Origin of the sequence: Tenacibaculum haliotis, assembly GCF_025215075.1 — a bacterium.
GTDB lineage: Bacteria > Bacteroidota > Bacteroidia > Flavobacteriales > Flavobacteriaceae > Polaribacter > Polaribacter haliotis_B.
Genome location: NZ_JAOBTH010000023.1, coordinates 1 through 115,343, shown reverse-complemented (window position 1 = coordinate 115,343; position 115,343 = coordinate 1). Strand labels below are relative to the sequence as shown.

General features: G+C 30.6%; 110 protein-coding genes and 1 other RNA gene (1 of these 111 running past the window's edge). 77 read left to right on the top strand and 34 right to left on the bottom strand.

What is annotated here, in order from left to right; translation table 11 throughout:
* Positions 1-88 carry the 3' end of a TonB-dependent receptor plug domain-containing protein gene (locus N2251_RS04170; RefSeq protein WP_260585454.1) on the top strand. Its footprint begins 2,282 nt before the window's first position, so 88 of the gene's 2,370 nt are visible here — the last part of the coding sequence; the start codon falls outside the window, past its left edge; its stop codon occupies positions 86-88.
* Between the two features lie 35 nt (positions 89-123).
* Here the strand turns inward: N2251_RS04170 and N2251_RS04165 are convergent, their stop codons facing one another.
* Positions 124-1,299 carry a GlmU family protein gene (locus N2251_RS04165; protein WP_260585453.1) on the bottom strand — a complete coding sequence of 392 codons (1,176 nt, stop codon included), beginning with the start codon at positions 1,297-1,299 and terminating at the stop codon, positions 124-126.
* A gap of 222 nt (positions 1,300-1,521) precedes the next feature.
* Between N2251_RS04165 and N2251_RS04160 the strand changes: the two genes are divergently transcribed.
* The 3 genes from N2251_RS04160 to N2251_RS04150 are packed head-to-tail and all read left to right on the top strand — an operon-like array spanning position 1,522 to position 3,142.
* The gene (locus tag N2251_RS04160) at positions 1,522-1,908 is read left to right on the top strand and encodes a 6-phosphogluconate dehydrogenase (protein WP_260585452.1); all 387 of its coding nucleotides are present in this window, start codon (positions 1,522-1,524) and stop codon (positions 1,906-1,908) included.
* Positions 1,898-2,446, top strand: a complete 549-nt coding sequence (locus N2251_RS04155; protein WP_260585451.1) for an acyl-CoA thioesterase — start codon at positions 1,898-1,900, stop codon at positions 2,444-2,446. The genes N2251_RS04160 and N2251_RS04155 overlap by 11 nt, the downstream gene beginning before the upstream one ends.
* A 3-nt stretch (positions 2,447-2,449) precedes the next feature.
* Positions 2,450-3,142 (top strand): cyclase family protein, encoded by a 693-nt coding sequence (locus tag N2251_RS04150; protein ID WP_260585450.1) that lies wholly within the window; start codon positions 2,450-2,452, stop codon positions 3,140-3,142.
* A gap of 58 nt (positions 3,143-3,200) precedes the next feature.
* Here N2251_RS04150 and N2251_RS04145 read toward each other — a convergent pair whose 3' ends face one another.
* From N2251_RS04145 to rpmH, 6 genes are all read right to left on the bottom strand, one after another.
* Positions 3,201-4,523, bottom strand: a complete 1,323-nt coding sequence (locus N2251_RS04145) for a TolC family protein (RefSeq protein WP_260585449.1) — start codon at positions 4,521-4,523, stop codon at positions 3,201-3,203.
* A gap of 15 nt (positions 4,524-4,538) precedes the next feature.
* Complete coding sequence (locus N2251_RS04140) at positions 4,539-7,697, bottom strand: efflux RND transporter permease subunit (protein WP_260585448.1); 3,159 nt, start codon at positions 7,695-7,697, stop codon at positions 4,539-4,541.
* A 3-nt stretch (positions 7,698-7,700) separates the two neighbouring features.
* Positions 7,701-8,831, bottom strand: coding sequence for an efflux RND transporter periplasmic adaptor subunit (locus N2251_RS04135; protein ID WP_260585447.1), 1,131 nt, complete (start codon positions 8,829-8,831; stop codon positions 7,701-7,703).
* A 30-nt stretch (positions 8,832-8,861) separates the two neighbouring features.
* Positions 8,862-9,299 carry a MarR family winged helix-turn-helix transcriptional regulator gene (locus N2251_RS04130; protein WP_260585446.1) on the bottom strand — a complete coding sequence of 146 codons (438 nt, stop codon included), beginning with the start codon at positions 9,297-9,299 and terminating at the stop codon, positions 8,862-8,864.
* Between the two features lie 130 nt (positions 9,300-9,429).
* Positions 9,430-12,282: a carbamoyl-phosphate synthase large subunit gene (gene carB / locus N2251_RS04125; protein WP_260585445.1), complete on the bottom strand. Its 2,853-nt coding sequence runs from the start codon at positions 12,280-12,282 to the stop codon at positions 9,430-9,432.
* 103 nt (positions 12,283-12,385) lie between these two features.
* Positions 12,386-12,547 (bottom strand): 50S ribosomal protein L34, encoded by a 162-nt coding sequence (rpmH, locus tag N2251_RS04120; RefSeq protein ID WP_058884776.1) that lies wholly within the window; start codon positions 12,545-12,547, stop codon positions 12,386-12,388.
* Positions 12,548-12,776: 229 nt separating this feature from the next.
* Between rpmH and pyrG the strand changes: the two genes are divergently transcribed.
* Positions 12,777-14,390 carry a CTP synthase gene (pyrG, locus tag N2251_RS04115; protein WP_260585443.1) on the top strand — a complete coding sequence of 538 codons (1,614 nt, stop codon included), beginning with the start codon at positions 12,777-12,779 and terminating at the stop codon, positions 14,388-14,390.
* 188 nt (positions 14,391-14,578) lie between these two features.
* The gene (yidC, locus tag N2251_RS04110; protein WP_260585442.1) at positions 14,579-16,450 is read left to right on the top strand and encodes a membrane protein insertase YidC; all 1,872 of its coding nucleotides are present in this window, start codon (positions 14,579-14,581) and stop codon (positions 16,448-16,450) included.
* A gap of 80 nt (positions 16,451-16,530) precedes the next feature.
* Here yidC and N2251_RS04105 read toward each other — a convergent pair whose 3' ends face one another.
* Complete coding sequence (locus N2251_RS04105) at positions 16,531-17,538, bottom strand: isoaspartyl peptidase/L-asparaginase family protein (protein ID WP_260585441.1); 1,008 nt, start codon at positions 17,536-17,538, stop codon at positions 16,531-16,533.
* Between the two features lie 175 nt (positions 17,539-17,713).
* On the opposite strand from N2251_RS04105, the gene N2251_RS04100 reads away from it, so the two are divergent.
* Complete coding sequence (locus N2251_RS04100) at positions 17,714-20,158, top strand: TonB-dependent receptor (RefSeq protein WP_260585440.1); 2,445 nt, start codon at positions 17,714-17,716, stop codon at positions 20,156-20,158.
* Positions 20,159-20,654: 496 nt separating this feature from the next.
* Here N2251_RS04100 and N2251_RS04095 read toward each other — a convergent pair whose 3' ends face one another.
* Positions 20,655-20,828 (bottom strand): hypothetical protein, encoded by a 174-nt coding sequence (locus N2251_RS04095; RefSeq protein WP_260585439.1) that lies wholly within the window; start codon positions 20,826-20,828, stop codon positions 20,655-20,657.
* 147 nt (positions 20,829-20,975) lie between these two features.
* Between N2251_RS04095 and fumC the strand changes: the two genes are divergently transcribed.
* The 3 genes from fumC to N2251_RS04080 all read left to right on the top strand — a co-directional run bounded on the left by fumC (position 20,976) and on the right by N2251_RS04080 (position 23,489).
* Positions 20,976-22,376 carry a class II fumarate hydratase gene (gene fumC / locus N2251_RS04090; RefSeq protein ID WP_260585438.1) on the top strand — a complete coding sequence of 467 codons (1,401 nt, stop codon included), beginning with the start codon at positions 20,976-20,978 and terminating at the stop codon, positions 22,374-22,376.
* A gap of 84 nt (positions 22,377-22,460) precedes the next feature.
* On the top strand, positions 22,461-22,934 hold the full coding sequence (locus N2251_RS04085) for a nucleoside deaminase (protein WP_260585437.1): 474 nt from the start codon (positions 22,461-22,463) through the stop codon (positions 22,932-22,934).
* Positions 22,935-23,123: 189 nt separating this feature from the next.
* Complete coding sequence (locus tag N2251_RS04080; RefSeq protein ID WP_260585436.1) at positions 23,124-23,489, top strand: hypothetical protein; 366 nt, start codon at positions 23,124-23,126, stop codon at positions 23,487-23,489.
* An 86-nt stretch (positions 23,490-23,575) separates the two neighbouring features.
* On the opposite strand, the gene lgt is transcribed toward N2251_RS04080, so the two are convergent.
* The 6 genes from lgt to N2251_RS04050 form a co-directional block, all read right to left on the bottom strand.
* A complete protein-coding gene (lgt, locus tag N2251_RS04075; RefSeq protein WP_260585435.1) occupies positions 23,576-24,403 on the bottom strand; it encodes a prolipoprotein diacylglyceryl transferase in 828 nt (275 codons plus the stop codon).
* Between the two features lie 88 nt (positions 24,404-24,491).
* Complete coding sequence (gene yidD / locus N2251_RS04070) at positions 24,492-24,725, bottom strand: membrane protein insertion efficiency factor YidD (protein WP_068705109.1); 234 nt, start codon at positions 24,723-24,725, stop codon at positions 24,492-24,494.
* The gene (gene cysS, locus N2251_RS04065) at positions 24,726-26,207 is read right to left on the bottom strand and encodes a cysteine--tRNA ligase (RefSeq protein WP_260585434.1); all 1,482 of its coding nucleotides are present in this window, start codon (positions 26,205-26,207) and stop codon (positions 24,726-24,728) included.
* Positions 26,208-26,320: 113 nt separating this feature from the next.
* Complete coding sequence (locus N2251_RS04060; protein WP_260585433.1) at positions 26,321-27,808, bottom strand: hypothetical protein; 1,488 nt, start codon at positions 27,806-27,808, stop codon at positions 26,321-26,323.
* Positions 27,789-28,355 (bottom strand): hypothetical protein, encoded by a 567-nt coding sequence (locus N2251_RS04055; protein ID WP_260585432.1) that lies wholly within the window; start codon positions 28,353-28,355, stop codon positions 27,789-27,791. Before N2251_RS04055 ends, N2251_RS04060 begins: the two co-directional genes overlap by 20 nt.
* Positions 28,348-28,899, bottom strand: coding sequence for an RNA polymerase sigma factor (locus N2251_RS04050; RefSeq protein ID WP_260585431.1), 552 nt, complete (start codon positions 28,897-28,899; stop codon positions 28,348-28,350). The genes N2251_RS04055 and N2251_RS04050 overlap by 8 nt, the downstream gene beginning before the upstream one ends.
* A gap of 102 nt (positions 28,900-29,001) precedes the next feature.
* Here N2251_RS04050 and meaB point away from each other — a divergent pair, with 102 nt between their 5' ends.
* The 4 genes from meaB to N2251_RS04030 all read left to right on the top strand — a co-directional run bounded on the left by meaB (position 29,002) and on the right by N2251_RS04030 (position 32,492).
* On the top strand, positions 29,002-30,084 hold the full coding sequence (gene meaB, locus N2251_RS04045) for a methylmalonyl Co-A mutase-associated GTPase MeaB (protein ID WP_376740997.1): 1,083 nt from the start codon (positions 29,002-29,004) through the stop codon (positions 30,082-30,084).
* The gene (locus N2251_RS04040) at positions 30,071-30,412 is read left to right on the top strand and encodes a tRNA-binding protein (RefSeq protein ID WP_260585429.1); all 342 of its coding nucleotides are present in this window, start codon (positions 30,071-30,073) and stop codon (positions 30,410-30,412) included. The genes meaB and N2251_RS04040 overlap by 14 nt, the downstream gene beginning before the upstream one ends.
* Positions 30,413-30,496: 84 nt before the next feature.
* Complete coding sequence (locus tag N2251_RS04035) at positions 30,497-31,213, top strand: hypothetical protein (RefSeq protein WP_260585428.1); 717 nt, start codon at positions 30,497-30,499, stop codon at positions 31,211-31,213.
* Positions 31,214-31,319: 106 nt separating this feature from the next.
* Positions 31,320-32,492 carry a nuclear transport factor 2 family protein gene (locus N2251_RS04030; protein WP_260585427.1) on the top strand — a complete coding sequence of 391 codons (1,173 nt, stop codon included), beginning with the start codon at positions 31,320-31,322 and terminating at the stop codon, positions 32,490-32,492.
* On the opposite strand, the gene N2251_RS04025 is transcribed toward N2251_RS04030, so the two are convergent.
* Together N2251_RS04025 and N2251_RS04020 are read right to left on the bottom strand one after the other, a co-directional pair.
* Positions 32,489-32,896, bottom strand: a complete 408-nt coding sequence (locus N2251_RS04025; protein WP_260585426.1) for a hypothetical protein — start codon at positions 32,894-32,896, stop codon at positions 32,489-32,491. The genes N2251_RS04030 and N2251_RS04025 overlap by 4 nt on opposite strands.
* Positions 32,883-33,440, bottom strand: a complete 558-nt coding sequence (locus N2251_RS04020; RefSeq protein WP_312025086.1) for an RNA polymerase sigma factor — start codon at positions 33,438-33,440, stop codon at positions 32,883-32,885. The genes N2251_RS04025 and N2251_RS04020 overlap by 14 nt, the downstream gene beginning before the upstream one ends.
* Positions 33,441-33,607: 167 nt before the next feature.
* On the opposite strand from N2251_RS04020, the gene N2251_RS04015 reads away from it, so the two are divergent.
* The 5 genes from N2251_RS04015 (at position 33,608) to N2251_RS03995 (ending at position 37,255) form a co-directional block, all read left to right on the top strand.
* Entirely contained in the window at positions 33,608-33,955 is a 348-nt protein-coding gene (locus N2251_RS04015) for a DUF6249 domain-containing protein (protein WP_260585425.1), read from the top strand.
* 154 nt (positions 33,956-34,109) lie between these two features.
* Positions 34,110-34,676: a YdeI/OmpD-associated family protein gene (locus N2251_RS04010; RefSeq protein WP_260585424.1), complete on the top strand. Its 567-nt coding sequence runs from the start codon at positions 34,110-34,112 to the stop codon at positions 34,674-34,676.
* A gap of 18 nt (positions 34,677-34,694) precedes the next feature.
* Entirely contained in the window at positions 34,695-35,702 is a 1,008-nt protein-coding gene (locus N2251_RS04005) for an alpha/beta hydrolase (protein WP_260585423.1), read from the top strand.
* The gene (locus N2251_RS04000) at positions 35,695-36,585 is read left to right on the top strand and encodes a TIGR01777 family oxidoreductase (protein ID WP_260585422.1); all 891 of its coding nucleotides are present in this window, start codon (positions 35,695-35,697) and stop codon (positions 36,583-36,585) included. The genes N2251_RS04005 and N2251_RS04000 overlap by 8 nt, the downstream gene beginning before the upstream one ends.
* Positions 36,578-37,255 (top strand): GNAT family N-acetyltransferase, encoded by a 678-nt coding sequence (locus N2251_RS03995; protein WP_260585421.1) that lies wholly within the window; start codon positions 36,578-36,580, stop codon positions 37,253-37,255. Before N2251_RS04000 ends, N2251_RS03995 begins: the two co-directional genes overlap by 8 nt.
* Positions 37,256-37,310: 55 nt before the next feature.
* On the opposite strand, the gene N2251_RS03990 is transcribed toward N2251_RS03995, so the two are convergent.
* Both N2251_RS03990 and N2251_RS03985 read right to left on the bottom strand, forming a co-directional pair.
* Positions 37,311-38,048 carry a DUF6263 family protein gene (locus tag N2251_RS03990; RefSeq protein WP_260585420.1) on the bottom strand — a complete coding sequence of 246 codons (738 nt, stop codon included), beginning with the start codon at positions 38,046-38,048 and terminating at the stop codon, positions 37,311-37,313.
* Between the two features lie 102 nt (positions 38,049-38,150).
* Positions 38,151-39,449 (bottom strand): dihydrolipoamide acetyltransferase family protein, encoded by a 1,299-nt coding sequence (locus N2251_RS03985; RefSeq protein ID WP_260585419.1) that lies wholly within the window; start codon positions 39,447-39,449, stop codon positions 38,151-38,153.
* 311 nt (positions 39,450-39,760) lie between these two features.
* On the opposite strand from N2251_RS03985, the gene N2251_RS03980 reads away from it, so the two are divergent.
* Positions 39,761-42,397, top strand: a complete 2,637-nt coding sequence (locus N2251_RS03980; protein WP_260585418.1) for a DEAD/DEAH box helicase family protein — start codon at positions 39,761-39,763, stop codon at positions 42,395-42,397.
* Positions 42,398-42,415: 18 nt separating this feature from the next.
* Here the strand turns inward: N2251_RS03980 and hemF are convergent, their stop codons facing one another.
* The 9 genes from hemF to hemA all read right to left on the bottom strand — a co-directional run bounded on the left by hemF (position 42,416) and on the right by hemA (position 51,545).
* A complete protein-coding gene (hemF, locus tag N2251_RS03975; protein WP_260585417.1) occupies positions 42,416-43,318 on the bottom strand; it encodes an oxygen-dependent coproporphyrinogen oxidase in 903 nt (300 codons plus the stop codon).
* 28 nt (positions 43,319-43,346) lie between these two features.
* Entirely contained in the window at positions 43,347-44,093 is a 747-nt protein-coding gene (locus N2251_RS03970; RefSeq protein ID WP_260585416.1) for an EI24 domain-containing protein, read from the bottom strand.
* Between the two features lie 72 nt (positions 44,094-44,165).
* Positions 44,166-44,783, bottom strand: a complete 618-nt coding sequence (locus N2251_RS03965) for a TlpA family protein disulfide reductase (RefSeq protein WP_260585415.1) — start codon at positions 44,781-44,783, stop codon at positions 44,166-44,168.
* A 26-nt stretch (positions 44,784-44,809) separates the two neighbouring features.
* Positions 44,810-45,835: a uroporphyrinogen decarboxylase gene (gene hemE, locus N2251_RS03960; RefSeq protein ID WP_260585414.1), complete on the bottom strand. Its 1,026-nt coding sequence runs from the start codon at positions 45,833-45,835 to the stop codon at positions 44,810-44,812.
* Between the two features lies 1 nt (position 45,836).
* On the bottom strand, positions 45,837-46,280 hold the full coding sequence (locus N2251_RS03955; protein WP_260585412.1) for a protease complex subunit PrcB family protein: 444 nt from the start codon (positions 46,278-46,280) through the stop codon (positions 45,837-45,839).
* An 11-nt stretch (positions 46,281-46,291) separates the two neighbouring features.
* Complete coding sequence (gene hemL / locus N2251_RS03950; protein ID WP_260585411.1) at positions 46,292-47,581, bottom strand: glutamate-1-semialdehyde 2,1-aminomutase; 1,290 nt, start codon at positions 47,579-47,581, stop codon at positions 46,292-46,294.
* Between the two features lie 83 nt (positions 47,582-47,664).
* Complete coding sequence (gene hemB / locus N2251_RS03945; RefSeq protein WP_260585410.1) at positions 47,665-48,630, bottom strand: porphobilinogen synthase; 966 nt, start codon at positions 48,628-48,630, stop codon at positions 47,665-47,667.
* 79 nt (positions 48,631-48,709) lie between these two features.
* Positions 48,710-50,293 carry a hydroxymethylbilane synthase gene (gene hemC / locus N2251_RS03940; RefSeq protein WP_260585409.1) on the bottom strand — a complete coding sequence of 528 codons (1,584 nt, stop codon included), beginning with the start codon at positions 50,291-50,293 and terminating at the stop codon, positions 48,710-48,712.
* Positions 50,277-51,545, bottom strand: coding sequence for a glutamyl-tRNA reductase (gene hemA / locus N2251_RS03935; protein WP_260585408.1), 1,269 nt, complete (start codon positions 51,543-51,545; stop codon positions 50,277-50,279). Before hemA ends, hemC begins: the two co-directional genes overlap by 17 nt.
* Positions 51,546-51,754: 209 nt before the next feature.
* On the opposite strand from hemA, the gene N2251_RS03930 reads away from it, so the two are divergent.
* From N2251_RS03930 to N2251_RS03905, 6 genes are all read left to right on the top strand, one after another.
* Positions 51,755-52,642, top strand: a complete 888-nt coding sequence (locus tag N2251_RS03930; protein WP_260585407.1) for a helix-turn-helix domain-containing protein — start codon at positions 51,755-51,757, stop codon at positions 52,640-52,642.
* Positions 52,643-53,164: a TrmH family RNA methyltransferase gene (locus N2251_RS03925; RefSeq protein WP_260585406.1), complete on the top strand. Its 522-nt coding sequence runs from the start codon at positions 52,643-52,645 to the stop codon at positions 53,162-53,164.
* Position 53,165: 1 nt separating this feature from the next.
* Positions 53,166-54,176: a ferrochelatase gene (gene hemH / locus N2251_RS03920; protein ID WP_260585405.1), complete on the top strand. Its 1,011-nt coding sequence runs from the start codon at positions 53,166-53,168 to the stop codon at positions 54,174-54,176.
* A 204-nt stretch (positions 54,177-54,380) separates the two neighbouring features.
* Complete coding sequence (locus N2251_RS03915; RefSeq protein ID WP_260585404.1) at positions 54,381-54,971, top strand: CopD family protein; 591 nt, start codon at positions 54,381-54,383, stop codon at positions 54,969-54,971.
* A 46-nt stretch (positions 54,972-55,017) separates the two neighbouring features.
* The gene (locus N2251_RS03910; protein WP_260585403.1) at positions 55,018-55,428 is read left to right on the top strand and encodes a lipocalin family protein; all 411 of its coding nucleotides are present in this window, start codon (positions 55,018-55,020) and stop codon (positions 55,426-55,428) included.
* A 334-nt stretch (positions 55,429-55,762) separates the two neighbouring features.
* Complete coding sequence (locus N2251_RS03905; protein ID WP_260585402.1) at positions 55,763-56,185, top strand: hypothetical protein; 423 nt, start codon at positions 55,763-55,765, stop codon at positions 56,183-56,185.
* A gap of 51 nt (positions 56,186-56,236) precedes the next feature.
* On the opposite strand, the gene recR is transcribed toward N2251_RS03905, so the two are convergent.
* Positions 56,237-56,854, bottom strand: coding sequence for a recombination mediator RecR (recR, locus tag N2251_RS03900; RefSeq protein ID WP_260585401.1), 618 nt, complete (start codon positions 56,852-56,854; stop codon positions 56,237-56,239).
* A 92-nt stretch (positions 56,855-56,946) separates the two neighbouring features.
* On the opposite strand from recR, the gene N2251_RS03895 reads away from it, so the two are divergent.
* The 19 genes from N2251_RS03895 (at position 56,947) to N2251_RS03805 (ending at position 77,470) form a co-directional block, all read left to right on the top strand.
* On the top strand, positions 56,947-58,410 hold the full coding sequence (locus tag N2251_RS03895; RefSeq protein ID WP_260585400.1) for an aminoacyl-histidine dipeptidase: 1,464 nt from the start codon (positions 56,947-56,949) through the stop codon (positions 58,408-58,410).
* 64 nt (positions 58,411-58,474) lie between these two features.
* Positions 58,475-59,062 (top strand): acyl carrier protein phosphodiesterase, encoded by a 588-nt coding sequence (locus tag N2251_RS03890; protein WP_260585399.1) that lies wholly within the window; start codon positions 58,475-58,477, stop codon positions 59,060-59,062.
* 3 nt (positions 59,063-59,065) lie between these two features.
* Positions 59,066-60,757 (top strand): gamma-glutamyltransferase, encoded by a 1,692-nt coding sequence (gene ggt / locus N2251_RS03885; RefSeq protein WP_260585398.1) that lies wholly within the window; start codon positions 59,066-59,068, stop codon positions 60,755-60,757.
* Position 60,758: 1 nt separating this feature from the next.
* Entirely contained in the window at positions 60,759-61,187 is a 429-nt protein-coding gene (locus N2251_RS03880; protein WP_260585397.1) for a hypothetical protein, read from the top strand.
* Positions 61,188-61,197: 10 nt separating this feature from the next.
* Entirely contained in the window at positions 61,198-61,620 is a 423-nt protein-coding gene (locus N2251_RS03875) for a VOC family protein (protein WP_260585396.1), read from the top strand.
* 154 nt (positions 61,621-61,774) lie between these two features.
* Positions 61,775-62,635: an RluA family pseudouridine synthase gene (locus N2251_RS03870; RefSeq protein WP_260585395.1), complete on the top strand. Its 861-nt coding sequence runs from the start codon at positions 61,775-61,777 to the stop codon at positions 62,633-62,635.
* Between the two features lie 30 nt (positions 62,636-62,665).
* Positions 62,666-63,343 carry a tRNA (guanosine(37)-N1)-methyltransferase TrmD gene (trmD, locus tag N2251_RS03865; RefSeq protein WP_260585394.1) on the top strand — a complete coding sequence of 226 codons (678 nt, stop codon included), beginning with the start codon at positions 62,666-62,668 and terminating at the stop codon, positions 63,341-63,343.
* On the top strand, positions 63,336-64,085 hold the full coding sequence (locus N2251_RS03860) for a glycosyltransferase (RefSeq protein WP_260585393.1): 750 nt from the start codon (positions 63,336-63,338) through the stop codon (positions 64,083-64,085). The genes trmD and N2251_RS03860 overlap by 8 nt, the downstream gene beginning before the upstream one ends.
* Positions 64,086-64,091: 6 nt before the next feature.
* Positions 64,092-65,501, top strand: a complete 1,410-nt coding sequence (locus N2251_RS03855) for an ArnT family glycosyltransferase (RefSeq protein WP_260585392.1) — start codon at positions 64,092-64,094, stop codon at positions 65,499-65,501.
* Positions 65,502-65,646: 145 nt separating this feature from the next.
* Positions 65,647-65,994: a 50S ribosomal protein L19 gene (rplS, locus tag N2251_RS03850; RefSeq protein ID WP_260585391.1), complete on the top strand. Its 348-nt coding sequence runs from the start codon at positions 65,647-65,649 to the stop codon at positions 65,992-65,994.
* Between the two features lie 729 nt (positions 65,995-66,723).
* A complete protein-coding gene (locus N2251_RS03845; protein WP_260585390.1) occupies positions 66,724-68,949 on the top strand; it encodes an NADP-dependent isocitrate dehydrogenase in 2,226 nt (741 codons plus the stop codon).
* Positions 68,950-69,035: 86 nt separating this feature from the next.
* On the top strand, positions 69,036-69,851 hold the full coding sequence (gene murQ / locus N2251_RS03840; RefSeq protein WP_260585389.1) for an N-acetylmuramic acid 6-phosphate etherase: 816 nt from the start codon (positions 69,036-69,038) through the stop codon (positions 69,849-69,851).
* Positions 69,844-70,083 carry a DUF6095 family protein gene (locus tag N2251_RS03835; RefSeq protein ID WP_260585388.1) on the top strand — a complete coding sequence of 80 codons (240 nt, stop codon included), beginning with the start codon at positions 69,844-69,846 and terminating at the stop codon, positions 70,081-70,083. Before murQ ends, N2251_RS03835 begins: the two co-directional genes overlap by 8 nt.
* A gap of 1 nt (position 70,084) precedes the next feature.
* A complete protein-coding gene (locus tag N2251_RS03830) occupies positions 70,085-71,137 on the top strand; it encodes an ATP-grasp domain-containing protein (RefSeq protein WP_260585387.1) in 1,053 nt (350 codons plus the stop codon).
* A 111-nt stretch (positions 71,138-71,248) separates the two neighbouring features.
* The gene (locus tag N2251_RS03825; RefSeq protein ID WP_260585386.1) at positions 71,249-72,193 is read left to right on the top strand and encodes a phage tail-like protein; all 945 of its coding nucleotides are present in this window, start codon (positions 71,249-71,251) and stop codon (positions 72,191-72,193) included.
* Between the two features lie 40 nt (positions 72,194-72,233).
* A complete protein-coding gene (locus tag N2251_RS03820; RefSeq protein ID WP_068704925.1) occupies positions 72,234-72,941 on the top strand; it encodes a hypothetical protein in 708 nt (235 codons plus the stop codon).
* Between the two features lie 182 nt (positions 72,942-73,123).
* Complete coding sequence (locus N2251_RS03815; RefSeq protein WP_260585384.1) at positions 73,124-75,061, top strand: hypothetical protein; 1,938 nt, start codon at positions 73,124-73,126, stop codon at positions 75,059-75,061.
* 50 nt (positions 75,062-75,111) lie between these two features.
* Positions 75,112-76,284, top strand: a complete 1,173-nt coding sequence (locus tag N2251_RS03810) for a T9SS type B sorting domain-containing protein (RefSeq protein WP_260585383.1) — start codon at positions 75,112-75,114, stop codon at positions 76,282-76,284.
* Between the two features lie 454 nt (positions 76,285-76,738).
* On the top strand, positions 76,739-77,470 hold the full coding sequence (locus tag N2251_RS03805) for a hypothetical protein (protein WP_260585382.1): 732 nt from the start codon (positions 76,739-76,741) through the stop codon (positions 77,468-77,470).
* A 54-nt stretch (positions 77,471-77,524) separates the two neighbouring features.
* Here the strand turns inward: N2251_RS03805 and rny are convergent, their stop codons facing one another.
* From rny to N2251_RS03785, 4 genes are all read right to left on the bottom strand, one after another.
* Positions 77,525-79,090, bottom strand: coding sequence for a ribonuclease Y (gene rny / locus N2251_RS03800; protein WP_260585381.1), 1,566 nt, complete (start codon positions 79,088-79,090; stop codon positions 77,525-77,527).
* Between the two features lie 49 nt (positions 79,091-79,139).
* A non-coding RNA gene (gene ssrS / locus N2251_RS03795) (6S RNA) lies at positions 79,140-79,248 on the bottom strand.
* A 55-nt stretch (positions 79,249-79,303) separates the two neighbouring features.
* A complete protein-coding gene (locus tag N2251_RS03790; protein WP_260585380.1) occupies positions 79,304-79,591 on the bottom strand; it encodes a cell division protein ZapA in 288 nt (95 codons plus the stop codon).
* Positions 79,592-79,603: 12 nt separating this feature from the next.
* A complete protein-coding gene (locus tag N2251_RS03785; RefSeq protein ID WP_260585379.1) occupies positions 79,604-79,894 on the bottom strand; it encodes a hypothetical protein in 291 nt (96 codons plus the stop codon).
* Positions 79,895-80,043: 149 nt separating this feature from the next.
* Between N2251_RS03785 and N2251_RS03780 the strand changes: the two genes are divergently transcribed.
* The 24 genes from N2251_RS03780 (at position 80,044) to N2251_RS03665 (ending at position 107,616) form a co-directional block, all read left to right on the top strand.
* Positions 80,044-81,744, top strand: coding sequence for a M23 family metallopeptidase (locus N2251_RS03780; protein ID WP_260585378.1), 1,701 nt, complete (start codon positions 80,044-80,046; stop codon positions 81,742-81,744).
* 3 nt (positions 81,745-81,747) lie between these two features.
* Entirely contained in the window at positions 81,748-84,192 is a 2,445-nt protein-coding gene (locus tag N2251_RS03775) for a TonB-dependent receptor (protein ID WP_260585377.1), read from the top strand.
* Between the two features lie 102 nt (positions 84,193-84,294).
* Positions 84,295-85,482, top strand: coding sequence for a tyrosine-type recombinase/integrase (locus N2251_RS03770; protein WP_260585376.1), 1,188 nt, complete (start codon positions 84,295-84,297; stop codon positions 85,480-85,482).
* Positions 85,483-85,921: 439 nt separating this feature from the next.
* Positions 85,922-86,383: a hypothetical protein gene (locus N2251_RS03765; RefSeq protein ID WP_260585375.1), complete on the top strand. Its 462-nt coding sequence runs from the start codon at positions 85,922-85,924 to the stop codon at positions 86,381-86,383.
* 129 nt (positions 86,384-86,512) lie between these two features.
* Complete coding sequence (locus N2251_RS03760) at positions 86,513-87,595, top strand: efflux RND transporter periplasmic adaptor subunit (protein ID WP_260585374.1); 1,083 nt, start codon at positions 86,513-86,515, stop codon at positions 87,593-87,595.
* 23 nt (positions 87,596-87,618) lie between these two features.
* Entirely contained in the window at positions 87,619-90,867 is a 3,249-nt protein-coding gene (locus N2251_RS03755; RefSeq protein ID WP_260585373.1) for an efflux RND transporter permease subunit, read from the top strand.
* 19 nt (positions 90,868-90,886) lie between these two features.
* Positions 90,887-92,308: a TolC family protein gene (locus N2251_RS03750; protein WP_260585372.1), complete on the top strand. Its 1,422-nt coding sequence runs from the start codon at positions 90,887-90,889 to the stop codon at positions 92,306-92,308.
* A 562-nt stretch (positions 92,309-92,870) separates the two neighbouring features.
* Positions 92,871-93,341, top strand: coding sequence for a hypothetical protein (locus N2251_RS03745; RefSeq protein ID WP_260585371.1), 471 nt, complete (start codon positions 92,871-92,873; stop codon positions 93,339-93,341).
* Positions 93,342-93,347: 6 nt separating this feature from the next.
* Positions 93,348-93,896, top strand: coding sequence for a hypothetical protein (locus tag N2251_RS03740; RefSeq protein ID WP_260585370.1), 549 nt, complete (start codon positions 93,348-93,350; stop codon positions 93,894-93,896).
* 177 nt (positions 93,897-94,073) lie between these two features.
* Positions 94,074-94,499: a hypothetical protein gene (locus N2251_RS03735; RefSeq protein ID WP_260585369.1), complete on the top strand. Its 426-nt coding sequence runs from the start codon at positions 94,074-94,076 to the stop codon at positions 94,497-94,499.
* A gap of 220 nt (positions 94,500-94,719) precedes the next feature.
* Positions 94,720-94,974: a type II toxin-antitoxin system Phd/YefM family antitoxin gene (locus tag N2251_RS03730; RefSeq protein WP_068706531.1), complete on the top strand. Its 255-nt coding sequence runs from the start codon at positions 94,720-94,722 to the stop codon at positions 94,972-94,974.
* Position 94,975: 1 nt separating this feature from the next.
* A complete protein-coding gene (locus N2251_RS03725) occupies positions 94,976-95,233 on the top strand; it encodes a Txe/YoeB family addiction module toxin (RefSeq protein WP_068706532.1) in 258 nt (85 codons plus the stop codon).
* Positions 95,234-95,402: 169 nt separating this feature from the next.
* Positions 95,403-95,879 (top strand): hypothetical protein, encoded by a 477-nt coding sequence (locus N2251_RS03720; RefSeq protein WP_068706524.1) that lies wholly within the window; start codon positions 95,403-95,405, stop codon positions 95,877-95,879.
* A gap of 205 nt (positions 95,880-96,084) precedes the next feature.
* Positions 96,085-96,582 carry a DUF6368 family protein gene (locus N2251_RS03715; protein ID WP_512701088.1) on the top strand — a complete coding sequence of 166 codons (498 nt, stop codon included), beginning with the start codon at positions 96,085-96,087 and terminating at the stop codon, positions 96,580-96,582.
* A gap of 814 nt (positions 96,583-97,396) precedes the next feature.
* On the top strand, positions 97,397-97,609 hold the full coding sequence (locus N2251_RS03710; RefSeq protein WP_260585367.1) for a hypothetical protein: 213 nt from the start codon (positions 97,397-97,399) through the stop codon (positions 97,607-97,609).
* A 2-nt stretch (positions 97,610-97,611) separates the two neighbouring features.
* Entirely contained in the window at positions 97,612-97,986 is a 375-nt protein-coding gene (locus tag N2251_RS03705; RefSeq protein ID WP_260585366.1) for a hypothetical protein, read from the top strand.
* 305 nt (positions 97,987-98,291) lie between these two features.
* Complete coding sequence (locus tag N2251_RS03700) at positions 98,292-98,624, top strand: helix-turn-helix domain-containing protein (RefSeq protein ID WP_260585365.1); 333 nt, start codon at positions 98,292-98,294, stop codon at positions 98,622-98,624.
* Complete coding sequence (dcm, locus tag N2251_RS03695; RefSeq protein ID WP_260585364.1) at positions 98,621-99,673, top strand: DNA (cytosine-5-)-methyltransferase; 1,053 nt, start codon at positions 98,621-98,623, stop codon at positions 99,671-99,673. The genes N2251_RS03700 and dcm overlap by 4 nt, the downstream gene beginning before the upstream one ends.
* A 2-nt stretch (positions 99,674-99,675) precedes the next feature.
* Positions 99,676-101,124 (top strand): restriction endonuclease, encoded by a 1,449-nt coding sequence (locus tag N2251_RS03690; protein ID WP_260585363.1) that lies wholly within the window; start codon positions 99,676-99,678, stop codon positions 101,122-101,124.
* A gap of 7 nt (positions 101,125-101,131) precedes the next feature.
* On the top strand, positions 101,132-101,899 hold the full coding sequence (locus N2251_RS03685) for a DNA methyltransferase (RefSeq protein WP_260585362.1): 768 nt from the start codon (positions 101,132-101,134) through the stop codon (positions 101,897-101,899).
* A gap of 260 nt (positions 101,900-102,159) precedes the next feature.
* The gene (locus tag N2251_RS03680; protein ID WP_260585361.1) at positions 102,160-103,614 is read left to right on the top strand and encodes a P-loop NTPase fold protein; all 1,455 of its coding nucleotides are present in this window, start codon (positions 102,160-102,162) and stop codon (positions 103,612-103,614) included.
* Between the two features lie 167 nt (positions 103,615-103,781).
* Positions 103,782-106,415, top strand: coding sequence for a DUF4062 domain-containing protein (locus N2251_RS03675; RefSeq protein WP_260585360.1), 2,634 nt, complete (start codon positions 103,782-103,784; stop codon positions 106,413-106,415).
* Between the two features lie 154 nt (positions 106,416-106,569).
* Positions 106,570-107,100: a hypothetical protein gene (locus tag N2251_RS03670; protein ID WP_260585359.1), complete on the top strand. Its 531-nt coding sequence runs from the start codon at positions 106,570-106,572 to the stop codon at positions 107,098-107,100.
* Between the two features lie 9 nt (positions 107,101-107,109).
* On the top strand, positions 107,110-107,616 hold the full coding sequence (locus tag N2251_RS03665) for a hypothetical protein (protein WP_260585357.1): 507 nt from the start codon (positions 107,110-107,112) through the stop codon (positions 107,614-107,616).
* A gap of 196 nt (positions 107,617-107,812) precedes the next feature.
* On the opposite strand, the gene N2251_RS03660 is transcribed toward N2251_RS03665, so the two are convergent.
* Positions 107,813-108,829 carry an SDR family oxidoreductase gene (locus N2251_RS03660; protein WP_260585356.1) on the bottom strand — a complete coding sequence of 339 codons (1,017 nt, stop codon included), beginning with the start codon at positions 108,827-108,829 and terminating at the stop codon, positions 107,813-107,815.
* A 134-nt stretch (positions 108,830-108,963) separates the two neighbouring features.
* Between N2251_RS03660 and N2251_RS03655 the strand changes: the two genes are divergently transcribed.
* The 8 genes from N2251_RS03655 to N2251_RS03620 all read left to right on the top strand — a co-directional run.
* Complete coding sequence (locus tag N2251_RS03655) at positions 108,964-109,401, top strand: winged helix-turn-helix transcriptional regulator (protein ID WP_260585355.1); 438 nt, start codon at positions 108,964-108,966, stop codon at positions 109,399-109,401.
* 153 nt (positions 109,402-109,554) lie between these two features.
* Positions 109,555-110,418 (top strand): PD-(D/E)XK nuclease family protein, encoded by an 864-nt coding sequence (locus tag N2251_RS03650; protein WP_260585354.1) that lies wholly within the window; start codon positions 109,555-109,557, stop codon positions 110,416-110,418.
* Between the two features lie 8 nt (positions 110,419-110,426).
* On the top strand, positions 110,427-111,002 hold the full coding sequence (locus N2251_RS03645; protein WP_260585353.1) for a hypothetical protein: 576 nt from the start codon (positions 110,427-110,429) through the stop codon (positions 111,000-111,002).
* Positions 111,003-111,710: 708 nt separating this feature from the next.
* Positions 111,711-113,180: a hypothetical protein gene (locus N2251_RS03640; protein ID WP_260585352.1), complete on the top strand. Its 1,470-nt coding sequence runs from the start codon at positions 111,711-111,713 to the stop codon at positions 113,178-113,180.
* The gene (locus tag N2251_RS03635) at positions 113,180-113,563 is read left to right on the top strand and encodes a hypothetical protein (protein WP_260585350.1); all 384 of its coding nucleotides are present in this window, start codon (positions 113,180-113,182) and stop codon (positions 113,561-113,563) included. Before N2251_RS03640 ends, N2251_RS03635 begins: the two co-directional genes overlap by 1 nt.
* Before the next feature lie 152 nt (positions 113,564-113,715).
* Positions 113,716-114,174, top strand: a complete 459-nt coding sequence (locus N2251_RS03630; protein ID WP_260585349.1) for a hypothetical protein — start codon at positions 113,716-113,718, stop codon at positions 114,172-114,174.
* 170 nt (positions 114,175-114,344) lie between these two features.
* Positions 114,345-114,944, top strand: coding sequence for a hypothetical protein (locus tag N2251_RS03625; RefSeq protein WP_260585348.1), 600 nt, complete (start codon positions 114,345-114,347; stop codon positions 114,942-114,944).
* 210 nt (positions 114,945-115,154) lie between these two features.
* Positions 115,155-115,343: helix-turn-helix domain-containing protein (locus tag N2251_RS03620; protein ID WP_260585347.1), on the top strand; the 189-nt coding region annotated here is incomplete at its 3' end.

The window sequence follows — 115,343 nt, the reverse complement described above, 5'->3', positions numbered from 1 at the left end:
TGACAATACAATAACTTTTGAATTAGGGAAAATTGATAAACTTTCTTTGGGAATCAATCCAAACCTAGTTTTTAGAGTTTCTTTTTAAATAAAAAAAAGACCACAATATTGTGATCCTTTTTACTAGTAGTTTCTATATTTTTTTGTTTCTTCAAAAACATGTTCAAGAATTTTCTTTTCTTTTTCATCGAACTCTATATTTCTCCTTTTCATTACTACCTCGGCTACTTCAAAAACTTTGTTTGTTTTATATTCTGTAAAACCAGCTGCTCCTCCCCAACTATAAGAAGGTACAAAGTTCCTTGGAAAACCGGTACCAAAGATGTTCGCTGACACTCCTATAACTGTTCCTGTATTAAACATGGTATTGATTCCACATTTAGAATGATCTCCCATCATTAATCCACAGAATTGCAATCCTGTTTTAGCAAAACGTTCCGTTTCATAACTCCATAATTTTACTTCAGCATAATTATTTTTCAAATTAGAATTGTTAGTATCAGCACCTATATTACACCATTCACCAATCACTGAATTCCCTAAATATCCTTCATGCCCTTTACTAGAATACCCCATTAAAACAGAGTTATTAACCTCACCTCCTATTTTACAATATGGTCCTAAAGTAGTTGCTCCGTAAACTTTTGCTCCCATTTTTAACACTGATTTTTCACACATAGCTAATGCTCCTCTAACAAGAACACCTTCCATAATTTCAGCATCTTTACCTATATATATTGGTCCATTAGTAGCGTTTAAGGTTGCAAACGACAACTTTACTCCTTCTTCAATAAATATATCCTTTTTATTTATACAGTTAACTGTTTCTGGAATAGGCTCTGATGTTCTTCCTTCAGTAATTAAATCAAAATCAGCTCTAATTGCTTTATCATTTAATGAAAAAATATCCCATGTGTTTGTTATTTGAATAACTTCTCCCTCAAACTCTAATTGCTCATAAGATGCAAAATCTACCTTTTCTTGTGAATCAACCGTATAGAAAGCAATCACATCTTCGCCTTTAAAAATTGCTTGATTTTTAGTTAAACTTCTTACCATTTCAATTAATGGTTCAGTAGGTAAAAAAGAAGCATTTAACAACACGTTTTTCTCCATTTCAACCATCGGATATTTTTCTTCTAAATATTCTTCAGTTACAGTAGTGGTTGTTAAACCTAAGTGTTTTTCCCATTTTTCTCTAATTGTTAAAATACCTACTCTAATATCGGCAACAGGCTTAGTATATGTAAATGGTAATAATGCATTACGTACATCTCCATCAAATAAAATGTAATTCATCTTATGCTTTTAATTTTTACAAATATAAAATATTGCTATTTAATTATACACAGAACAAACGGCTATTATTTCATATTAAAACAGCTAAAAAACAATGAAAATAGTATAAACGACTTAAAAATCCACACAAACAACATTTAAATATATCACTTGCTTATACTTTTAACGCTTAACTATTTACTATTTTTCTGCAAGTTTAAATATTAATATTACTTTTGTTTTATGAAAAAAATATTAGCATTTATTATTGGCGTTATCTTATTAATCGCTAGCTTATATTACGCATTTATATATTATGTTCCTTATAGCGAAGGTGTTCGTTCTGGTGAATTGATAAAAATTAGTTATAAAGGCGTACTTATAAAAACATGGGAAGGTGAAATTAGTCAAGGTATTTCTGGCTCGCAAATTTTTTCTTTTTCAGTTGAAGATCAAAAACAACAAGTAATTACCGATTTACAAAAATTTCAAGGTCGTTACGTAAAAGTTACCTACAAAGAACGTTACGACACTTTACTTTGGTTAGGAGATACCAAATATTTTATAACAAAGGTAGAAGAAGAGGTTTCACCACATTTTAGAGGATTAAAATCAGCAGATGAGCACTAAAAAACACAAACACGTAGCAGAAACATATATTACAATTTCTGAATTAATGCTTCCTTCGCATGCCAATTTTAGCGGTAAAATTCACGGAGGTTATATCTTATCATTATTAGATCAAATCGCTTTTGCTTGTGCTTCTAAACATTCTGGCGAGTATTGTGTAACTGCTTCGGTTGATACAGTAGATTTTTTGAGTCCGATTGAAGTTGGCGAATTAGTTACAATGAAAGCTTCTGTAAATTATACCGGACGAACTTCTATGGTTGTTGGTGTTCGTGTTGATGCCGAAAATATTAGAACAGGAGAAAAAAAACATTGTAATTCTTCTTATTTTACCATGGTTGCCAAAGATGATGAAGGAAAAAGTATTGAAGTTCCTGGTTTAATTGTAAAAAATGATATTGAGGTGAGTCGTTTTTTAAAAGCAATAAAACGTATTGAAATGAAAAATAAACGTCAAGATGAATTTGATAGTAAAGATTTTACCCCACATAACTATGTTAAAGAATTAGAAAGTTATAATGTAAAAATTGAATTATAGTTTATGCCTGAGATTATAGATTTAAGTCAAGAAATATTTGAAGGAATGCCAGTTTATAAAAGTCTTCCTCAAGTAAAAATGACAGTTCATAATACGCACGAAGAATGGGACGGAATTAAAAACCCAACAACAAAAACTCCTGCGGTTTATAAACTAGAAATGGGCGAACATACCGGAACTCACGTAGATGCTTTAAACCATATGGAAGCCAAACATATTGATAAATCTATTGACACAATGCCACTTTCTATGTTTTATACGGAAGGGATTTGTTTAGATTTCTCTCATAAAAACTTACAAGAGTTAATAACTTCAACTGAAGTAATAGACAAACTAAAAGAAAGTAATTTAACTATTAAAAAAGGTGATACCGTTCTTTTGTGTACCAACCATTATCAAAAACATTTTAATACTGAAAACTGGGGTAAAGGTCCAGGAATTACAGCAGAATGTGCTACTTGGTTAGGTGAACAAAAAATTGCCGCATTTGGTGTAGAAACAATGTCGCCAGGTATACCCAAGATATCAAATAAAGAAGTGCATCATATTTGTGGAAACATGGGGTTTACCCATTATGAAAATATGATAAATCTTGATAAATTAATCGGACGAGGACGATTTAAGTTTATTGGTTTACCACTAAAAATAAGAGGCGGAACAGGTTCTCCTGTAAGAGCCATTGCTGTTTTTGAGTAATAAAAATCCGAAGTTAGCTAACTTCGGATTTTTATCTATTTATGTTAAAATTCTATTTCTAAAAGTTCTTATTATCTAATAAACTTCCTGCTAATTGCAACAATTGTAATTCGGCATTTTTTGCAGTATATTTTGCATTACTTACACTTAATTCAGCATTTATTAAATTTACTTGTGCCTGACGAAAATCAATCGAAGTAACTTGTCCTAATTTATAACGTTCATTAGTTCTATCAAAATTAAGCTTATTAGTTATTACATTTTTTTCTTGAACTTGTAACGAAAATAAGGCATTTTGATAGGTTTCCCATGCATTGTTTACATCTCTTTCTAAACGCTCTTCTTGTTGTAATTTCTGAATTTCTTGTGTTTCTAACGCTATTTTAGCATTGGTAACATTGGTTTTGGTACGTCCACCATCAAAAATATTCCAAGACAAATTTACACCTGCATTTAATCCTTTTCTCGTATTAGAAATCGGACTAAAATCATTTACTGCATCGTTGTTACTTTTACTCCAAGCATACGAACTTGTTAAACCTACATTTGGCATCCAGCCCGCTTTATTAATCTTAATATCTAATTGTCGTAACTCAATGTTCTTTTTTGCTTGCAATAAATTCGCATTATTTGTTTTTGATTTTGCTAATACATCTGTTAAGTTTAAATCAACCGTATAAGTAACATTTGTATTTACAATTACTGGCGTATTTACACTTCTACCTAAAACCACATTTAAATCTCTTTTTGAGTTTGCTAATTGTCTTTTTACATTTATGTAAGTAATGCTATCATTATTAACATCAACTTCAGCATTTAAAACATCTAATTTTGTGTTTTGACCGTAATCAAAACTATAAATAGCTCTTTGTAAACGTCTTTTAGAAATTGCTAACGTTTCTTTTTGCGCTGTTTCATTTTCTGTCAATCTACCTACTTCATAATACGCCAAAAATAATGTGGTTAAGGTGTTTTCAATTACTTGTCGTGCTTGTAATTCTGTTAAATTATACGATTCCTTTAAGCGTTTAAACGTGTTTTGCCTGTTAAATCCATTAAAAATAGTATAATTTAATCCTACAGATGCATTGTATCCTTTAGATTCTGCTCCGGTAACCGAGTTTATCGTTCCGTTTTTAAATTCATTATCAGAATCGTTGTTACTATAGGTGGCACCGGCGTTTCCTACTACCGTTGGTAAATAACCACTATTATAGATACTCTTATTATTTTTAGCTGTTTCTAAGTTGTTTTTAGTAACTCGTATGTCGTAATTATTTTCTAAGGTAATTTCTACCGCTTTTTCTTTTGATAATATCTCTTGTCCATAAAAAGAAACATTTACAAACAGGAATCCAATAATTAAATAGGTTGTTTTCATCTTTATTTTCTTTTACTACGCTTCTTCAGCATTTTCTGATTCTAGTTCTTTTATAGCTCTTTCTACCGATTCTCTTTTTGGCTTCTTACCTTCCCATAACCATTTTGTATATACTTTCGAATAATTAGCAATTGATAACAATACGGGTAAAGTTAGCAGGGTTAAAAAAGTAGCAATCATAATTCCGTATGCGATAGAAATTGCCATCGGAATTAAAAATTGTGCTTGACGACTTGTTTCTAAAATTAAAGGCGCCAAACCAGCAACTGTAGTAATTGTTGTTAAGAAAATAGCTCTAAATCTAGATTTTCCTGCTGCAAATAAAGCTTCTTCAAACTCCATTCCTTCTTTTAGATAACTATTAAATTTACTTATTAGTACCAAGCCATCATTTACCATAATTCCTACCAAAGCTATAATTCCTAAAAGAGATAATATATTTACCGCAAAACCATGAAACCAATGCCCCCATGCAACTCCTATTAAACTAAAAGGCACCATAATTAGTAACATAAACGGCTGTCCGTACGATCTAAATGTAAATACAATTACAATATAAATCAGCAATAAAATTACAGGTCCTACCAATGCTGCCGAACTTGAAACTTTTGATGCTTCTCTGTTCTGCCCTTCATACAATGCTGTTACCGATGGGTATTTTGCATTGATTTCGGGCATTATTCGAGCTTTAATATCATCTAAAACATCTGTAGCGCTTCCTTGCGCATCTCTCATATCAGCATCTACTTTAATTTCTCGTTGCCCTGCTATGTGGTTGATCGATATTTCTCCACGTTCAATTTTATAAGTTGCTATTTCCGATAATGGAATTCTATTACCAGTAGGTGTAGAAATTCGCATATCATCTAAATTTTTTATTGATGATCGTTCATTTTTATCATAACGAACCCAAACTTTAATTTCGTCTTGTCCTCTTTGGAAACGCTGCGCTTGCCTACCAAAAAAACCACTTCTAATTTGCGACATTACCTCGTTTAAATTCAAGCCTAATAAATAAGCATTGTCTTTTAACTGTATATTAATTTCTTTGATTCCTTGCGGATCATTATCAGTTACATCTTTTAAATTTTGATTTTTATTTAACTCTGATTTTAATTCGGTTTTAGCTGCTTTTAACTCAGCGATGTTGTTACTTAATAATGACACTGAAACCGGACTTCCACCAAAATTACCTCCCGAACCAAAAGTTAACGACTCTACACCATATATAGTCCCTACTCTTTTACGAATTTCGTTAGTAATTTCTCTTGAAGTAAAGGTTCTTGTTTCACCTGGTAATAAGTTTATTCTTAGTGATGCTTTTGCCGAACCTGGTCCAATTTGTTTCAAAACATTTTCAATTACGGGTTCCTCTGTAATTGCATATTTTTCTGTAAATTCTTTTTCAACTTCCCATGTTTTTTCTTCAATTACAGAAATAATACTATCTGTAATTTTTTCATTAGTTCCTTGTGGCATGGTTAAATTTACCGATACTCGATCACTCGCTATCGACGGAAAAAAAGTTCCTTTTATAATTCCTCCCTGAAATGCACCTATGGTAATCATAAATAAAGCAACCGGAATTACCAATCCAAAGAACTTATTATCTAAAACAAATCGTAATGCTGGTGCATATAATTTATCACGCATAAAATCCATAAAATCTTCTGCATATTTATTAAATGCATACAATTTCTGATTTCTATCTAATGCTTTTGAATGTGCAACGTGTGCTGGTAAAATAATTAATGCTTCTACCAACGAAAGGATTAAGGTAAGTGCAACCACAGTAGCTACTTCTCCAAAAAACTCTCCTATATTTCCTTCTAAGAAAAAGAATACCGAAAAGGCTAAAACCGTAGTGGTTATTGCCGATATAATTGGTGGCACCACTTCCATCGTACCGTCAATCGCAGCTCTAATCGGGTTTTTTCCTTTTTCATAATGATGATAAATATTTTCAGCAATTACAATTCCGTCATCTACTAAAATACCGATAACGATAATCATACCAAACAATGACAATACGTTTATAGTGATGTTAAAATATCCTGCCAACATAAACATTCCGAAAAATGCTACAGGCAAACCTGCTGCTACCCAAAATGCTAATCTCGGACGTAAAAACAACGATAAAAATAACATTACCAACAACATTCCTTGCCATGCATTTTTAAACAATAACTCGGTACGCTGATTTAAGGTTATTGATGAATCTCTTGTGATTTCAATCTTTATATTTTCATGTTCTTTATTAAACTTCTCTATATAAGTATTTATTTTTTTAGCTGAAGTTAATAAATCCTCGTTATTGGTGTTACTTACTTGTATTCGTACCGCTAAATTTCCGTTATAAAAATTCCTGTTCGGTGTTTCATTCCAAATATCTCTTACTGTAGCAACATCTTTTAACCTAATTATTGTTCCTGAAGCATCAGCTTTTACTACCAAATTATCTAACTCATCACCATAATACGAACGATTATTTGCACGGATTAAATACTCTTCTGCAACAGTTTTTACAGAACCACCTGATGTTAAAATATTTGCTGTAGAAACTGCTCTTGCAACATCATTAAATGTTAAATTGTATGCTCTTAAATCATTTTCTTTAACAGCTATTTCAATTTCTTCTGCTGGATATCCTGAAACCGAAATTTGAGAAATTCCGTCTATCCTACGGATATCATTTTCTATATCTCTTGCAATATTTTTTAATGATTTTAAAGGAACCTTATCTCCTGTAACCACAAAACTAATCGTTTCTGCAATTTTTTCAATTTTAGCAACTACCGCGGGCTCCATTCCCGACGGAAAATTAGGCACTTTATCTACTGCGTTTTTAACATCTGCTAAAACCACATTAATATCATAACCCTTTAATATTTCTACTGAAATGCTAGCTGAATTTTCTGATGATGTAGAAGTTACTCGATCTACCCCAACCAATCCTTTTAAATTATCTTCAATTTTTAACACCACTCCTTCTTCCATTTCTTGAGGAGAAGCTCCCGGATATGCTACGTTTATATTGATGAATTTAGCATCCGTTAACGGAAAAAAAGACGATTTTAAAGAAGAGAATCCAAAAGTTCCTAATACTACAAAGGCAATAATAATGATATTTACCGCCACTGGGTATTTTATAAAATATGCGATTACTTTTTTCATATCCTATTTTTTTGCAGTGTTAGTTGTTTCAGAAAATATTTTAACAGGCATCCCTACATACGCACCTGCAACCGGTTTGTAAACCAATTTCATACCATTATCTAAACCTTTTATTATGACCGTATTTTCGTTAAAATGCACAGTTTTAATTGCTATTAAATCTAATACATTATCTTTTACAACATATACGGCTTTGTTTTCAATCAATAATTTTCTATTTATTTCAATAGCCTCAGACATTTTTTTTACAGGCACATTTGCTTCCAAATACATTCCTTCTCTTAAATCCTTTCCTATTACTTCTATAAAAACTTGAACGGTTTGCGTAGTTTGGTCTATTTTCCCGTTAATTCTAGCTACTTTTCCTGACCAATTTTTATTTTTCTCTAAATTTTGAAGCGTAACTATTTTTCCAACTTGTAAAATATCAGCAAAACCACCATTAACAGATAAAGCCAATTCGAAAACTGAAGTATCTATAAATTCTCCCATTTTCTGTCCTACTCTTACTAAAGTTCCGTTAGTTACCAAAGCTTCAGTAATTACACCACTAAAAGGAGCTCTAAGATTGTATTTTCCTAATCTCGCTTCTAAATTTTTTAAATTATAAAACGAGGTAAATATATTTTTACCCGTTATAAAATACTTTTCTTTGTCTGAGCTTGTTTTAGGAAGTGGTTGTACCGTTTTATTTATATCGTAGTTTTTTAAGTATGTATTCCATTTTTCAAAAGAAGCTGGATAATCCAATCGTAAATCTGGCATAATCGATGCTATCAAATTTTGTAATGAGCTTCTTTGAGATTGAATTGATGCATAAAACTCTTGACTATTAACACGTAACAATGTTTGCCCTTTTTTATAAGATACACCTGCTTTAAAAGCCTTTGATGTAGGACGTAAAACCCCCTGAACCTCTGAGTAGATATCTACTTTATTTTTAGCTTGCAAATTTCCGTTCGCAGTAATAGTAATAGCAACATCACCATTTTTAACTTCTTTAACAAAGACCGTTTTTTCTACCTTTGTAACCTTCTGTACAGGAATCTCTTTACTATCTTTTAAAAGATTAGAGATTACAAATGATAATCCAAGTACAACAACTCCAGCTCCTACAATGATTAATTTTCTCATGACTTATATATTTAGTTGCAATTACAACTTTTAACTAGTTTTAGTTTTTAAATTTTCTTGTATTTTTTTGATAACACTTATTGTTTGTGTAATTTCTTCTTCGGATATATTTTCTTGTAATGATGTTACAAATTGCTCCATTAACGGCAGTGTTTCTTTAAATAAACTCTCCCCCTTTTTAGTAATATGAATATTATTAATTCGCCTATCTAATTTAGACGGAATTCTAGCTACTAAAGCTTTTTTTTCCATCGTATTTATTAAACGTGTTAATGATGTTTTATCTCTACCTGTTAAAAATGCTAATTCCTGTTGTGGTACCCCGTTTTTTTCTTGCACTTTTTTTAGGAATACCCATTGTATTTTTGTCAATGAAATATTATGGTCAAAAAACAAGTCCTGAACATGATTTTCAATCATTTTTGTGGTTTTTCCTAACCAAGGCGCTAATGTATTTTCAATTCCCATACATATTTTTTAATGTCTGCAAAATTAACATAAAAACATTATTTAGTTGCATATACAACTGGTTAATTTCTTGTTAAAAAAAAGCCTATCAATAATTATTGATAGGCTTTTAAATTTATTTTGACAAAACTTACTTTGTTAAATACATTTTACGTCTTGAATACAAATCGTAAAATTGATCATCTTTTAAATCATCAATAAACAAAATACTTTCTCCTGTCGATTTCATTTCAGGTCCTAATTGTTTGTTTACATTCGGAAATTTATTAAATGAAAATACAGGTTGTTTTATTGCATAACCATCTAACTGAGGATTAAAATCAAAATCTGTTACTTTCTTTTCTCCTAACATTACCTTAGTAGCATAATTTACATAAGGCTGTTTATAAGCTTTTGCTATAAAAGGAACTGTACGTGATGCTCTTGGATTTGCTTCAATAATATAAACAATATCGTTTTTAATTGCAAACTGAACGTTAATCAAACCAACTGTTTTCAATTCTAAAGCGATTGTTTTTGTATGATCTTTTATTTGCTGCAATACTAAATCACCTAAATTAAAGGCTGGTAATGTTGCATTTGAATCTCCAGAGTGCACTCCACAAGGCTCAATATGCTCCATAATTCCGATAATTTGCACGTTTTCACCATCACTAATTGCATCAGCTTCTGCTTCTATTGCGCCATCTAAATAATGGTCTAATAATAATTTATTACCAGGCATTCTTCTTAATAAATCAACAACATGCTCTATTAATTCTTCTTTGTTGATAACAATTTTCATTCCTTGTCCTCCTAAAACATAAGAAGGTCTTACTAAAATCGGAAAATCTAATTCATCTGCCAAAGCCAAAGCTTCATCCGCAGTTTCTGCAATTCCAAATTCTGGATACGGAATATTATTGTTTTTTAACAAGTCTGAAAAACTTCCTCTATCTTCTGCTAAATCTAAGGCTTCAAAAGAGGTTCCTAAAATTTTAATTCCGTATTTCGTTAACTTCTCTGCTAACTTTAAAGCAGTTTGCCCTCCTAATTGAACAATAACTCCTTCTGGTTTTTCATGTTTTATGATATCATAAATATGCTCCCAAAAAACAGGTTCGAAGTATAATTTATCTGCGGTATCAAAATCGGTAGAAACCGTTTCTGGATTACAGTTAATCATAATCGTTTCGTAACCACATTCTGCAGCTGCTAAAATACCATGAACACAACAATAATCAAATTCAATTCCTTGTCCGATTCGGTTTGGTCCTGAACCTAAAACTATAATTTTCTTTTTTGGTGTAACTTCACTTTCGTTAGCTATAACTGTTTCACCTTCTTTAGTTACAATATCACTTTCGAAAGTTGAATAATAATACGGAGTTTTTGCTTTAAATTCTGCCGCACAAGTATCTACTAACTTATAAACTCTATTAATATTTAACTCTTCTCTTTTCTTATATACTTCACTTTCTAAACATTGTAACATATGTGCAATCTGACGATCTCCATATCCTTTCTGTTTTGCTTCTAATAACAAATCTCTATCAAGTGTATCAACACTGAATTTAGATATTTCTTTTTCTATTTCGTGTAATTCTTCATATTGTTTTAAGAACCACATATCAATCTGCGTAATTTCGTGGATTTTACTCAACGGAATTCCCATTTTAATAGCATCATAAATAATAAAAACACGATCCCAAGATGCGTTAGTTAATTTCTCTATAATTTCTTCGTAATTCTTATTTTCTTTTCCATCAGCACCTAAACCATTACGTTTAATTTCAAGAGATTGTGTTGCTTTATGTAATGCTTCTTGAAACGAACGTCCAATTCCCATTACTTCACCAACAGATTTCATTTGTAAACCTAAAGTTCTGTCTGAACCTTCAAATTTATCAAAGTTCCAACGAGGAATTTTTACAATTACATAATCTAAGGTTGGCTCAAATAAAGCTGATGTCGATTTGGTAATTTGATTATCTAATTCATCTAAATGATAACCCAAAGCTAATTTAGCGGCAATTTTCGCAATCGGATATCCAGTTGCTTTACTTGCTAAAGCAGAAGAACGCGATACACGTGGATTAATTTCAATTGCTATTATGTCTTCTTTTTCATCAGGAGAAATCGCAAACTGCACATTACATCCACCTGCAAAATCACCAATATTACGCATCATATGAATTGCCATATCACGCATTTTTTGGAATGTTTTATCAGAAAGTGTCATTGCAGGAGCTACCGTAATAGAATCTCCTGTGTGAATTCCGATCGGATCCATATTTTCAATAGAACAAATAATAACTACATTATCATTCGCGTCTCTTAATAATTCTAACTCGTATTCTTTCCAACCGATAAGTGCTTTATCAATCATTACCTCATGAATAGGAGAAACTTCTAATCCGCGAGTTAACAAAGCATCAAAGTCTTCTTCTTTATAAACAAAAGAAGCTCCTTCACCACCTAAAGTAAAGGATGCTCTAATAATTAAAGGAAATCCAAATTCTTGTGCAATTTCTTTTCCTTTTAAGAAAGAAGTAGCTGTTGCTTGAGGTGCCATTGGAATACCAATATCTATCATCAAGTTTCTAAACTTCTCACGATCTTCTGTAATATTAATAGCATCAATATTAACACCAATAATTTCTACTCCAAAATCTTTCCAAATTCCTTTTTCGTCAGCTTCAATACATAAATTTAATGCTGTTTGACCACCCATTGTTGGTAAAACGGCATCAATTTGTGGATGCTCTTTTAAAATTTGAATTAACGATTTTGTATTTAAAGGCAAAAGATAAACATGATCGGCCATTGTAGGGTCGGTCATGATTGTTGCTGGGTTCGAATTGATTAAAACAGTTTCAATTCCGTCTTCGCGTAAAGAACGCAAAGCTTGCGTTCCAGAATAATCAAACTCACAGGCTTGTCCAATAACAATTGGTCCTGATCCGATTATTAAAATAGATTTAAGGTTTTGATTTTTAGGCATCTTAATTGTTGTGTTGTGTTGTTGTCAAAAATAAAAAAAGTATATATAAAAAAAGGTGTTACTAAAAAATAGTAACACCTAATATATTAACAATTGTTAATCATTATTTTTTTGGTCTTGGAGCTGAAGATACACTTAAGTTCTTTCTTCCTTTAGCTCTTCTTCTTGCTAGTACTTTACGTCCATTAGCAGATGCCATTCTTTCTCTGAAACCGTGTTTGTTTCTTCTTTTTCTTTTCGATGGTTGGTAAGTTCTTTTCGGCATTATTTATATTTTTAAAAATGGTCTTTAATTATACGTTGCTTTTATGAAATTCCGTCTGCTAAAAGCGTGGGCAAATATACAACAGTTTTTTTGTTTAACAAATACTAGTTTTACTTTTTTCTAATATTTTTTCACGTGGCAAAAATAGTGAATTTTTATATATCTTTTTTCACTTTTTTATTTGTTCGAATAGCTAGACTTCTTATTTTTGCCCAAACCTAACAACACCATGAACAACACTAAATACGTTTTTGTAACAGGAGGCGTAACTTCATCACTAGGAAAAGGAATTATTGCTGCATCTTTAGCTAAACTATTACAGCAAAGAGGTTTTTCTGTGACCATTCAAAAATTAGACCCATATATAAATATAGATCCAGGAACATTAAACCCGTATGAACACGGTGAATGTTATGTTACTGATGATGGTGCTGAAACCGATTTAGATTTGGGGCACTACGAGCGTTTTTTAAACATACCTACTTCACAGGCGAACAATGTTACTACTGGTAAAATTTATCAATCTGTAATAAACAAAGAGCGTAAAGGAGAATTCTTGGGGAAAACGGTACAAGTAATACCACATATTACTGATGAAATTAAAGAACGAATTCAAATTCTAGGGAAAACTGGAGATTATGATATCGTACTAACTGAAATTGGTGGTACTGTTGGAGATATAGAATCACTACCTTACGTAGAGGCTGTACGTCAATTAAAATGGGAACTAGGAGATGATAACGTTATTGTTATTCATTTAACTTTAGTACCTTATTTAGCTGCTGCTGGTGAATTAAAAACAAAACCTACACAACATTCTGTTAAAATGTTAATGCAAAGTGGTGTAAGCCCTGACATTCTTGTATGTCGTTCTGAGCATGAAATTAACGATACTATTAAACGTAAACTGGCTTTGTTTTGCAACGTTAAAAAACAAGACGTAATTCAGTCTTTAGACGCAGAAACAATTTACGATGTACCTAATTTAATGTTTAAAGAAGGTTTAGACTATGTGGTTTTAGATAAATTAAATTTATCAACCCGTAAACAACCTAAATTAAAAGCATGGAATCAGTTTTTAGAGCGTCATAAAAATCCTACCGCTACTATAGAAATCGGTTTAGTTGGTAAATATGTAGAATTACACGATTCTTATAAATCAATTACCGAAGCATTTATTCATGCTGGTGCTACAAATAAAGCAAAAGTAAATGTTCGTTGGATTCACTCAGAGGAATTAACACCCGAAAATGCTGCTTCAAAACTAGAAGGCTTAAACGGTGTTTTAGTTGCTCCTGGGTTTGGAGACCGTGGTATTGAAGGTAAAATAGCAGCTGTACAATATGTACGTGAAAATAACATTCCTTTTTTAGGAATTTGTTTAGGAATGCAAATGGCAGTTATTGAATATTCACGTAATGTTTTAGGTTTAAAAGAAGCTATTTCAACTGAAATGAATGAAAAAACAGCGCACCCTGTTATTAATTTAATGGAAGAGCAAAAAGACGTTACCGAAAAAGGTGGAACCATGCGATTGGGTGCTTGGGATTGCCAATTAACAAAAGAGTCTCGAGTTTTTGAAGCTTATAAAAAAGAGTTAATTAGCGAACGTCACCGTCATAGATACGAATATAATAATGAATATAAGGAGCAATTAGAAAATGCTGGAATGAAAGCTACAGGAATCAACCCTAAAACAGGATTGGTTGAAATCGTTGAGATTGATACGCATCCTTGGTTTGTTGGTGTACAATATCACCCTGAATATAAAAGCACGGTGTTAAATCCACATCCTTTATTTGTGAGTTTTATAAAAGCGGCTTTGCAGCAATCAAAAAAATAAATTTAAAATCCTGTAATTTTTAGTTACAGGATTTTTTTTATCAAAACGGAATACTATTTGAACTATTACTATCATCAAAATTAATCACAGTAAAACCTCATAAAATATATAAGGTTTCGCTACATTTGTCGGGTTTTTCAATAATGAGAAAAACAAAAAATGACAAGTTGACATTATAATACATATCAATGGAACAAAAAAAATTTGATTTAAATTCCTTTATAGGAATGCTTTTATTAGGAGGAATATTGCTTTGGTGGATGAACACTCGTGAGCCAGAAGTAACTCCTGAAACAACTAAAACAGAACAAGTTTCTGAAGCAGCAACTACTCAAAACAATTTAGCAGAAACAACTGTCTTAAATGACTCGCTACAGCAAATTGCTTTAAAAAACAAACTAGGCGCTTTTGCATACGGAGCTTCAACTGGTAAAGATGGAAGTACCTCTATAGAGAATGACCTTGTTAAATTAACTATTGATAATAAAGGTGGGCAAATTACTGAAGCTTTACTTAAAAACTTCAAAACATACGATTCGCTTCCTTTATATTTAGTAAAAGATAAAAACGCGTCTTTTAATATTAATTTCGGAACTACCGATAATCGTATTTTAAATACTAAAGATTTATTATTTACACCTACTTTAACTAAAAACGGAGATACTCAAATACTTTCTATGAAATTGAAAGTATCTGAAAATCAATTTTTAGAATATCGTTACGAGATTAAAAAAGACGATTACCGTGTAGCTTTTGCTGTTCGTTCTCAAGGATTAAATTCGGTAATAAACAGCTCTCAAGCAATTAATTTAGATTGGAGTTTAAAAGGTTTTAGACATGAAAAAAGTTTAAAAACCGAAAACATGTATTCTTACTACTATTATAAAGCTGATGATGAAGTTGATTATTTACAAATGAACGACGATGAAACCGTTAGCGATGTAAATTGGGTTACTTATAAACAACATTTCTTTTCATCAATTTTATCTTCGGATACTCCTTTTAACGGAGCAAGTTTAAAATCGGTTGATTTTGCAGGTGAAGAAAAAGATACTGTTTTTACTAAAACTTATAGTTTAAAAACACCTTTAGCTTTAACAAATGGTGAGTTAAATTATAATATGGAATGGTTTTACGGACCAACAGATTACAATTTATTAAAATCGTATGAAGGAACAAGTTTAGACGAAATAGCTGATTTAGGTTGGGGAATTTTCGGATTCTTAAACCGTACTATTTTCCATCCTGTTTTTAACTTTTTAAAAGGGTTTATTGGTAACTACGGATTGATTATCATATTTATGACGATCGTTGTTCGTATTATCATGTCGCCAGTACTTTATAAATCGTATTTATCGAGTGCTAAGATGAAAGTTATTCGTCCAGAAATGGAAGAAATCAACAAAAAATATCCTGGTAAAGAAAATGCAATGAAACGTCAGCAAGAAACAATGGCGGTGCAACGAAAAGCTGGAGTAAACATGATGTCGGGTTGTATCCCTGCATTAATGCAAATGCCTGTATTCTTTGCTTTATTTAAGTTTTTTCCTACCAATATAGAGTTCAGACAAAAAAGCTTTTTATGGGCAAATGATTTATCATCTTACGATATGGTATATCAATTACCTTTTAGTATTCCTTTTTATGGAGATCACGTAAGTTTATTCCCAATATTAGCTTCAGTTGCTATTTTCTTTTACATGAAAATGAATCAAAGTCAACAAGCAAACATGCAAGCTCCTACACAAGAAGGAATGCCTGACATGGGTAAAATGATGAAGTATATGATTTACTTCTCTCCTATTATGATGTTGTTTTTCTTTAACAACTACGCAAGTGGATTAAGTTTATATTATTTTATATCTAACTTATTAACCATCGTAATTATGTTAATTATTAAAAATTACGTAATTGATGAAGCTAAGATTCACGCTAAAATTGAAGAGAACAAAAAGAAGCCTGAAAAAGCTAAAAGTAAGTTTCGTGAGCGTTTAGATAGTGCTATGAAACAAGCACAAGAACAACAAGCTGCACAACAAAAAGCAAAAAAGAAAAAATAAGTAGGCTCTAGGCAGAAATTAAAAAAGACGCAATTTTAAAAATTGCGTCTTTTTTTGTCTTCTCTCTTCTCTAAAAAAAACTAGCTTCTCACTTTATTAAAATAATCTGACTTAATGTTTTTATTTTTGCCTTCTTTATACAAATTATAGCTAAACCATTCGTGAATTGAATACGCACCTGTTTCTCCTTGCTTATTTACAGCAATATAACCTACTTGAAAATTCTTAAAATCTTTCCCTGGTTTATTCACAATTCTTCCAATGGCAATTTCACAGGCTTCTTGTGGTGATTTTCCTTGACGCATTAATTCAACTATTAAAAAACTACCGACAGTTTTTAAAACCTCTTCTCCTAAACCAGTAGCAGATGCCCCTCCAATTTCATTATCAATAAATAAACCACCACCAATAATTGGAGAATCTCCTACTCTACCAGCCATTTTATATGCCAATCCACTTGTGGTACAAGCTCCAGAAATATTTCCACTTTTATCAATTGCTAGCATCCCAATAGTATCGTGATTTTCGATATTGATAATCGGTTTATATTCTGATTTTACTTTCCATTGTTCCCATGCTTTTTTAGAGGCATCCGTCAATAAATCTTCCCTTTCAAAACCTTTTGAAACTGCAAATTGTTCAGCTCCTTCCCCAACCAACATTACATGTGGTGTATCTTCCATTACTTTTCGTGCTACAGAAATTACATGTTTTATATTTTTAACACCTAAAACAGCTCCGTAATTTCCCTTTTCATCCATAATACAGGCATCCAAAGTTACATTTCCATCTCTATCAGGCAAACCGCCTTTTCCTACCGATTTCCCTTTTTCATTCGCTTCTTCAACTCTACAACCTTGTTCAACAGCATCTAATGCCGATCCTCCTTTTTTCAAAATTACTGCTGCGGTTTCAACCGCCAATGGCGTATTCCATATTGCAATAACAACAGGACGTACAGGTTTTGAAATGAAACTAATTTCTTTTTCTTCTTTCACTGTTTCTTTACAGGCTAAAACTGTTGATGACACTGTAACTAAACCTAAGCCGGTAACAGATAATTTCCTTATAAATTTTCTACGTTTCATTTCTATCTATTTTAATTTTATGCCATCAAAAAAAATCAATTTTCTACAACTAATGTACAAAACTCAAATTATTCCTTTTTTAAACTTTAATTTTTCTTTAACACAATTTTAACGCAACCCTACTAAACCTTAAGAGACCTTTGTTGTCTTAGTATAAAAAATATTATTTAATTCAATGAAAAAATTAACTCTTATAATTGCTTGCATTTTTAGCTTATCAATGTTTGCGCAAAAACCGCAGGGTGCAAGTATTTCTATCTCAGGTAAAGTAATAGAAACCAACACCAAACAACCTTTAGAATACGCTACCATAGTTTTAACAAACCTTAAAACAAAAAATATTAGTGGAGGAATTACAGATACAAAAGGGAACTTTAATATTTCTGTTCCTAAAGGAGATTATGCTGTAAAAGCTGAATTTATTGGTTTTAAAACTAAAAATTTAGGAACTCAAAACTTAACAGTAAACAAAAACATAGGTACTATTTCTTTAACAGAAGATGCTGAAACCTTAAATGAGGTAGAAATCATTGCCGAAAAATCGACTGTTGAAATTCGTTTAGATAAAAAGATTTACAACGTAGGTAAAGATATGACCGTAAAAGGTGGAACAGCTTCTGATGTATTAGACAATGTACCATCAGTAAATGTAGATGCTGTAGGTGCAGTTAGTTTAAGGGGTAATGAAAATGTACGTATTTTAATTGATGGTAAACCATCTGCTTTAGTTGGTTTAACCGGTACCGATGCTTTAAGAAACCTTCCTGCGGATGCTATTGAAAAAGTAGAAGTTATTACTTCTCCATCGGCACGTTATGATGCTGAAGGAACTGCCGGAATTTTAAATATTATCCTTAGAAAAGGAAAAATTACAGGTTTTAATGGTTCTATAAATCTTACTGCTGGTAACCCAGATATGTTAAGAGTAGCACCAAATTTAAATTACCGTACTAAAAAAATAAACTTATTTTCTAACATCGGGTACTCTTACAGAAAAGGACCAGGAAACTCTCAAACTAGTTTTACAAATTTTAATAGTGACAATACTATTAAAGACTATAGAGATGAAGACAGAACTTTTGATCGAAAAAACAAAAACTTCAACGCTTCTATCGGAATGGAATATTACCTAAACGACAACAGTTCTGTTACCGGTAATTTTGTTTACAGAAAATCTAATGGAAATGATATTGCCACTAACATTTCAACTTTTTTTGATGAAAATAAAGTTTTAACTACTACTGAAGATAGGATTGAAAATGAAGATGAAGATGGTGTAGACAAACAATATTCTATAAATTACACCAACAGATTAAATGATGATGGACAAAAACTAACCATCGATTTACAATACGGAGATAGCAAACAAACAGAAAACTCTCCTGTAACCGTAAATGGTGCGCCTTCTGAAGACAATTCACAAATTACCAATTCTAAAGAAAAGTTATTACAAATAGATTATGTATTACCAATTGGTGAAAATAGCCAGTTTGAAATCGGGCACAAATCAACTTTACAAAATTTAGATTCAGATTTTAGAGTAAACCTATTAGATCCTCTTGCAACTTTCGATCCTTCAAATGCTATTACTTTTAAGCAAAATGTGTATGCTTTTTATACACAATACGGAAGTAAAATTAATAAGTTCTCTTATTTATTAGGACTTCGTACAGAAATTACTGACATCGATTTAAGTGTATTAACAACCAATCAAAAATCAGACAAAAATTATACTGAATGGTTTCCTACAGTAAACCTTGGTTATGAGTTAAACGACAACGAAAATGTTACTTTAGGCTATAGCAGACGTTTAAGAAGACCACGTCACTGGTTTTTAAATCCGTTTGAAAGTCGTAGTTCTGCTACCAATGTATTTAGAGGAAATCCTGATTTAAATCCAACCTACACAAGTTCTTTCGATTTGGGTTACAATACAAAAATCAGAAAATTTAACTTAGGTGCATCTTTGTATTACCAACTTTCAACAGATAAAATTCAACGAGTTTCTATAATTGAAGAACGAAGCGGAACCAATGTATTTGTTAGTCAACCTTTAAATTTAAATGACGAACAACGTTACGGTTTTGAATTTACAAGTAATTACAATCCAACAAAGAAAGTACGTTTATCAGCAAGTTTTAACTACTTTAAGTTTAATACTGATGCTTTTACATACACGTTTACTGCACAAGACGGAACACAAGAAATAACTAACTTAAAGGAAGTTAACGAAGACAGCTGGTTTGCACGTTTTAACGCTCGCATTACCTTACCTGCAAAAATTGAATGGCAAACACGTTTAATGTATCGCGGACCGCAAAACAGCGCGCAAAGTGATAGAAGCGGAATGTTTATGGCAAACTTAGCTTTTAGTAAAGATATTTTAAAAGACAAGGCCTCGTTAGTATTAAATGTAAGCGATTTATTAAACTCACGTAAACGAGAAAGCACCACGTATTATGGTGGTAGAGATAACCCATCAACAATTTCTAATGGTGAATTTCAATGGAGAGAACGTCAAATATCATTAAGTTTTACGTATCGTTTTAATCAAAAGAAAAAAAGAGAAAGACCACAAGGCGGAGGTCAAAATAGCGGAGGAGAAGGTTTTGAAGGATAATATTATTTTGGGCGTTCGAGCGGGCTTTCATTACTCGCTTTATACTTTGTGTATATAAAAATACACACAAAGTATAAGAGCTCAAACAAACCATTCAATCCCTAACGCAATTACCGTTATTTTTTAAAAAATAGTGTAAATTATAAATACAACCAATCAAATTTACTCTATATAGTAACAGACCTCACAGGTTTTAAAAACCTGTGAGGTCTGTTACTATAGGTTAAACTGCGCTACAACCGATATAGCAACTACTTAGCATTTTATAAAAAAAATAGTTCTTTAAAATTGTTTTTAAATAAAAGTAGTTCATCGAAAAAAGCAAACTCTTAATTAATAGCCTAGCCCTGATTGTAGCAATTGTTTGAGCTCTTTTTTGATTTTTTTCAAAAAAAGCGAGTGCGGAAAGCAGGAAACAGCTTCAAAAAAATTATAAACACAATAAAAAGCTCGTTCAAATAAATGAACGAGCTTTTTTTTATATTTATTTTAAAAACTACTTACCTTCAGCAGCTCTTTTTGCTTCTCTCTTTAATTTTATGTTCTCTAAAATTGTACCACCGATCCAATAAGGAACCACAAATGTTAATAAGAAAATTAACAACCAAAATCCGGTTGTAAAAATAAACATGAATAATACCAATCCTGAAAATTCTGAAAAATCTAACATTTGTTTCCTATTAATAATTGTTGTGATGCAAAATTATAACTATTTTTCTTTTCAACCAATAAAATCTCATAAAAATCGACACTAAAAACTATAAGAATTTGTAATTTTGAAACTTAGTTAAAATATATACTTTTAAATCATTTTATAATGACAAAGTTCAGAATCGAAAAAGACACCATGGGGAACGTTGAAGTTCCTGCCGATAAATATTGGGGAGCACAAACAGAACGTTCTCGTAACAACTTTAAAATTGGGCCATCTGGCTCTATGCCTTTAGAAGTAGTATATGGCTTTGCTTATCTTAAAAAAGCTGCTGCCTATACCAATGCCAAATTAGGTGTTTTATCAAATGAAAAAAGAGATTTAATAGCTCAAGTTTGTGATGAAATTTTAGCTGGTAAACACGATGATCAATTTCCGTTGGTTATTTGGCAAACAGGTTCGGGTACACAAAGTAACATGAATTGTAACGAAGTTATTGCTAACAGAGCTCATGAAATTGCTGGAAATGTAATTGGTGAAGGAGAAAAAACCATTCAACCAAATGATGATGTAAACAAATCGCAATCATCAAACGACACTTTTCCTACAGGTATGCACATTGCTGCTTACCAAAAAATTGTAGAAGTAACCATTCCTGGAGTTGAGCAATTACGTGATACTTTACAAGCAAAATCTGAAGCTTTTAAAGATGTTGTAAAAATAGGACGTACGCATTTAATGGATGCTACTCCCCTAACCTTAGGTCAAGAATTTTCTGGTTATGTTGCACAATTAAACTTTGGTTTAAAAGCTTTAAGAAACTCTTTAGCGCATTTATCGCAATTAGCGTTGGGTGGAACTGCTGTTGGAACAGGATTAAACACACCTGCTGGTTACGACGTATTAGTGGCAAAATATATTGCTGAATTTACAGGATTGCCTTTTATTACTGCTGAAAATAAATTTGAAGCCTTGGCTGCACACGATGCCTTTGTTGAAACACACGGATCTTTAAAGCAATTAGCGGTTTCTATTAATAAAATAGCCAACGATATTCGTATGATGGCTTCAGGGCCACGTAGTGGAATTGGAGAGTTAATTATTCCTGCTAACGAACCTGGTTCTTCTATTATGCCTGGAAAAGTGAATCCTACACAAGCAGAAGCTATTACTATGGTTTGTGCACAAGTTATGGGTAACGATGTTGCGGTAACTATTGGTGGTACACAAGGACATTACGAATTAAACGTATTTAAACCAATGATGGCGGCTAACGTATTACAATCTGCTCAGTTAATTGGAGATGCTTGTGTATCTTTTGATGTTAACTGTGCTGCTGGTATTGAACCAAATCACAGCAGAATTACTGAGTTAGTAAACAATTCTTTAATGTTAGTTACTGCTTTAAATACTAAAATAGGATATTATAAAGCTGCTGAAATAGCAAACACAGCACACGCAAACGGAACTACTTTAAAAGTAGAAGCTGTTCGTTTAGGCTACGTTACTGAAGCTGAATATGACGAATGGGTAAAACCTGAAAACATGACTGGCGGGTTAAAATAAAAACTTACTTTTGTAATCACTAAAAAGCTGCATTATTTGCAGCTTTTTTTAGCTAAAATAACTAATCATATTAAAGAAATGAAGATGAACAAACACGAAGAATATATGAGCGAAGCTGTAAAAGCAGCTTTAAAAGGAATGAGTAATAACGAGGGCGGGCCATTTGGTTGTATTGTTGTAAAAGACGGTGAAATTGTTGGTCGTGGTAATAATAAAGTTACCTCAACAAACGATCCTACAGCGCATGCTGAAGTTACTGCAATTAGAGATGCTTGTAAAAACTTAGGTTCTTTTCAGTTAGATGGTTGTATCGTATATACTTCTTGCGAACCTTGCCCTATGTGTTTAGGTGCAATTTATTGGGCAAGACCAGATAAAGTATATTACGGAAGTAACCAACAAGATGCTGCTAACATAGGTTTTGATGACGAATTTATTTACAAAGAAATTCCGTTACCATACGAAAAAAGAAGTATTCCGTTTGAACAAGTCGGACGTGAAATTGCTTTAGAACCGTTTGAAAAATGGTCAGAAAAGAATGATAAAATTGAATACTAGCAATAAAAAATCCCAAATTAACCTTTGGGATTTTTTTATAAATAAGATAAAATTTATCTTTAAATTAAAACATATAAGTTCTAATATTTAATATTAAGTAATTCTTTATAAAATACCTAATTCTAGGTATTGCTCTCGTTATTAATTATTTATAAATTTAAATTCTATTTAATTATAAAATCATACAAGATGAAAACTAGAATTTTATTATTAGTAATTACTATTTTTGGAGCCATTAGTATATCTTTCTCTCAGAACGTTGATGGTTACACATTTCATGAATCAAGTAAAGGAGTTTCTCTTTATTATAAACAACATCAATATGGTGTTACTTTTCGTGCCGTTAATAAAAGAAAAAAATATGTATACGTTAAAGTCTTTAATGTAGTTAGCACCTGGAGTAATGGTAAAACAAGAAGAAAAGATGTTAATATTGGCTTTGTAGCAAGTAATAAAGCTTCTAATGGAGGTGGCTTAAATAATGATAATTATGCCAAAATTAAATCTTGGCGTTTTGATAGTTGGAAATGGTCTGAGAAATCTTTTAGCTATTAAATAATTTATATTTAAGTGATTGTATATATATTAAAATAAAAAGCTCCAAGTTTAAAACTTGGAGCTTTTTTGTATCTAAAATCTAATTATTTAGTTTTTCTGAACATCAACCAAAAACCAATTAGTACTAACGGAATACTTAATACTTGCCCGGTGTTTAATGAGTTAAATACCCAGTCTTCTCTTCCTTGAACTTGTGCTTGTTTTAAGAACTCAATAAAGAAACGTAACGACCATAAAACCACCATAAATAATCCGAATAAAAATCCTGATTGGTTCTTTTTATCTGTTTTCCAGTAAAAATACCATAAAGCAAAAAACAATGCTAAATAACTAAATGCTTCGTATAATTGTGTTGGGTGTGAAGGAACCGTTTCTCCTGCTCTTTTAAAAATTACTCCGAAACTACTTCCTGTTGGTTTTCCATAAATCTCTGAGTTAAAAAAGTTTCCTAAACGGATAAAAAATCCTGCTAAGGCAACCATAATCCCTAATCTATCTAAAATAAATAACCATGGTTTTTGTAAATGCTTTTTTGAATAAAAGTATAAAGCTACAGGAATACCAATTGCTGCACCATGACTTGCAAAACCAGTAAATCCTGTGAATTTCCATGATCCATCTGCCATTTCTTTCATTGGTAAAAATATTTCTAACAAATGATTCTGATAATAATCCCAGCTATAAAAGAAAACATCTCCTAATCGCATTCCTACTAGCATTGCTACAAACACATACATGAATAATGGATCTAGTTTTTCAACAGGGATCTTGTCATTTATATAAATTTTCTTCATTAAACGAAGTCCCAATACAAAGGCTGCTACAAACATTAAACTGTACCAACGAATACCTAAACTACCAATTTTTAATATTTCAGGATCTAAATCCCATACTATAGATAAAAAATTCATTTATTCTTATTTAATTTGTCTTTCCGAACATAACAAAGTAATCTTAAAAAAAAGAGTACTTCGTCATTCTTCTTCGTAATGACGATTACTATTTCTTTTTTTCTGGCACAGGATCATAACCGCTTCCACCCCATGGATGACAACTAAATATTCTTTTTGTTGCCAACCAACCGCCATAAAACAAACCATGTTTTTGCAATGCTTCAATTGTGTAACTAGAGCATGTTGGCGAATACCTGCATGTTGCTGGTGTAAATGGTGAAATGGCTGTTTGATAAAACCGCACCAATAATATAAACGGATATGTGAGTATTTTTTTCAATTAATTAACAGAAAAACTCGTTCCTTCTTTTCCGTCTTTTAGCTGAATACCTAATGCTAATAATCTATCGCGGATTTCATCTGATAATGCCCAATCTTTGTTTTCACGTGCTTCTTTTCGCATTTGAATTAGCATTTCTACTACTCCACTTAATTTATCAGAATTATTTCCATCAGCTATTTCATTCACCAATCCTAAAACATCAAAAACAAAAGCTTTTATTGTTACAATTAATTCCTCTAAATCACTTGAAGTTAAACTTGCTTTTTGTTCTTTTATCTGATTTACAGTTTTAACAGCTTCAAATAAATGAGAAATTAATACAGGTGTATTAAAATCATCATTCATGGCGGCATAACATTCTTGCTTCCATTTCTGAACATCAAAAGTTGAAGTATTTCCTGCTTCAATTTTATCTAAGAAATTTACAGCATCCATTAACTTGCCATGTCCTTTTTCTGATGCTTCTAAAGCTTCGCCAGAAAAATCTAGAATACTTCTGTAATTAGCTTGCATATTAAAAAAACGTACCACACTTGCTGAAAATGCTTTTGGTAAAATTTCGTTTTCACCAGATAAAATTTCGTTTGGTAAAATAAAGTTACCAGTTGATTTTGCCATTTTCTGGCTATTTAGCAACAACATATTGGTATGCATCCAGTAATTTACTGGAGTAACACCACTACAGGTTTGAGATTGTGCTATTTCACATTCGTGATGTGGAAATTTTAAATCCATTCCACCACCATGAATATCAAATTGCTCTCCTAAATATTTTGTACTCATTACTGAACATTCTAAATGCCACCCCGGAAAACCATCACTCCAAGGAGAAGGCCAACGCATAATATGGCGCTCATCTGCTTTTTTCCAAAGGGCAAAATCTTGTGGATTTTTCTTATCTGACTGTCCGTCTAAAGTTCGTGTATTGTGAATTGCATCTTCTATTTTTCTACCAGATAGGATTCCGTAGTTACCAGTTTCGTTGTACTTTAAAACATCAAAATATACAGAACCGTTTACTTCATATGCAAAACCTTTTTCCATGATTTCTTTAATCATTTCAATTTGTTCAACAATATGACCTGTTGCGGTAGGCTCTATACTCGGTGGTAAAAAATTGTAATTTTTTAAAACATCATGAAAGTCTACAGTATACTTTTGTACTACTTCCATTGGTTCGATTTCTTCTAAACGTGCTTTTTTAGAAATTCTATCTTCTCCTTCATCTGCATCATTTTCTAAATGACCAGCGTCAGTAATGTTACGTACATAGCGCACTTTATAACCTAAATGTAGAAAATAACGATACACCACATCAAAAAACATAAATGTACGTACGTTTCCTAAATGGGCATTGCTATATACCGTAGGCCCACAAACGTACATCCCTACATATCCGTCGTTTACAGTTTTAAAAGGCTCTTTAGTTTTTGATAAAGAGTTGTATACTTTTAATTGATTTTCTTTATATAATTTCATCGAAAAAGTGGCTATTTACAGATGTTAAAGATAGGCACTTTATAAGGAATAATGAAATGGAATTTATTAGGAAAGTAATAAAATTTTAAAAGGTATTTTTTTATTACAATCTATTATTTTTGAAGTACTAACTGACTGTATTTACCAATGATTTTCACCATATTGTCTTCTGTTGAGATACTAAAATTACCATTTACTTCTTTTTTAGAATCGTTAACCGAAAATTTTATTACTGGTTTATTAGGATAATTTCTAGCTTTACCTTCTATAACATAGGCTAATTTTTTATTAATATTAGCTATATTAATCAAAGCTTCTGATGAATTTAAATCAACTTTAAAAGTATGATAATTTGGATGAATTTTATTGATTTTTAAACCTCCAAATTTACTATTTACCTCTACATCATTATAAACGTTAACAAGAACAACTTCTGACGAAGTTGAACTTATTTTGGTATTGGTAACCGATGCTAAATTAGCATCGGTTACGTTATTTAAAAACAAAGTACTCTTATTTAATGAATTGATGGTTACAGGCGAAAACGATAGGTTTAAGTGACTCTCGCTTAAATTATCAGCTTTAAAAGTACCATAACTTACTTTTCCAGATGCTTTTGTTTTTGGTAATTTAACTTTACAGTGACGTGTATTTAAATCGAACTTTGCATTTTTGGGTACTTTAATAATAATTTTCTTGGTTATTTTTACTTTCTTTCCATCAATTGTAAATTCACCATTTTTAGAAAAAAACATATAATTAGCATGTACTTTTTTTAGTTCTTTTTTAGCACTGTGTATTTCTTTTTTTGCGTTAGCTAATTCTCGTTTTATTTCTTCTCTATTTATTTTTTTTATTTCTGCTCTTGCTCTTGCCAATTCTCTTTTTAGCTCTTTATCATGTTTAACACGATTCGCTTCAAGTTTTTTAAGCTCTTTTTTTAGTTTTTTCTGTCTTTGTTCCTGCGTTTCTTTAAACTTTTTATATTTTTTTGTTTTCTTAAATTTTTCCCATTCTTTTTTAGATTTTATGGTGATGTCATTTACACCATCTTTCCATTGAAAAAAGTAGTTTTTACCATCTTTCGTGTATTTATCAAAATCAAATTCAATGTTTTCTAAGCCTGTAACAATTTCTTCAAAATTAATTTCTGGTATTTCAATTTCTGGTATTTCTGGCATTTCAGGAATCTCTGGTATTACAATAACATTATCGTTTGTACCGTATTGATAAACTTTTGGTAAGTTATTTTTAGAGGAATTAAAAAATACAAAATTATTATTATCAAACGAATGAAAATTATTTGTGCTTGCATTAATTTGTACTTTATTCTTATTCCCTAAAGCTTCAAATTGCCAGTTTTTAAAATACTTTTCTGCGGCTTTTTTATCAAGCCCTTCTACTTCAATAACAGCTTCTATAGATACTTGATTTTTATTCCATGTAGTTACATCAATATCAGCATTTGAGGCATTTATTTTTACAACAACATCTTTATTGGTTGTAAAATTTTCACTAAATTTTTTATCGTATTTCTGAGCAAAAACAACACCTGTTGTTAATAATGAAAAAACGGCTATTTTAAATATTTTGAATATCATTTTGAGTTGGATTTTTAAGTTCTTTTAATTGTTTTTGCATGCGTTTTAACAGCTGTAAACGCATTTGCAGGTTTCCAATCAATGCATTGATAGTATTATCATTAATCCCTTTTGTATTGAGCTCTCGGGTTAAGGTTTTATATTCTTTGGTTAACTCGCCTATTTCGGCAAAATAACCATCAAAAAATTCTTTCGTATCGTCTGTTAATTCTAACTGACTTAATTCGTAGTTTATGGTATTTACATAATATGACTCAACCGTTTTTAACTCGGGCGAAATAGTACCTAAACTTATATTATTTTTATATTCTTCTGGTATTTCTTTTATAGGTGTTTCAATTGTATTGGTTGGGTAAAATCGAACTCCTAAACTTACCAATAAAACTATTGAAGCTGCAACATACAGCCATTGATATGATTTTTTAACAGATGGTTTTTCATGTAATTCTTTCATTAACCTATCTTGAAAACGCTGCCTGTGGTTTGTTGATATTTCAACATTTTTTTTGTCCTTATTTTTTAATACTTCTCTAATATCTTTAGACATAGTGTACATTTTTTAATTGTTCTTGCACTTTCTTTTTACCTCTTAATAAATGAGTTCTTGAGGTTACTTCTGAAATCCCTAATATTTCTGAAATTTCTTTATGATCATATCCTTCTAGCAAAAACAAGGTTAATACTACGCTGTATTTATCTTTTAATTTTTGAATACAGTTTACAATTTCTTGATACGTAATTGTATTCGACACACTCCAGTCATCGTCATCATCTATAAGTATATTTGTTTCTTCATTTATCAAAACTAAATCCAACTTTTTCTTCTTTAAAAAATCGATACTTTGGTTTATAACAATTCGTTTTAACCAAGCACCAAATGCAACTTCTTCGGTATATGAATTTATATTTTTAAAGGCCTTTATAAAAGCTTCTTGCATTATGTCTTCAGCAATAAATGTATCATTTACAAAACGAACAGCAACTAAAAGCATCGCTTTGTAATACAAATCATACAATTGCATTTGTGCCTTTGCATCATTATTTTTACAACCATCTATTATAGGTTGATGTAACTGTTTGGTTAATTTCATTATTGATTTCTTATACTAAAGACGATACTTTTTATACTTCGTTGCAGTTTGCTTACTTTTTATTTTTAAATTTACTTAATATTTAGTTTTTACTCTATAATGATTGATAAAAAAAAATCTGCTCTTACCGAAAAAGACGGGGTTTCTCAACCAGAAACTACCAGTAAATCATCCGCAGAAAAAATAAAATTCAGCCGAAGAAAAAAAACAACTACCCAAGAATATATTACACAAATATTGGCGGGTAACATTCCGTTTTTAAGCAAAGCTATTACTTTGGTTGAAAGCACCAATACCAAGCATCAAAAACAAGCTACCGAAATTATTGAAGCTTGTTTGCCACACGCCAACAAATCTATTAGAATAGGTATTACTGGTGTTCCTGGCGTTGGTAAAAGTACTTTTATTGAAGCTTTTGGTAAACACTTAACTTCGGTAGGTAAAAAAGTCGCCGTTTTAGCTGTAGACCCAAGTAGTTCTGTAAATAAAGGAAGTATTTTAGGTGACAAAACACGGATGGAAGAATTAGTTACCGATAAAAATGCGTTTATCAGGCCTTCTCCTTCGGGAACTTCATTGGGTGGAGTTGCTCAAAAAACTAGAGAATCGATTATTTTATGTGAAGCTGCTGGTTTTGATACCATTATTATTGAAACCGTTGGGGTTGGGCAATCTGAAACTGCTGTACACTCTATGACCGACTTTTTTTTATTACTGAAATTAGCAGGCGCAGGCGATGAATTACAAGGTATTAAACGCGGAATTATTGAAATGGCAGATGCTATTGTTATTAACAAAGCAGATAGCGGAAACGAAAAAAATGCTAAAATTGCTAAAGTTGAATTTAACCGAGCATTGCATTTATATCCGCCAAAAGATAGTGGTTGGCAACCGAAAGTTTTACTAGCTAGTGCTTTGCATCAAAAAGGTGTGGACGACATTTTTTTAATGATTCAAAATTATATTAGCACTTTAAAAAACAACGGTTGTTTTCAGCAGAAACGTAACGAACAAAACAATTATTGGTTACTTGAAACTATCAATCAGCAATTAAAAAGTAATTTTTATAACAACCCAAAAATTAAAGAATTACTTAAAAACGAAGTACTTAATTTAAAAAAAGGAAAAACAACTCCGTTTACTGCTGCGCAACGCTTACTAAACATCAATTATGGAACAGAATAAATTAACTTGGAGCGATTTTGAAAAAGTAGAAATGCGAATTGGCACCATACTTTCTGCGGATATTTTTAAAGAAGTTAAAAATCCTGCGTATAAATTGCAAATCGATTTTGGCGACTTTGGGATAAAAAAAACCTCGGCACAAATCACTAAATTATATACTACGGATGAATTAATAGGTAAACAAATTATTGCAGTTGTTAATTTTCCTAAAAAACAAATAGCTAATATTATGAGTGAATGTTTAGTATTAGGAGGTTTAGGAATTGATAAAGAAGTTACTTTATTATCGTCTGATAAACCTGTAAAAAACGGAACAAGAATTGGATAGGTTTATTTCTTTATCTTTCTTACCTAGAAATGACCTAACAATTAAATACCTTTTATATTCATAACTAACTTTAAATAAAAAAACATGAAAAAAATTTTTATCTTACTTACTGCTTTAATTTATTTATTACCACAAAATATAAATTCTCAAAATAATGGAGCAATAGCTGCAGCAGGTGCATTAGTTGCTATTGGTGCCGGAATTGCCGCTGTTAAACAAATGGAGGAAAGAGCTGAGTTAACAGCTACTCAATGGATATTATCAAATAACCCTGAATTAACTAGTTTTTCTTTAAAAACGCTTTCTTTTAATGGTAAAAAATTAAAAGACATGTCGTCTACCTCTGTTATTACTTATAAAATTCAAGAGTTTACTCCTGCTAATAAACCTGATCTCAATGGAAAAAAACAAGTTTTATTTGGTTTTACAAGTCAGGGATGGATTAATCAATATGGAATTGATTTTGATAAAGTGAAATGGTTTTTAATTGACACTAAAGAATGGATGAATATGATGGTGTCGTATGTAAAGGTGTCTTCTAGCGAAAACGATGAAGAAACACTTAAAAAAACATTAAAAGAAGGTAAAGTTGTAAATAAAGGTGTAAAAGTAAAAAGTAAACTAGTTATTCCTTTTTACAAATTAAAAGGAGATATGTATGTTGTGACTGACTATTCAAATGATTTAAAGCTAGTATATAATGAAAGATCTTTAGGTATATTTTTAAAAGAAACAAAAAATCTTGTACAAATGGGTAGAGGAGATATAATTGATATTCATAATTTCTTTTTTGACGAATAATAAAACTTAGTTTTAACCTTTAACTAAATAATAAAAACAGTTTAAATTCATAAAATTTAAACTGTTTTCTTTTTTGGTATATTTGTTTGTAATCAAAAACAATACCATGAAAAAAATAACCATTCTTTTATTATTGATATCATCAACTATGATAAGTCAAATTCATACTGAAGTTTACTTGTTTGATATTGAACAAAAAAATGACAAATGGGAAGTTACGAATGGAGAAAATATTTCTAAAAATTTAGGCTATGACAATCAACCTCATTTTTATAATGATACTACATTAATATTTGTATCAACAAGAAAAAAACAAACAGATATTGTTAAGTATAATACAAATACTAAGAAAAAATATTTTTTAAACAACAGTATAAACGGAAGTGAATATTCACCTCAAAGAATTCCTGAATCTAATACTATTTCTGCGGTAAGATTAGATGATGATGGCTTACAGCGTTTTTATGAATACGATGAAGTTACCCAAAAAAACAAAACACTGATTAAAAATTTAGTTATTGCTTATCCATTTTGGTATGATAAAAACACTTTAATATCGTCTGTGATTGTAAATGATACTTTAGAGCTTTTTATAAGTGATTTAAAAAAGAAAACCAATACTTCAATTACAAAAGAAACAGGAAGATCCATTCATAAAATTCCAAATTCTAATTTAATAAGTTTTATAAAAAAAGGTCAAAAAGGGTGGCAAATTTGGTCATTAAACCCGATTAGCAAAGAAATTAAAAAAATTACAGAAATAAATAAAATGCAAGACATGTGCTGGTTACCTAATGGAAACTTGTTACTTTCTAATAAACAAAATATTATACAATTTTCACCTTCAAATAATAGCTGGACGTATTTTTATCAATTTAAAGATGAAAACATAAATAATATTTCAAGAATTATTGTAAATAAAAAAGGAACAAAACTGGCTTTAGTAGCAGAAAACTTTCCAAAAATTTTAGCTCAACAACAATTAGAAGCTTATAATAAAAGAGACATTAATGCATTTTTAAAACCCTATGCTAAGAATGTGAAAATATATACATTTCCTAACGAATTAAATTATGAAGGTATTGATGAAATGCGAAAAAGATACACTCCAATGTTTAAAAACACAGCTGACTTACATTGTAAAATTGTTAGTAGAATTGTAAAAGGGAATACAATTATAGATGAAGAATTAGTTACAGCTAATGGTAGTACTTTTAAAGCTGTTGCCATTTACACCATTAAAAACAATAAGATAAGTGAAGTAAGATTTCTTCGTTAATTTAAGTTTTTCGTAAAATGATTTTTTAAAAAATGTACTTGAAAAAAGATCATCAATGTAAAAAAGAAACAAGCATATAACATTGTATTGGATACTGTAATGTTTCCAAACAAGTTTGGCATTTCAATTGATGACATATAAGACAAATCTATCTTTGGCATTTTCATCCAAGTAACTGAAGTTCCTTTTGAAACATACAAAATACTACCAACTAAAAACATCACTAAAACACTCCACATTTTATTAGAAATTAACGGAGTAGGTTTATAAATTTTAGCATTTTCTTTCTTAAGAATTCCCATTAAATTAGCTGTAAAATCAGCTGATGGTGACTCTATATCTATTTCTTTAATATACTTTTTAGTAAAAGCATCTAATTCTTTAATATGTTTATTTTCTCCCATAATGTTCAATTAATTCGGGTTCTACATTTTGTTTTACTATACCTAACAACCTTTTTCTAGCCCTGTGCAATTTAACTTTTACATTTGCTTCAGAAAAATCGGTAATTTCAATTATCTCTTTTAAACTTAATTCCTGAAAATAAAACATCCATAAAACGGTGCGTTCATCTTCAGGCAAACTTAACATACATTTATTAATTACTAGAGCGCGTTCTTTACGTTCTATTCCATCTAAAATACTCTCGGTACTCGATATTTTATTAATAGTTACTTCGTTAATAGTATCAGTATTGTATTTTTCTTTATTCTTTTTTAAACTATCTAAACAAGCTCTATAACCAATTTTATATAGCCAAGTAGAAAATTTCGATTCTCCTTTAAACTTACTTAAATTTTTATAAGCCTTTATAAAAGTATCTTGGCAAACTTCTTCGGCCTCTTCTCTACTCTTTAGCATTTTTAAAGCCAACGTAAAAACCATTGCCTTGTAGTTATCTACTAAAAAAGCAAAAGCATTGGTGTCTCCTTTTAAAACTTTGTTTATGTATAGTTGATCGTTGATAATAGTTGTTTTATCTTAAGACTGTATGCTATTAAAAAAGGTTACACTATTTATAAAATAAATTTATTTTCATTTTTTTTGTAACCTTTATTTAAAAACTAAAGTCATACTTGCAAACACAATAAAAATAATCATTTAAATTTTAAAATATGGAAGTAGCAATTGTATTTATGTTCTTATTCGCAGTAATTTTCGGAATCTTTTATTTATTCTATTCAACACGTAACAAAGAACGTTTAGCGTTAATAGAAAAAGGTGTAGATGCAAAAATATTTATGCAAGGAGAACGAAAAAAATCAACATTAACAGGTAGAATCATCGTTTTAAACTTAGCTTTATTATTAATGGGTATTGGCTTAGGTATTTTCTTAGGGTTAGTAATCGATACTTACACATCTATGCAAGAAGAAGCAATTTACCCTGCAATGATTTTCTTAATGGCTGGTTTAGGTTTATTTACAGGATTTAGCTTAACTAAAAAGTTAGACAACGAGTAATCCATATACCAATTCAATTTTAAAAGAGAATGAAACTTTGTTTCATTCTCTTTTTTGTTTTGTAAATTAGGCATTTGTTTTTTTGATATAATTCAATCAGAAAAAAATCACAGAACTGAAAGCCTTGTACTTTCCTTTAAAAAATTATGAGATAGTGTTAGAGAAACCTGAATTATATTTTAAAAATGATATAGAATGGCGGGATTGGTTATTCGATAATCATAATTCATCCGAAGGAATATATTTAATCTTTTATAAGGTTGAAAATATAGAGGAATCTATGCGCTGGGAAGAAGCAGTTAAAGTTGCTCTTTGTTTTGGCTGGATAGATGCGACTGTAAAAAGTTTAGGCAACGGAAAACGGAAACAATATTTTTGTAAACGAAAACCTAAAAGTATTTGGAGTGCCGTAAATAAAAAACACATTGAAAATTTAATTGCTAATAATTTAATGCACAAAAGCGGGTTAGAAGTTATTAAAATTGGAAAACAAAACGGTTCATGGAATACTTTAGATGTTATTGATAAATTAATAATTCCGGTAGATTTACAAGCAGAATTTGATAAAAATGAAATTGCTTTTCTTAACTACAAAAACTTTGCTCCTAGTTATAAAAAAAACTATTTGTATTGGTTACTGCAAGCTAAAAGAGAAACTACACGCTTAAAACGTATTAAAGAAATTATTGAATATTGTAGTAAAAATATAAAATCAAGATAACATTAAACAATCAATTAAATGCTAAAAAAAACACTTAAATATTTAGGAGTATTTTTAATTTTACTACTTGTTATATATGCTATTGGTCCTAAAGCTAAACAACCAAACCTAACAACTAAAATTTCTAAAAACACAAATAGTTTATTAGAAATAGATGATACCTTTTTACAAGAAAATAAGAATCCAAATATACGAGAAGGAAATCATTCTCGATTAATTTGGGCTGATAGTATTCCTAAAAAAACAAAATACTCTGTTGTTTATTTACATGGGTTTTCTGCAAGTCCTGCCGAAACAGAAGTTATTTACACCAATTTTTCTAAACGATATGGAGTAAATTTATATGCACCAAGATTATTTAAACACGGTTTAAAAGATAAGGAACCATTGCTAGAATTTACTGCGGAAGGATATTTAGAATCTGCTAAAAAAGCAATTGCAATAGGTAAACAACTAGGAGAAAAAGTAATTTTATTTTGTGTAAGTACAGGTGCAACTGCTGGGTTATTTTTAGCTTCTGAAAATCCTGAAATTGAAGCTTTAATTTTATCATCACCAAATATTGATGTTTATGATACCAACTCCAACTTAGTTACAAAACCTTGGGGCAAACAATTGTTAAAAATTATTATGGGAGGCGATTATCAAAGTTGGACACCTCCTAATGGTGCAGAAAAGTATTGGTATTCCAAGTATAGGATTGAAGCAATAATTCAATTAAAATCATTGATACAAGTTACAATGAAACAAGAAGTTTTTGAAAAAATAAAACAACCTTTATTTATGGCATACTACTACAAAAATGAAGAAAAACAAGACAAAACTGTTTCTGTTAAACGGATGAAAGAAATGTTTAACCAAATTTCTACTACTGATAAAAACAAATATCAAGTAGCAATTCCAGAAGCTAAAAATCATTCTATTGCTTCTCGCTTTTTTACTGAAGAATATAAAACGGTAGAAAAAGAAATATATCATTTTGCTGATACTGTTTTAAAACTAAAACCAATTTTAAAAAATGAGTAAAATTCTTATAACTGGGGGAACAGGATTAATTGGAAAAGAGCTTCAAAAAAAATTAATTTCTAAAAACCATGAAGTTGTTATACTTTCAAGAAATCCGAAGAAAAAAAATGAGTTTCTTTGGAATATTTCTGATGGATTTATTGATGGTAACGCCTTTAAAGATATTACACATATTATCCATTTAGCTGGAGCTGGTATTGCAAATAAAAAATGGACTAACAAAAGAAAACAAGAACTTATTAATAGCCGTGTGAAATCTGCTAATTTGCTTTTCACCAAAATTAAAGAACTGAAAATTGAGTTAAAAGGTTTCATATCTGCCTCAGGAATTGGCTATTATGGCGCGTTCACTTCTGAGGAAATATTTTCTGAGGATCATATTTCAGGTAATGATTTTATTGCTAAAGTTTGCATTGAATGGGAAAAAGCTACTCATAAATTTAGCCAACTAAATATTCCTGTAACTATTTTACGAACAGGTATTGTACTCGCTAAATCAGGTGGTGCTTTACCAAAGATAAATACACCTTTATTTTTAGCTACTTTAGGTAATGGAAAACAATACATGCCATGGATTCATATTGATGATTTATGCAATATTTATTTAAAGGCTGTTGAAAACATTCATTTTACGGGAGTTTATAATGCTATTGCTCCCGAACATGAAACGAATAAAAGTTTTACTAAAAAATTATCAAAAACTATTGCTAAACCTATATTTCCACTTAATGCCCCATCATTTATTTTAAAAATGGTTTTAGGTGAAATGTCTTCTATATTACTAAAAGGTAGCAGAGTATCTTCTGTAAAGACATCTGCTATTTATTCTTTTATATTTACTGATTTAAAATCAGCTTTAAAAAACATTTATCATAATGAATGATAAACTAAAAAATCCGGTTTGGTATTCTTTAAATGAAACTCATAAAAACATAGCCATTAAATATGATGGCGTACAATTTTACGATCCTGAAATTTGTCCTTTTGGAGCTTTTATTGATACATCAAAAACAGCAGAGGCTTTAAACGAATATGCAAAATTTACGGATAGTTTCTTCTTAGTTACAGAAAATAAAATTCCAATTTACGATACCAATTTCGTTACTTTAGATAGAAAAATAGAAGGTTGTCAAATGGTATTACAAGATCTAATTGAGGTAGAAATCAAAGAAGAAATTATACCACTTACTTCTAAACACATCAATGAAATATATGATTTAGTTTGGTTAGTTATGCCTGGATATTTTAAAAAAAGAACTTTTGAAATGGGTAAATACTTCGGTATCTTTAAAGACAATAAACTCGTTTCAATAGCCGGACAAAGAATGCAAACTAACGATTTTATTGAAGTAAGCGCTGTAGTTACACATCCTGATTACACTGGTAGAGGTTTTGCTAAACAACTAACTACTCATGTTACTAAAGAAATATTAAAAGCAAACAAACATCCTATTTTACATACCACAAAGGGAAACACTGCCATTAGCCTGTATGAAAAGTTAGGCTATAAATTAACAAGAGAAATGAATTGGTGGCTTTTTCATAAAAAATAAAAAGCTCAGACAGTACTGTCTGAGCTTTTCTTAGGATAGTGGCAGAAAATAGTGTTTACTTTTTAGTAATACTCATATTCATACTTGTTGTTAAATCCTGTCCTTGAACTTTCATTAACATCTCTATTTTAGAGGTTAAAACGACACCTGTTTTTTTATCAATATTCATGGTTCCTTTAATATTACCTGTTCCAACTCCTTCTACATTACCAGAAATATCTAACAACACATTTTTAGCTGTAATTGAATTTACTTTATAAACGAAATTCAATTTCATTCCGTTTGCATCTTTATTCATAGACCAAGTATCACCAACTAAAACTGCTTTTTCAGGATAAACTACATTACTAGATTGTTGTGTTAAATTATTTGCATTAGGAATATTAGGCTCAACTTTTGTTTCGATAATCTTACCTAAATTGTCTCCTTTCGTTGTTATTAATACTTTCATCATTGGTGCCATTTGAGCCTTCATAACTTCATCTGTAGGACTTAACTCTTCCTCTTTTTTACTAGAGTCATATGACATTAATTGACCTCCTTGTGAAACATTTATTACCATATTAGTAATTTTCATATCACTTTCGTATGTATCATCAGAAACGACTTTAATTTCTTGATGCATTGTCATTTTTGTATTCATAGACATTAAACCTGCACCCATTTTTTGAGACATTTCCATTTTCATCTCATAAACATCGCCTTTTTCATAATTTAAACGAAGTAATACTTTCTCTTGAGCTACACTTACCATTGTTACTCCTAATAACAATACAACTAATAAATTTTTCATTTTTAAATTTTTAATTTTAATTATTCTTGTAGCGAATATACACAAAAACAAAAAGGCTTAGAAAAATTTCCTAAGCCTTTGTTTACTATACTATGTTGTTATTTAAAAATCTTGATTTACATCCCAAGATTCTAATATTTCTTTTAATGTTTTAATAAACATTCCACCTAAAGCTCCATTTACAACTCTATGATCGTAAGAATGAGCAACAATCATTCTTTGACGAATTCCTATAAAGTCACCGTCTGGTGTTTCAATAACAGCTGGTTTCTTTACAATTGCTCCTAAGGCTAAAATAGCTACTTGCGGTTGGTTTATAATTGGTGTTCCTGTAATGCTTCCAAAACTACCTACATTTGTAACAGTGTAAGTACCTCCTTGAATATCGTCTGGTTTTAATTTATTTCCACGAGCACGACCTGCTAAATCATTTACTTGTTTAGTCATTCCTACTAAACTTAACTGATCTGCGTTTTTAATTACTGGTACAATTAAATTACCATCAGGTAAAGCTGCTGCCATACCTAAATTAATATTTCCTCTTTTAATAATCTTATCGCCATCAACAGCAATATTAATCATCGGGTGTTTTTTTATTGTTTGTGCAACGGCTTGCATAAAGATTGGCGTAAAGGTTAGCTTCTCTCCTTCCCTTTCTTGATATGCGTTCTTTACTTTATTTCTCCAATTAACAATATTGGTAACATCTATTTCTATAAATGACTGCACATGTGCAGATGTTTGAACAGAATCTACCATATGTTTGGCAACTAATTTACCCATACGTGTCATTTCAATAACCTCGTCTTGACCGCTTAAAGTAACTGGTGCTGCTTGCGCTTTTGCTTTAGGCTTTTCAGCTTTAGCAGGAGAAACAACATCTTTAGGTTGGTTACCTCTATTTTCTAAATAAGATAAAATATCTGTTTTAGTAACCCTTCCTTCTTTTCCTGTTCCTTTAATAGTTTCTAATTCAGAGAAAGAAATCCCTTCTGTTTTTGCTATATTTTTTACTAAAGGAGAATAAAAACGATCACTAGATGAAGTATCAATAGTCACTGAAACTTCTTCCTTTGCAGCTTCTACTGTTTTCTCTACTGCTACCACAGCTTCTTTTATTTCAGCTTTTTTAGGGGTATCGTTTGAAGGGGTATCACCTCCTTCAGTTTCAATAATGGCAATAGTCTGACCTACTTGAATAACATCATCCTTATCAAATAATATTTCTACTAAGGTTCCTTCAACTTCACTAGGCACCTCACTATCTACTTTATCTGTAGCTACTTCAACAACTGTTTCATCAATTTCAATAGTCTCTCCTATTTCTTTAACCCAAGAAGTAATCGTTGCTTCTGCAACACTTTCGCCCATTTTAGGCAACTTTAGTTCAAATCTAGCCATTGTATCTTTTTTAATCTTTCGCGAAATTACTAAAAAACATGCATTTTTCAATATTTTAAGCATTAAAATATTCACAAAAAAAATACACCTATTTTAAATTATTCACAATAATAAAGCATTTTATCAAAGTATTTTATTATTTAACTCCAATAGCATCTTGTAAAATTATGGATTTATCAAAACAATAATGAATTTATTTTATCAATAGCTGTATTCTCTAATCAATTAAAGAATAGAAATAGTATTAAAACTTATTTTATTATTTTTACTTTCATAAATAATTTTATTTTTATAAACAACCACTGCGTTACTTGTCAACTACAATTAAACAACTTAAATTTTCACACACTTGGCGTCCTTACCAAGACAAAATATTATCTAACTTTTCTAAGCACATAGAAGATAATCATTTTCATATTGTTGCTCCGCCTGGCTCTGGAAAAACTATTTTAGGTATTGAAATTTTAAAAAGAATAGGTAAAAAGACTATCGTATTAGCGCCAACTTTAACAATTCGTAATCAATGGGAAAATAGATTGCAAGAGTTTTTTACGGAAGATTGTGATTTTAAAGAATTCTCTTTTGATATAAAAAAACCTGCTGATATTACCTTCTCTACTTACCAAGGTTTATATTCTTTTTACAAAACATTTGATAATAAAGAAGACTACTTTTTATTCTTTACCAAAAACAATATTGAGGTATTATTGCTAGACGAAGCACATCATTTAAAAAATGAATGGTGGAAATGTTTATTTGAGTTAAAACAACAACATTTACAAACAATAATTGCACTTACCGCAACGCCACCATACGATAGTGAGATTTCTGAAATTCAAAAATATTTTAATTTATGTGGTGAAATTGATGATGAAATTCTGGTACCAGATTTAGTTAAAGAAAATAATTTATGTCCGCACCAAGATATCGTTTACTTTTCTAAACCTGAAAATAAAGAAATTAATACTATTGTTGATTTTAGGTTAAAAATCGCCAATTTTATTACTGATCTATTAAAAGATAAAGAATTTATCAATTTTATAAAACAACATCGATTTTATAATAAAACAGAAGAAAATATAAACGAAATTTATAAGTTTTCTACTTTTTTTTCTGCAATACTTATTTTTTTAAATGAAGCTGGCATCGTTATTTCAAGAGAAAAATTATCAATATTAGGTTTTGAAAAAGATGAGTTTGTTGAGTTCCCTAAAATAACACATAAATGGATTGAAATTCTTTTTCAACATATTCTTGTTATTGATAGAAACGAATTAATTGTACATGAAACTTACGTTAATTCTTTAGAAAAAAAACTAAGAAAACTATCTCTATACAGTAATAAAAAAGTTAACTTAATTGGAAATACTTTTTTATATAAATCACTTAGCAATAGCCCGAGTAAATTAAAGAGTATCGTTGCTATTGTAAAACAAGAACAAATCAATTTAAAGGAGCAACTACGCTGCGTTGTATTATCTGATTATATCAGAAAAGAATATCTTGATGTTACTGCTACCGAGGTAAAAAGTATTGATAAATTAGGTGTCGTGCCTATTTTTCATCATATAAGAATAAGTACAAAAAATAAACAAAACTTGGCTGTACTGTCTGGCAGTTTGGTTATTATTCATTGTAGTTGTATTGCTAAATTAGATTTAATTGATTCGATAACAAACTACACACAAACCTCTTTAAATTCTGATACCGAGTTTGTTATTATACAATCAAAATCATCTTCTAAAAACACGCTAGTAGCAACTATTACAAAATTATTTGAATTAGGTCATATTAAAATTTTAGTGGGAACTAAATCTTTATTAGGCGAAGGATGGGATGCGCCCGCTATTAATAGTTTAATTTTAGCATCTGTAGTAGGTTCTTTTGTTACTTCAAATCAAATGCGTGGTAGAGCTATCAGAATTGATAATAACGTGCCTGATAAAACCGGAATTATTTGGCATTTGGCATGTATTGATACTTCTGATATTTATGGCGGAAAAGATTTAGAGGTACTTAAAAAGCGTTTTGATGCTTTTATAGGGATTTCAAACAATGATGAAAATATTATTTCTAACGGAATTGAACGCTTAGGGTTGCCCAATGTTATTCTTGATGAAAACATAAATATACTAAATGATAACGCTAAGGCTATCTCTAAAAACAGGTCTTTAATATCAGAAAAATGGAAAAACACAGTCCGTTTTAAAAAAGAAGTTTCTCACGAAATAAAGCTGTATCATAAAAAAGATCAAGCTTTTTTAAAACAAAAAAAAACCTATTTAAACGATTTTGTTAAGTATTCAATTCTTGAACTTTTAATTAGTCTCGCCTTATTTTTTCCTCAATTTATCTTCAAAAACTTTAATTTAATAGCGTATAAAGGTTTTTACTATTTTTTATATTCTTTACTAACTACCCTAGGTTTGTCTTTTGGTTATAAACTTTATAAAACCTTTAAAATGTATTTTCACTATGGTCTTGTTCATAAAAAAATACGTAAAATGGCTTATGCTATCTTAAACTCTTTATATGAATTGGAAGAAATAACCACTCCAAAAAAAGAAATTAACATCGTTGTAAATTTACTATCTATGGGCGATGTTACTTGTACTATTAATGGTGCTAATAGATATGAAAGCAATTTATTTATTAAGACCTTAGAGGAATTATTACAACCTATTGACAATCCCAAATATTTAATAATTAAAACCAATTGGTTTCGTAAAAAATTAAACACTCAAAATTTTTATCCTATTCCTGATATTTTAAGCAAAAGAAAAGAACAAGCGTTACTATTTCAAAAACATTGGAATCATCAACTTGGCAAATCTAAACTTATTTACACTAGAAGTATTCGTGGACGAAAACATCTTTTAAGAGCACGATTATTTCATGTTCATAACATACATAATGAAGTTACAAGGAAAAATATAATTTGGAAATAACCTTAACCTTTAAGTTATTTAAACCCAATTTTTAGGTTTTTCTAAAACTTCTAATAATTTAGCTTCTTCACTTCCTTTTTCTGGTTCTTGATTATAAACCCACTGAACTACAGGCGGTAAACTCATTAAGATACTTTCGATGCGCCCGTTTGTTTTTAATCCAAATAAAGTACCTCTATCATGCACTAAATTAAACTCTACATAGCGCCCTCTTCTAACTTCTTGCCAATCTTTTTGTTCTTTAGTATATGTTATATCTTTCCTTTTTTCAACAATAGGCACATATGAGTTTAAGAAACTATTACCTACCTCTGTTACAAAGTTGTAACGATCTTGCATTGAAAACTCTTCCGTTTGCTTTAAATAATCAAAAAACAAACCTCCAATTCCACGAGCTTCATTTCTATGAGCATTCCAAAAATAATTATCACAAGTTTCTTTAAACTTCGGATGAAACTCTTTGCTATGTTTATCGCAAGCATCTTTACAAACCGAATGAAAATGTATCGCATCTTCATCAAACAAATAATAAGGTGTTAAATCTTGTCCACCACCAAACCACTGTGTAACTATATTTCCATCGCCATCATACATTTCAAAATAACGCCAATTTGCGTGTACTGTTGGTACAAACGGATTTTTAGGGTGCAATACTAAACTTAATCCGCAGGCAAAAAAATCACCACTTTCAACACCAAATTGCTTACGCAATGCTTCTGGTAATTCTCCAAAAACCTTAGAAATATTTACGCCTCCTTTTTCAAAAATGTTTCCATTTTCTATTACACGAGTTCTTCCACCGCCACCCTCTGTACGTTTCCAATTATCTTCTTTAAATTTTGCTTCTCCATCTACTGCTTCTAATTTAGCAGTAATTGTATCTTGTAATTGTTGAATATATGCGTAAAACTGATCTTTCATTTCTTTAATTCTTGAGAAGCAAAAATACTTATTCTATTGCTTTTTTTAGTTGAATATTCTTAATAGTTTCGGTCGTAGCCGCTGTTACCGATAATGGCAATACAAGTATAACTCCAATAACAGGCACTAATAAAAACAGCATAAATATAAGTCCGTTTCCTATTGCTGTACCTTTATTTTTCTTTACAAAACTGATACTCTCTTTGTACTTAAAATGACGTTCTAAGGTATAATCCATATTCCCAAAACCGGCATAATATGCTTGCATAATAAATAACAAAATTGCAGAGAAGAAACCTATAATAGGTATAAAACTAACAAGTAAAATAGGTATCGTAAAAAATAGTTCTCTTAAAAGGTTTCTTAGGTTTATTCGAATACCTCTTATCAATTGTTCTTGAAAAGAAGTTTTTCTATGTTGATGTGTTTCTCCTGTTAAATAATGTTCTATTTTTTCTGAAACCGGACTCATAAAAGGTGCCGATAATGCCATTACAATATGCTTGTATAAAAGCAAACCAATTACAACTATTAACAGTCCGCTAAAAAAAGTACTAATCATTTCAAATGTTTGCTTCCCAAATTCCCATTTCCAAATTCCAGCAATGTAATGACCTATGTTATCTGATAAAGCATACGCTGAAACTCCAATTAAAAAGGCAGTTAAAACACTAATAATTATTGGAACAATAAAATATTGCCACAGTTTAAGTTTTGATATTAATTGAAACGCACCGAAATAAGCTTGTATTCCCTTTAGTATATTCTGAATCATTTTTATTTTTTTGACTAAAATAAAAAACCTCTTTCTGATAAGAAAGAGGTTTTCATACTATATTTTTATTTTTTATTTAAAGACAGGTTTAATAAAACTATCTAATTCTTTTTCGTTAATTTTATTTACTTCATCCCAACCCATACTTTTAGTTGGTGATACCGCGCCTCTTTTAAAATCTAAAATTCTTTTACTATCAGTTATTAAATATGCTGATGGATAATCTAACTTATGAATAAAACCTGAAGTTCTTATAGTCGCTCTATTCTTTGTTAATTCTTTAGATGCTACCAAGAAAATTCTTTTATCTAGTTTTTTAGCCATTCTTTTTACACCTTTTTCAGTATCCCAAAACAACATTATAAACTTTACTTTACCATCATACTTTTCAACCATCTTATTCAATGCTGGTATTTCTCCCCAACAAGGTGCACACCACGTAGCTGCAGCCAACAAAACAATAGGTATATCAATAGCATCTGTACTAATCGTTTCTCCATCTACCGACGTGAAATCATAATTAGAGATATGCTTATCTTTTATACAATTATACACAATATCTTCTAACATTGCTGCATCATTTCCTGAAACAGTAATACAATCATCAACAATATCTTTGTAATATATCTTCTTTTGCGAGAAACTTTGTGTGCCTACTAACAGGGTTAATAAAAGTAGTAATTTTTTCATTTTCAATTATTTATGGGGGTTAAATTTTATACACTATACTCTTTCACCGCATCAACAAATGCCTTCGCATTTTCAAGCGGAATGTTAGGTAAAATTCCGTGCCCTAAGTTAACAATATATTTATCTTTACCAAAATCATTTATCATTTGATGTACCATTCTTTTTATTTCGGCTGGTGGAGATAATAATCTAGAGGGATCAAAATTACCTTGTAAAGTTATATTTCCTCCTGATAAATAACGTGCATTTCTTGCTGAACACGTCCAATCTACACCTAAAGCAGCAGCTCCTGATTTTGCCATTTTATCTAAAGCAAACCAACAACCTTTTCCGAAAGCAATTACTGGTGCTTCGTCTTTTAAAGCATCAATAATTTGTTGAATGTATTGCCATGAAAATTCTTGATAATCTGTTGGAGACAACATTCCTCCCCAAGAATCAAAAACCTGAACGGCGTTTACACCTGCTTCTACTTTTGCTTTTAAATAAGCAATTGTGGTATCTGTTATCTTCTGAAGCAATTGGTGTGCCAAAACTGGTTTTGTAAAACAAAATTCTTTTGCTTTGTCGAAATTTTTAGATCCCTGACCCTGTACTACATAACATAAAATTGTCCATGGAGACCCTGCAAAACCAATTAAAGGAACTTCATCGTTCAACTTTTCTTTAGTAGCTTTTATCGCTTCCATCACATAACCTAATTCTTGATGAACATCAGGAATGATTACAGTATCTAATCCTTTTTGATCTCTAATCGGATTTGGTAAATAAGGTCCGAAATCAGGTTTCATTTGTACCTCAATGTTCATTGCTTGTGGAATTACCAAGATGTCTGAAAACAAAATAGCCGCGTCCATTCCGTATCTACGAATTGGCTGCACAGTAATTTCAGAAGCTAATTCTGGAGTTTGACAGCGTGTAAAGAAATCGTATTTCTTTTTAATTACTTGAAATTCTGGTAAATATCTTCCTGCTTGACGCATCATCCATACTGGTGGACGATCAACAGTTTCTCCTTTTAATGCTCTTAAAAATAAGTCGTTTTTAATCATACTATTTCGTTACAAAGACTATTTCTTTGCTTGTTTTATTTATTTTAACAATATGTATTGGTTGTGTAAGCACCATTGTTACCATATCTGTTGGCTTTGGTCCTTCAGACGAAATTGTAACTTGAAACTTTCCTTCCTTTTTTATTATTTCTGATACCTCTATAGAAAACCCTCCTGTATTTCTTTTACTATCAACTGCTACTAAAATTGTTTGTTTTGAAAAATCAATAGCATCTTTAAATTGATTATCAACACTTATTTTAGTTAAGAAATCTTGCCATTCTTTTGTCGAGTTAATTACAATATTTTGTTTTGTAAATCCTTCTGAACCGTCACCTTTTAAACTACCTTCATATATAGAAATCATTTCAGCTGTTTCTTGGTTGTTATTACTAGGACATGAACTCATTAAAAGACTAAAAAAAATGGTTAGAATAATTTTCATAAATAGTTGTTTTACATTTTAGCCACCGCTTCCATTCCTTTATCAATTGCCTTAGCAATCTTTTGAATATCTTTTTCTGTTAAAGCGGATGATAAAAACCATGCTTCGAACTGAGATGGAGGTAAGAAAACTCCGTTATGCATCATTTCCCAAAAGAAAGTAGCAAACTTTTTAGTATCCGAAGTTTGTGCTTCATCAAAATTAGTTACGGTAACATTCGTGAAAAATGGATTGATCATAGATCCAAATCTATTCACCGTAATTTCTACACCGTGTTTCTTTGCTTTTTCTAATAAGAATACTTCAATAATTTGAGCTATCTCATTAAATTTCTCATACGGATTTTGTTTCTTTAACTCTGTTAAGGTAGCTATTCCTCCTGCCATTGCAATCGGATTACCACTTAAAGTTCCTGCTTGATACATTCCTCCTAATGGTGCAACTTCTTGCATAATTTCATTACATGCTCCGTAAGCTCCTACCGGAAAACCACCACCAACAACTTTACCTAAACATGTGATGTCTGCTTCTACACCTAATAATTCTTGTGCTCCACCAAATTTAGAACGAAAACCTGTCATTACCTCATCAACAATTAACAAAGCTCCTTTAGTTTCTAAATATGCTTTTAACTCTTTTAAGAAATCATTTTGTGGAATTACAACTCCCATGTTACCTGCAATTGGTTCTAAAATAACCCCAGCAATATCATCGTGCTCTTCAAAATGTGCTTTTACACTTTCTAAATCATTATATTTTGCTATTAACGTATTTCTAACCGCTCCTTCAGGAACTCCTTTAGAGCCCGGTAAACTTAAGGTTGCTAAACCAGAACCTGCTGCTACTAATAAAGCATCTTGATGCCCATGATAACAACCTGCAAATTTTATAATTTTATCTTTTCCTGTAAATGCTCTTGCCAAACGGATTCCGCTTAAAACGGCTTCTGTTCCTGAATTAACAAAACGGACTTTATCCATTCCTGGAAAAGCATCACAAACTATTTTTGCTAATTTAATTTCGTTTTCTGTTGATGCACCAAAAGTATAACCGTTCTTTAAAGCTTTATCTATTGCTTTCTGAACTTTTTTATGACGGTGACCTAAAATCATTGGCCCATAAGACAATACTAAATCTACAAACGTATTACCATCAACATCTGTAATTATGCTTCCTTTTGCCTTTTTGATAAACAACGGATTCCCTCCTACTGAAGAAAATGCTCTTACCGGAGAATTTACTGCTCCAACAAGGTGCTTTAATCCTTTTTTATATAACTTTTGTGATTTTTTAAATTCCATCTTATTTGGATTTTGTCATCGTGAACAAACTGAAATAATCTTTTAAATAATAGATTACTTCGTCGTTCTTTATCGTAATGACGTTATTTGTTTTGTATTACTCTTGCTGCTTCTTTTGCAAAATAGGTAATAATAATATCAGCTCCTGCTCTTTTCATAGATAGTAAACTTTCCATCATTACTTTTTCGCCATCAATCCAACCTTTTTCAGCTGCGGCTTTAACCATTGCATATTCTCCACTTACGTTATAACATGCAATTGGTCGGTCGAAATTATTTTTTAAATCTCTAATGATATCTAAATACGATAACGCTGGTTTTACCATTAAAATATCTGCTCCTTCTTGATCATCAAAAGTAGCTTCACGCATTCCTTCATCTCTATTAGAAGGATCCATTTGATAGGTTCTTCTATCTCCAAAAGTTGGTGCAGAATCTGCCGCATCTCTAAATGGCCCGTAAAAAGCTGAAGCATATTTTACTGAATACGCCATAATTGGCAAGTTTACAAAACCTGTATTATCTAAAGATTGGCGAACCATATCTATCGTTCCGTCCATCATTCCTGATGGTGCAACCATATCTACTCCTGCTTTTGCGTGAGAAATAACTTGTTTTGCTAAATTTACCAACGTTGCATCGTTATCAACATCGTTGTCGTGAATAATTCCGCAATGCCCGTGTGAAGTATACTCGCAAAAACAAACATCAGTAATTACGTATAAATCTGGATAGTTCTTTTTAATAAAACGGATTGCTTGTTGCATAATTCCGTTATCATTCCAAGTTTCAGTTCCTTCTTCATCTTTTTCAGATGGAATTCCGAATAATAAAACAGCGGGAATATTTAATGCAACAACCTCATCTAATTCTTTAGAAATTGTATCTAAAGAAAAACGTTTAATACCAGGCATTGAAACTATTTCTTTTTCAATTCCCGTTCCTTCTTCTATAAATAAAGGATAAACAAAATCGTCTACAGATAATTTGGTTTCTCTTACCAACCTTCTGATTCCTTCTGTTTTTCTTAACCTACGTGTTCTAAACATCAATTTTAGTTAAAAGTAAAAAATTGAAAAAATGTTCTCTATTGACAACTTTTTTCATTTTTTTTTTAGATTATAAATATTATTTTACAAAATGTAATTTTACTAATTCTACTACACTTTCTACTGTTGGTAAATTAGCAACTTGTACATCATCAAAATGTTTTCTTGCTTCTTTTGCGGTGCTCTCGCCAATACAAAAAGCTACTTTACCAGCAACATTTTCTTGCATATAGCTTTCAACCCCTGATGGACTATAAAACAAAACTCCGTTTACTTTCTCATCAACTTTAGACGGACTGTACATTGTTTTGTATGCTTCTACTTCGTTTACCGATATTTCGTTTACTTTTAAAGCATTTGGTAAAGTATCTAAACGTAAATCACTACAGAAATAAGTTACTTCTTGCCCTTTTATTTCCTTAGCTAAATAAGCTGCTAACTTAACAGCATTTCTTTCAGACTTTACTACTTTTCCTATTTTTTGTTCGATTAACTTTTTTGTTCTTCGACCAACACAGTAAATATTTTTGAATTTTAATTCATCTGCTGTAAAAGAGTTTGCGATTGCTTCTACACCGTTTTGACTGGTAATAATTACATTTTCAATCTCATTCTTAATTACCTTAGGTGCAATTCTGTTAAAACGAATTTTAATAAAATCACTATCTGTAATACTAACAGATGCTGGTAATAATTCTTTTTGAATTTCTGATAACTTCTTCGTTGAGTAGATAGAAAAATCTTTTTCTACCTCAACATCATCAGCCATTAATTCTTTTCCTCCTTTATTAATTACATAATCAGCACAATCTTTCGCTAAATAACGATGACGTCCTACTTTGGCGTTTTTTGTTACTGATATTTTCTTTTTACCGTCTTTACTTAATAATAAACCTTTAAAGTTTATTTCTTCTGTTTTAGCGTCAACATATGCCAAGGCTCCTATTGGCGCTGTACATCCGCCTTCTAATAAGTTTAAGAATTCACGCTCAATCCCCACACAAACTTGTGTTTCGTAATGGTTTAATTGCTCACACGCATCTATAGAAAAATCATCATTCGCTAAAGCAGTAATCATAATTGCTCCTTGTGCTGGCGCAGGAATCATCCAAGAAAGATTAATTGCTCCTTCTGGTCTTTTCCCTAATCTTTCTAAACCAGCTGCGGCAAAAATGGCACCGTCCCATTCGTTATTTTCTAACTTTTCTAAACGTGTATTTACATTTCCTCGTAAACCAACAACTTCGTGTGTAGGGTATCGATTTAACCATTGTGCTTTTCTTCGTAAACTACCTGTTGCAATTATACCGTTAGGTTGCCCAAAAAACTCTTCGTTGTCTTTTAATACTAAAATATCGTTGTAGTTAGCTCGTTTTAAAACTGCTGCTTGAATAATTCCTTCAGGTAAAACTGTAGGCACATCTTTTAAAGAATGTACTGCAACATCTATATCGCCATTTAACATTGCGATATCTAAATTTTTAGTAAAAATTCCTGTGATTCCTAATTCATACAAAGGCTTGTCTAAAACAAGATCTCCAGTAGATTTAATCGGCACTATTTCACATTTATACTCTAATTCTTCTAGCTCTTTACGAACTTTGTTTGCTTGCCACATAGCCAATTGGCTATCACGTGTACCTATTCTAATTGTCTTCTGCATGGATAGTTTCTAAATTTGCACCAAACACTTTTGCCATTACCTCTATACTATTACTTACAGAGGTTTCTTCAGCTTTTAAGTGCTTTACAAATTGTGTAGTTATTTTTTGAATAAATCTCGAAGTAATTACTTCTGCCTGAGATTCATCAAAGTCTTTTATTTTTTTCTTATGAAAAGCTATTTCGTCTTGTTGAATTGTTTTTAACGATTCTTTTAACGCCGTAATAGCTGGTGTAAATTTTCTGTGATGTAGCCATTCACCAAACTCTTCTTTATGAGTTTCTATGATGGCTTCGGCTGTTGGTATTTCTTGCTGACGAATTGCTAATGTTTCATCTGTAATTTTAGATAACTCATCAACATTTATCAACGTAACGTTTTCTAATGCTGCTACTTCTTTCGAAACATTTGCTGGCATTGATAAATCTAAAATCAGCAATTCTTTAGTTGTTAAGATATGTTCTCTTTTGATAGTCGCTTCAGAAGCTCCTGTAGAAACGATTAAAATATCTGTATTTGCTACTTCTTTCGTTAAATTATTATACTTAACTTTTTTTATAGATGGATGCTCTTTTACAAACTCCTCCGCTTTTTCTTCGGTTCTATTAATTAAACTTACTGTTTTATTTTGAGTATATTCAGCTAAGTTCTTGCAAGTATGTTTCCCCATTTTTCCCAATCCGAAAACTAAAATATTTTTCGAATTGTAATTTGGCGAATTTTTAATGATGTATTGAACTGCGGCATAAGAAACCGATGTGGTTCCTGAACTTAACTTCGTTTCATTCTTTACACGCTTACTTGCCTGCATTACATGATTTAACAAACGCTCGAAATATGCATTGGTAGTTCCTACCTCTTTTGCTAGTTTAAATGCTTGACGCAATTGACCAACAATTTCGTAATCTCCTAAAATTTGGCTATCCAAACCAGTACCCATCCTAAAAAGATGCGTAATTGCTTCGTTGTTTTTATATACATTAGAAACTTCTGCAAACTCTTCAACCGCTCCGTTTGAATATTTACAAAGCATGCTAATTAATTGAAAAGGGTGTTCTGCAAAACCAGTAATTTCGGTTCTATTACAGGTTGATAACACAAAAATACCATCAACTCCACTCTGCTTTGCTTCTTCTAAAAGTTGTATTTGATTTTCCTTAGAAATACTAAACTTACCCCTAATAGTCGCATCAGCTTTTTTGTAACTAACACCTATGTTATATAAATTCTTATTATGTGTATCCGCTGTCATTCAGTCTTCTTCAATAAGGTGGGTCAAAAATATAAAGATTAAATATAAAAAAATGTCGCTGAAAGAACTTTTAATGTCGTTATCAGTTTTTTAAACTAAAAACATCTCTAAAACACAGATAAAGTGTATTTTTGCAATGAAATCAGCTATTGGCAGTATTTCAATTTAGAGTCATTCTAAATAAATTATTTTTAAATCTATTTTGATCTATGTCAAAAAACATCGCAGAAAGTACGTTTAGAGAAGTATTGTTAGAAAAAGGTTTTTTTGTCTTAAAATTTCAAAATAACTCTAACAAAACAGAAGTTTACAAAAGAGACATCGATAACTCTTATATACAGCTACATTATTGTGTAAAAGGAAATTGTAAATTTCATTTTAATGAAAACAGTTATACTTTTAACGTATTAGATAAACACGCTATATTTTTATACAATCCACAGCAAAACCTACCAATAAATTTAGAGATTTTACCAAAAACATCTTTGGTATCTGTTTTAATCACTATCGAAAAATTTCATGCGCTATTCTCTAAAGAAGCTAGCTACATTCCTTTTTTAAGTGATGATAATAAGAATAAAAAATATTACGACAATACCGAAATAAGCTCAAACACCTTAATGGCTTTGCAGCAAATTTTAACAGCACAAAATCATAGCTCAATGAAAGACCTTTATATTAAAGGAAAAACATACGAGCTACTGAGTCTTCATTTTGATACTGGTGAAAATACAGAAAATGAATACTGCCCGTTTTTAGTTGATGATCGTGAAATATTAAAAATAAGGCAAGCTAAAGATATTATTATCGCAAGAATGAGCGAGCCACCAACCTTACAAGAATTAGCAAACGAAGTTGGCTTAAACCTAAAGAAGTTAAAAGAAGGTTTTAAACAAATATATGGAGATACTGTTTACAGTTTTTTGTTTGATTATAAAATGGAACATGCTCGCAAACTTTTAGAAAGCAACCAATACAACGTAAATGAAGTTGGCTTGCAAGTTGGCTACAGCACTTCTAGCCATTTTATCGCAGCCTTTAAAAAGAAGTTTGGTACCACACCAAAACAATATGTAATGAGCTTACAAAATAACTAAATGAAACAACTTACACATTACGACATCGAAAACAAACAGCAACTGTTTCCTATTACTATTGTTTGCGACGCTATAAGAACTCCAGAGAACATTGGTATGTGTTTTCGTATTTCTGAAAGCTTTGGAGTGCAAAAAATATTTTTACATGATAGCTCGCCCTCTATAAAGAACAGAAATGTATCTCGTACTGCTAGAAACACCATAAATCAAATTGAACACGATACCTATAGTGATTTCAACTTGCTAATAAATCAATTAAAAAAAGAAGGAAATACTATTATCGGTATTGAAATTACTGATGATAGTATAAATATTCAGGATTTTGATTTTACCTCAACAGAAAAAATAGTTTTACTTTTGGGTAGCGAAAGAAACGGAATTGAAAACACAGACTTGTTAGACGCAACAGTTGCGATACCAATGTACGGACGCAATTCATCTATGAACGTAATACACAGTTTAAGTATTGCTTTATATGAAACAACAAACCAGATAAATAAAAACAGCTTAATAGATAAATAAAATGAAAGGAGCTTTATTAGTAAACCTAGGATCACCAGAAAGCACAGATCCGAAGGATGTAAAAAAATATTTAGGCGAATTTTTAATGGACGAACGTGTTATTGATGTTCCTTATTGGTTTCGTTCGTTTTTAGTGAAAGGAATTATTTTAAATACGAGGCCTAAAAAATCTGCAGCAGCTTATAAAAAAATTTGGTGGGAAGAGGGTTCTCCTTTAATTGTACTTTCTAAACGTCTGCAAAAAAAAGTGCAACAAAAAACGGAACTTCCTGTTTCCTTAGCAATGCGTTATGGTACAATGACCATAAAAAAAGGATTACAAGAACTACACGATAAAGGTGTTACAGAAGTTATGTTGGTGCCGTTATATCCGCAGTTTGCCATGGCAACTACCGAAACTATTGTGGTTTTAGCTGAAGAAATTCGCAAAGAGTTCTTTCCTGAAATAAAAATAACAGATGTTCCTGCGTTTTACAATAAACCTGAATACATTAAAGCTTTATCAAACAGTATTAAAGATTATTTAGCTGATAAGGATTACGACCACTTATTATTTTCTTACCACGGAGTTCCAGAACGCCATATCCGAAAATCAGACATTACTAAAAGTCATTGTAAAATAGATGGCAGTTGTTGTAACACTCCGTCAAAAGCACACGAATTTTGTTACCGCCATCAATGTTATCAAACAACCAAAAATGTGATTTCAGCATTAGGGTTAGACGAAAACATGGTTTCTACTTCTTTTCAATCTCGTTTAGGAGTTGATCCTTGGCTACAACCTTATACTGATAGAACGATTGTAAAAAAAGCCGAAAAAGACGGAGTTAAAAAATTAGCCATTGTAACTCCTGCTTTTGTTTCTGACTGCTTAGAAACATTAGAAGAAATTGCCATGGAAGGAAAACATGAGTTTTTAGAAGCCGGTGGAGAAGAATTTTACACCGTACCTTGTATTAATGATAATGATGAATGGACAGATGTTTTAGCTGGTTGGATTAATAAATTTTAACTCTTAGTTCATAAAAACATAAATTGTCTGGTCGACTGTGCTCGAAATGACATATAATTATAATTTAGAGTATTTTTCTAAATAAAAACAAATGTCAGTTCGAGTAAATTTTTGAGGAACGAAAAAAATGTATCGAGAACTTTGTTTAATTAGTTTTTTGATCCGTCTCTAAACTATAACAGTTAATAAATTTAAATAGAAAAAATGGATTTTTTATACGTAAAAGCATTACATATTATTTTTGTAGTTACTTGGTTTGCTGGTTTATTTTATATTGGTCGCTTATTTATCTACCATGTAGAAGCCGAAAAAAAAGACGAACCCGCTAAAGCAATTTTACAAACGCAATATAAATTAATGACAAAACGCTTGTGGTATATTATTACCTGGCCTTCTTTAATATTAGCTAGTTTTTTTGCCTTTTGGATGCTTTATAAAAACCCTGCTTATATAGAAATGCCTTGGATGCATGTAAAACTAGCATTTGTTTTAGCCTTGTATTTTTACCACGGATTTTGTCATAAAATATACAAAGAGTTACAAGCTGATGACATTAATTATTCACCTACAAAACTTAGAATATTTAACGAAGCTCCAACTGTAATTTTGTTTGCAGTAGTATTTTTAGTCGTGTTAAAAAGCGCTATTAATTGGATTTGGGGAGTTGTAGGAATTGTTCTTTTTGGCGTTTTATTAATGATAGCTATCCGTTTTTACAAAAAAGTAAGAGCTAAAAAATCTTGGGATAAGTTTGAAAAAGAATTAATTGAAAAGGATGAAGAATTAGAGCCATAAAGTAATTTATTATTATTATTGCATCTTAATTCTAAAAAAATATATTATGAAAAAATTACTTATTTTGTCAATTGCTGTATTTACCTTATTTTCTTGTTCTGATAATGATGACAAACTTGATCTTATTATAGGGTCATGGACTCAACTAGAAACAGAGCCTAAAGCAGAAAAAAGAGTTGAAGACGACTGCTACAAAATGAACACTGTAAACTTCAACAGTAATAGTACTTATTCTTCTACTCAATACGAAAAAGATAGTGATGGTAACTGCATTACTGATGGACCTGAACAAATTGGAACTTGGAAAAACAATAATAACAATACATATACTTTTTCTTTTTCTAAAGGAGAAAATGAAACTAGAGACAATACTGGTTTAGTTGTTTTTTCAAACAACAATAATACTTTTACTCTAGGAGAAGGAGAGGGAGTAGAAGTTTACACTAGGGTAAACTAAAAATATTTTAATAAAACGATAAAAAAGGTTGCCCAAAAGACAACCTTTTTTTATCGTTTTATAGATTGCTCAAAAGGAATACGATTTACAATACCACTTCCTATCACAACCCCGCTATTAACCAAAATTACACCTGGTTATTTTTTTACTTTTATTCGTTTTTCTATAAACATTATTTCAAGTACTATTCCATTTTTTTTTCAGCAGTAGCAAACGCTGCTGCAAAAAAACACACTAAACCACTAAAAAAAAGCTACTTAAAACTAAATAACTTTTTTTTTAAAAAAAAATAAATAGTACTTTTGTAATACTAAATATTAAAAACATAAAAATTATGAAAAAATTACTTATCTTATCTATTGCAGTATTTACTTTCTTTTCTTGTTCTGATAATGAAAAAAGCTTAGATCTTATCATCGGTTCTTGGCAAGAACAACAAGAACCTAGAGCCAATAAAGCTGCAGATTCTTGTTGGGAAATGAATACAACAAACTGGAAAGAAGATTTTTCTTTTACCCAAACTGATTATGATAATGACGGTGGCAACTGTGTGGCTGAAGAGGAAAATATAGGAACATGGAAAAACAACGATAACGGAACTTATACCTTTACTGTTAACAACAGAAAAGAAAGTAAAATAAGCTCTCAACAAAATAATGATATAGTATTTAATATTACTTTTTCTAACAACAACAATACTATGACTCTCTCTTTAGAAGGTGAAGAATATGAAGAAGTTTACACTAGAGCTGAATAATTTTTATTTACAATATCACTTAAAAAGGTTGCTTTTACAGCAACCTTTTTTTTATCCTTTTATAGATTGCTCAAAAGGTATTCTATTAACAATACTCCTACCGAGCGTAACTTCATCTGCATATTCTAACTCATCACCCACTGAAATTCCGCGAGCAATTGTTGAAGTAGTAATATTACATTTTTCTATCTGTTTATAAATATAAAAATTGGTGGTATCACCTTCCATTGTAGAGCTTAAAGCAAAAATCAATTCCTTAATTTCCCCTTCTTTTACTTTATTAACTAAAGAATCTATTTGTAAATTCTGTGGTCCTATTCCTTCGATAGGAGAAATTTTCCCTCCCAACACATGATATATACCTCTAAACTGAGCTGTATTTTCAATTGCCATTACATCACGAATATCTTCAACAACACATACTATTTCAGCATTTCTATTCGAATTATTGCAAATTTCACACAAAACAGTATCAGAAATATTATGGCATTTACTACATGATTTTACATCAGTACGTAAATGAGTTAAAGCATCTGTTAAATATTTAGTATTCTCTGTAGGTTGTTTTAATAAATGCAACACCAAACGAAGCGCAGTTCGTTTACCAATACCCGGTAACCTACTCACTTCATCTACTGCTCTTTCTAATAATTTTGATGAAAAATCCATTTTGCAAATTTACAATTTTCAAACACAGCCAACTAACATATATCACTTTAAAAAAGTATCTTCGTACTTTAAATTTAAACAAACATTTATCAATGAATTCAGATATAAAAAACATAGAACCTAAAGCAGTTTGGAAAAATTTTGCACTTTTAAACGCAGTACCTCGTCCATCTAAAAAAGAAGAAAGAGTTATTCAGTTTATGGTAGATTTTGGCAAAAATCTAAATCTTGAAACAATGGTTGATAAAGTTGGTAACGTAATTATTCGTAAACCAGCTTCTGTAGGAATGGAAAACCGTAAAACTATCGTGATGCAAAGTCACTTAGATATGGTACACCAAAAAAATTCTGATACAGTTTTTGATTTCGATACTGAAGGAATTAAAATGTTTATTGATGGAGATTGGGTAAAAGCAGACGGAACCACCTTAGGTGCTGATAATGGTTTAGGTGTAGCGTCGATTATGGGAGTTTTAGAAGCTACCGATATTGCACACCCTGCTGTTGAAGCCTTGTTTACTATTGATGAAGAAACTGGTATGACGGGTGCAATGGGATTAGAAGGAGGAATTTTAGAAGGTGAAATTTTATTAAACCTAGATACCGAAGAAGATGATGAAATTGGTATGGGTTGTGCAGGTGGTGTAGATGTTACCGCTAGAAGAACATACGAACAAGAAATTACTCCAGACAACACAACAGCTTTTTCTATTTCTATTACAGGTTTAAATGGTGGTCATTCTGGAATGGATATTATTAAAGGCCTAGGTAATGCTAATAAAATAATGAATCGTTTATTATTTGATGGTTTTACCAACTTCGGATTACGTGTTGCTGAAATAAACGGAGGTAGCTTGCGAAATGCAATACCTCGCGAAAGCTTTTCTACAGTAGTAATAGATACCGTATCCAAAGAACCTTTCTTATTTGAAATTCACGAATTAATAAACAGTATTAAAACTGAATTTTTAACATTAGAGCCTAATTTATCAATTGAATTAACAGCAATTGAAACTCCTAAAAAAGTAATGGATTTAGGTGTTCAAGAAGGATTGATAAAATCTTTATACACTGCATTAAACGGAGTATACAGAATGAGTCCGGATATTGAAGGATTAGTAGAAACCTCAAACAATATCGCCCGTGTTATTGTAAAAGATGGCGCTATTAAAATCGGGTGTTTAACACGCTCTTCTTCTGAAACTAATAAATGGGATTTAGCAAACTCATTACGTGCAGCTTTCGAATTAGCTGGTTTTGATGTGGAGTTCTCTGGTACGTATCCTGGTTGGTTGCCTAACGTAAACTCTGAAATTTTAAAAATCGTAGATAAACTATACGAAGATCTACATGGTGAAAAAGCAAACGTTGCCGCTTGTCATGCTGGTTTAGAATGCGGAATTTTAGGTCAGAATTATCCAGAGATGGACATGGTTTCTTTCGGTCCTAATATTAAAGGAGCACACTCACCTGATGAGCGTGCACAAATTTCATCTACTCAAAAATATTGGAAATTTTTATTAGAAATTTTAAAGAACATTCCTAGTAAAAATTAATAGTTATTTTAATAACTTAAAAACCACAACTTACAAGTTGTGGTTTTTTGTTTACATTTATAAAATGAATTTTTTAGCACATTTATATTTATCGGGAAATAATACAGACTTAATGATTGGTAATTTTATTGCCGACCATATTAAAGGAAATAAGTTTTCTCATTTTAAAGAAGAAATTCAAAAAGGAATTCTTTTACATCGTCAAATAGATACTTTTACAGATGCGCATCCCATTGTTAGAAAAAGCAAAAGAAGATTACATGAACGTTATCGACATTATGACGGCGTAATTATCGATATTTTTTACGATCATTTTTTAGCTAAAAACTGGAGTACTTATTCTGAAATACCTTTAGGTGTTTATGTAAAATCTGTTTATAAACTTTTAGAAGATAATTTTGATATTCTTCCAGAAAAAACGCAAGAAATCCTTCCATATTTAACGAAGTATAACTGGCTATATAACTATCAATTTGCAAAAGGAATTCAAGAAGTTTTAAACGGTATGAACAAACGTACTAAAGGAATCTCTCAAATGAATTTAGCTTCTGAAGATTTATTAATTCACTATCAATTATTTGAAGAAGACTTTACCTTATTCTTTGAAGAATTACACGAGTATTGCAATTCAGAAATTAACATTACAATTTAAAAAATGAAAAATATATTCTTATTTATTTTCTTTTCAGTTATTATATCAAGTTGTAAGACAGCAACTCAAAAAGAAAAAATTACGGGGTTAATCACAACTAAAGCAATGGTAGTTTCTGCCAGAGAAGAAGCTTCTAAAATCGGAGTAGATATTCTTAAAAAAGGCGGAAATGCTTTTGATGCAATGGCAGCTACAGAATTAGCTTTAGCAGTAGCATATCCGTATGCTGGTAATATTGGTGGTGGCGGATTTATGGTATATCGTAAAAACACAGGTGAAATTGGCGCGTTAGATTACCGTGAAAAAGCACCGCTCGCTTCTTCTAAAAACATGTTTTTAGATAGTCTTGGTAACGTTGTTAAAAATAAAAGTACACTTGGCGCAATGGCTGTTGGAATCCCTGGTACAGTTGCCGGAGTTTTCGCTGCTCATAAAAAATTCGGAACTTTACCTATTACTGATATTCTAACGCCAGTTATTGCTTTGGCTAAAAAAGGCGTTATTGTTACTCAAAAACAAGAAAATCGCATAAAAAAACACCAACCTTCATTTTTAAAAGCAAATAAAGACACGATTCTTTTTAATAAACCTTGGAAAAAGAACGACACCATTAAATATCCTGCGCTAGCAGTAACTTTACAACGTATTTTAGAAAACGGTAGAGATGAGTTTTACAAAGGAGAAACAGCAAAGCGTTTGGTAAAATTTATGCAAGCTAACGGCGGAATTATGACCGAAGAAGATTTAGCGAAATACGAAGCAAAATGGCGAACTCCTATTACCTTTAAATACGATGATTTACGTGTAATATCTATGTCGCCACCATCTAGCGGCGGAGTTTGTTTAGCGCAAATAATGAATGCGATTGAACCTTATGAATTAGATAAATTTGGCCATAACACTACAAAAACGATTCAAGTTATTACAGAAGCCGAAAGACGTGCTTATGCAGATAGAAGCTTCTTTTTAGGCGACCCAGATTTTGTAAATATATTATTAGATACATTAATCAGTAAAAGATATACCAAATACCGAATGAGGGATTTTTCTTTTGAAAAAGCAACTTTGTCTGAAGACGTTTCTCATGGTAATGTTGAAATGATTGAAAGTGATGAAACAACGCATTACTCTATTGTTGATAAATTCGGAAATGCAGTTTCCGTTACCACTACAATTAATGGTGCTTATGGCTCTAAATTATATTGTGCTGATTTAGGTTTCTTTTTAAACAATGAAATGGATGATTTTAGCAGCAAACCTGGTGAACCAAATATGTTTGGATTGATTGGCGCAAAAGCAAATGAAATTGCTCCAGAAAAACGTATGCTAAGCTCAATGACACCAACTATTGTTGAAAAAAACGGAAAACTATGGATGGTTGTTGGTACGCCCGGCGGATCTACAATTATAACTTCGGTATTACAAACTATTTTAAATGTACATGAATTTAAAATGGGCATGCAAGAAGCCGTTAATCAACCACGATTCCATCATCAATGGTTGCCAGATGTTATTATGATGGAACCTAATAAATTTGATACCACTGTTAAACAAGATTTACAGAAATTAGGATATCTTTTAAATGAAGAAGACAGTCCTGTTATTGGTAAAGTAGCCGGTATTTTAGTGTTACCTAATGGAAATTTAGAAGGTGGTGCTGATCCTAGAGGTGATGATAAAGCTGATGGATTTTAAGATGAAGTACAAAGGAGAACCTACAAAAGGCATTGTTTTTTTTAATCTTTTATATAGTTCTGATAAATTTTGTTCAGAATTAGGCAAATTCACATTAGCTATAGGAAAACTAGAAGCTGAATTGATTTTATATTTTTTAAGAAATAATGTAAAAGACAAAATAGAAAGAGCAACTTTGGGTAAATTAATTTCCATCGGTGAAAAGAACAATCTTTTTGATAGAAACTTGAGCTCAATTTTAAACCAATTCTTAGTTCAAAGAAACGAATTAACTCATAATGTTTATTCCATTTTCATAGACTTAAAAAAAGACTCAATACTCGACAAAGACAACCTTCTTGATTCTGATGTTTGGTCTTATATTGATTTTTTATGGCAAGCTAAAGAAAATGTAAATAACATTTCTGAAATAATAAGACAAAAAAAATAATCTTCCCTACATGAGTTTACAACCATTCCACCTATCAATTCCTGTTCAGAACTTAGAAAAAAGCAGAATTTTTTATAGAGATATTTTACAATGCGAAGAAGGTAGAAGTTCGGATTATTGGGTAGATTTTAATTTCTTCGGACATCAATTAGTCATCCATCAAAAGGAAGATTATCAACCAACAAATTCAATTACAAATCCTGTTGATGGCCACGATGTTCCTGTTCCGCATTTTGGAGTTGTTTTAAAATGGAATGATTGGATAGCTCTTTCTGAACGATTAAAAGCAAATAATACAACATTCATTATAGCTCCAACCATTCGCTTTAAAGGATTGGTTGGCGAACAAGCAACAATGTTTTTTAATGATCCTGAAAATAATGCTCTTGAATTTAAAGCTTTTAAAGATATGTCGCAATTATTTGCCAAATAACCAACAAGATGTTTAATGATAATCACCAACCAATTTCGTCAACCTGAACTTGTTTCAGGTTCACATAATAAATGATTCATATCGATTAAAATAGCATTCTGATATATTAAAGTAAATTTAGAATGATGCTAAAAAAAAGGATTTTCAAAAGATAATGACCATATCAGAAACTCATAAAGTTCCCTCACTAGAAAAATCGATTCGACTACAAGAATACGGAGTTGGTATTTTTAAAACGATTCCGACTAAATCTGGTTTAAAAAAAGCAATTAAGAAAGAATTGATTTTAGTAGATGGTAAAATTGCCACTACCGCCCTATTTATAAACGGCAATGAACTTATAGAATTATATAAAAAAGGAAACGATACTACTTTTAAACAATTTGAGTTTGACTTAGAAATTCTTTTTGAAGACGATTATTTAGCTATTATTTACAAACCTTCGGGGATTTTAGTAAGCGGAAATTCGTTTGCAACGATAAACAACGCTTTGCTGCAAAACATAACAAAAAGTACCCTTTTTGATGCTGTACGACCAAGACCCGTGCATCGATTAGATTATCCCACAAGTGGATTATTACTAATCGGAAAAACAAGTTCAAGCATTATTGCTTTAAATCAGTTATTTGAAAATAAGGAAATTCAAAAAACATATCATGCCATAAGCATTGGTAAAATGGACGAAAAAGGAGAAATTAACTTCCCTGTTGACATCAAAAATGCGTTTACTTCATATCAAGTTTTAAAAACCGTTATTTCTGAGCGTTTTAATATTTTAAACTTAGTTGAGTTAACGCCAAAAACAGGAAGAAAACATCAATTAAGAAAACATTTATTAGCTATTAACAATCCCATTTTAGGTGACAAAGAACATTTTATAGATGGTTTAATTTTAAACGGAAAAGGATTGTATTTACACGCATCTACTTTAAAATTTGAGCATCCATTTACCAAAGAAATTATTAACGTAACAAAAGAGCTTCCGAAGAAATTCAAAAAAATATTTCCCTCATAAGTATCCTTTAAAAAATATATCTTTGCCATTATGCGAATAGATATTATTACCCTAGCACCAGATTTACTAAAAAGCCCGTTTGAACATTCTATGATGAAACGTGCCATTGATAAAGGTTTAGCTGAAATCCATTTTCACAATTTACGTGATTACGGAATCGGTTCTTACAAAAAACTAGACGACACACAATTTGGTGGTGGCGCTGGAATGGTTTTAATGATTGAACCTATTGATAATTGTATTTCTAAATTACAATCAGAGAGAACGTATGATGAGATTATTTATATGACGCCTGATGCAAAAACGCTAAATCAATCTATCGCAAACACACTTTCGTTAAAAGAAAACATTATTATTTTAACGGGTCATTATAAAGGAGTCGATCAGCGTGTTAGAGACCGATTTATTACCAAAGAAATTTCTATTGGCGATTATGTTTTAACAGGTGGGGAATTGGCAGCAGCAATTTTATGTGATGCTGTTGTTCGTTTAATTCCGGGTGTTTTAGGTGATGAGCAATCTGCTTTAACAGATTCTTTTCAAGACGACTTATTATCTCCGCCAGTTTATACAAGACCTGCAGAATATGACGGAATGAAAGTTCCGGAAGTATTATTATCTGGTAATTTCCCTAAAATTGATGCATGGAGAAGTGAAAAAGCATATCAACATACAAAGAATATAAGACCCGATTTATTAGATGACTAATCAAAAATTACATCACGATTTAATTATTGTTATTCCTTGCTATAATGAAGAAAACCGATTGCCTGTAAATCAGTTTAAACAGTTTTTAGATACAACTTCTAATGTGCTGTTGTTTTTTGTAAACGATGGCTCTTCAGATAAGACGGATGACGTTATAGAGAAATTAGCGACTATTTATCCTAAAAATGTAAAATTACTTTCTTTAGATAAAAACGTAGGAAAAGCAGGAGCTGTTAAAGCTGGTTTTAATTTTTGTGAAGCCAATAATTCTTTTTTAAAAATTGCTTATTTAGATGCTGATTTAGCAACCACTTTAGAGGAATGCCATAGTATAAGTAAAAAAATAAACACAACAGTTCAATTTGCTTTCGGATCTAGAATTGCAAAAATAGATACTAATATTCAACGCAAACAACATCGTTTTTTTATTGGTAGATTTATAGCCACTTTAATCTCTAAACAATTAGATTTAAAGGTTTATGATACGCAATGCGGATGTAAAATTTTCAACAAAGAAATTGCTTCAAAAGTTTTTAAAGAAGATTTCATCTCTAAATGGCTGTTTGATGTAGAAATTTTTCATCGTTTAATTTTCATTTTCAAAAAAGAAAACATGAAAGATATCGCTCGAGAAATCCCTTTAAAATCTTGGATTGATGCGGATGATAGTCGTGTAAAAATGACTTATTTCTTTAAACTTTGGTTTGATTTACTTTCTATAAAAAAACGATACAAATCTTAAATACAAATGCGTAAACTAATCAATAAGAAAAACTTTTTTTCAATAGCTGTTCTTCTCTTAATATTATGGAGAGCGTTTTTAAATGCAGTTGTTCCTTTGATGGACAAAACAGAAGCTCGTTATGCAGAGATTGCCAGAATAATGGCAGAAACAAACGACTACATAACACCGCAAATAGATTACGGAGTTCCGTTTTGGGCAAAACCACCACTTTCTACTTGGTTATCGGCTTTAAGTTTTGATGTTTTCGGAGTTTCTGAGTTTACAGCAAGATTACCTTATTTATTATTAAGTATTTTAATGATATTCTTGATTGGTAAATATGCTAAAAGAGAAAAACTTCCGTTTTTTTTACCAGGATTTATTGTGCTTACTATTCCTGAATTTTTAATTCATGCCGGCGTAGTTTCTACCGATACTTCTTTAGCTTTTTGCGTAGCCTTAGTAATGCTTTCTTTTTGGGAAGCCATGCATCATCCTGAAAAACCTATTTGGAAATATTTAATTTTTGCTGGTTTCGGATTAGGATTATTAGCAAAAGGACCTATTATTTTTATTTTAACCTTGCCTCCTATTTTTATGTGGACGCTAATTTCAAAATCATTTAAAAAGGTATTTAAAACATTTCCTTATTTCTTGGGAATACTAGTAATGGCACTAATTGCAATTCCTTGGTATTATTTAGCAGAACAAAAAACGCCTGGATTTATCGACTATTTTATCGTTGGTGAACACTTTAGTCGATTTTTTGATAGTAGTTGGTCTGGTGATAAATACGGATTTCCAAAACAACAACCTTTAGGAATGATTTGGATTTTTCTTTTATTATTTGCCCTACCTTGGATTCAAGTAGTCATTGGAAAATTATGGAAAAACAGAAAAACGTTCTTTTCTAACAAATGGATCTTATTTTTAAGTGCTTGGTTAATATGGACACCTTTATTCTTTACTGTCTCTAAAAGTTTAATTCACCCATATATATTACCTGTATTAATTCCGATTGCTCTTTTAGCTGTTCATTTTTGGAAAAACATCAAACAAAAAACTACAATAATAACCATTAGTTTAATCGTACCAATTGCTACTATTTTGGTTTATAGTTTTAGCTTGATGAATAACAATATGGAAACCTATGCTAATTCTGATAAATATTTCATTCAGGATTCTTGTAAAAAAGACATTCAGATTTATCATTACAAAACAAAAAGTTACTCTAGTCAGTTTTATTCTAAAGGAAAAGTAAAATCTATAAAATCAGAAGAAGTTGAGCATATTTTAAAAAGCGAAATTCCGTTTTATTTAATAATATCAAAAAAGAATTCTAAAAAAACAACCATAGATAGCAACCTAAATTACAGCCTAATAGACAGTAATAAAAAGAAAAACATCTATCTTTTTAGTTCAAAAAATAATTAATCATAAAATGGTTTTATAAAGTGATAAATATTATGGAACAAAAGTTCGTATTTTATAATATTTTCATTAATTTCGCAGCCATAAATTAACCTCTGACGAAAATATCGTGAATGTTGTTTTATAAAATCATATAAATATCATTACAATGGATTTAGTAAAGTTTGTTCAAGACGAATTTGTAACAAGAAACGAATTACCAGAATTTTCAGCTGGAGACACAATTACAGTGTTTTACGAAATTAGAGAAGGTGAAAAAGTACGTACGCAGTTCTTTAGAGGTGTTGTTATACAAAAAAGAGGTGTTGGTGCTTCTGAAACTTTTACAATCAGAAAAATGTCTGGTACAATAGGAGTTGAACGTATCTTCCCTGTAAACTTACCTGCTATTCAGAAAATTGAAGTAAACAAAAAAGGTATTGTACGTAGAGCACGTATCTTTTACTTTAGAGGTCTTACTGGTAAAAAAGCAAGAATTAAAGAAAGAAGAGGTTAAGATTTACTTCTTAATTCGATTTATAAAAAAGCATTGTGATTTTCACAGTGCTTTTTTTATTCACATTTGTTAATAACTATAGTTCATATAGTGTTGATATCTAAATCGTTAAATACTATAAAACTAATATATAAAAATATATCTTTACGAAGAGTTTATAATACTAGTACAATTTCAATATATTGTGATAATTAGTAAAAAGTAAATTCACTTAAAGAAATGTTCTTTATATATTGTTTTTAAACATTTTAAATTGATGCTTTAATCAAAATTAAAAAGTGATTGAAATTATTTTATAATTTAAAATTACTTTCTATAGATTGATTATTGATACAACAACAGTTATTCGTTTAAAAACAACGAAACATTCTTTTTAAGAACAACATGTCTTAAAAAATGTTTCAATTTTAAAATAGGAAAGTAGTTTTTCATAAAGAAAAACGTAAAACACTGTTTTATTTGAAAATGTAGCAATACAAATCAATGCAACTACTATTTTAAAGAAAGCCATGTTATTACAAGCAATTGTATAATATGGCTTTTATTTTAATAATAAAAACCCAAAAAATCTTCTTTTTTTTATCAAATTCACAATAAAACACCCTAATTAATAATGTTTTAGCAGTAAAAAACTCATCGGTAATTCTTAAATTTGCAGTACTTCAAAATTAAAATTATTAATGATTACGGTGTGTGTTTTAAGTAATACTACCATAAAAAAACTAATATATGAGCAAAACTGCTAAAATCATGTACACAAAAACGGATGAAGCTCCAGCGTTAGCTACACGTTCGTTTTTACCTATTGTAAAAGCTTTTACAAAATCATCTAATATAGCAATAGAAACAAAAGATATTTCTCTTGCAGGACGTATTCTTGCAAACTTCTCAGATTTCTTAACCAAAGAGCAACAAGTAGAAGATGCCTTGGCTTTCTTAGGTGACTTAGCAAAGAAACCAGAAGCTAATATTATTAAATTACCAAATATTTCTGCTTCGGTACCTCAATTAAAAGCTGCTATAAAAGAATTACAAGCTTTAGGATATACATTACCAAATTTTCCTGAAGAAGCTAATTCTGATGAAGAAAAAGCAATTTTAGCACGTTATAATAAAATTAAAGGATCTGCTGTAAATCCTGTTTTACGTGAAGGGAATTCTGATCGTAGGGCACCAAAAGCAGTAAAAAATTATGCAAAAAAGAATCCACATTCAATGGGTGCTTGGGCTTCTAATTCAGAAACACATGTATCAACAATGACTGGCGGAGATTTTGCACATACCGAAAAATCAGTTACTGTAAACAATGCCACAGATGTAAAAATTGTACATACAGACGCTAACGGGACAAAAACTATTTTAAAAGAAAAAGTTTCTTTACTAAATGGTGAAGTAATCGACGGATCTGTAATGAATAAAAAAGCTTTATTAGCCTTTTTAACAGAACAAATTGCTGATGCGAAAGACAAAGGATTGTTATTTTCATTACATATGAAGGCAACAATGATGAAGGTTTCTGACCCTATCATTTTCGGACATGCAGTTCGTGTTTTCTTTAAAGATTTATTCGCTAAACACAACGCTACTTTCGAAGAAATAGGAGTTGATGTTAATAACGGATTCGGAAACTTATTAAGTAACTTAGAGGAATTATCAGCTGACAAAAAAGACGCTATTTTAGCAGATATTGAAGCTATTTACGCAAACAGCCCTGATGTTGCCATGGTAAATTCTGATAAAGGAATTACCAACTTACACGTTCCTTCGGATGTAATTATTGATGCTTCTATGCCCGCAATGATTCGTACCTCAGGACAAATGTGGAATAAAGCAGGAAAACAACAAGATACAAAAGCTGTAATTCCTGACAGTTCTTACGCTTCATTATACCAAGCTACGATAGATTTCTGTAAAGAAAATGGTGCTTTCGATCCTACCACAATGGGAACGGTTCCTAATGTTGGTTTAATGGCTCAAAAAGCTGAAGAATACGGATCACATGATAAAACTTTCGAAATCACATCAAACGGAACAGTGGATGTAATTGACGCAAACGGAACAACCTTAATTTCTCACGAAGTAGCACAAGGTGATATCTGGAGAATGTGTCAAACAAAAGACGCTCCAATTCAAGATTGGGTTAAATTAGCTGTTACCAGAGCTAGAGCTACTAAAGCTCCTGCTGTTTTCTGGCTAGATGAAAACAGAGCTCACGATGCTGAAATCATTAAAAAAGTAGAAAAATACTTAGCAGATCACGATACTAACGGTTTAGATATTTTTGTGATGTCTATTCCTGAAGCAACTACTTTTACTTTAGAAAGAGTTAAACAAGGTGAAGAAACCATTTCTGTAACCGGAAATGTATTACGTGATTATTTAACTGATTTATTTCCTATTTTAGAATTAGGTACTTCAGCAAAAATGTTATCAATCGTTCCTTTAATGAATGGTGGTGGTTTATTTGAAACTGGCGCTGGTGGTTCTGCTCCAAAACACGTTGAGCAATTAGTTAACGAAAATCATTTACGTTGGGATTCTTTAGGTGAATTTTTAGCCTTGGCTGTTTCATTAGAGCATTTAGGAGAAACCAACAACAACGCTAAAGCAAAAGTTTTAGCTGAAACATTAGATGATGCAACTGACAAATTGTTAGATAATAAAAAAGGACCTTCAAGAAGAACTGGAGAGTTAGATAACAGAGGATCTCATTTTTATTTAGCAACCTATTGGGCACAAGCCTTAGCTAATCAAGATAAAGATGCTGATTTAAAAGCGCAGTTTACTCCTATTGCAGAAAAAATGACAGCTAACGAAACTACTATTGTCAACGAATTAAACTCAGCACAAGGTAAGGCTGTAAACATTGGTGGTTACTATGAACCAACTGATGAATTAGCTGATGCTATTATGAAATCGAGTAATACATTAAATACTATTTTACAAAGTATTTAATTTTATTATTATAATCATAAAAAGCAGGTAACTAAAATTACCTGCTTTTTTACGTTATAAAATATTATAATTACTAAATTTGAATTATGGATTTTATTAAAACTACCGAGCAGTCATCAAAATACAATCATTTAGAAAAAATGACTGTTACTGATTTATTATCAAACATAAATAACGAGGACAAAACGGTTCCTTTAGCTGTTGAAAAAGCATTGCCACAAATTGAAAAACTTACTACTCAAATAGTAACAAAATTAAAAAAAGGTGGACGATTGTTTTATATCGGTGCTGGTACAAGCGGTCGTTTAGGTATTTTAGATGCTAGTGAATGCCCTCCTACTTTTGGTGTTCCGCATGAATTAGTTGTTGGGCTTATTGCAGGCGGAGATGTAGCTATTAGAAAAGCTGTTGAAAATGCAGAAGATTCAACAAAACAAGGTTGGCTTGATTTACAAAAACACAACATTTCATCCAAAGATGTAGTGGTTGGTATTGCTGCATCAGGCACAACACCTTATGTAATTACTGCTTTAAATGAATGCAATAAAAACGATATTATTACCGGTTGTATTACTTGCAATCAAAAAAGCCCTTTAGCACTAACAGCTCAATTTCCTATCGAAGTAGTCGTTGGACCTGAGTTTGTAACTGGTAGCTCTCGTATGAAAGCCGGAACTGCTCAAAAATTAGTTTTAAACATGCTATCTACCGCTACAATGATTCAACTAGGTAAAGTAAAAGGTAATAAAATGGTTGATATGCAACTATCTAATAATAAGTTGGTAAAAAGAGGAGAAAAAATGTTAGTTTCTGAATTAAACATCGACCAAGTAACTGCAAGTAAATTATTAAAAAAGTACGGAAATGTTCGTGATGTTATAAAAAACCATACCAATGCCTAAACAAATAACTTTTGATAAAATTGTAAAAAAATTTTTAATCCTTTTGGGTTTATTAATTACATCTCCAATAATAGTAAGCATCGGGTTTAAAGCTTTAAAAATTTACACCGAAAACCCTAAAAAATATATTGCCTATGCGATATTAGGTATTGGTATTTTTTTACTCTTATACACTGTTTACTTCGGATTTAAAACAATAAAAGCATTTTTAGATAATTTATTTCAAAAATAATTTGAGAAAAAATACCACCCTAAAAAAACTTATAAACTGGGAGCATTGGCCTTCTTATATGTTTTACATTCCTAACTTACCCTATGCATTTTATTTGGCTATAAAAGCGAAACACCTGTCTTTTTACACAGCCACAAACCCTTGTATTAAAAATTCTGGAATCGGCACCGAATCTAAGTTCGAAACAACCATGCTCATTCCTGAAAAATATCGCCCTAAAACTATATTAATAAAACCTAATACGGAGTATAATAAAATAATTACAGCTATTAATGAGCAACAAATTCAATTTCCTTTAATAGCAAAACCAGACATTGGTTTTAGAGGCCTGTTAGTACAAAAAGTACATACCGAAACTGAGTTACAAACCTACTTTAAAAAGTATGGAATGATAGCCATCATTATTCAAGAATTTTTAAATTATGAAAATGAATGTGGCGTTTTATATTTTCGGTATCCAGAAAACAAAACTGGAAACATTACCTCTTTAACCCTGAAAAAATTTTTAGCCGTTACTGGCGACGGAAAAAGCACTTTAAAAGAATTAATTTTAAATGATGAAAGGGCAAAATTATATATAGAATTATTTACCGAAATTCATCAAAATAAATTAAATACAGTTCCCTATAAAGATAAAGTTGTAAAACTTACTGCTATAGGAAATCACTCAAGAGGAACTCAATTTATTAACGGAAACCATTTAATTAGTAAAACATTAATTAAAACTTTTGACACACTTAATAAAAAAATTCCTGGTTGGTATTATGGACGAATTGATTTAAAATACAATTCTTTTTCTTCTTTAGAAAATGGTACAGATTTTAAAATTATAGAAATCAATGGTATTTTGGCAGAGCCAACCCACATATACGATGCAAAAAAATTCACTTATTTTCAAGCATTAAAAACAATAAGGACGCACTGGAAAAGTATCTATAAAATAGCAACTGTAAATAATAAAAAACTTAACATTCCTTATAAAAACACAAAACACTTTTCTGTAGAAATTTTACAATTAAAAAAACACCTATCACACATAAAAAAAACATCTTAAAGTTTATTTATAAGTGACTTAAATATAAAAGAGGTGTCCAACTATTATAACGATTATTATTTATAATTTAAAAAAAATGATTACTTTTGCCGCTTTAATTTCCCATATAGTATGAAAATAAAACTATTATTTATACTTATTTTCTTAATTAAAACCTCTCTTTTCTCTCAAGTAAAGATAGGCGATAATCCTTCTGTGATCCATTCTAGTTCAATTTTAGAATTAGAAAGTACGGACAAAGCCATAGTTATTAGTCGTATGTCAAACACTCAAATGAGTGCAATTGCACCACTAAAGGGTGCGTTAGTATATAATACTGATGAGGATTGTGTTTTTATGTATGATGGAACTTCTTGGAAAAGTTTATGTAAAAATAATTCATCAGGTAGAGCTATTAATGTCACGACAAGTTCAACAGCTCCAACAGGTAATAATTTAGGTGACTTTTGGATTAATGATACCTTAAACACCACAAGTATTTGGGATGGAAATAACTGGATTGCTATTGATAATAACCCTAGAAGAGGTAATGGTATACCTAACAACACAACAATTACTGATGCATTAGCTGGGGACGTATATGTTGATACTACAACAGGGGTAATTTATGCATATGACGGAACAGATTGGGTAAATTCAAATACAGCTCCTAATGCTAATAACGGTCTTTTAATTGATGCTACTAATACCATACAATTAGGCGGAGTATTAATAAAACCTACAACTATACAAACAGATACTACAAATACCTTGGCTATTACTGGCTTAGAAAACGGAGACACTACTCAAGATGCTATTGTTACCGTAAATAATGCTACCGGGCAATTACGAAAAATAGATCCTTCAGATTTATTACGAGAAGAAGTTACTAAAATTATAGCAATTGATAACCAACAAACTTTCTCTGGATTAACAATTTATTCAAACGATAAAATTAACGTATACAGAAACGGTGTTCGTATCGATTTTACGGTAATCAACACAACAACAATAGAAATAGAACCTGATGCAACGTGTTATGCAGGTGACGAAATAAGAATAATACAACTTTATTAATATCAAAAATCCCTATTACAAATTTTTAAATAATCAATTTATGAAAACAATTACAAACAAATTTAAATTCGCATTAGTTGCCGTAGGTATCTTAGCAATCGGTACTGTTAATGCACAAACAACTGATCCTACAACGCTTACAAAGGATACAGACCCTACTAAAACAGTAAAATTAATAGATAATAAAGGTACTATTAAATACTTACAATCTAATAACGGTATTACTCAAATAACATCTACAGCACCAGGTAATAGAACTACTACAACTTGGCAATTAGGTGGTACTTTAACTGCTGACACAGATATTAATACTGGTGCTCAGGAATTTAAAGTTACAATTGATGGTGCTGCTGGTGGTACGTTTGTTATTGATGGAATTCAAGAAGAAACAGGTAGTGCTGCAACCGCTATGGGTGGTACAGGTTATACCTTACTTGTAAGAGATGAGACCACAGGACAGGTTAAAAACTTATTAGCTACTGATTTAATTCAAAGTGGACAAGAAAGATTTGTTGCTACAGATGGTCAAACAGCTTTCGCTTTAACAGGTGTTACTGATTTACCTTCTTTTAGCCAAGTTTATGTATATAGAAATGGTGCAAAATTAATTGCAGGTGCTGCTGCTGGTGTTGGAGTAGATTATACTGCTGCTGCTGGTACAGTTACTTTAGACTTTGCAGATGAAGTAGACCCTAATGATTGGACGGTTTATGCTGGTGATATTATCGAGGTTCACTTTGTAAAATAATATTTAAATATAATTAAAGTATTGGTACTGATAAAATCGGTACCAATACTTTAAAATAATTTTGATTTACTCTCTAAATATATTCAAAATTAAAACACCCCATTAAAAACTAATCTTTATCTAATTTCAAAATTATTAGCAACTACAATTATTAACACATAGTTAAGTCCTTTATAATAAGAATGATACAATATAAAAAACATATATTAATATTAATTTTTGCATTAATTTTATTTTCTAATAAAATTAATGCTCAACAAGTTAGAGTAATTGACAATAAAGGAACCATACAAACAGTTAATAACAATTTAGTAACAACAAGTCCTACTTTTCCTTCTAATCCTGTAGAAGGTGATATATGGTTTGACACAACAAATAGTCTTATAAGAATTTTTGACCCTAGTTTACCTTTACCTATTACAAATCAATGGCCTACCATTACATCTACTGCTGCATCAAGTAATATATATACTGCTGATGGTACATTAGATGCTAATCGATTTATAAATGGAGGAACAAACAACTTAAGATTTTCTAATTTAGGTAGATTTGATATAGATAATGCTAATTACATAAACTTAGAATCAACTGGTTTTTTTGATATTAAGGCAATAAGTGGAATTAACTTACGTAACAGTAATACAATTGTTCACGAAAACCTATCTGTTAAAAAAAGTTATATAGATAGTAGTGGTGATGTTGGTACAAATGGTCAAATACTATCATCTACAGCAACAGGTACTGATTGGATAGACAATGCTGCATTAAGCAATTGGCTTACTACTGGTAACACAGGCACAACAGCTGCTAACTTTCTTGGAACTATTGATGATGTTAAAATGCAAATACGTTCAAACAACCTTCCTATATTAGAATTTGGTAGAAGAGGAACTTTAGGTTTAGATCAATCCTATCCTGATTATACAGATGTAGATCAGCCATTAGTATATCTTAGGGGTAATAATAACATATCAGCACTACAATTTGCTGCATCTGGTGCTAGCTTTTACAAACCAATGTTTTACACAACAAGTAATGGTAGCTTTAGACTTAAAGGTAGTTCTGGAGCAACAGACTTGTTTGAAATTGGATCTGCTGGTCCTAACAATCAAGGGCGCTTAGAGTTTACTATTGGTGATGATGGTAACGAACCTATAATATTTAAACGTTATTATTACAGTCCACAAATTTATAGAGAGTTTTTTAGAGTACAAGGAAATACAACTGGAAGAAATGCAAAAACAAGGTTTGGTATTAATATTAATCAACAGGATATACCTGTTACAGATGATATAAACGCAAACTATAACACGGGTAATTTTGATATCGCTAATTCTACTTTACAAATTAAAGGATCTGTATCTAAATCTATTTTAACTACAACAAATAACCTAACACTCAATGAGGATCATTACTCTATAATTATTAATGGTAATCACACAATTACATTACCTAATGCTTCTACTTGTGAAGGAAGAGAATATATACTTAAAAACATCACTAGTAATAACATTAACATTTCTAATTATCGTAATTTATCAAATATTAATGCAAATTCAATAGGTAGTAACACAACTTTAAAGTTACAAAGTAATGGTTCTATATGGCACCAAATGAACAACTCAAACACAACTAGTTCTGGTGGAGGTTCATCTACATTAACTTATATCGATAAATACAACAATGCAAACTCTACTATAAGAGTAGCTCGTTATAATACTAATGGTACATTAATACCTTTAAACTCTGTTAGGCTTTTTAATGGGCCAATTAATAATAGAAATAATAATCAAGTACAAATTACAGAAACTGGGCTATATGAAGTTACATATACTGTTTCATTAAGAAAAGAAAATGGAAATGATTTCAATAACTTAAACAATAACTCTCTAGAAGTAGTTGTCTGTCAAAATAATAACCCAATAGCTAATACAGGTAGTATAATTACTCTTATAGGAAATACAAATCAAAGATATGTAAATGCTTCAAGAACTGTTTTGTTAAATCTTACAGCCTTTCAAAGCTATGGTATAAAAATCAGAGAAAAAAACATAGATAATTCTGGAGATGTTGTTATTGATGCTAATGCTACTGGCATGACAATTAGAAAAATCAATTAAAATACAATAAACCAATTAATTGTAGAATTTTTTAATTTTCAACAAGTACTATGAAGTTATTTTTTATCTCGTTATATTTTTTATTTACTTCTTTTTTTATATTTTCTCAAACAGCTTTTCATAATTCAGGCAACATGCAATTACACAATGATGCCAAAATAGGTTTTCATACCGATGTTGTTAATAACGGATTGTTAGATAACTATACCGGTTTTGCTGGCTTTTATGCCGATACTGAAACTCGTATTATTTCTGGTGCAAACCGCATTACTTTTTTTAATGTAGAAATCGATGCTGTAAATAATTTAGAACTACAAAACTCTTTAGGAATAAGAAACGATTTAGATTTTATAAACGGATCTGTAATTACTCCTAGAAATGATGTAAATATTTCACTCGACTTTATAGATTATAATATCTATGCTGGTGAAGATGATTTAAGACATGTTAATGGCTATGCTGCTGTACAAGGAAACGGAAGTGACAACTTTACTTTTCCTATTGGAGATGGTGATCTATTTCGCCCAATGAAAATTGATAATCAAAGCAATTACAATCTTTATAAAGGTGCTTATTTTTATGAAGACCCAAATGCCCCAAGTACTTTTCCTACAAACTTCTTAACCAGTCAAAAACAAGTATTACTCGAAAATATTAGTACTGTTGAATACTGGGATTTAAACGGTACCAAAGAAACAAGAACCACTTTAACATGGAATGATAGAAGTGATATTATGGCAATTACTGATAACATTGCATTATTAACCGTTGTTGGTTGGAACATAGCTGAAAACAGATGGGATAACTTAAATGTTTTAAATGTTACAGGTGATTTAAATAGCGGAGAAATTACATCCGCAGTATTTATACCAAATAACTACGAAGTAATTACCATAGGTACAATTTATGATGATGAAATTGTTCCTGAAGACACCAATAATATATTAATTTCTCCTAACGGCGACAGTAAAAATGAGTTTTTGGTTTTCGATGAAATTACAGAATTTGCAAACAACAAATTAGTAATTTATAATCGATGGGGGAATATCGTCTATCAAACAGAAAATTATAAGAACGATTGGAATGGTACTTCTGAAGGAAGAGCTACTTACAAAAAAGAAACCAAACTTCCTGAAGCTACCTATTTTTATTATTTAGAACTTGGTGATTCTCCAAATAAATATAGAAAATTAAAAAAAGGATGGGTTTATATTCATAGATAATAGTATTTATTTTAAGCAGTCGTTAAAAATTCACAAAATAAACGTATTCTCACCTCGAGCATTATTTTCAACAGAAATATTTTTTGTTAAAAATAGAAACGTATTTTTCAAGAGATCAGAGCATAATTACTAATTAAGATATCGACTGCGCTCGACCAGGCAATCAGATGCTACTTTTTTATACGAAATTAACACTCCAAAAGGGCTAGACTAAAACAGATTTACATCTCAAATCCTGTAGATATCATAAAATAAACCCTTTAATCAATAATCTAAAATTTACTTATCTACACAATAAACACAAAACGTAGAACTATTAAAATCAATACATTAACAAACTACAAGTATAATTACAAACTCTAAGTTATTTTTTTGGCACGCTATTTGAAAATTACTAATCAAACGCGGAAGCCGAAAAGCATATAGAGTAAGCATAACCCTAAATTTATCAATTATGAAAAAAGGGATACTTTTATTAGCAGCAATAATGTCATTAACATTTGTAAATGCTGAAAACACAAATAAGTCAACTAGTAAAATTGGGGTTACCAATCGTTACAACGATGCTGTTACCTTTATTGAAAGAGATGTACAATTCCATGTATTTTTAAATGGAGATTTCGATTTTAATACACACTATAAAAACACCAGATATGCTGATTATAATGGAAGACGCTTTAAAACCAACAAAGGAGTTCGTATAGAAAGAGATCGCAGAGGTCGAGTAAGACGAGTTGGAAACACTTTTATCAACTACGATACTAGAGGAAATGTAAAACGAATTGGTAGTATATATATAGATTACAGATATGGAAAACTATCAAAAGTAGGAAATTTAAATATTACTTATGATCGTTGGAACAACCCTCGTTTTTATGGACATGTAAGATATAACGATCATTATGAAGATGATGTATACTATAACAATGGAGGTATAGATATTGATATTAACATTGGAAGCATATTTAATTATGATGATGCTTATTTTTACAAAAGAGACTTTAGAAAGAATTACAGAAAGTACAGAGAGGATAAAAAATTCTTTTATTACAGAGCTGTTCCTAATGCAAAAACAGGAAAAAGAGGTAAGCTTTTAAAAAGACGTAAAAATAAAAATTACTCAAAAAAATACCATAAAAAAAGAACAACACCTGAGCAAAAAGGAAGGTCTAAAAGAAATAGATAGCATAAAAAATCCTCATCAAAATTGATGAGGATTTTTTTATAATATTAATTACTATTACTTAGCAACATTAACAGCTCTTGTTTCACGAATCACAGTAACTTTTACTTGCCCTGGATACGTCATATCATTCTGTATTTTTTGTGAAATATTAAATGATAATTCCGCTGCTTTAGTGTCATTTACCTTAGCACTTTCTACCATTACTCTTAATTCTCGACCTGCCTGAATAGCATATGCTTTTTGAACACCACTAAATCCGAAGGCAATATCTTCTAAATCTTTTAAACGTTGTATGTAAGAATCTAATACCTGACGACGTGCGCCTGGTCTTGCTCCTGAAATAGCATCACAAACCTGAACGATAGGAGATAATAAACTCTTCATTTCAATCTCGTCGTGGTGAGCTCCAATAGCATTACATACATCTGGCTTTTCACCAAACCTCTCTGCCCATTGCATTCCTAATAAAGCATGTGGTAATTCACTTTCTGTTTCTGGCACTTTACCAATATCATGTAATAAACCAGCACGTTTAGCAGCTTTAGCATTTAAGCCCATTTCTGATGCCATAATACCACAAAGATTTGCTACTTCACGCGAGTGTTGTAATAAATTCTGACCATAAGAAGAACGATATTTCATACGTCCTACTATTTTAATCAATTCTGGATGTAAACCATGAATTCCTAAATCTATAACAGTACGTTTACCAACTTCTATAATTTCTTGACTGATTTGTTTTTCTGTTTTCTTAACAACTTCTTCAATTCTCGCTGGGTGAATTCTTCCGTCTGTTACTAATTTATGCATTGATAAACGAGCAATTTCTCTACGAACAGGATCAAAACAAGATAAAATAATTGCTTCAGGTGTATCATCAACAATAATTTCTACTCCGGTAGCGGCTTCTAAAGCACGAATATTACGTCCTTCACGACCAATAATTCTACCTTTAACATCGTCAGACTCTAAGTTAAAAACAGAAACACAGTTTTCAACAGCTTGCTCAACTCCTACTCTTTGTATGGTATTTAATACAATTTTACGAGCATCTTGTTGTGCTGTCATTTTAGCTTCTTCAACAGCGTTTTGTACAAACGACATTGCATCTGCTTTTGCTTCATCTTTTAACGACGAAACTAATTCTGTTTTTGCATCTTCTGCTGATAAGCCAGAAATTTGCTCTAACATATCTACTTGACGTTTGTGTTGTTTTTCTAAATCTGATTCTTTTTTATCTAAAAAATCTAATTTATAATCAAAATCTGCTTCTTTTTTCTCTACAGATTTGTTTAATTTTTTATTTTTATCTAATTCAGAAGAAACCTGACTCTCTTTATCTCTTATTCTCTTTTCAACATCAGACATCTTTTTTTCTCTCGAAAAAATAACTTTTTCATGCTCAGATTTTAGTTCGATAAACTTTTCTTTCGCTTGTAATATTTTATCTTTTTTTATTGCATCCGCTTCTACTTTCGCTTCTTTTACAATATTTCTGGCTTGCTTTTTTGTTTCTTGTATTAACTTATTTGCATTAGATTTCTCTAATATTTTAGCAATAATAAACCCTATTACTAATCCTATAATTCCTGCTAATACAGGAAATAATATTCCATCCATAATTTTAATTTGATTGTATAAAAAAAGCCTACATTAATATGGGTTTTATAAACTCCGAAAAAACAGGTTTAGGACTAACTGGCTTATCAAGGATCCGATCTAAAATCGGCTTGCTTTACGAACCAAGACTCATCCTTTCTAAATAAATAGTGTTGAGTTTAACAAACAATGTACTAATGTAGGCAGTATATTAATAATTTATTTTAAAGAACGTTATAAATGTTTATCTAACAAGTTAGCTAATTCATTTATTTTATTTATTACTTCAGTATTTTCTTTAGCACTTTCTAAAGATACTATTTCTGATTTCGATGCAAATTGCAATGCACACATTGCTAATACATCTTGTTTATCAGAAACTGCATAACTTTGTTCAAACTTAGCAATTAAATCATTAATATTTTTTGCTGCACTACGCATCCCTTGCTCTTCATTTGTGTCTTTAACACTCAACGGGTACGTTCTTCCTGCAATTACAACATTAACTTTAATATTTGCCATGTAAAGAACTTTTTATGAATTCAAAAGATTAATGCATTTATCAATCTCTCGAACTAAAGTATTTATTTTGAGCTTTGTTTCTCTTGTATTTTCGTTACTGCCTGCTATAGTTTTAGCAATTTTAAGCAATTTATATTCTTCTTGCCTAGTGATTAACTCTTGCGATTTCTCTTGCAATAAATGTTGTAATTTCCCATTATTTTGAAGCAATATCTGGTTTTCTTCTTTTAAAAACTCATACCTCGAAAGTATGTTTTTTAACTTATCTTCCAGTAAATGAATTGCTTCTAAAGGGGTACTCATTTATTTCTTGAGAATAAAACTATATCTACAAAGTTATTAATATAGAATTTAAATAGCAACTCTTTTTTCGTTTTTTACTAAAACAACTGATTTTAAGCCTTCTAACTATTTGGCTTATTTTTAGTATTTTTGTTTAAAACCGCTATGATTTGAAATATTTTTTTTCTCTTATTTTTCTATTCTTTTTTTACACCGGAAATGCTCAAAAGCAATATCCTAAAAACTACTTTTCATCACCTTTAAAAATACCGATTATATTATCGGGTACTTTTGGTGAATTACGAAGCAATCATTTTCATTCTGGAATTGATATAAAAACTCAAGGAAAACAAGGCATCCCTATTTACGCACCTGCAAACGGATATGTTTCTCGTATAAAAGTATCGCAATATGGATTCGGAAAAGCCATGTACATTAAACATCCTAACGGATATACAACTGTATATGCACACCTTAAAGAGTTTGAAGCAAGTATTCAGAAATATGTGAAAAAAATTCAATACCAAAAAAAGAACTATCATACAGGTAACGTATTTCCTAAGCAAGAAGAGTTTCCTGTAAAAAAAGGACAAATTATTGGTTACACTGGTGATACTGGTGGATCTGGCGGTCCACATTTACATTATGAAATTAGAAATACCAAAACCGAACATATTATAAATCCACTACTTTTTGGCATAAACCCTAAAGATGCAACCTCGCCTACACTTCAAAAACTAATTGCGTATCCTTTAAATGAACAGTCAAGAATAAATAATTCGAGTTTAAAATCAATTATTTCATTTAAAAAAACAGGTGTAAATAAGTTTGTAAGTGAACGCATTACCGCTAGTGGTGTTATTGGTTTTGGAGTTAGTGTTTTCGATCGACTAGATGAAGCTTTAAATAAAAACGGAATTTACAGTCTTGAAATGAAAGTAAATGGTAGCAGAGTATATTACCACGATGTTGAAACTTTTTCTTTTGCAGAAAGTAAGTACATTAATTTATTAATTGACTATAAACATTATAAAACGTATAAAAGCAGAATACAAAAAACACATAAAGTAGCTGCAAATCGATTAAATTTATACGAAGATTTAGTAAATAACGGTAAAATTAGTATTGAAAATGGTGCTAGTTATAATGTTGAAATTATTGCGAAAGATTTAAAAAACAATACGACGGCTATTAAAATACCTATTAAAGGTGTAGAAAGTAATTTAGTTTACAAAGAAAAAGACACTACAAATTATAAAATTATTGCCAAAAATTTTCAAAAATACACGCTTAACAATGTAACTGTTGCATTTCCTAAAAACACGTTTTATAAGGATTGCTTCATTGATTTTTCAATTAATGAAGGCATTGTTAAAATACACAAACCTACTGTACCGCTCGATAAAAGGTATACAATAACTTTTGGTACTTCTTTTTTAAATGACAAACAAAAACAGCAAGTATATATTGCAAATGTTACCAATCCTAAATATCCTAGATATACAAGTACAAAAAAGAAAATAGATAAAGTTTATACAACTACTAAATCCTTAGGAAAATACACCTTACTATACGACACTGTTAAGCCTAATATTAAATTATATAATTTTAAAAACGGACAATGGCTTTCGAAAAACAACACTTTAAAAGTAAAGATTAAAGATAACGAATCTGGCATAAAAAATTACAACGCTTCTATTGATGGAACTTGGATTTTAATGGAATACAACCACAAAAAAGGAATACTTACTTATAATTTTACTGATAAAAAATTAATCGGTAGTAAACATATTTTTAAACTTGTTGTTTCTGATAATGTTGGCAATACCAAAACAATAACTACTACGTTTTTTAAAAAGCAAACCACTTAAATTTTGAAAAAAATACTCCTGCTACTATTATTCCCTTCATTAATTTTCGCTCAAAAAAAAGCCATCGTAAAAGGGGTTATTACCAATAAATTTAATGCTCCTATTGAAGGGGTTGCTATTTCTTATTTATCCAAAGGAAGCACAACAGATGCTAATGGAAATTATAGTTTTACCATACCGATGCGTAAAACAGTTACCGTAACTTTTAGCCATGTTTCTTACAAAACCGTGACCAAAAAATTTACTTCACGAGGAAAAAAAGTATATAACTTCTCCCCTACTTTAAATTTTAAAACACAAGAATTAGCAGAAATTGAAATCAAAAATCAAAAAAAAGAAGCACGAGGAATTACAAAAATCAACACAAAAAAAGTTCAGAAAATATTAGGCGCCAACGCAGGTGTAGAAAATATTTTAATGACGCTGCCAGGTGTTAGTAACAATAACGAATTAAGTACACAGTATAATGTTCGTGGTGGTAATTTTGACGAAAACTTGGTGTATGTAAACGGCATAGAAGTATATCGTCCGTTTTTAATACGTTCGGGGCAACAAGAAGGCCTAAGTTTTATCAATCCGCAAATGGTGCAAAATATTAATTTTTCCGCAGGCGGATTTCAAGCCAAATATGGCGACAAACTTTCTTCTGTTTTAGATATCATGTATCGTAAACCAACTGAATTTGGTGTGCAACTAGACGCTAGTTTATTAGGCGGAAGTTTTACGATAGAAGACACTTTTTTAAATAACAAGTTAAGTGCCATTGTTGGTGTTCGTTATCGTGATAACAGTTTATTTGTAAACAGTAAGCAAGTAGCTGTAAATTTTAAACCAACTTTTACCGACGTACAATCTTTTTTAACCTACAAAGCAACCGATAAAGTTACTTTCAATTTTTTAAGCAACTTCTCTCTAAACAATTATAATTATCAACCCAAAACAAGAAAAACACGTTTTGGTACATTGGTAAATCCGTTAGAACTAATTGTTTATTATCAAGGACAAGAAAAAGATCAATTTAAAACACTTTTTGGTGCTTTTTCTACCGATTATCAAGTAAATGATAATTTAAAAATTACAGGAACCATTTCTTCTTTTAATACTCAAGAAGAAGAGTATTTTGATATTGCCGCTTCTTATAACTTAGGAGAAGTGGATAGTAATATTGGTTCTGAAAATTTTGGCGAAGTTGCTTTTTCACAAGGAATCGGGTCGCAAATTAACCATGCTCGGAACGATTTAGATGCCTTAATAAGCAACATTCAACTTAAAGCCACTTTAAAAGATGGTAAAAACGAATGGAAAACTGGCGTAAAATATCAAACAGAAAACATAAAAGATCGTATACGTGAATGGGAAGTGATAGATTCTTTAGGTTTCACTGTGCGTCCGCCAAACCATACTGGTAACAATCAACCTTATGAACCTTTTGCAGGACCAATTGAGGCGTTTAATAACGTTAGAGCGGATAATGATGTAGATATTAATCGTATTTCGGGTTTTTTACAATTCAGTAAAAAAAGTAATTGGAAAAATCATCAAATATGGATGAATGTTGGTGTACGTGCTCACAACTGGAGTGTAAAAACAGCTAATGAAAGCGCTGAAAATCAATTTATATTTAGCCCTAGAGCTCAGTTTGCTATCAAACCAGATTGGGACAAAGATATGTTGTTTAGAATTTCAGGTGGCTGGTATTCTCAGCCTCCGTTTTATAAAGAGTTAAGAGGTTATGACGGTACTATTAATCCGAAGGTAAAAGCCCAAAAATCAATTCATTTAGTTGCAGGTAATGAGTACAGTTTTACCATGTGGCAACGCCCTTTTAAACTAACAACCGAGTTGTATTATAAAGATTTATCTGATGTAAATTCGTATTCGGTAGATAATGTTCGTATTCGTTATAGAGCAGATAATGTAACTGATGCTTATGCCTACGGATTAGATATTCGTTTAAACGGAGAATTTGTGCCCGGTAATGATAGTTGGGTGAGTTTTGGGTATTTAAAAACCGAAGAAAACATCAATAATCAAGGGTATATTGCCAGGCCAACCGATCAGCGCTTAAAATTTGGCGTTTTATTTCAGGATTACGTGCCTAACATACCCGATTTAAAAGCCTATTTAAATATTGTTTATAATACAGGTCTTCCAGGAGGATCTCCTGCTTATTCAGATGTTTATCAGTATCAAAACAGATTAAATGATTATAAGCGTGCCGATGTAGGAATATCCTATGTGTTTACGGATGTCAATAAAAAACGTTCCACTGGTTTTTTACGTAATTTTAAAGAACTGACAGTTGGTTTAGAACTTTTTAATCTATTTGACATCAGAAATTCGATAACCAATACTTGGGTTCGTGATGCCTACAGCAAACAACAATACGGAATTCCGAATTACATGACAGGTAGAGTTTTAAATTTTAAAGTTGGGATGCAATTTTAAAATTAAAATCAGCAATCCACATAAATCAAACAATTGATTAAAAACAACTTAACACATATTAAACGCATAATATTATCAATCATTTTGTATATTTGGTAGTATATGAAAATTGAATCAGCACAAAAAAAAGTTATTTCTGTAAAAAAAACATTGCATAGAAAAAAAGTAGTTTTATTACTTACTTTTAAATATGATGATGTAATAATTAACCATATTAAGAGCTTAAAAAAATTTACTTGGAGTAAAACTTTAAAAGGATGGGTTAGCACTTTTACTGATAAAACATTTTCTGACGTACAACATCTACTAAGTGATACTACTGATTTTAAAGTAGATGAATCGGTTACTAAAAAATTATATCACAGAGGTGTAAAAACGGAACGTAAACTTACAAGCGAGAACAAAGAAATAATTCGGAATTATGTAAAGTATTTGCGAGGTAAGCGTTACAGTGAAAGCACGGTGCTTACGTATTTTACTTTTATTGCTGATTTTATTGATTTTAGTCAGCCTGCACCTATCGAATCACTCACCAATAAGAATGTTGAGTTATTTATTGAAGCTATTTTTATTGCCAGAAACTACAGTATAAGTTCGCAACGACAATTTATAAGTGCTTTAAAATTGTTTGTTGTTTATTATCCTGCTTGTAATATTGAATCTCTTACTTTACAAAGACCTAAAACCTCGAGGAAACTACCTTCCGTTTTATCACAACAAGAAGTTGTAACGTTATTACAAGTTACCAGAAACTTAAAACATCGCGCTATTTTAGCGATGTTATATTCTTCCGGATTGCGAATTGGAGAATTAACGAAACTCGAGTTAAGACATATTGATGTTGCCAGAAGACAATTATTTGTACAAAACGGAAAAGGAAGAAAAGACAGATATGTAATTTTAGCAGACAGTTTTTTACCTTTATTGCAGAATTATATTAGCACTTATGTACCGAAGCGTTTTTTTGTTGAAAGCCCAACCGGAACAAAATATTCTGAAAGTAGCATTCGTAAATTCTTGCACACTTCTACTCGACTTGCCAACATAAAAAAACATGTTACTCCGCATACACTAAGACACAGTTATGCTACGCATTTATTAGAAAACGGTATTGGTTTACGTCATATTCAGGAATTATTAGGTCATGCAAAACCAGAAACAACGATGATTTATACACATGTAGCTAAAAAAGATTTATTAGAAATAAAAAGTCCGCTAGATACCATATTATTGAGCCTACAAAAAAACACTTCAGAATCAGAACAATTTTTAAACTCTAGAAAGGTTTAAGAAAAATAGCGTCAATTATTTTTATATATTAGTGGCTCTTAAAAAAACATTTTATTGCTATGAAATATTTTTTCAAGAACCGATAAACAAGAACAAAAGTTCCTTTTATCTGGAATTATTTAATAAAAAAGAGGAAGTTATTTCTCTATATAACGAGTTGTGCATAATGCGGAAATCGTGCCTAAAATTCAACATTTGAACTAAAAAAGCCAGCCGTACAAACAGCACATTTGGTTTTTTTGCCAACACAGAAGCCAACGCTAAAAAAACCAAAAGAGCTGTTTTAGCCAACGCGCGACATTATCGATAAAAGAAAGAATGAAAACAGAATGAAAATTAAAATACGTCTATTAAAATTTTAATGTTAAAGGATTTTTAATGACTAAAATTAAGTTTATCATAAATCTTGAACTTCATAAAAGAAATAAGAAACATTATTTTGACTATATCAAAAAAATTATATAATATTGCACCCCAAATAAGCATTTTTTTGAATCTCAAAAATTACATACCAATACTATTGTTTTTGTTTCTAACAGGAGCAAGCAATATTTATGGCAATACGTTGCCAGTTTCTGGTGTCGATAATTTTTATGAGCAGATTCAAAATGATGAAAATGACGTTCAGGTATCTTCAGAAAACGTCTTTATTAAAACTTCAAAAGAAAAAGAGGATAACACTCTTTTTATAGAGTTGCTTAAATATGAAGAGGTCGAAACAAATGAAGAACCTTCTAAACATCAGTTAACTTCATTTTATGGATACATCGTTGCTATGTTTAGTTCAGAGCCATTAAGTGCGATGTCTAAAGAACTACAAAAAGATGTTATTCGCTATGTTTCGCATTTCGATTCCACTTCCACACGACTTCATGTCAAATTTCAGGTATTTATTATCTGATACTTCTTTCAGTGTAGACAACCTTAAAATTGGGTTTACACATTCTATTTTAAATTAATTTTTATTTTTTCAGTTCGTCTTAAATAGAGACTTACTCAACACATTTAATATACCCAATAATTCATACTTATGAAAAAATTAGTCATTCTTATGGGCTTGTTTATGCTCATAGTCCAAACAAGTTGCGAATCAAAAAAAGAAGAAAAAAAGGAACACACAGCATTTCTTGTTACCAATCCCATTAAAAAAGACACCACAATCACTAAAGATTATGTGAGTCAAATTCATGCTATTAGGCATATTGAAGTACGAGCTTTGGAAAAAGGCTATTTAAAGAGCATTTCAGTAGATGAAGGACAAAACGTTAAAAAGGGACAGGCTATGTTCCAAATTATGCCTAACATTTATCAAGCGGAATTGCAGAAAGCACAAGCAGAGTCTAATGTCGCAGAAATTGAATTGAAGAACACCAAATTATTGGCAGATGGCAACGTGGTTTCTCAAAATGAATTAGCAATGGCAAGTGCCAACTATGACAAATCGAAAGCCGAAGTCTCATTAGCACAAACCCATTTAGGCTTCACACAAATCAAAGCACCTTTTGATGGTATTATGGACCATCTTGAAGTGAGAGAAGGTAGTCTTTTGGATGAAGGCGAATTATTAACCAAACTTTCAGACAACAGTAAAATGTGGGTATATTTTAATGTTCCTGAAGCGCAGTATTTAGATTATATGATGAACGATCATAAAGATGATAAAGAAGAAGTGCGTTTGCTATTGGCAAATAACCGTGAGTTTAATCAAAAAGGTATCGTTGAGACAATTGAAGGCGAATTTAATAATGAAACTGGAAATATTGCCTTTCGTGCAACCTTTCCAAATCCTGATGGAGTTCTAAGACATGGCCAAACAGGAAGTATATTAATGACAGTACCCTTTAAGGATGTGATTTTGATTCCGCAGAAAGCAACATTTGAAGTTTTGGATAAAACCTACGTTTTTATAGTAGATAAGGAAAATAAAGTAAGACAACGTGAGATTACCATTGGCGCAGAGTTGCCAAATATCTATGTAATTAGCAAAGGACTTTCAGAAACCGATACCATTCTTTTAGAAGGCATTAGGATGGTTAAGAACAATGAAGAAATCCATACCAAGTTTGAAGAACCAAAAAAGGTTTTGGAATCGTTAGACTTGTACGCTGAGTAATCCAATCCTAATCCAAAGAAAACATGTTTAAACAATTTATAAAAAGACCCGTTTTGGCAATTGTCATTTCGGTTATGATTGTGTTTATAGGTGGTCTTGCCATTAAGCAATTGCCTATTTCACAGTTCCCGCAAATTGCACCAACTACGGTAAATATTTTTATTGCCTATCCAGGTTCGAGTGCAGAAGTATTGGTTAATTCTACATTAATTCCTTTAGAAACTGCTATTAATGGAGTGCAAGATATGCGCTACATCGCATCTGATGCTACAAGTGCTGGAGAAGCAACAATTCGTATTATTTTTGAACCTGGCACAGACCCAAATGAAGCTGTTGTTAGAGTAAAAACGCGTGTGGACCAAGTAATGCCTTTGTTGCCAGAATTGGTACAACGTGAAGGTGTTATTATCACACCTGTACAACCAAGTATGTTAATGTATGTAAATTTGTCTAGCACAGATAAAAATAACGACGAGAAATTTCTTTATAATTATGCCTACACTAAAGTTATTCCAGAAATTCAGCGTATCAATGGAATTGCGAGTGCACAAATTTTAGGAAGTAGAAAATATGCGATGCGTGTGTGGTTAAAACCAGACCGTATGCGTGCGTATAATATTTCCGCAGAAGAAGTATTAGAAGCTATGGAAGAGCAAAGTATTCTTGCACGACCAGGACGTTTGGGACAAAGTTCTGGTATGACCTCGCAATCTTTAGAATATGTATTAACCTACCAGGACCGATATAACGAGCCAGACCAATACAAGGAGATTATCATTCGCGCCAATGAAGAAGGCGAAATGATACAGCTCAAAGATATTGCCGATGTAAAATTAGGAAGTGAGTTTTTTGATATTTATTCTAATTTAGACGGAAACCCTTCAGCTTCCATCGTGCTAAAACAAACGCTAGGTAGTAATGGTAGCGATGTTATTGAGACAGTAAAAGCAAAAATAGCAGAGCTTAAAGTCGATTTACCACCAGATGTAAACTTTCAAATAAGTTATGATGTATCTAAATTTCTAGATGCATCTATTGAGCAGGTATTGCATACGCTATTTGAAGCTTTCATTCTGGTTGCGATAGTCGTATTTTTATTTTTAGGAGATTGGCGTTCTACTTTAATTCCAATTATAGCGGTACCTGTGTCGTTAATTGGTGCATTTTTCGTAATGCAATTTTTTGGTTTATCTATTAACTTAATTACCCTATTTGCATTGGTTCTCGCCATTGGTATTGTGGTCGATGACGCCATTGTTGTGGTAGAGGCCGTCCATTTAAAGATGGAAGAAAAAAATCTTACACCATATAAAGCGACATCAGAAGTATTAGGAGAAATAGGTGGAGCCATTATAGCAATCACTTTTGTAATGGTTTCTGTGTTTATACCCATTTCATTTATGACAGGTCCAGTAGGTGTTTTTTATCGCCAATTTTCAATAACAATGGCTGGTGCAATTGTGATTTCTGCTATTGTCGCATTGACATTAACACCAGTTTTATGTGCGATGTTATTGAAGAATACCCACGGAAAAAAGAAAAAGTCACTCATAGATAAATTTATTAATTGGTTTAATAAAGGTTTTGAAAGATTAACTGGAAAGTATGTAAAAATTCTGAATAAAATTGTGGCAAGACGTATTGTTACCTTTGGGATTTTGGCTGCTTTTTGCTTCGGAATTTATGTAACCAACGAAGCGCTTCCTGCTGGTTTTATTCCTAACGAAGACCAAGGAATGATTTACGCCATTATACAAACACCACCCGGATCAACTTTAGAGCGCACTAATGAAGTGGCAAAAAAACTTCAGAAAATATGTGAAGAAACCGAAGGTGTGGCATCAGTAACTTCATTAGCAGGTTACGAAATTATGACCGAAGGTCGTGGTTCTAACGCTGGTACCTGTTTGATTAATCTAAAACCTTGGGGAGACAGACACCATTCCGTTCACGAAATTATGGAAGAATTGGAAGAGGAAACTAAAGATTTAGGTGCAATCATCGAGTATTTTGAACCACCAGCAGTTCCAGGTTTTGGTTCTTCGGGAGGATTTGCGATGCGCTTATTGGATAAAACCAACTCTACCGATTATCATCAGTTTGAAGGCATCAATAATAAGTTTATGGAAGCCTTGTCTAAACGTGAAGAATTGACAGGGTTATTCACGTTCTTTTCTGCAAATTATCCGCAATATGAGTTGAAAATCAACAATAAAATTGCGATGCAAAAAGGCGTTTCCATCGATAAAGCAATGCAAAACCTAAACATTTTAATTGGTAGTACCTATGAACAAGGATTTATTCGTTTTGGTCGTTTCTTTAAGGTTTACACCCAAGCTGCGCCAGAATATCGTCGTTTACCTTCAGATCTAGAAAAATTATTTGTGAAGAATGAAAGTGGCGAAATGGTACCCTATTCTGCTTTTATGACGGTGGAAAAGAAATTAGGGCCTAACGAAATTACACGGTATAACCTTTACAACTCAGCATCCATTAGAGGTTTGCCAGCAAAAGGATTTACCAGTAGTGATGCCATAAATGCGATTAAGGAAGTTGCAGCAAAGGAATTACCAAATGGATATGATGTAGCTTGGGAAGGTTTGTCTTTTGATGAAGCCAGTAGAGGTAATGAATCCTTATATGTCTTTATCGTGGTACTCATATTTGTGTACTTCGTTCTTGCAGCACAATACGAAAGTTTCTTATTGCCCTTCGTAGTGATTTTATCACTACCAGTAGGGGTTTTTGGTTCGTTTTTCGTTTTAAAAATTATGGGATTATCTAATGATGTGTATGCACAAATAGGATTAATAATGCTTATTGGACTTTTAGGAAAAAATGCAGTTTTGATTGTAGAATTTGCAGTTCAAAAACAGCGAGAAGGTGCAACAGTTTTAGAAGCAGCCATTGAAGGTTCAAAAGCACGTTTTAGACCTATTTTAATGACGTCGTTTGCTTTTATTGCAGGATTAATTCCGTTGGTAGTTGCCTCTGGAGCAGGTGCAATTGGAAACAGAACCATTGGAGGTTCATCTTTAGGAGGCATGCTAATTGGAACGCTTTTCGGAGTGCTTATTATTCCTGGTTTATATTACATTTTCGCAAAAATGGCAGAAGGCAAAAGTCTTATTCAAGATGAATCTTTTGAGCCACTTTCCGAAAATTTTATTAGAAATAGCGAAGCAGAAAAACAATCCAAAGCCAATACCGAGAGTATTAGCAAATTGAAAAAACTGATTAATAAATTGAAAAAAAAGAATAAAAATGAATAGGATAATTAACATCATAACGATGAAAAAACAATTAGTTGTTGGCATTTTTGCATTCTTTTCATTGTATGCTTGTGTACCAACTAAAATAGTGCGAGAGGAAAATAAAGCAATACCAGAGCAGTTTGATAATCAAACAACAGACTCTACAACTATGGCAACTGTAAAATGGAAAGATTTCTTTTCAGACCCTAATTTGGTAACATTGATAGATTCGGCTTTGGCAAACAACCAAGAGCTTAATATTTTATTGCAGCGCGTAAATATGGCGCAGAATGAAATTCAAGCGAAAACAGGAGAATATTTACCTTCCGTTAATATCGTTGCAGGTGCAGAAGTTGAAAAAGTAGGCGAATTTACAAGAAATGGAGCTGTTGAACATAATCTGAATATACGTGAGGATGAAGAATTTCCAGAACCCTTAGCAAATTTTCAAGCAGGATTATCTGCTTCTTGGGAATTGGACGTTTGGAAAAAGCTACGCAACGGAAAAAAAGCTGCTGTTTTAGAATATTTAGCTTCTGTTGAAGGCAAGAATTTTATGGTCACGCAACTGGTTTCAGAAATTGCAAGTGCCTATTACGAATTAATGGCACTCGATAATCAATTGGAAATCATTGAGCAAAATTTAGAGTTGCAACAAAATGCACTTAAAATGGTAAAACTGCAAAAGGAAGCTGCGCGTGCTACACAATTAGCTGTGAGACGTTTTGATGCAGATGTGTATAAAAATCAAAGCAATAAGTTTCTGATAGAACAAAAAATTGTAGAAACTGAGAACCTTATTAATTTTCTCGTTGGAAGGTATCCGCAATCTATTGTACGTAATTCTAATGCTTTTATGGAAACACCTATAAACTCTCTTAATATTGGTGTGCCTTCACAACTATTGGCAAATCGAACAGATATTAGGCAAGCCGAATTAGAACTCGCAGCTTCAAAGCTGAACGTTAAAATTGCAAGATCTAATTTTTATCCGTCTTTTGGTATTAGAGCAGGTATAGGTCTAGAGGCCTTTAATCCTAAATTTTTAACCAGCACACCAGAATCTTTAGTGTATTCATTGGTTGGCGATGTGGTGTCGCCATTAATTAACAGAAATGCTATTAAAGCAGCATATAATACCGCAAATAATCAGCAATTGCAAGCTGTTTTTGAGTACGAGCGTGCCATATTAAATGCGTATATGGAAGTCGCCAACCAATTATCAAATACAGATAAATTGAATAAAAGTTTTCAACTTAAAGAAGAACAAGTCAAGGCATTAACAGAATCTATTGACTTGTCTTTATTACTTTTTAAATCTGCAAGGGCTGAATACACCGAAGTATTACTAACACAAAGAGAAACTTTGGATTCTAAAATTGAAATTATAGAAACCAAACGCGACCAGTTACTTGCTAATGTAAAATTGTACCAAGCGCTTGGTGGTGGCTGGAATTAGAGACTTTTAAGTTAACTTCAAAAGGCGCAACTTATAAAAAATGCGCCTTTTTTATTGAAAGTCTGTTAATTGAATATATCTTTAGAATTTGGTATTACATTTATACTATGAGTAAAAAATTACTAGAAAAAATTTAAAGAAGATGTGAAAAATATGATTTTCGGACTGGTTAAAGAAATATTGAATAAAGGAATTGGTGGAAATGCCAACCGTTAAAGCCATACACATTTGCAATTAGCTACAGCCAACGCTACGCCAAAAATTGCAAAAGAGTATGTCTTGCCAGCGCTCACATTTGAACTAAATAACAAACATCGGAAAACCAAGCTAAACGTGAAAAGCACTATGCACAACAATGTATATAAAACATAGCTATTATAGGCTTTCCGAGAGATTTTTGCTTCTTTATTGAGTCCGCCAAATTTTTATTTTTGTATATTTAGAGAATAAAAGATAAATAGAAAAAATAAAAATTCGGCTCGTGTATAATCCGAAACAATATTATCTTTTTACACGCTACATTTCATATACGGAGACGTTGTATGCAATTTAAACAAAAACTATGAATACCTTTCTAAACCAAGAAGAAGCGACCTTTTATCATATTACAACAATAGAAAATTGGGAGGGAATTAAAATAAATGGATTCCATTCTAAAGAAGGGAAAATTTTCGTTTCAAGAGTTGGTGAATTACCAATTTTATTAGCAATTGCTTTAGAACAACTACCTGAAATTTATGATACTGAAACTATTGTATTTCTAAAATTCCCTCAAAAGTTAAATAATTTTACTTCCAAAGAAATAATACAAGATAAACAAGCAGGAGTAGAATGGACTCAACCATTCCAAAACATTATTTTAAGAAAAAACATACCTATTGAAAATATTGAAATAATGAATATGATAGATATTGGAAATAATGATGAAATAAGAACATCACGAATGACTTGGTTAACACAAATAGCTAATTCAGGACAAAATAATTATAAGAATCATTGCATATTACAAAGAGCAAAAGAAATAAAATATTAATAAGTAATGACAGAGGAAACAAAAAAATATATAGAAACTTGGACAACCAAAATTTCATCATACAAAAATGATGACTTAGGCACTTTATTCGACAAATACACAGCTCTGTATACATTATACAATAGGCTTTACAATGAATCTATCAAACAAATGAAAGCAAGTAATAATTTGACTAAATCTAGATACTCTGATTTCGAAAAAGCCACTAAATTAGTAGTTGATTTTAATTCTGCTACTGATATAGTTTCCAAATTAAAAGAGAATAATAATTTTGAGGATATTAATATAATTGCAGATTTAATTAGAAACGATATTTTTCACATAAATCTTGCTGACGGAGTTTCAAAAAAAGATATTGACATTGAATTGATGAATAATTTAGAAAATGAGAATCCAACAATTAAAGCTCAAGCTTCTGTTAGTACGATTTATAATGTTAGATGTAATATGCAACACGGAGAAAAACACTTTGAAGAGTCACAAAGAATGCTTCTTGAACCATTAATAAGAATATTAGAAACAATTGTGGAATTACAAAAAGAGAAATTAAAATAAAAACTGCATACAACACCGTATATAATTTATTGCTGGCTTCTCGCCTACTTACGAAAGTCCTCGCGGACTTTCTTGGTTGGTAATTATTTACTAAATTAGGTGCTTAAACCACGCAACAAACCATATACAAACACGTTGGCAGCAAGTAGAGGAAGATCCTCTGATTAAAATTTAATTATGAAAATTATATTCTATCTTTTATTAACTTATTCAATAAATAGCTATTCTCAAAAGACAAATATTGTGAATATCTCATACAATTTGAATAATGAGATTATAAATGAGAAGAACAGGAAAATAATTGAAAAAAACGGAAATACAACTTTCTATATTAATGGAAATTATTTTGAGTATAATAAAAAATCAGAATTAATGAACGTGAAAAAAAATGAAATTGAAAAATTCACCTTTAACACTCTTTCTGAAATAATTATTTATAGAAACAAATTAATAGACGAAAACATTAAAAACTCTGAAAAGAATGGAAAACTTAAAATTTTGGAGAATTCAGAGGTTTTTAAGGAGATTTATATATATGAAAAGAGAAACAATTCAATATTAAAATATCCTGTAACTTGGCTAGAAGTTATAGAATGTCAGTGAAATAAAAAAGGAAAAACCAGCAGCCAACACCGTATATAATTCATTACTAGTCCTAGCCTACTTACGAAAATCCTCGCGGATTTTCTATTTAGTTTGTATTTGCTAAATTAGGTGCTTAAAACACGCAACAAACTATATACAAAACCGTTGCCAGCAATACGGAAAAAATTGCATACATCATATTTCGTACGTATATTTGTACTTTAAAAAATACAATATTATGCAAATAGCAACTGTTTCTGACTTTAGAAAGGATATTAAAAGTTACTTGGACAGAGTAGCTAAGAACTTTGAGACTTTAATTATAAACCGAGGAAAAGATTCTGGAATTGTAGTTATGTCATTACAAGAATACAATTCTTTAATGGCTACAAATCACGAACTTTCTTCTCGAAAAAATGAAACACGATTAGATTCTGCGATTGACAAACTAAAAAGCGGAATGACTTTAAACAAAGATCTAATCGAAAATTAAGATGAAGTATATATTCGTTGACGAATCTTGGGAGGATTATTTATATTGGCAAAAAACCGATAAGAAAAAGCTGAAGAAGATAAATGAACTTCTAAAAGACATCGCTCGAAATCCTTTTAATGGAATAGGAAAACCTGAACCTCTAAAACATAAATACGCTGGATTTTGGTCAAGACGAATTGATAGTGAGCATAGACTGATTTACCAATATAAAGAAGGAGAAATATTAATTGCGAAATGCAGATTTCATTACGACTGAAAAAAGTACTGCTGGCAACAACGTGTATAATTAATGGCTGGTTCAAGCCTACTTACGAAAATCCTCGCGGATTTTCTATTCAGATTCTATTTACTAAATTAGATGCTTAAAACACGCCACTAATCATACACAAAACCGTTGGCAATAATTAAAAACCGAAATCAAGGTTATGAGAAAAATATATTTACTGATTTTAATCTTCACTTTTTCTTTTACAAAAACATTTGCTTGTAGCTGTATTGAAACAAATGAATCTTTAGCGAAAAAAGTTGAAAAAGCATTTATTCAAGCTGATTTGATTATTAGCGGAACAGTCATTGGTACAAAAAAATTCAACAACGGAAAATATATGTTTTCTGGAAATCCGATAATTTATGAGTTTGAAATTATTAAAACTATAAAAGGAAAAGTAAAAAAAGAGATTATTGAAATCGCTTCGGCTGAAAGTGATGCAAGTTGCGGATACAGTTTTGAAATGGGAAAATCTTATTTAGTCTATGCGAGAAAATCTAATGAATTTTCTTCTAAAACAAAAAATGAATTTGATTACACGACAAGTCTTTGTGATAGAAATCAAAAAATAAGAAAAGTCAATAAAAAAGAATTTGAAAAGCTTGAAAAACTGAAATATAAAGAAGAAAAATAACTATTGCCAACACCGTGTATAATTAATGGCTAGTTCTCGCCTACTTACGAAAATCCTCTCGGATTTTCTATTCGGTTTTTATTTACTAAATTTAGTGCTTTAAAACGCCATAAATCATACACAAACACGTTACCACACATTTGAGAGCAACATTATGGGAGGATTTACAAATCTGATTTATTTCAAAGAATATCTATCAATAGAATTGACAAATCGGATTAAAAAAACTATTGAATCCTGTGGAGAATTTAAATTAAGTTTAGAAAGCGATTTAGATTATGATTTAATCGTGGAGTATCACGGAGAAAATTATCCATTCCGAATTTATTACTCGGATGCTGAAGATGATGAAGATTTTGACACGGAATCAAAAACTGAATTTATAAATAAAATTGGATATGTTCCAAAGTGCTATATCGGATTTATGGCTTGGACTAACCAAAAATATGGACATAAATTCATTGCGGAATTAATGTCGGAAATTTTAGAAATTGAAAGTGGTTTAGTTGACTTTTCATCAGCAATTGACCCAGATTTTACGGGAAATAGAGAAAAGATAAAAGAATTCGTTTCTAAAATTGGCGGAAAAATAATAGAACTGGAATATGAAACTGAAAATGACCGAATTTGGTTCACGCATTTAGCCGACAAAGAGTTTTTAAGAAATTGGATTGAACACAAAAAATTCTACATTCCGAAATAAAAACGTGTGGTAACACCGTATATAATTTATTGCTAGTTCTAGCCTACTTACGAAAATCCTCGCGGATTTTCTATTCGGTTTTTATTTGCTAACTTTAGTGCTTAAACCACGCAACAAACCATATACATCAACGTTGCCAAAAACTCGGAAAAATAAAATACTGAAAACCATTTTTACTGAATAAAAACGTAGAATTAAAGTTTTACTAAAATTGAATAATTTAGAAAATATTTCAACAATTAGAATTTTATAAAAACTGAAAATAAATATTACGGAATTTAAAAACGCAGAATTAAAATTTTTCTCAAATTCAATAATTTAGAAAATATTGAAAAATTTAGAATTTTATAAAAATGGAAATAAATATCGCGGAATTGAAAACGTAGAATTGAAATTTTGCTAAAATTCAATAATTTAGAAAATATTTAAAATTTAGAGGCTTATAAAAACTGAAATAAATATCGCGGAATTAAAACGTGGAATTGAAATTTCACTTAAATTGAATAATTTAAAAACATTAAAAATTTAGAGTTTTATAAAAACTGAAAATAAATATTATGGAATTAAAAAATGCTGAATTAAATTTTACTTAAATTCAATAATTTAGAAAATATTTAAAGTCTAGAATTTAAACAAAAAGTCGCATTTGGCAACAACATATATAGTTCATTGCTCATTTATTTTCCTGCGGAAAATACTCGCAAATGTAGATGTTTTAGTTTTTTAAACTATATTAGTTGCTCAAAACACGCAACAAACCATATATAAAACCGTTGTAAAACATTTAAAACGAACATACTGAAATAATAAAAATATGGGAATAAAATTTGGAGAAATTGATGCTAACCAAATTCTTGATAATGAATTTAGGTTAGGAGTTTTAGAGAGATTATTAGAAGGAATGCTAAATGCAAATCCAAATCTAAAGAAACCAACAGCAGATGATTTACAAAATATCCGAAAGCAAGTAGTTGAAGAATTAAAAAAGAAATATCCAAACTCTGGAATTGAATTTAAAAACGGATAAATATGACTGATTTTAAACTCGGAGAAACTGGAGGTCTTGTCGAAAGTAAAATCGTTCCTAAAAAAGTAACATTTTATTTAGTTACCAACGACAATCTGAATTCAATTAAAAGTAAAAGTATTTTATCAGATGTGTTTACCTTGTTAGCATCTCTAATGTGGGGAGCTTATTTATCTGTCACTATTTCACAAAAAATAACTTTAGAACCTATGGAAAAAGAAAAAGTTATTTTGGAAACACTTCAAGATGTATTTCTTTATTGCGGAATTTTATTTACGATATTGACAATTGTTTTTATCATTTGGAATTTTACGATTTTGCAAAATATTAAACGAAATGAATTGAAACTTGACGGAAATAAAGAAACCGAAAAATAAAAACGTTTTACAACACCGTATATAATTCATTGCTAGTTCTAGCCTACTTACGAAAATCCTTGCGGATTTTCTATTCGGTTTTTATTTGCTAACTTTAGTGCTTAAACTACGCAACAAACTATATACAAACACGTTGTACACAAGCTAAAACCAGCCGCATATTTTAGCACTTTCGGTTTTTGCCAATGCTTTATTCCAACGCTCGAAAAACCAAAAGAGCTAAAATTTCCCAACGCTCAAACCACTCTTATCTGAATAATATTACCTATATTTGACAAAATTGTCAAGGCAAAATATTCAAGAAGATGAAAGAAACATTTGGAGAGTACATTCACAAATTGCGAATCGAAAATAATTTGACTTTAACAAAGCTAGCTGCTGCATTGGACATAGACCAATCAACACTTTCAAAAATTGAAAATCATAAACGAAGTGTTTCGGAAGATATAATTCCAAAACTTGCTGACATTTTTAGTTTAGACTTACAACAGCTAGAGAAAGAATTTTTAAGTGAAAAAATTGCAGAATTAATTTACCAAAAAGACGATACTGCTGACCTTTTAAGTCTTGCAAAGGAGAAAGCAGATCATTATAAAATTACAAAAGCAACACAAGGTTTATTACAATTTAACAAATGATAGGAACATCTTTATTTTCTAGTGCTGGAATTTCAGAAACTTATTTCAATGAGATAGGTGTTAATATTACGGTTGCAAATGAACTTTTAGAAGAACGAGCAAACTTATATCGTTCAGTCAATAAAGACTGTAATATGATATCTGGAGATATTCAAAATGAAACAATATTTAAACAGATTCTTGAATCATCATCTGATAATCTAGATTTTTTAATAGCATCACCACCTTGTCAAGGAATGAGTGTAGCTGGAAAAAATAGAAGTAAAAACCAAATGTTAAATGACGAAAGAAATTTTCTGGTTTTTAGAATAATAGAATTTATTGAGAAAAAGAATCCGACTTATGTATTAATTGAAAACGTACCAACTTTTTTCAAAATAGAGTTACCATTTCAAGGTCAGTTAATGAAAATAATTGACATCTTATCAATTCTTTTTAAAGACAAATACCAAATAGAAGCAGAAGAATATGATGCACAATTATTTGGAGTTCCTCAAAGAAGAGTTCGTGCAATAATTAAAATGTATAAAAAGGGATTAAAATGGAATTCCCCAACAACTCAAAATATTATTACTGTAGAAGAAGCTATTGGACATCTTCCAAGTATTGAAGCAAATGAAAAGTCTAATATAAAATGGCATTTTGCGAGAAAACATAATGAAAGACATATTACTTGGATGCAGAATACACCAACTGGAAAAACAGCATTTGAGAACAAAATACATTTTCCTGTCAAAGAAAACGGAGATAGAATAAAAAGTTACAACACAACTTATCGTAGAATTAAATGGGACGAACCTGCACCAACAATCACAATGAGAAATGATGCAATCAGCTCACAATTAAATGTTCATCCAGGAAGAAAATTATCAAATGGATTGTATTCTGATGCAAGGGTTTTGACACCATTAGAACTAATACTTTTATCTTCTTTACCTGCTGACTGGAATATTCCGAATGACACCAATGAGCTTTTAATAAGAAAATGTATTGGTGAGTGTATTCCCCCTTTGTTAATAAAAAAAATTGTTGAACAGATTCATAATTAATAATGACATTAAGAATAGATAGCAAAAAGTGGATTTTATATCGCCACATAAGTGATTTTGGACTTTTATGTTCAGTTGCCGAGTTTTTAAAATCGTTTTCTAAAACTGCAATATCGAAAGAAGAAAAAGCACGTCTAAATTTAAAATTACGTGAAGTAGGTTTATATAGTGAGAGAAATCCTGATATGCCTCTTGATGCAATAAATCATAAAATCAATCAACTGTCATATTATATGTTTGGATATCAAGCGAAAATTGATGACGATGATAGGTTTTTATATAGTCCACTTGGAAACCTTTTCTTAAAACATATTGAGGATAAGGAAAAGTCTTCGAAAATATTCCTGACAATGTTATGGGCTGTTCAATACCAACATCCTCATAGTGGTACTAATAAAGATTTTCAATTATATCCTTTTCGCTTAATTTTTAAGTTACTGTCCGATTCCAGATTGGAAAACAAACTTTTTGCTTTTGAAGTTGCATATATTGTGGTGTTTATCCAAGAAGTAACTTCCGATATTTATGAAGAGTTAGTAAAAGAGATATTAGATTTAAGAAAATTATCCAACGAAGAATTAGCTGAAAAATTTCAGGAAGATAGACACGCTTATGTGAATTCAGCGTATGAGTGGGATTATTATGTGTCAACATTATTTTCAGGGGCAGGTGTTTTAGATAAAACACAAGGAGAATTAATTTGTAAACTTCAACACGGTACGACACAAACTTTTAGAAAAGTAACTAGAAATGTTGTAGAAATTCCAGCTCAATTAAAAGACCTAGTTAATAGTCTTGAAACAAATTACTCTTTTTTAGAAAAACCCCTTTTACTAAATGACCCTGAAAGATTAAAAATAGATGTTATAAAAGAGATTTATAGTTTCTATCCAAGAATTTTACTTGATTCAATCGGAGAAGTTGAAAATGAATTAAAACTTAAATTACTAAATCTACCTAAATTAATTGAGCAATATTCAAATAACAATGATGGTAAAGAAGCTTATTTATTTGAAGATGCACTTACAGATGGCTTCAATATGTTCTACAATGTAGAAGCTGAAAAAATTGGTGGTGCAGGTAATACAGATATTGAATGTCTGTATCTTACAAAAAAGAAAAAGTTTGCAGTAGATGCAAAATCTACTAAAAATAAACTCTCTGGTATAAACTCAGGTAGATTAGCTGGTCATAGAGATAAAATTGGTGGCGAATATACAATTGTAGTTGCACCAAGATATGTTCCTGCTGTTTTACAAGATATTCAAGCTTCACCAATAGTTATAATTCGAGCAAGCACATTTTCAGAATATTTATACAATAATATAGACAACGACATAAGAGAAATAGATTTTGAGGACTTTGACTCAATAATCACAAATAATTTAGGAACCGACATCAGTAAAAGTATTTCAAATATGACTATTGAAAGGTTCGCAACAAAAAGATAAGATAATTATGATATCAATTACGAGAGAGAACAATATGGATTTAATGTCAAGATATCCAGATAATTATTTTGATTTAGCTATTGTTGACCCACCCTATGGAATATTAAATAAAACCAAAAGAGGTGGTGATAAAAAGTTTAATATGAAAGAATATGCACAATGGGATGTAAAACCAAATGATGAATATTTTAATGAACTTTTCCGTGTTTCAAAAAACCAAATTATTTGGGGTGGTAACTATTTTGGACAATTATGGTTAAGAAGTGAATACAATAAAGGATATATAATTTGGGATAAAAAACAGCCTGAATCCCTTAATAATTTCGCTATGGCAGAAATGGCTTGGTCTTCACTAGATAGACCTGCCAAAATTTTTCATTATAGCGTTAGAAAAAACAGAAATAAAACCCATCCAACACAAAAACCACTTGACCTTTATAATTGGCTACTTAAAATGTATGCTAAACAAGGAGACAAAATACTCGATACACATTTAGGAAGTGGAACAATTGCTATCGCTTGCTACAATGCAGGAATTAGTTTAACTGGTTGCGAAATAAGTGAGAACTATTTTGAGAGATCTTTAGAAAAAATTAAGGAACATTTACCTGATGTAAAAGTAGATACATCAATTCCAAGTGCTTATTCAATTCAGTTCCCGAATCAAGAAAAAGAATCTCACGAACTGAATGAAATATTGATTGAACAAAACAAACAGTTGAGAATATTTAAAGAAGCACAAGCGGAATATCTAACTGAAAAAGCCAACGCTTAAAGCCATACACATTTGCAATTCGCTACAGCCACTGCACAAGCCAAAAATTGCAAAAGAGTATGTCTTTGCCAACGCTAGCAAGTTTGCGGAAAGAAAAAGCCAGTGTACAACAATGTATAAAAATAATAGCGGTTTAATTACTAAAACGAAAGCAAGTAAATATAAAAAAGGTCTGTGTTTATACGAAAAGTAAGTGTATAAAAATCCGCTACTATTCTTATACTAGACCGTTGTGCCTAATTTAAAATCAAAACGTAAAATTGAAAATTGACATTACATCAGAAATTGAAAGATTCGAAAATCACCTGAATCAAGACGACAATAACCAGATGATTTTTTCAGGAATTTTTGGTATTGGGAAAACTTACTTTTTAAAGGAATTTTTTGAACAAAACTCGGATAAATACGAATTATTCTTACTCTCACCTGTTAATTATTCAATATCCAATAACGATGATATTATTGATTATATAAAGTACGATATTGCTTTTGAACTTCTTGGCAAAAATGTAGATTATGAAAAAACTGATTTTTCAAAATTATTGACTGCTCAATTTTATTTAAAAGACAATTTTTTAGATACTATGTCTCTTTTAGCGAAAAGTGGCGGAAAAATTGGAAAAGCATTTAGTGATGTATATGAAAACCTGAAAAAACTAGTAAACAATATTAAAGAGCATAACTCTGAATCACAAATTGATGAGAAGAAGGAGCTTATCGACTTTTTAAAAGAATTAACTGCTAGAGACAATTCTATCTATGAGGAAAACAGAATTACTGAATTGATTTCAGGATTAATAGAAAAGCTTAAAGAGAATGATAAAGAAATAGTTCTTGTAATTGATGATTTAGATAGGCTTGACCCTGAGCATATTTTTAGAATACTAAATGTATTCGCTTGTCATTTTGATATTGGGAATTTTACAGAAAACAAATTTGGTTTCCACAAAATAATTCTTGTATGTGATATAGAGAATATTAGAAATTTATTCCATTCAAAATACGGTACAAATGTTGACTTCTCAGGTTATATTGACAAATTTTATAGTAGAGAAATTCATTATTTTGACAATAAAGAAATTGTCAGTAAATCAGTAGACAAAATACTTTCTTCAATAAAAATTCAAGGTGCATACGACCACATTATTAACTTAAAGAATAGAAATAGAACAACAACTGTAAATTTTCAAGAAATTTTAGAGGATTTAATCAATAACGATTTATTAAACCTTAGAACTTTATTAAAACTATTTGACAAGGAATATCATTTGAAATTCTTCGATTTTGTAATAGACGAAAATTACGGAAGGTCATCGAGTTGGCATTTTCAAAAAATATTAGTTTTTGATTTTTTGATTTCGTTTTATGGTTCAATAACGAGTTTAAGATTAGCATTAGATAAACTAGTTGAAAGAAATCCAACAAAAGTAGTTAATGATAGACAACTTAGGAGATATGGGAATTTAATTGCTTTAATTGACTACAAAAATCATAAAACAGCGGAAGGCGATTTTGAATATGTCAATGCAGATTTAAATATTTCAATAAAATATTCAGCTATTAGATATGGAGATTGGGGAGATGAAACAAGTGCAAATATTAAGGAAGTTACTTACTTGGATAAATCTGAAACTAAAAGATTAGACTTCCCCTTTGCCTCACTTTTAAAAATAGCATTTGAAGAATATTTGAATTTAACAAGAGTAAAAAACTAGGCACAACAACGTGTATAATTAATGGCTAGTTCAAGCTTACTTACGAAAATCCTCGCGGATTTTCTATTCGGTTTTTATTTGCTAAATTAGGTGCTTAAACACGCCACTAATCATACACAAACACGTTGTATGCCATTTGAAACCAACTAATTACCAATAAACAACATATGGAATTATTAAAAATATTTAAATGTTTTATTTCCTCGCCAGGAGATTGTAAAATAGAAAGAGAAATTTGCGAAGAAGTAATTCAAGACATAAATAATGGTTTAGCTCAACATTTAGGAATAAATTTTAAAACATTTATGTGGGAATATGATGTTTTACCTGATATGGGGAAAAATGGTCAAGAAATAATAGATGAATACATTAAAAAATCGGACTACGATATTTTTATTGGAATAATGAAAAACAGGTTTGGGCATCCAACAAAAAAAGCAGGAAGTGGAACTGAACACGAGTTTAACGACTCACTAGAAAGGAAGAAAAAAACAAATAATGCGCCAAAAATTATATTCTTTTTCGGTAAAGATGAAGTTGATATTGACCATCCTAAAATTGAAGAAATAATTGAGCAAAGAAAAAAGGTTAAAAGTTTTAAAAGTAATATTCAAAGTAAAGGCTTATACGTTGATTTTGAAAGTAAAGAGCGGTTTGAAGAATTATTAAAGCAAAATTTAGAGTTATTTATTCAGGAAAACTCACCGTTAGCAAATCCGACTGAAAAAGTTCAAGAGATTGATTTAATTCTTGATAAATTAAAGCGCGAATTGGAAGAATCATTAAAAACGTATAATGAGAAAAGCCCAATATGGATTGAACCTATAATAAGTTCAAAAAGAGAAGTACCAAACAACCCAACTAAAAATTTAGATAATAAAATTGAGATTAGTTCCATTATCAATAATCCAACTAATATAATAATAAAAGCACCAACAGAGTTTGGTCTTACATCATTAGCTCATTATTTAAAATTAGAAGCTTGGAACAAAGGAAAATCATTTTTGTATTTAGATGCTAAAAACACAAAAAAACATAAGGTAATTAAAGATTTAAAGAAAGAATCAAATGAATATTATAATAAAGACATTACTCAAATTGACTGCATTATATTAGATTCCGTTTGTTTTGAAGAATTAGGTATGATGCCTTTAATCAAAAATGTTTGTACTGAATTTACTGAAATTCCAATAATAATATTAAACACACTCGACAACAACTTTTTCCTAAAATCGGATGAAGATGATAAAGTACAAATTAAAAGACCTTTTACAAATTATTATTTATTGCCACTACCTAAAAACGAACTAAGGTCAGTTGTAACTTCATATGCAAAAAACAAATCACTTCAAGATGATAGTGACACCATTCTAGATAAAGTTACCAAGGATTTAGAAATATTAAACCTTCATCGAACAGTAAAAAATTGTTTGAGTGTTCTTCGTGCTTCCTCTAGGATAGGTTCTGAGTATTCGCCAATAAATAGGACTAAACTTCTTGAGACAATTCTTTCGTCAATCTTTGAGGATTATGAAATACCTACATACCACGATGAAAAACCAGACATTAAGGATTGTAATTTTGTATTAGGATATTTTTGTGAATATTTAATTTTAAAAAATGACTTTGAATTCACGGAATCTACTTTTAAGACTGAACTGAAAGAATGTTGTGAACAAAACTTCATAGAAATCGATTTATCTTATCTATTAAATTTATTAATTGATAATTCTATACTTAGTTTAAATAAATTTACTCAAAAGATATATTTTAGAAATTCATATTGGGTGTTTTATTTTATTGCTCAAAGAATGAAAATGAATAAAGATTTTTTAGAGATAGTTTATTCGCAAAAAAAGTATATTGATTATCCTGAAATTATAGAATTTTACACAGGTATTGATAGAAACCGTGAAGATGCATTAAAGACGTTAAACAGTGATTTAATAGAAACATTACAAACAGTAAAATCAAAAGTAAACATTCCAGATACAATTAATCCTTTTAAGTCTATTTCTTGGAAACCAAAAATTGAAAATCTAGAAAGAGAAGAAAAAAAAATAAGTCAAGATATTGTTTCATCAGGTTTACCCGATGAAGTAAAAGATAAACACAGTGATAAATATTACAATCAAATTAAACCTTACAATCAAGTTATTAATTCCGTACTTAGAGATTATTCATTTTTAGTTTTAATGCAACAAGTATCTGCTTGCTCTCGTGCTTTGAGAAATAGTGATTTTGTTGACCCTAAAATTAAATATGAGCTTTTGAGTAACATTACCAACTCTTGGCTTGAAATCAATAAGTTATTAATAGCTCTTTCACCAATACTTGCTGATAGAGGAAAAGCTACTTTTGAAGGTGCAAAATTTGAATTAGCTGATGATGATTTTTTAATTGATGACCCAGCACAAAAAAGAAAAGCTGTATTATTAGCTGTTCCAACAAACGTAGTTGGTTTTTTTAAAGATGATTTATTTTCAACAAAAATGGGTCCTCTATTAATAAAAAAAGCAGAAAATGAATCAAATAGTTTAATTAAACACGAACTAATGATTTTAATAGCTGCAGAAAGACCGAAAAATTGGAATAAAGTTATTGATAATTACATAATTCATTTAGATAAAAATTCTTTCTACTTATCTGATATTTTACAAGTATTAAACTATAACATAAATTTTTATGCAACTGAATTAGGAGATAAAAGAATTTTAAATTTATTAGCAAAAAAATGCCGAGCAAAGCATCTTTATCAAAAGAAAAACCCTGATTTAGGATTGATAAATAAAATGAATTAAAAAAACGGCACACAACACCGTATATAATTTATTGCTCGCTTATTGCCTACTTGCGAAAGACCTCGCGGACTTTCTTGGTCGGTAATTATTTACTAAATTAGGTGCTTAAAACACGCAACAAACCATATACAACAACGTTAGCAGCAATTAAAAGATGAATAGAAAATTTTACATATCATTTACAGATAAATCCCATAATTCAGGAAAATATCCAAATGACATCATGTTGAGAAAAATTTTAGACTATAATTCTTCAATTGAATATATTGAAAATGAATATCAAGTATTAACAGAGTTTTCCTTAAATCATAAAAAATGGACTGAACCAATATTAATAACTAACGATAATTTATTAAATCAAAAATATAGAAATGTGTTTAGCGAAAATGAATTTAAATCATACTGTATAGAAAGTTCTTACTTTAGTAATCAAATTGAAAAATTACCTTTAAAAAATCAACTAATAGCAAAACAAAGTAATTTAACAGGTAACTATGGTAAAGAAACTTTTAATCACTTTTTAAATATTAAAGAAAATAAATATAAAGAAGCTTACATGATTCAAAAATACCTAAATAGTTGGATAGAAGAAGATACAGGAATGAATTATGATTATGATGAAGAAAATAAATGGAAAACTAATGACTGGATAGATTCTGATGACGAATTTATCACACCACTATAAATAAATATTATGAAATACTTACCTTTATTAATTATATTAACTTGTTTAAATATATTTGGACAAAAAAAAGCCCCCAATAAAGAAAATACTCAGGAATGGATAAAATCAGTATTAAATAGTTATTCTGGTTCCGTAATAGAATTTGGAAATGAAAAAATGACTGATTTTCAATATGCTGACACTTCACTATGTAAAGAAGAATTTGGAGGAACAACAATTTACATTAACACAGTACTTATAAAAAATATTAGTAACATAATTATTAGAAAACAAATAGATTCAGATAATTATTTAATGATATTTTCTTGTAACAAAGGAAATTGTTTTAAAGAAGGAGTAAATATCTGCTCTAAAAACAGAACCGACAATTCTATTAATTATTCCTATACTTCAAACAAACTTGTGATTAAACTTTCACAATCAATAAAAAATGATGAGCTAGATAAAAGATTAATAAAAGCCTATAAGCACTTGATAAATCTATATGGAGGAAAAACCATAGATGAAACATTTTAAAACAACAGCTGCTAACACCGTATATAATTTATTGCTAGTTCTAGCCTACTTACGAAAATCCTTGCGGATTTTCTATTCGGTTTTTATTTGCTAAATTACGTGCTTAACCACGCAACAAACCATATACAACAACGTTGTAGCCAATTAAAAAATCACTCGAACTTTGATTGAAATTCGAGTGATAATTGAAAAATAACTATTTGTTCAATCGTTGTTTTACTGATTGAACTGTGTCTAAAATAGACTTTTCAAAAGAAATCGGCTTCCAGTTAAACACTTCCTTTGTTTTGCTAACATCTGCGTCATAAGTGTTTCCAATAAAAGGCTTCATACCTTTTAAATCGCTATTAAAATTAGACATAAATTTTAATAAGAAATTTGGACCTTCTAAAGTGCTTACTTTATCATTTCCATTTGATTTTAAGATTTGAGCCATTTCTTTAAACGAATATGGATTTTCAGTTGCAACAACAAATCGTTGTCCATTAGCCTTCTCATTCTCTAAAGCCTTAACGTGAATATTGGCAATATCTCTTACATCTGACATATTAATGCGCACTTTGGCAAGCATTGGCATTTTTCCAGTTATCATATCCTTAACAATATTCATTGATTCACCAGAGAGTTTATCTGACAAGGTTGGTCCCCAAATTGGACCTGGATTAATAACAACCAATTCTAACTTGTTATCCCCTTTTTGAGTTTCTATAAAATCCCAAGCACTCTTTTCTGCAAGTGTTTTACTTTTTACATAAGCGGACATATTTTTAGCATTTGGATTAGTCCAAGTATCTTGTTCTATGTTTAATGACTTATTTGCATCACCAAACATTGCAACTATAGAGGAAGTTAAAACCACTCTCTTAACACCTGCGTTTTTAGCAAAATTTAAAGCACGTTGTGTACCTTCAATAGCAGGTTTTATAATTTCATTTTCATCTTTAGGCTCACTTGCCACATAAGGAGAGGCAATATGTAAAACATAGTCACAATCCTGCATTGCTTCCATCCAACCTTCATCTTTTAAAAGATTAAGCTCGCAAAACTCTAAATTACCTTTGGGCTCAACTTCTCTACGAATTGCTCGTGTTAATTCGTCTCTTTTGGATAAATTTCTAACTGAACCTTTGACTGCATATCCATTTTTTAATAATTCCACCGCTGCGTGCAGACCAACATATCCTGAAATTCCCGTTACTAATACTTTTTTCATTTTAATAAATTTTATTTAAATCAAATTATTACTTGCAAAATGCAAGCAAAGATAATATATTACTTTTGTTTTGCAAGCAATAAATAAAAAAATGTATTTTTACAAAATAATTTTAAGGTAATACAAAATTGAAAATGGAACATAAATTTAGATGCGACTGCCCAATTACTAGTGCAATTGATATTATTGGAGATAAGTGGTCTTTAGTAATTATTAAGCAAATGCTGACTGAAAATAAAAAAACATTTAAAGATTTTATTGAAAGTGAAGAAGCTATCGCAACAAATATTTTGTCTTCGAGATTAAAAATGCTTGAGGAATTTAAAATTATAATAAAGGGAAAACTTCCTGAAAACAAAAAAACAAACATATACACATTAACAGAAAAGGGAATTGCACTTACACCATTAATAGTAGAACTAATAATTTGGAGTGATAATAACCTACGAGAATTTCATTCAGATTTATATGCAGGAGAACAGATAGAAATGATAAGAGGTAACAAAGAACAGTTTATTGAAAATATAATAGAAAATTACAAGAAAAATAACTGGCTACAACAACGTGTATAATTAATTGCTGGTTTTAGCCAATTTACGAAAGTCCTCGCGGACTTTCTATCTGTGATTTATTTGCTAACTTTAGTGCTTAAAACACGCAACTAATCATACACAACAACGTTACCTGCCATTAAAAAATGCGATTAAGGAATTATAAAAAGAAAAATGAGCTTACATATCAAAGAAAAAAGTGTATTTCTAAATCAAATAAATGATTTAATAAATGGTTGGAATGATTCTTATATTAATAACAGTATTTTATTCCTTGAGAGAGAAAATGATTTATTAAATGATTTTATGTGTTTAGAGTCTTATTCTAAAAATCATTTTGAGATTTTAGAACTTGATAAATTTGTAGATTGGAATATAAAATTTCAAGAAGACCTATTACAAAACAAAAAGGATGGGCACAACTTTAATATTTTCACATTACTGAAAAAAGAATTTGATTTCAAAATTAAAGAAACAATGCATAGTAAATTAATCAAGTTTTTAATAAACCCAAAAGAAACTCACGGTCTTGATAATATTTTCTTGTTAGAATTTCTTGAAAATATAGGAATAGAATCACCTCAAAAAGGAAGTTGGCAGATAACTGCTGAAAAAGGTAATATAGACATACTTATAAAACGAAAAAATCCTGAATCCATAATTATTATTGAAAACAAGTCAAACTGGGCTACTGACCAAAAAAATCAATTATATAGGTACTGGTATAAAGCAATTTATTTGAAAACTAAACAAATTGAAAAAAAATATTATGAGGATAATAAAAAAAAATATCAAATCATATATTTAGCGCCTAATGAACACAAACAATATGAACAACAAAGTATAAGCAAACCTAAAGAAGACCCATCTAACATTTACAAATCTTTACCAAAAAAAATTCCGATGAAAGTCAAAAATATAACTTTTGACAGCGATATACAGAAGTGGTTAGAAAAATGTAAGAATAAAACCCCCGAAACAAATCATAGAATTAGAGAGTATATATCTCAATATCAAATGCTATGTAAAAACTTATAAAAAAAATTATGAATAAAGAATTGTTAATAAAAGCTATGAGCTTATTCGATACTTCAGAAAAATGGAATGCCTTCTGTCAATTAATAGACCAAGATAAAAATATTCAAAACGAGTGGTGGGAGAAATTACAAAAAGAAGTTTATCATAGAGAAATGAAAAATTCAATTATAGACTGGGATATACATATTTGGAATCATTGGGATATTATGTGGTTTATTAAAGGAGAAAATAACAGAAGTTTGGCTATTCATTACTGGGGAAAAACTCTGAGGGTATTTTGTGATTACGGAGATTTAGATTTAGGTAAAGTAAATGAGTTATTAAAAAAACCAAAGTTTGATGTGATTAAAAATTGTTTTGATAGAATTGACGGAAGTAATGATAAATCAATAGCTTGGGAAGATGGGAATTTTTCATTTGAAACTACATTTGACGGAAATTTCTCTGATTATAGAACACTTGCGTGGTATGCAGGAAATAGAACTGAAGATTATGCAAATCAATTGATTAAAAAAGTAAGAAAATTTCAAACAACAGAAATAACAGAATTATTTAAGGAAATAAATAATACTTGTAGGAAATAAAAAACGGCAGGTAACACCGTGTAAAATTAATTGCTGGTTTTAGCCAATTTACGAAAGTCCTCGCGGACTTTCTATCTGTGATTTATTTGCTAACTTTAGTGCTTAAAACACGCAACTAATCTTACACAAACACGTTGGGTTTCATTAGCGGAAATCGTTAAAATTGAACATTTTTAGCTTTTAAAGTGAATTTTTACAATGTTGGAAAAATTTACTGAAAAGCTATATTGGAGTTTAATTAAAACTCAAAAAAAGTAGCTTGAACAATTTCTTTTTTCAAGTCAATTTTTTATAAATAGAAAAACTCCAGTTTAGAGTTATTTCGTTAAATAAAAATCAAAAACTGGAAAGTTTTGAGATCAAATTACAAACTTTGAGAGTCTTGAGAAGTTTTGAAAATTGAGTTGAATACCAAAACGTGGAAATCAAAACAGCGGAATTAGAATCTTTGCGGAAATAAGAATTAAAATAGAACGGAAAAACCATAAAACGAAAACCCAACAAGGTGCATAATTCATTAAGGTGGAATTTCCTTGCGGAATTTCCTCGCACTTTTATTATCTTTCGTTCAAATTCGGAAAAGTGCTGCGCTCTTTTCCTTAACGAAATCATGCACAAAGCCGTTGTGGTTCATATTCCACTCAGACGGTTGAATAGAATTACGATTAATACAATTAAAATCAATTAATAACTTTAAATTTACAGTGTATGAAAAACAAAAAAATCAACTTTCTTAAACTTGGAATATTTCTTTTTGGAGTTTCCTTATTATTTTGGAATTGTGAAAGCGAAATTAACCTTATAGAAAATAAGACTTCTATACCTACAATTTCAGAATCAAAAACATTTTTATTAAACAATAACAATTCTTTTAGTGCTAGAGGAGCATCTAACACTTTTATCGATAGAATTGATTGGAACAACTCTAAAGAAGAATATTATAAAGAAAATACTGAGTTACTTTATTCTCCAATACAATTAAACGCTACTAAAGCAAAGTCTTTTGTAGCTTCTATAAAAGTAAATGGCATAATTGATAATAGAATTATAACCTTACTTTATGATAATGATAATAGTCCAAAAATATTTTCTGGTACAATCTTAATTCATACTAAAGAAGGAAGACTTACGGAGTTTTACAACTATAAAAATGGAAAAAAAGAAGAAAAATATATTGTAAACGAAACCGATAGCTCATCTCAAGCTAGGTCTTCTAATGATTATGATTGTTATGATATAGAATATCTTCAATGGTTAATGGAAAATAATGATGATCCTATGTATATATTAGCTCCTTGTATGTCACTAAATGCAAGTATAGAAACTGGTGATAGTGGAAGCAATGGAAATTCATGGTATGAACCTATAGATTTTTTAAACGATGATTTTAACAGTGGTGATGATAACATAAATAATAATGACCTTACTGGAGGCGGAGGAAATTGGTATACTCCTAGTTGTGGTGCAGGTTATATATTAGATGAAAATAATAATTGTGTAGAGGATGATAAAATTGATTCAACACGACTTACAGGAAAAGAAAAATGTCTTAACGATAGCCTAACTAAAAATGGAAATACATTTGTTAAAGACTTATTAGCCAATTTTAATGGGAATAGTGAATTTGATATTAATATATCGTCAAAATATAAAGTTTTCAGAAATAAAACTACAATTGAAATTAATGGCAAAACTATTTATAAACCTGGTACTACATTAATAAATATTCATATTAGTACTAATCAAATGTCAAATAGGAATTCATTATCTTGTATCAGAACTCTCCTACATGAATATATTCATGCTGATATGTACAGAAAACTAAACACCTCAAAAAAACCTACAGGTGGAGATATCGATTTTAAACAAACATATAATGATTTTGATAATAATAATTTCAAAGCGTCTCCTCAACATGAAACAATGGCGAAATTATATATAGGTGAAATGAAAAATGCATTAAAAGAAGCACATAATAAACTAATACCGAATGAAGTAAAATATTACAAAGAAAATTACCCCTCAAATACTCTAGATAATATTTATGACGCACTAGCATGGCAAGGATTAAAAGAGCACAAAGTAAAAGCGTGGCTAGATAAAGGTAATGATACAATTAATATAAATAAGACAATTAATACAAAATTGTCAGGTTTAACTAAAGAATTTTGTAAATAATGAGAAGACATGTTTTACTAATACTAATACTAGCAACTTTTACCGAAGTATATTCTCAAATAAATAAAGACACATTATTTATAAAGTTAGATGGAAAATATTTAAAAAAAGGGTATAATTATACAGAAAATAAAAATATTTTTGTTTTTAAAGACAATGACAAAAAAAATGATTTTACTTCTCTATCTATTATCGACACTTTGTATAACTTAAAATACAAAAAAATATATTGTATGAATAAAATAATAAAACAATCTGGATCATATTATGGTAAAGGAAAAGTTAGAGATTGGGAATTAGCCAAATATTTAAACAATTTTATAATTTTCATTTACAAAAATAATTATTTTTTAAAAGTTGAAGCAATTCATGAAATAGAATAAATACAAACCACAACAACGTATATAAAAAATAGCAGTTTAGTACAAACTACAAAGTTTATGCTTTTCTGCTATCTTTGTTTTCGGACTGAAAGTTAGCGCTAATCTATTCTGCCACTTTCCATATACAAACCGTTAGGTGCAATTTGAAAAAAATGAAGAAAACGATTATAATTATTTTAATGATTATTAATTCTTTTGCTGTTTACTCACAGTCTGAAATTAGAACTTCTGACCAAAGTAAAAAAGATATTTATAAATGGATTACAACTATCAACAAAGGAGAATTATTTATTCCTGAAAAGGAGAATAATGAGGAATTTGCAGTTGGAGAATTTTATAGACTAATTATTACAACATCAGAAATATATAACGGAATTTATATTGAAAAAGGAATTGAAAGCGAAAACGGAGGAGGAACAAAAATCATTTGGAAAAGATTAGTAAACGAAGATGACCTTTACTCAAATTTTTCTTTAAGAGGAGAATTCTCAAGTGTGGAATTTATCAAATGGAATTCTTGGAATTCGTTTATTTTAAAAATACAAGGAAAAGAATATCAATTTAATGGAATTGAAAAAACTGAAATTAAAGTTGAAAAGCTGAAAAAATAAAAAACTGCACCTAACACCGTATAAAAAAAATTGCTAAATTAGTGCTTAACCAAAGTTAGTTGCATTTTTTGCTACTTCTGAATTTCCGTAGGAAATTCCTCGCACACAAAAAACGCAACTTTCTTTATACAACAACGTTGTGTATAATGTCCCAAAACCGTAGAAAATAAATGAAAAACCTGAATGGAACTTGGCTAAAGATTAAAACAGGAGACGACTATTGTCGACCAGAATTTATTGAATTCAATAACGACCAAATCATCCATTTTGAACTTGAATTAAAAAGCGGAAACGAATTATTAAAAGTCCGAACTGAATGGAGCGAGAAACTTTCCGAATCAAAATATGAATTCGTAAATGACAATCGAATAAGAATATGCAGAATGGGAAAAACTCACACTGTGTTGAGCGAAACTGAATCTAAAACAGAGGATACTGAATTTGCGACTGACTATGAAAGAATTGAACCAACCAAAACGGAACTTGAATCTAAAAAAATTGAGACGCTTGAATTCAAAGCACAGTGGAATAACAAGAAAATACCATTAACGTTCAACAAAATTTTGGATAGTGCAGTAATCCAAGAAATGAATAAAAGAATGAAAAGAAATGGACGGAAATTAATATTAGAAAATTTGCAAGGAACTTATTTCGCATCAATTTTCGAAAATGACGAACGAGAAACACTAATTGGAATAAAGGAAATTGACGAGGAAAAAGCAATTCTATTCGGATTCCCAGAAAAACCATATGAAATTAAAGCTGAATAAAAACACTATGCACAACAACGTGTATAGTCAATTGCTGGTTTTGTGTGTACTCGGAAAATCCTACGGATTTTCCTCTGGTTCGTTTTCTTTTACTAATTTAGTTGCTAGCCAACGCAACTAACCATACACGAACACGTTATGTGCCATTTCTGACGAACACGCTGTATTCAATAACTTAACGCAACAAATCTAAAATTATAGATTTGTAAAATGACAGTAAAAAAACACAGAAGACTTAGCCTTAAAGAAAGAGTGATTATTCAGACTCTTTTAAACGAAAAAAAGACCAAAGCTTATATTGCTAAAACTCTTGGTAGAACACCTTCTACAATTTCTAGAGAAATCAACAAATGGGTACAAAATAAAGAAGATAATTACGATGCAGAATTAGCACATTGG

Bases quoted from the DNA above. Each gene is read 5' to 3' on its own strand.
- N2251_RS03625 (WP_260585348.1), top strand. From the start codon at position 114,345: ATGAAAAACCTGAATGGAACTTGGCTAAAGATTAAAACAGGAGACGAC.
- N2251_RS03910 (WP_260585403.1), top strand. From the start codon at position 55,018: ATGAAAAAATTACTTATTTTGTCAATTGCTGTATTTACCTTATTTTCT.
- N2251_RS04060 (WP_260585433.1), bottom strand. From the start codon at position 27,808: ATGATATTCAAAATATTTAAAATAGCCGTTTTTTCATTATTAACAACA.
- N2251_RS04145 (WP_260585449.1), bottom strand. From the start codon at position 4,523: ATGAAAACAACCTATTTAATTATTGGATTCCTGTTTGTAAATGTTTCT.
- N2251_RS03635 (WP_260585350.1), top strand. From the start codon at position 113,180: ATGAGAAGACATGTTTTACTAATACTAATACTAGCAACTTTTACCGAA.
- N2251_RS03990 (WP_260585420.1), bottom strand. From the start codon at position 38,048: ATGAAAAATTTATTAGTTGTATTGTTATTAGGAGTAACAATGGTAAGT.
- N2251_RS03985 (WP_260585419.1), bottom strand. From the start codon at position 39,449: ATGGCTAGATTTGAACTAAAGTTGCCTAAAATGGGCGAAAGTGTTGCA.
- hemF (WP_260585417.1), bottom strand. From the start codon at position 43,318: ATGAAAGATCAGTTTTACGCATATATTCAACAATTACAAGATACAATT.
- hemB (WP_260585410.1), bottom strand. From the start codon at position 48,630: ATGTTTAGAACACGTAGGTTAAGAAAAACAGAAGGAATCAGAAGGTTG.
- pyrG (WP_260585443.1), top strand. From the start codon at position 12,777: ATGAACAACACTAAATACGTTTTTGTAACAGGAGGCGTAACTTCATCA.
- N2251_RS04000 (WP_260585422.1), top strand. From the start codon at position 35,695: ATGAGTAAAATTCTTATAACTGGGGGAACAGGATTAATTGGAAAAGAG.
- ggt (WP_260585398.1), top strand. From the start codon at position 59,066: ATGAAAAATATATTCTTATTTATTTTCTTTTCAGTTATTATATCAAGT.
- N2251_RS04080 (WP_260585436.1), top strand. From the start codon at position 23,124: ATGAAAACTAGAATTTTATTATTAGTAATTACTATTTTTGGAGCCATT.
- N2251_RS03650 (WP_260585354.1), top strand. From the start codon at position 109,555: ATGAGCTTACATATCAAAGAAAAAAGTGTATTTCTAAATCAAATAAAT.
- N2251_RS03930 (WP_260585407.1), top strand. From the start codon at position 51,755: ATGTCAAAAAACATCGCAGAAAGTACGTTTAGAGAAGTATTGTTAGAA.
- N2251_RS04150 (WP_260585450.1), top strand. From the start codon at position 2,450: ATGCCTGAGATTATAGATTTAAGTCAAGAAATATTTGAAGGAATGCCA.
- N2251_RS04135 (WP_260585447.1), bottom strand. From the start codon at position 8,831: ATGAGAAAATTAATCATTGTAGGAGCTGGAGTTGTTGTACTTGGATTA.
- N2251_RS03995 (WP_260585421.1), top strand. From the start codon at position 36,578: ATGAATGATAAACTAAAAAATCCGGTTTGGTATTCTTTAAATGAAACT.
- N2251_RS03855 (WP_260585392.1), top strand. From the start codon at position 64,092: ATGCGTAAACTAATCAATAAGAAAAACTTTTTTTCAATAGCTGTTCTT.
- N2251_RS03690 (WP_260585363.1), top strand. From the start codon at position 99,676: ATGACATTAAGAATAGATAGCAAAAAGTGGATTTTATATCGCCACATA.
- N2251_RS03875 (WP_260585396.1), top strand. From the start codon at position 61,198: ATGAGTTTACAACCATTCCACCTATCAATTCCTGTTCAGAACTTAGAA.
- N2251_RS03730 (WP_068706531.1), top strand. From the start codon at position 94,720: ATGCAAATAGCAACTGTTTCTGACTTTAGAAAGGATATTAAAAGTTAC.
- N2251_RS04130 (WP_260585446.1), bottom strand. From the start codon at position 9,299: ATGGGAATTGAAAATACATTAGCGCCTTGGTTAGGAAAAACCACAAAA.
- N2251_RS04035 (WP_260585428.1), top strand. From the start codon at position 30,497: ATGAAAAAAATTTTTATCTTACTTACTGCTTTAATTTATTTATTACCA.
- hemE (WP_260585414.1), bottom strand. From the start codon at position 45,835: ATGATTAAAAACGACTTATTTTTAAGAGCATTAAAAGGAGAAACTGTT.
- N2251_RS03820 (WP_068704925.1), top strand. From the start codon at position 72,234: ATGAAAACAATTACAAACAAATTTAAATTCGCATTAGTTGCCGTAGGT.
- N2251_RS04040 (WP_260585429.1), top strand. From the start codon at position 30,071: ATGGAACAGAATAAATTAACTTGGAGCGATTTTGAAAAAGTAGAAATG.
- N2251_RS03700 (WP_260585365.1), top strand. From the start codon at position 98,292: ATGAAAGAAACATTTGGAGAGTACATTCACAAATTGCGAATCGAAAAT.
- N2251_RS03745 (WP_260585371.1), top strand. From the start codon at position 92,871: ATGAATACCTTTCTAAACCAAGAAGAAGCGACCTTTTATCATATTACA.
- murQ (WP_260585389.1), top strand. From the start codon at position 69,036: ATGGATTTTATTAAAACTACCGAGCAGTCATCAAAATACAATCATTTA.
- N2251_RS03905 (WP_260585402.1), top strand. From the start codon at position 55,763: ATGAAAAAATTACTTATCTTATCTATTGCAGTATTTACTTTCTTTTCT.
- N2251_RS03890 (WP_260585399.1), top strand. From the start codon at position 58,475: ATGAATTTTTTAGCACATTTATATTTATCGGGAAATAATACAGACTTA.
- lgt (WP_260585435.1), bottom strand. From the start codon at position 24,403: ATGAATTTTTTATCTATAGTATGGGATTTAGATCCTGAAATATTAAAA.
- N2251_RS04160 (WP_260585452.1), top strand. From the start codon at position 1,522: ATGAAAAAAATATTAGCATTTATTATTGGCGTTATCTTATTAATCGCT.
- N2251_RS03720 (WP_068706524.1), top strand. From the start codon at position 95,403: ATGAGAAAAATATATTTACTGATTTTAATCTTCACTTTTTCTTTTACA.
- hemA (WP_260585408.1), bottom strand. From the start codon at position 51,545: ATGACAGCGGATACACATAATAAGAATTTATATAACATAGGTGTTAGT.
- N2251_RS04050 (WP_260585431.1), bottom strand. From the start codon at position 28,899: ATGAAATTAACCAAACAGTTACATCAACCTATAATAGATGGTTGTAAA.
- N2251_RS04095 (WP_260585439.1), bottom strand. From the start codon at position 20,828: ATGTTAGATTTTTCAGAATTTTCAGGATTGGTATTATTCATGTTTATT.
- N2251_RS03785 (WP_260585379.1), bottom strand. From the start codon at position 79,894: ATGAGTACCCCTTTAGAAGCAATTCATTTACTGGAAGATAAGTTAAAA.
- hemC (WP_260585409.1), bottom strand. From the start codon at position 50,293: ATGCAGAAGACAATTAGAATAGGTACACGTGATAGCCAATTGGCTATG.
- N2251_RS03825 (WP_260585386.1), top strand. From the start codon at position 71,249: ATGAAAATAAAACTATTATTTATACTTATTTTCTTAATTAAAACCTCT.
- N2251_RS04055 (WP_260585432.1), bottom strand. From the start codon at position 28,355: ATGTCTAAAGATATTAGAGAAGTATTAAAAAATAAGGACAAAAAAAAT.
- N2251_RS04105 (WP_260585441.1), bottom strand. From the start codon at position 17,538: ATGAAACGTAGAAAATTTATAAGGAAATTATCTGTTACCGGCTTAGGT.
- N2251_RS03860 (WP_260585393.1), top strand. From the start codon at position 63,336: ATGACTAATCAAAAATTACATCACGATTTAATTATTGTTATTCCTTGC.
- N2251_RS03955 (WP_260585412.1), bottom strand. From the start codon at position 46,280: ATGAAAATTATTCTAACCATTTTTTTTAGTCTTTTAATGAGTTCATGT.
- N2251_RS04085 (WP_260585437.1), top strand. From the start codon at position 22,461: ATGAACAAACACGAAGAATATATGAGCGAAGCTGTAAAAGCAGCTTTA.
- carB (WP_260585445.1), bottom strand. From the start codon at position 12,282: ATGCCTAAAAATCAAAACCTTAAATCTATTTTAATAATCGGATCAGGA.
- N2251_RS04025 (WP_260585426.1), bottom strand. From the start codon at position 32,896: ATGGGAGAAAATAAACATATTAAAGAATTAGATGCTTTTACTAAAAAG.
- N2251_RS04005 (WP_260585423.1), top strand. From the start codon at position 34,695: ATGCTAAAAAAAACACTTAAATATTTAGGAGTATTTTTAATTTTACTA.
- N2251_RS03970 (WP_260585416.1), bottom strand. From the start codon at position 44,093: ATGATTCAGAATATACTAAAGGGAATACAAGCTTATTTCGGTGCGTTT.
- N2251_RS03660 (WP_260585356.1), bottom strand. From the start codon at position 108,829: ATGAAAAAAGTATTAGTAACGGGAATTTCAGGATATGTTGGTCTGCAC.
- N2251_RS03735 (WP_260585369.1), top strand. From the start codon at position 94,074: ATGAAAATTATATTCTATCTTTTATTAACTTATTCAATAAATAGCTAT.
- N2251_RS03705 (WP_260585366.1), top strand. From the start codon at position 97,612: ATGACTGATTTTAAACTCGGAGAAACTGGAGGTCTTGTCGAAAGTAAA.
- N2251_RS03790 (WP_260585380.1), bottom strand. From the start codon at position 79,591: ATGGCAAATATTAAAGTTAATGTTGTAATTGCAGGAAGAACGTACCCG.
- N2251_RS03895 (WP_260585400.1), top strand. From the start codon at position 56,947: ATGAATTCAGATATAAAAAACATAGAACCTAAAGCAGTTTGGAAAAAT.
- N2251_RS04030 (WP_260585427.1), top strand. From the start codon at position 31,320: ATGAAAAAAATAACCATTCTTTTATTATTGATATCATCAACTATGATA.
- N2251_RS03815 (WP_260585384.1), top strand. From the start codon at position 73,124: ATGATACAATATAAAAAACATATATTAATATTAATTTTTGCATTAATT.
- rplS (WP_260585391.1), top strand. From the start codon at position 65,647: ATGGATTTAGTAAAGTTTGTTCAAGACGAATTTGTAACAAGAAACGAA.
- dcm (WP_260585364.1), top strand. From the start codon at position 98,621: ATGATAGGAACATCTTTATTTTCTAGTGCTGGAATTTCAGAAACTTAT.
- N2251_RS04140 (WP_260585448.1), bottom strand. From the start codon at position 7,697: ATGAAAAAAGTAATCGCATATTTTATAAAATACCCAGTGGCGGTAAAT.
- cysS (WP_260585434.1), bottom strand. From the start codon at position 26,207: ATGAAATTATATAAAGAAAATCAATTAAAAGTATACAACTCTTTATCA.
- N2251_RS03640 (WP_260585352.1), top strand. From the start codon at position 111,711: ATGAAAAACAAAAAAATCAACTTTCTTAAACTTGGAATATTTCTTTTT.
- N2251_RS03645 (WP_260585353.1), top strand. From the start codon at position 110,427: ATGAATAAAGAATTGTTAATAAAAGCTATGAGCTTATTCGATACTTCA.
- N2251_RS04155 (WP_260585451.1), top strand. From the start codon at position 1,898: ATGAGCACTAAAAAACACAAACACGTAGCAGAAACATATATTACAATT.
- N2251_RS03770 (WP_260585376.1), top strand. From the start codon at position 84,295: ATGAAAATTGAATCAGCACAAAAAAAAGTTATTTCTGTAAAAAAAACA.
- N2251_RS03870 (WP_260585395.1), top strand. From the start codon at position 61,775: ATGACCATATCAGAAACTCATAAAGTTCCCTCACTAGAAAAATCGATT.
- N2251_RS03630 (WP_260585349.1), top strand. From the start codon at position 113,716: ATGAAGAAAACGATTATAATTATTTTAATGATTATTAATTCTTTTGCT.
- hemH (WP_260585405.1), top strand. From the start codon at position 53,166: ATGAAAGGAGCTTTATTAGTAAACCTAGGATCACCAGAAAGCACAGAT.
- recR (WP_260585401.1), bottom strand. From the start codon at position 56,854: ATGGATTTTTCATCAAAATTATTAGAAAGAGCAGTAGATGAAGTGAGT.
- N2251_RS03755 (WP_260585373.1), top strand. From the start codon at position 87,619: ATGTTTAAACAATTTATAAAAAGACCCGTTTTGGCAATTGTCATTTCG.
- N2251_RS03835 (WP_260585388.1), top strand. From the start codon at position 69,844: ATGCCTAAACAAATAACTTTTGATAAAATTGTAAAAAAATTTTTAATC.
- N2251_RS03675 (WP_260585360.1), top strand. From the start codon at position 103,782: ATGGAATTATTAAAAATATTTAAATGTTTTATTTCCTCGCCAGGAGAT.
- N2251_RS03965 (WP_260585415.1), bottom strand. From the start codon at position 44,783: ATGAAAAAATTACTACTTTTATTAACCCTGTTAGTAGGCACACAAAGT.
- N2251_RS03925 (WP_260585406.1), top strand. From the start codon at position 52,643: ATGAAACAACTTACACATTACGACATCGAAAACAAACAGCAACTGTTT.
- yidC (WP_260585442.1), top strand. From the start codon at position 14,579: ATGGAACAAAAAAAATTTGATTTAAATTCCTTTATAGGAATGCTTTTA.
- N2251_RS03915 (WP_260585404.1), top strand. From the start codon at position 54,381: ATGGATTTTTTATACGTAAAAGCATTACATATTATTTTTGTAGTTACT.
- N2251_RS03710 (WP_260585367.1), top strand. From the start codon at position 97,397: ATGGGAATAAAATTTGGAGAAATTGATGCTAACCAAATTCTTGATAAT.
- N2251_RS03670 (WP_260585359.1), top strand. From the start codon at position 106,570: ATGAATAGAAAATTTTACATATCATTTACAGATAAATCCCATAATTCA.
- N2251_RS03725 (WP_068706532.1), top strand. From the start codon at position 94,976: ATGAAGTATATATTCGTTGACGAATCTTGGGAGGATTATTTATATTGG.
- N2251_RS03880 (WP_260585397.1), top strand. From the start codon at position 60,759: ATGAAGTACAAAGGAGAACCTACAAAAGGCATTGTTTTTTTTAATCTT.
- N2251_RS04015 (WP_260585425.1), top strand. From the start codon at position 33,608: ATGGAAGTAGCAATTGTATTTATGTTCTTATTCGCAGTAATTTTCGGA.
- N2251_RS03810 (WP_260585383.1), top strand. From the start codon at position 75,112: ATGAAGTTATTTTTTATCTCGTTATATTTTTTATTTACTTCTTTTTTT.
- rny (WP_260585381.1), bottom strand. From the start codon at position 79,090: ATGGATGGAATATTATTTCCTGTATTAGCAGGAATTATAGGATTAGTA.
- rpmH (WP_058884776.1), bottom strand. From the start codon at position 12,547: ATGCCGAAAAGAACTTACCAACCATCGAAAAGAAAAAGAAGAAACAAA.
- N2251_RS03740 (WP_260585370.1), top strand. From the start codon at position 93,348: ATGACAGAGGAAACAAAAAAATATATAGAAACTTGGACAACCAAAATT.
- N2251_RS03760 (WP_260585374.1), top strand. From the start codon at position 86,513: ATGAAAAAATTAGTCATTCTTATGGGCTTGTTTATGCTCATAGTCCAA.
- N2251_RS03685 (WP_260585362.1), top strand. From the start codon at position 101,132: ATGATATCAATTACGAGAGAGAACAATATGGATTTAATGTCAAGATAT.
- N2251_RS03750 (WP_260585372.1), top strand. From the start codon at position 90,887: ATGAAAAAACAATTAGTTGTTGGCATTTTTGCATTCTTTTCATTGTAT.
- N2251_RS03665 (WP_260585357.1), top strand. From the start codon at position 107,110: ATGAAATACTTACCTTTATTAATTATATTAACTTGTTTAAATATATTT.
- hemL (WP_260585411.1), bottom strand. From the start codon at position 47,581: ATGGAATTTAAAAAATCACAAAAGTTATATAAAAAAGGATTAAAGCAC.
- N2251_RS03655 (WP_260585355.1), top strand. From the start codon at position 108,964: ATGGAACATAAATTTAGATGCGACTGCCCAATTACTAGTGCAATTGAT.
- N2251_RS03845 (WP_260585390.1), top strand. From the start codon at position 66,724: ATGAGCAAAACTGCTAAAATCATGTACACAAAAACGGATGAAGCTCCA.
- N2251_RS04100 (WP_260585440.1), top strand. From the start codon at position 17,714: ATGAAAAAATTAACTCTTATAATTGCTTGCATTTTTAGCTTATCAATG.
- fumC (WP_260585438.1), top strand. From the start codon at position 20,976: ATGACAAAGTTCAGAATCGAAAAAGACACCATGGGGAACGTTGAAGTT.
- N2251_RS03805 (WP_260585382.1), top strand. From the start codon at position 76,739: ATGAAAAAAGGGATACTTTTATTAGCAGCAATAATGTCATTAACATTT.
- trmD (WP_260585394.1), top strand. From the start codon at position 62,666: ATGCGAATAGATATTATTACCCTAGCACCAGATTTACTAAAAAGCCCG.
- N2251_RS04165 (WP_260585453.1), bottom strand. From the start codon at position 1,299: ATGAATTACATTTTATTTGATGGAGATGTACGTAATGCATTATTACCA.